General features: G+C 70.3%; 111 protein-coding genes and 2 pseudogenes (1 of these 113 only partly in view). 23 read left to right on the top strand and 90 right to left on the bottom strand.

Annotation, left to right across the window (positions count from 1 at the left end; translation table 11 throughout):
- Together ACSMXR_RS36620 and tyrS are read left to right on the top strand one after the other, a co-directional pair.
- A protein-coding gene (locus tag ACSMXR_RS36620; RefSeq protein WP_473172607.1) for an ATP-dependent DNA ligase crosses the window boundary here: on the top strand, positions 1–727 show its 3' portion. Its footprint begins 197 nt before the window's first position; 727 of the gene's 924 nt are visible here — the last part of the coding sequence; the start codon falls outside the window, past its left edge; it ends in the stop codon at positions 725–727.
- Between the two features lie 135 nt (positions 728–862).
- Positions 863–2,134, top strand: a complete 1,272-nt coding sequence (tyrS, locus tag ACSMXR_RS36615; RefSeq protein ID WP_137233906.1) for a tyrosine--tRNA ligase — start codon at positions 863–865, stop codon at positions 2,132–2,134.
- Between the two features lie 156 nt (positions 2,135–2,290).
- Here tyrS and ACSMXR_RS36610 read toward each other — a convergent pair whose 3' ends face one another.
- The 16 genes and pseudogenes from ACSMXR_RS36610 to ACSMXR_RS36535 all read right to left on the bottom strand — a co-directional run bounded on the left by ACSMXR_RS36610 (position 2,291) and on the right by ACSMXR_RS36535 (position 16,027).
- On the bottom strand, positions 2,291–3,157 hold the full coding sequence (locus ACSMXR_RS36610; protein ID WP_473172606.1) for a hypothetical protein: 867 nt from the start codon (positions 3,155–3,157) through the stop codon (positions 2,291–2,293).
- A gap of 1,727 nt (positions 3,158–4,884) precedes the next feature.
- Positions 4,885–6,060: pseudogene (locus ACSMXR_RS36605) on the bottom strand (DUF2637 domain-containing protein); the annotation flags it as partial.
- Positions 6,061–6,301: 241 nt separating this feature from the next.
- Positions 6,302–7,333, bottom strand: coding sequence for a restriction endonuclease (locus tag ACSMXR_RS36600; protein WP_473172605.1), 1,032 nt, complete (start codon positions 7,331–7,333; stop codon positions 6,302–6,304).
- A complete protein-coding gene (locus tag ACSMXR_RS36595; RefSeq protein ID WP_473172604.1) occupies positions 7,334–8,275 on the bottom strand; it encodes a restriction endonuclease in 942 nt (313 codons plus the stop codon).
- Positions 8,276–8,479: 204 nt separating this feature from the next.
- Positions 8,480–9,553 (bottom strand): hypothetical protein, encoded by a 1,074-nt coding sequence (locus ACSMXR_RS36590; protein WP_473172603.1) that lies wholly within the window; start codon positions 9,551–9,553, stop codon positions 8,480–8,482.
- Positions 9,550–10,188: a ParA family protein gene (locus tag ACSMXR_RS36585; RefSeq protein WP_473172602.1), complete on the bottom strand. Its 639-nt coding sequence runs from the start codon at positions 10,186–10,188 to the stop codon at positions 9,550–9,552. Before ACSMXR_RS36585 ends, ACSMXR_RS36590 begins: the two co-directional genes overlap by 4 nt.
- 403 nt (positions 10,189–10,591) lie before the next feature.
- The gene (locus ACSMXR_RS36580; RefSeq protein ID WP_473172601.1) at positions 10,592–11,176 is read right to left on the bottom strand and encodes a hypothetical protein; all 585 of its coding nucleotides are present in this window, start codon (positions 11,174–11,176) and stop codon (positions 10,592–10,594) included.
- Between the two features lie 89 nt (positions 11,177–11,265).
- Positions 11,266–11,736: a hypothetical protein gene (locus tag ACSMXR_RS36575; RefSeq protein ID WP_473172600.1), complete on the bottom strand. Its 471-nt coding sequence runs from the start codon at positions 11,734–11,736 to the stop codon at positions 11,266–11,268.
- On the bottom strand, positions 11,733–11,921 hold the full coding sequence (locus ACSMXR_RS36570; protein ID WP_473172599.1) for a hypothetical protein: 189 nt from the start codon (positions 11,919–11,921) through the stop codon (positions 11,733–11,735). The genes ACSMXR_RS36575 and ACSMXR_RS36570 overlap by 4 nt, the downstream gene beginning before the upstream one ends.
- A 403-nt stretch (positions 11,922–12,324) precedes the next feature.
- Positions 12,325–12,765, bottom strand: a complete 441-nt coding sequence (locus ACSMXR_RS36565) for an ASCH domain-containing protein (protein ID WP_473172598.1) — start codon at positions 12,763–12,765, stop codon at positions 12,325–12,327.
- Positions 12,762–13,400, bottom strand: a complete 639-nt coding sequence (locus tag ACSMXR_RS36560; RefSeq protein WP_473172597.1) for a GGDEF domain-containing protein — start codon at positions 13,398–13,400, stop codon at positions 12,762–12,764. The genes ACSMXR_RS36565 and ACSMXR_RS36560 overlap by 4 nt, the downstream gene beginning before the upstream one ends.
- Before the next feature lie 119 nt (positions 13,401–13,519).
- Positions 13,520–13,846, bottom strand: a complete 327-nt coding sequence (locus ACSMXR_RS36555; protein WP_473172596.1) for a hypothetical protein — start codon at positions 13,844–13,846, stop codon at positions 13,520–13,522.
- Positions 13,843–14,331, bottom strand: a complete 489-nt coding sequence (locus tag ACSMXR_RS36550; protein WP_473172595.1) for an AAA family ATPase — start codon at positions 14,329–14,331, stop codon at positions 13,843–13,845. Before ACSMXR_RS36550 ends, ACSMXR_RS36555 begins: the two co-directional genes overlap by 4 nt.
- A 12-nt stretch (positions 14,332–14,343) precedes the next feature.
- Positions 14,344–14,595: a hypothetical protein gene (locus tag ACSMXR_RS36545; RefSeq protein WP_473172594.1), complete on the bottom strand. Its 252-nt coding sequence runs from the start codon at positions 14,593–14,595 to the stop codon at positions 14,344–14,346.
- A gap of 37 nt (positions 14,596–14,632) precedes the next feature.
- On the bottom strand, positions 14,633–14,929 hold the full coding sequence (locus ACSMXR_RS36540; RefSeq protein WP_473172593.1) for a hypothetical protein: 297 nt from the start codon (positions 14,927–14,929) through the stop codon (positions 14,633–14,635).
- Between the two features lie 48 nt (positions 14,930–14,977).
- Entirely contained in the window at positions 14,978–16,027 is a 1,050-nt protein-coding gene (locus tag ACSMXR_RS36535; RefSeq protein WP_473172592.1) for an NUDIX domain-containing protein, read from the bottom strand.
- On the opposite strand from ACSMXR_RS36535, the gene ACSMXR_RS36530 reads away from it, so the two are divergent.
- Positions 16,014–16,241, top strand: coding sequence for a hypothetical protein (locus tag ACSMXR_RS36530; RefSeq protein ID WP_473172591.1), 228 nt, complete (start codon positions 16,014–16,016; stop codon positions 16,239–16,241). The genes ACSMXR_RS36535 and ACSMXR_RS36530 overlap by 14 nt on opposite strands.
- Before the next feature lie 18 nt (positions 16,242–16,259).
- Here the strand turns inward: ACSMXR_RS36530 and ACSMXR_RS36525 are convergent, their stop codons facing one another.
- From ACSMXR_RS36525 to ACSMXR_RS36430, 20 genes are all read right to left on the bottom strand, one after another.
- Positions 16,260–16,772: a hypothetical protein gene (locus tag ACSMXR_RS36525; protein ID WP_473172590.1), complete on the bottom strand. Its 513-nt coding sequence runs from the start codon at positions 16,770–16,772 to the stop codon at positions 16,260–16,262.
- Positions 16,773–17,149: 377 nt separating this feature from the next.
- On the bottom strand, positions 17,150–17,851 hold the full coding sequence (locus ACSMXR_RS36520) for a hypothetical protein (protein WP_473172589.1): 702 nt from the start codon (positions 17,849–17,851) through the stop codon (positions 17,150–17,152).
- 172 nt (positions 17,852–18,023) lie between these two features.
- Complete coding sequence (locus tag ACSMXR_RS36515) at positions 18,024–18,476, bottom strand: hypothetical protein (protein WP_473172588.1); 453 nt, start codon at positions 18,474–18,476, stop codon at positions 18,024–18,026.
- Between the two features lie 8 nt (positions 18,477–18,484).
- The gene (locus ACSMXR_RS36510; protein WP_473172587.1) at positions 18,485–19,204 is read right to left on the bottom strand and encodes a hypothetical protein; all 720 of its coding nucleotides are present in this window, start codon (positions 19,202–19,204) and stop codon (positions 18,485–18,487) included.
- Positions 19,205–19,391: 187 nt separating this feature from the next.
- A complete protein-coding gene (locus ACSMXR_RS36505; RefSeq protein ID WP_473172586.1) occupies positions 19,392–19,868 on the bottom strand; it encodes a hypothetical protein in 477 nt (158 codons plus the stop codon).
- 28 nt (positions 19,869–19,896) lie between these two features.
- Entirely contained in the window at positions 19,897–20,352 is a 456-nt protein-coding gene (locus ACSMXR_RS36500) for an RRQRL motif-containing zinc-binding protein (RefSeq protein ID WP_473172585.1), read from the bottom strand.
- A gap of 337 nt (positions 20,353–20,689) precedes the next feature.
- Entirely contained in the window at positions 20,690–20,980 is a 291-nt protein-coding gene (locus ACSMXR_RS36495) for an NUDIX domain-containing protein (protein WP_473172584.1), read from the bottom strand.
- Between the two features lie 132 nt (positions 20,981–21,112).
- The gene (locus ACSMXR_RS36490; protein WP_473172583.1) at positions 21,113–23,437 is read right to left on the bottom strand and encodes a hypothetical protein; all 2,325 of its coding nucleotides are present in this window, start codon (positions 23,435–23,437) and stop codon (positions 21,113–21,115) included.
- Positions 23,438–23,535: 98 nt separating this feature from the next.
- Positions 23,536–23,916, bottom strand: coding sequence for a hypothetical protein (locus ACSMXR_RS36485; protein ID WP_473172582.1), 381 nt, complete (start codon positions 23,914–23,916; stop codon positions 23,536–23,538).
- A gap of 26 nt (positions 23,917–23,942) precedes the next feature.
- Positions 23,943–25,817, bottom strand: a complete 1,875-nt coding sequence (locus tag ACSMXR_RS36480; RefSeq protein ID WP_473172581.1) for a hypothetical protein — start codon at positions 25,815–25,817, stop codon at positions 23,943–23,945.
- A 137-nt stretch (positions 25,818–25,954) separates the two neighbouring features.
- Complete coding sequence (locus tag ACSMXR_RS36475) at positions 25,955–26,605, bottom strand: hypothetical protein (protein ID WP_473172580.1); 651 nt, start codon at positions 26,603–26,605, stop codon at positions 25,955–25,957.
- A gap of 1 nt (position 26,606) precedes the next feature.
- Entirely contained in the window at positions 26,607–27,122 is a 516-nt protein-coding gene (locus ACSMXR_RS36470) for a DUF6197 family protein (protein WP_473172579.1), read from the bottom strand.
- A gap of 316 nt (positions 27,123–27,438) precedes the next feature.
- Positions 27,439–30,051, bottom strand: a complete 2,613-nt coding sequence (locus tag ACSMXR_RS36465; RefSeq protein WP_473172578.1) for a hypothetical protein — start codon at positions 30,049–30,051, stop codon at positions 27,439–27,441.
- Positions 30,052–30,266: 215 nt separating this feature from the next.
- Entirely contained in the window at positions 30,267–31,016 is a 750-nt protein-coding gene (locus ACSMXR_RS36460; RefSeq protein WP_473172577.1) for a hypothetical protein, read from the bottom strand.
- A gap of 52 nt (positions 31,017–31,068) precedes the next feature.
- A complete protein-coding gene (locus tag ACSMXR_RS36455) occupies positions 31,069–31,563 on the bottom strand; it encodes a DUF6197 family protein (RefSeq protein ID WP_473172576.1) in 495 nt (164 codons plus the stop codon).
- 106 nt (positions 31,564–31,669) lie between these two features.
- Positions 31,670–31,852, bottom strand: a complete 183-nt coding sequence (locus tag ACSMXR_RS36450; RefSeq protein ID WP_473172575.1) for a hypothetical protein — start codon at positions 31,850–31,852, stop codon at positions 31,670–31,672.
- A 136-nt stretch (positions 31,853–31,988) separates the two neighbouring features.
- Positions 31,989–32,267 carry a hypothetical protein gene (locus ACSMXR_RS36445; RefSeq protein WP_473172574.1) on the bottom strand — a complete coding sequence of 93 codons (279 nt, stop codon included), beginning with the start codon at positions 32,265–32,267 and terminating at the stop codon, positions 31,989–31,991.
- Complete coding sequence (locus ACSMXR_RS36440) at positions 32,264–32,461, bottom strand: hypothetical protein (protein WP_473172573.1); 198 nt, start codon at positions 32,459–32,461, stop codon at positions 32,264–32,266. Before ACSMXR_RS36440 ends, ACSMXR_RS36445 begins: the two co-directional genes overlap by 4 nt.
- Positions 32,458–32,775 carry a WhiB family transcriptional regulator gene (locus tag ACSMXR_RS36435; protein WP_473172644.1) on the bottom strand — a complete coding sequence of 106 codons (318 nt, stop codon included), beginning with the start codon at positions 32,773–32,775 and terminating at the stop codon, positions 32,458–32,460. Before ACSMXR_RS36435 ends, ACSMXR_RS36440 begins: the two co-directional genes overlap by 4 nt.
- Positions 32,776–33,752: 977 nt before the next feature.
- Positions 33,753–34,877 carry a hypothetical protein gene (locus tag ACSMXR_RS36430; RefSeq protein ID WP_473172572.1) on the bottom strand — a complete coding sequence of 375 codons (1,125 nt, stop codon included), beginning with the start codon at positions 34,875–34,877 and terminating at the stop codon, positions 33,753–33,755.
- 410 nt (positions 34,878–35,287) lie between these two features.
- On the opposite strand from ACSMXR_RS36430, the gene ACSMXR_RS36425 reads away from it, so the two are divergent.
- The 5 genes from ACSMXR_RS36425 to ACSMXR_RS36405 all read left to right on the top strand — a co-directional run bounded on the left by ACSMXR_RS36425 (position 35,288) and on the right by ACSMXR_RS36405 (position 40,171).
- Positions 35,288–36,202, top strand: a complete 915-nt coding sequence (locus ACSMXR_RS36425) for a sigma-70 family RNA polymerase sigma factor (protein ID WP_228925364.1) — start codon at positions 35,288–35,290, stop codon at positions 36,200–36,202.
- A gap of 1 nt (position 36,203) precedes the next feature.
- Positions 36,204–36,500 carry a hypothetical protein gene (locus ACSMXR_RS36420; protein WP_473172571.1) on the top strand — a complete coding sequence of 99 codons (297 nt, stop codon included), beginning with the start codon at positions 36,204–36,206 and terminating at the stop codon, positions 36,498–36,500.
- The gene (locus ACSMXR_RS36415; RefSeq protein ID WP_473172570.1) at positions 36,500–37,051 is read left to right on the top strand and encodes a hypothetical protein; all 552 of its coding nucleotides are present in this window, start codon (positions 36,500–36,502) and stop codon (positions 37,049–37,051) included. The genes ACSMXR_RS36420 and ACSMXR_RS36415 overlap by 1 nt, the downstream gene beginning before the upstream one ends.
- Before the next feature lie 835 nt (positions 37,052–37,886).
- A complete protein-coding gene (locus ACSMXR_RS36410; RefSeq protein ID WP_473172569.1) occupies positions 37,887–39,170 on the top strand; it encodes a cell wall protein in 1,284 nt (427 codons plus the stop codon).
- Positions 39,167–40,171 carry a DciA family protein gene (locus ACSMXR_RS36405; RefSeq protein WP_473172568.1) on the top strand — a complete coding sequence of 335 codons (1,005 nt, stop codon included), beginning with the start codon at positions 39,167–39,169 and terminating at the stop codon, positions 40,169–40,171. Before ACSMXR_RS36410 ends, ACSMXR_RS36405 begins: the two co-directional genes overlap by 4 nt.
- Positions 40,172–40,463: 292 nt before the next feature.
- Here the strand turns inward: ACSMXR_RS36405 and ACSMXR_RS36400 are convergent, their stop codons facing one another.
- Positions 40,464–40,697 carry a hypothetical protein gene (locus ACSMXR_RS36400; RefSeq protein ID WP_473172567.1) on the bottom strand — a complete coding sequence of 78 codons (234 nt, stop codon included), beginning with the start codon at positions 40,695–40,697 and terminating at the stop codon, positions 40,464–40,466.
- Between the two features lie 86 nt (positions 40,698–40,783).
- Positions 40,784–41,257, bottom strand: a complete 474-nt coding sequence (locus ACSMXR_RS36395) for a MarR family transcriptional regulator (RefSeq protein ID WP_361882798.1) — start codon at positions 41,255–41,257, stop codon at positions 40,784–40,786.
- Between the two features lie 675 nt (positions 41,258–41,932).
- Here ACSMXR_RS36395 and ACSMXR_RS36390 point away from each other — a divergent pair.
- Positions 41,933–42,784, top strand: coding sequence for a hypothetical protein (locus tag ACSMXR_RS36390; RefSeq protein WP_473172566.1), 852 nt, complete (start codon positions 41,933–41,935; stop codon positions 42,782–42,784).
- Between the two features lie 182 nt (positions 42,785–42,966).
- Here the strand turns inward: ACSMXR_RS36390 and ACSMXR_RS36385 are convergent, their stop codons facing one another.
- Positions 42,967–43,686, bottom strand: coding sequence for a hypothetical protein (locus ACSMXR_RS36385; protein ID WP_473172565.1), 720 nt, complete (start codon positions 43,684–43,686; stop codon positions 42,967–42,969).
- Positions 43,687–43,899: 213 nt separating this feature from the next.
- On the opposite strand from ACSMXR_RS36385, the gene murC reads away from it, so the two are divergent.
- Entirely contained in the window at positions 43,900–45,288 is a 1,389-nt protein-coding gene (gene murC, locus ACSMXR_RS36380) for a UDP-N-acetylmuramate--L-alanine ligase (protein ID WP_473172564.1), read from the top strand.
- A 241-nt stretch (positions 45,289–45,529) separates the two neighbouring features.
- Positions 45,530–45,991 carry a RapZ C-terminal domain-containing protein gene (locus ACSMXR_RS36375; protein ID WP_473172563.1) on the top strand — a complete coding sequence of 154 codons (462 nt, stop codon included), beginning with the start codon at positions 45,530–45,532 and terminating at the stop codon, positions 45,989–45,991.
- 45 nt (positions 45,992–46,036) lie between these two features.
- Here the strand turns inward: ACSMXR_RS36375 and ACSMXR_RS36370 are convergent, their stop codons facing one another.
- The gene (locus ACSMXR_RS36370; RefSeq protein WP_473172562.1) at positions 46,037–47,020 is read right to left on the bottom strand and encodes a hypothetical protein; all 984 of its coding nucleotides are present in this window, start codon (positions 47,018–47,020) and stop codon (positions 46,037–46,039) included.
- Positions 47,021–47,181: 161 nt separating this feature from the next.
- Here ACSMXR_RS36370 and ACSMXR_RS36365 point away from each other — a divergent pair.
- A pseudogene (locus tag ACSMXR_RS36365) lies at positions 47,182–47,331 on the top strand (UDP-N-acetylmuramate--L-alanine ligase); the annotation flags it as partial.
- Between the two features lie 428 nt (positions 47,332–47,759).
- On the opposite strand, the gene ACSMXR_RS36360 reads toward ACSMXR_RS36365, so the two are convergent.
- Complete coding sequence (locus ACSMXR_RS36360) at positions 47,760–49,202, bottom strand: transcriptional regulator (RefSeq protein WP_473172561.1); 1,443 nt, start codon at positions 49,200–49,202, stop codon at positions 47,760–47,762.
- A gap of 222 nt (positions 49,203–49,424) precedes the next feature.
- Between ACSMXR_RS36360 and ACSMXR_RS36355 the strand changes: the two genes are divergently transcribed.
- The 11 genes from ACSMXR_RS36355 (at position 49,425) to ACSMXR_RS36305 (ending at position 60,174) form a co-directional block, all read left to right on the top strand.
- Positions 49,425–51,824, top strand: a complete 2,400-nt coding sequence (locus ACSMXR_RS36355; protein ID WP_473172560.1) for a glycosyltransferase — start codon at positions 49,425–49,427, stop codon at positions 51,822–51,824.
- A 31-nt stretch (positions 51,825–51,855) separates the two neighbouring features.
- Entirely contained in the window at positions 51,856–52,986 is a 1,131-nt protein-coding gene (locus ACSMXR_RS36350) for a cupin domain-containing protein (RefSeq protein WP_473172559.1), read from the top strand.
- Positions 52,983–54,380, top strand: a complete 1,398-nt coding sequence (locus ACSMXR_RS36345; protein ID WP_473172558.1) for a hypothetical protein — start codon at positions 52,983–52,985, stop codon at positions 54,378–54,380. Before ACSMXR_RS36350 ends, ACSMXR_RS36345 begins: the two co-directional genes overlap by 4 nt.
- Positions 54,377–55,084, top strand: coding sequence for a class I SAM-dependent methyltransferase (locus ACSMXR_RS36340; RefSeq protein WP_473172557.1), 708 nt, complete (start codon positions 54,377–54,379; stop codon positions 55,082–55,084). Before ACSMXR_RS36345 ends, ACSMXR_RS36340 begins: the two co-directional genes overlap by 4 nt.
- Positions 55,081–55,902 (top strand): SDR family oxidoreductase, encoded by an 822-nt coding sequence (locus ACSMXR_RS36335; RefSeq protein WP_473172556.1) that lies wholly within the window; start codon positions 55,081–55,083, stop codon positions 55,900–55,902. Before ACSMXR_RS36340 ends, ACSMXR_RS36335 begins: the two co-directional genes overlap by 4 nt.
- Positions 55,899–56,687 carry a coenzyme F420-0:L-glutamate ligase gene (gene cofE / locus ACSMXR_RS36330; protein WP_473172555.1) on the top strand — a complete coding sequence of 263 codons (789 nt, stop codon included), beginning with the start codon at positions 55,899–55,901 and terminating at the stop codon, positions 56,685–56,687. The genes ACSMXR_RS36335 and cofE overlap by 4 nt, the downstream gene beginning before the upstream one ends.
- A gap of 277 nt (positions 56,688–56,964) precedes the next feature.
- Entirely contained in the window at positions 56,965–57,885 is a 921-nt protein-coding gene (locus ACSMXR_RS36325) for a hypothetical protein (RefSeq protein ID WP_473172554.1), read from the top strand.
- 312 nt (positions 57,886–58,197) lie between these two features.
- Positions 58,198–58,881 carry a type II toxin-antitoxin system Phd/YefM family antitoxin gene (locus tag ACSMXR_RS36320; protein WP_473172553.1) on the top strand — a complete coding sequence of 228 codons (684 nt, stop codon included), beginning with the start codon at positions 58,198–58,200 and terminating at the stop codon, positions 58,879–58,881.
- A 184-nt stretch (positions 58,882–59,065) separates the two neighbouring features.
- Positions 59,066–59,614 carry a hypothetical protein gene (locus ACSMXR_RS36315; RefSeq protein WP_473172552.1) on the top strand — a complete coding sequence of 183 codons (549 nt, stop codon included), beginning with the start codon at positions 59,066–59,068 and terminating at the stop codon, positions 59,612–59,614.
- The gene (locus ACSMXR_RS36310) at positions 59,611–59,838 is read left to right on the top strand and encodes a hypothetical protein (RefSeq protein ID WP_473172551.1); all 228 of its coding nucleotides are present in this window, start codon (positions 59,611–59,613) and stop codon (positions 59,836–59,838) included. Before ACSMXR_RS36315 ends, ACSMXR_RS36310 begins: the two co-directional genes overlap by 4 nt.
- Before the next feature lie 138 nt (positions 59,839–59,976).
- Positions 59,977–60,174, top strand: a complete 198-nt coding sequence (locus tag ACSMXR_RS36305; protein ID WP_473172550.1) for a hypothetical protein — start codon at positions 59,977–59,979, stop codon at positions 60,172–60,174.
- Positions 60,175–60,247: 73 nt separating this feature from the next.
- Here the strand turns inward: ACSMXR_RS36305 and ACSMXR_RS36300 are convergent, their stop codons facing one another.
- The 49 genes from ACSMXR_RS36300 to ACSMXR_RS36060 all read right to left on the bottom strand — a co-directional run bounded on the left by ACSMXR_RS36300 (position 60,248) and on the right by ACSMXR_RS36060 (position 111,820).
- Positions 60,248–63,676 carry a LysM peptidoglycan-binding domain-containing protein gene (locus ACSMXR_RS36300; protein ID WP_473172549.1) on the bottom strand — a complete coding sequence of 1,143 codons (3,429 nt, stop codon included), beginning with the start codon at positions 63,674–63,676 and terminating at the stop codon, positions 60,248–60,250.
- A gap of 108 nt (positions 63,677–63,784) precedes the next feature.
- A complete protein-coding gene (locus ACSMXR_RS36295; protein ID WP_473172548.1) occupies positions 63,785–64,228 on the bottom strand; it encodes a TadE/TadG family type IV pilus assembly protein in 444 nt (147 codons plus the stop codon).
- Between the two features lie 4 nt (positions 64,229–64,232).
- The gene (locus tag ACSMXR_RS36290) at positions 64,233–64,697 is read right to left on the bottom strand and encodes a TadE/TadG family type IV pilus assembly protein (protein ID WP_473172547.1); all 465 of its coding nucleotides are present in this window, start codon (positions 64,695–64,697) and stop codon (positions 64,233–64,235) included.
- Positions 64,694–65,107 (bottom strand): TadE family protein, encoded by a 414-nt coding sequence (locus ACSMXR_RS36285; RefSeq protein ID WP_473172546.1) that lies wholly within the window; start codon positions 65,105–65,107, stop codon positions 64,694–64,696. Before ACSMXR_RS36285 ends, ACSMXR_RS36290 begins: the two co-directional genes overlap by 4 nt.
- A gap of 1 nt (position 65,108) precedes the next feature.
- Positions 65,109–65,315 (bottom strand): hypothetical protein, encoded by a 207-nt coding sequence (locus ACSMXR_RS36280; RefSeq protein ID WP_473172545.1) that lies wholly within the window; start codon positions 65,313–65,315, stop codon positions 65,109–65,111.
- A gap of 32 nt (positions 65,316–65,347) precedes the next feature.
- Complete coding sequence (locus ACSMXR_RS36275) at positions 65,348–66,232, bottom strand: type II secretion system F family protein (protein WP_473172544.1); 885 nt, start codon at positions 66,230–66,232, stop codon at positions 65,348–65,350.
- Positions 66,229–67,155, bottom strand: a complete 927-nt coding sequence (locus ACSMXR_RS36270; protein ID WP_473172543.1) for a type II secretion system F family protein — start codon at positions 67,153–67,155, stop codon at positions 66,229–66,231. Before ACSMXR_RS36270 ends, ACSMXR_RS36275 begins: the two co-directional genes overlap by 4 nt.
- Positions 67,152–68,696 (bottom strand): CpaF family protein, encoded by a 1,545-nt coding sequence (locus tag ACSMXR_RS36265; RefSeq protein ID WP_473172542.1) that lies wholly within the window; start codon positions 68,694–68,696, stop codon positions 67,152–67,154. Before ACSMXR_RS36265 ends, ACSMXR_RS36270 begins: the two co-directional genes overlap by 4 nt.
- A complete protein-coding gene (locus ACSMXR_RS36260; RefSeq protein WP_473172541.1) occupies positions 68,686–69,498 on the bottom strand; it encodes a CpaE/TadZ family protein in 813 nt (270 codons plus the stop codon). Before ACSMXR_RS36260 ends, ACSMXR_RS36265 begins: the two co-directional genes overlap by 11 nt.
- Positions 69,498–70,211, bottom strand: coding sequence for an SAF domain-containing protein (locus tag ACSMXR_RS36255; RefSeq protein ID WP_473172540.1), 714 nt, complete (start codon positions 70,209–70,211; stop codon positions 69,498–69,500). Before ACSMXR_RS36255 ends, ACSMXR_RS36260 begins: the two co-directional genes overlap by 1 nt.
- 99 nt (positions 70,212–70,310) lie before the next feature.
- The gene (locus ACSMXR_RS36250; RefSeq protein WP_473172539.1) at positions 70,311–71,159 is read right to left on the bottom strand and encodes an ATP/GTP-binding protein; all 849 of its coding nucleotides are present in this window, start codon (positions 71,157–71,159) and stop codon (positions 70,311–70,313) included.
- Positions 71,153–71,725, bottom strand: coding sequence for a hypothetical protein (locus ACSMXR_RS36245; RefSeq protein WP_473172538.1), 573 nt, complete (start codon positions 71,723–71,725; stop codon positions 71,153–71,155). The genes ACSMXR_RS36250 and ACSMXR_RS36245 overlap by 7 nt, the downstream gene beginning before the upstream one ends.
- A 442-nt stretch (positions 71,726–72,167) precedes the next feature.
- Positions 72,168–73,037, bottom strand: coding sequence for a hypothetical protein (locus tag ACSMXR_RS36240; RefSeq protein ID WP_473172537.1), 870 nt, complete (start codon positions 73,035–73,037; stop codon positions 72,168–72,170).
- Complete coding sequence (locus ACSMXR_RS36235; protein WP_473172536.1) at positions 73,034–73,942, bottom strand: sigma-70 family RNA polymerase sigma factor; 909 nt, start codon at positions 73,940–73,942, stop codon at positions 73,034–73,036. The genes ACSMXR_RS36240 and ACSMXR_RS36235 overlap by 4 nt, the downstream gene beginning before the upstream one ends.
- A complete protein-coding gene (locus ACSMXR_RS36230; RefSeq protein WP_473172535.1) occupies positions 73,939–74,193 on the bottom strand; it encodes a hypothetical protein in 255 nt (84 codons plus the stop codon). Before ACSMXR_RS36230 ends, ACSMXR_RS36235 begins: the two co-directional genes overlap by 4 nt.
- A gap of 511 nt (positions 74,194–74,704) precedes the next feature.
- Positions 74,705–74,956 carry a hypothetical protein gene (locus tag ACSMXR_RS36225; protein ID WP_473172534.1) on the bottom strand — a complete coding sequence of 84 codons (252 nt, stop codon included), beginning with the start codon at positions 74,954–74,956 and terminating at the stop codon, positions 74,705–74,707.
- Positions 74,953–75,261, bottom strand: a complete 309-nt coding sequence (locus ACSMXR_RS36220; protein ID WP_473172533.1) for a hypothetical protein — start codon at positions 75,259–75,261, stop codon at positions 74,953–74,955. The genes ACSMXR_RS36225 and ACSMXR_RS36220 overlap by 4 nt, the downstream gene beginning before the upstream one ends.
- Before the next feature lie 69 nt (positions 75,262–75,330).
- Complete coding sequence (locus tag ACSMXR_RS36215) at positions 75,331–76,080, bottom strand: hypothetical protein (RefSeq protein ID WP_473172532.1); 750 nt, start codon at positions 76,078–76,080, stop codon at positions 75,331–75,333.
- Between the two features lie 120 nt (positions 76,081–76,200).
- Complete coding sequence (locus ACSMXR_RS36210) at positions 76,201–77,322, bottom strand: helix-turn-helix domain-containing protein (protein WP_473172531.1); 1,122 nt, start codon at positions 77,320–77,322, stop codon at positions 76,201–76,203.
- Positions 77,323–77,368: 46 nt separating this feature from the next.
- Positions 77,369–78,301: a replication-relaxation family protein gene (locus ACSMXR_RS36205; RefSeq protein ID WP_473172530.1), complete on the bottom strand. Its 933-nt coding sequence runs from the start codon at positions 78,299–78,301 to the stop codon at positions 77,369–77,371.
- A complete protein-coding gene (locus tag ACSMXR_RS36200; protein ID WP_473172529.1) occupies positions 78,298–80,928 on the bottom strand; it encodes an ATP/GTP-binding protein in 2,631 nt (876 codons plus the stop codon). The genes ACSMXR_RS36205 and ACSMXR_RS36200 overlap by 4 nt, the downstream gene beginning before the upstream one ends.
- Entirely contained in the window at positions 80,925–81,560 is a 636-nt protein-coding gene (locus ACSMXR_RS36195) for a hypothetical protein (RefSeq protein ID WP_473172528.1), read from the bottom strand. Before ACSMXR_RS36195 ends, ACSMXR_RS36200 begins: the two co-directional genes overlap by 4 nt.
- Complete coding sequence (locus tag ACSMXR_RS36190; RefSeq protein WP_473172527.1) at positions 81,557–82,618, bottom strand: C40 family peptidase; 1,062 nt, start codon at positions 82,616–82,618, stop codon at positions 81,557–81,559. The genes ACSMXR_RS36195 and ACSMXR_RS36190 overlap by 4 nt, the downstream gene beginning before the upstream one ends.
- Before the next feature lie 83 nt (positions 82,619–82,701).
- Positions 82,702–85,329, bottom strand: a complete 2,628-nt coding sequence (locus ACSMXR_RS36185; RefSeq protein ID WP_473172526.1) for a hypothetical protein — start codon at positions 85,327–85,329, stop codon at positions 82,702–82,704.
- A 38-nt stretch (positions 85,330–85,367) separates the two neighbouring features.
- Positions 85,368–85,715, bottom strand: a complete 348-nt coding sequence (locus ACSMXR_RS36180; protein WP_473172525.1) for a hypothetical protein — start codon at positions 85,713–85,715, stop codon at positions 85,368–85,370.
- Positions 85,715–85,900 carry a hypothetical protein gene (locus ACSMXR_RS36175; protein ID WP_473172524.1) on the bottom strand — a complete coding sequence of 62 codons (186 nt, stop codon included), beginning with the start codon at positions 85,898–85,900 and terminating at the stop codon, positions 85,715–85,717. The genes ACSMXR_RS36180 and ACSMXR_RS36175 overlap by 1 nt, the downstream gene beginning before the upstream one ends.
- Positions 85,887–88,469: an ATP-binding protein gene (locus ACSMXR_RS36170; RefSeq protein WP_473172523.1), complete on the bottom strand. Its 2,583-nt coding sequence runs from the start codon at positions 88,467–88,469 to the stop codon at positions 85,887–85,889. The genes ACSMXR_RS36175 and ACSMXR_RS36170 overlap by 14 nt, the downstream gene beginning before the upstream one ends.
- Positions 88,469–89,002 (bottom strand): hypothetical protein, encoded by a 534-nt coding sequence (locus tag ACSMXR_RS36165; protein WP_473172522.1) that lies wholly within the window; start codon positions 89,000–89,002, stop codon positions 88,469–88,471. The genes ACSMXR_RS36170 and ACSMXR_RS36165 overlap by 1 nt, the downstream gene beginning before the upstream one ends.
- Entirely contained in the window at positions 88,999–89,301 is a 303-nt protein-coding gene (locus ACSMXR_RS36160; RefSeq protein ID WP_473172521.1) for a hypothetical protein, read from the bottom strand. Before ACSMXR_RS36160 ends, ACSMXR_RS36165 begins: the two co-directional genes overlap by 4 nt.
- Positions 89,298–90,317 carry a conjugal transfer protein gene (locus ACSMXR_RS36155; protein WP_473172520.1) on the bottom strand — a complete coding sequence of 340 codons (1,020 nt, stop codon included), beginning with the start codon at positions 90,315–90,317 and terminating at the stop codon, positions 89,298–89,300. The genes ACSMXR_RS36160 and ACSMXR_RS36155 overlap by 4 nt, the downstream gene beginning before the upstream one ends.
- A 727-nt stretch (positions 90,318–91,044) precedes the next feature.
- The gene (locus ACSMXR_RS36150; RefSeq protein WP_473172519.1) at positions 91,045–91,809 is read right to left on the bottom strand and encodes a hypothetical protein; all 765 of its coding nucleotides are present in this window, start codon (positions 91,807–91,809) and stop codon (positions 91,045–91,047) included.
- Between the two features lie 197 nt (positions 91,810–92,006).
- Complete coding sequence (locus tag ACSMXR_RS36145) at positions 92,007–93,293, bottom strand: DNA cytosine methyltransferase (RefSeq protein ID WP_473172518.1); 1,287 nt, start codon at positions 93,291–93,293, stop codon at positions 92,007–92,009.
- 89 nt (positions 93,294–93,382) lie between these two features.
- On the bottom strand, positions 93,383–94,642 hold the full coding sequence (locus tag ACSMXR_RS36140) for a DNA cytosine methyltransferase (RefSeq protein WP_473172517.1): 1,260 nt from the start codon (positions 94,640–94,642) through the stop codon (positions 93,383–93,385).
- A gap of 407 nt (positions 94,643–95,049) precedes the next feature.
- Positions 95,050–96,018 (bottom strand): deazapurine DNA modification protein DpdA family protein, encoded by a 969-nt coding sequence (locus ACSMXR_RS36135; RefSeq protein WP_473172516.1) that lies wholly within the window; start codon positions 96,016–96,018, stop codon positions 95,050–95,052.
- A 589-nt stretch (positions 96,019–96,607) separates the two neighbouring features.
- Positions 96,608–97,891: a hypothetical protein gene (locus tag ACSMXR_RS36130; RefSeq protein ID WP_473172515.1), complete on the bottom strand. Its 1,284-nt coding sequence runs from the start codon at positions 97,889–97,891 to the stop codon at positions 96,608–96,610.
- Positions 97,888–98,385: a hypothetical protein gene (locus ACSMXR_RS36125; protein WP_473172514.1), complete on the bottom strand. Its 498-nt coding sequence runs from the start codon at positions 98,383–98,385 to the stop codon at positions 97,888–97,890. Before ACSMXR_RS36125 ends, ACSMXR_RS36130 begins: the two co-directional genes overlap by 4 nt.
- A 64-nt stretch (positions 98,386–98,449) precedes the next feature.
- Positions 98,450–99,172 (bottom strand): hypothetical protein, encoded by a 723-nt coding sequence (locus ACSMXR_RS36120; protein ID WP_473172513.1) that lies wholly within the window; start codon positions 99,170–99,172, stop codon positions 98,450–98,452.
- 114 nt (positions 99,173–99,286) lie between these two features.
- Positions 99,287–100,495, bottom strand: coding sequence for a hypothetical protein (locus ACSMXR_RS36115; RefSeq protein WP_473172512.1), 1,209 nt, complete (start codon positions 100,493–100,495; stop codon positions 99,287–99,289).
- A 20-nt stretch (positions 100,496–100,515) separates the two neighbouring features.
- The gene (locus tag ACSMXR_RS36110; protein ID WP_473172511.1) at positions 100,516–100,986 is read right to left on the bottom strand and encodes a hypothetical protein; all 471 of its coding nucleotides are present in this window, start codon (positions 100,984–100,986) and stop codon (positions 100,516–100,518) included.
- 144 nt (positions 100,987–101,130) lie between these two features.
- The gene (locus ACSMXR_RS36105) at positions 101,131–101,628 is read right to left on the bottom strand and encodes a hypothetical protein (RefSeq protein ID WP_473172510.1); all 498 of its coding nucleotides are present in this window, start codon (positions 101,626–101,628) and stop codon (positions 101,131–101,133) included.
- A gap of 316 nt (positions 101,629–101,944) precedes the next feature.
- Positions 101,945–102,679 carry a hypothetical protein gene (locus tag ACSMXR_RS36100; protein WP_473172509.1) on the bottom strand — a complete coding sequence of 245 codons (735 nt, stop codon included), beginning with the start codon at positions 102,677–102,679 and terminating at the stop codon, positions 101,945–101,947.
- Positions 102,680–102,759: 80 nt separating this feature from the next.
- A complete protein-coding gene (locus ACSMXR_RS36095; protein ID WP_473172508.1) occupies positions 102,760–103,758 on the bottom strand; it encodes a DUF3560 domain-containing protein in 999 nt (332 codons plus the stop codon).
- Between the two features lie 231 nt (positions 103,759–103,989).
- On the bottom strand, positions 103,990–104,529 hold the full coding sequence (locus ACSMXR_RS36090; protein ID WP_473172507.1) for a hypothetical protein: 540 nt from the start codon (positions 104,527–104,529) through the stop codon (positions 103,990–103,992).
- Positions 104,530–104,615: 86 nt separating this feature from the next.
- Positions 104,616–105,872: a hypothetical protein gene (locus ACSMXR_RS36085; RefSeq protein ID WP_473172506.1), complete on the bottom strand. Its 1,257-nt coding sequence runs from the start codon at positions 105,870–105,872 to the stop codon at positions 104,616–104,618.
- Positions 105,811–106,431 (bottom strand): hypothetical protein, encoded by a 621-nt coding sequence (locus ACSMXR_RS36080; RefSeq protein WP_473172505.1) that lies wholly within the window; start codon positions 106,429–106,431, stop codon positions 105,811–105,813. The genes ACSMXR_RS36085 and ACSMXR_RS36080 overlap by 62 nt, the downstream gene beginning before the upstream one ends.
- A 419-nt stretch (positions 106,432–106,850) precedes the next feature.
- Entirely contained in the window at positions 106,851–107,351 is a 501-nt protein-coding gene (locus ACSMXR_RS36075) for a hypothetical protein (RefSeq protein WP_473172504.1), read from the bottom strand.
- A 420-nt stretch (positions 107,352–107,771) separates the two neighbouring features.
- Positions 107,772–108,221, bottom strand: coding sequence for a hypothetical protein (locus tag ACSMXR_RS36070; protein WP_473172503.1), 450 nt, complete (start codon positions 108,219–108,221; stop codon positions 107,772–107,774).
- A 1,831-nt stretch (positions 108,222–110,052) separates the two neighbouring features.
- Positions 110,053–110,529 carry a hypothetical protein gene (locus ACSMXR_RS36065; RefSeq protein ID WP_473172502.1) on the bottom strand — a complete coding sequence of 159 codons (477 nt, stop codon included), beginning with the start codon at positions 110,527–110,529 and terminating at the stop codon, positions 110,053–110,055.
- A complete protein-coding gene (locus ACSMXR_RS36060; RefSeq protein WP_473172501.1) occupies positions 110,477–111,820 on the bottom strand; it encodes a ParB/RepB/Spo0J family partition protein in 1,344 nt (447 codons plus the stop codon). The genes ACSMXR_RS36065 and ACSMXR_RS36060 overlap by 53 nt, the downstream gene beginning before the upstream one ends.
- Positions 111,821–112,857: the final 1,037 nt, after the last annotated feature.

Below are 112,857 nucleotides of genomic sequence, written 5' to 3'. Positions count from 1 at the left end.
CGCGGTCCTGGACGGGGAGATCGTCGCGCTCGACGAGGGCCGGAGCGACTTCGAGCGGCTCCAGCAGCGGATGGGGCTCGCCCCGGCGAAAGCGGCGCGCATGGCCGCGCGACTGCCCGCGCACCTGATGATCTTCGACGTCGTGCACCTCGACGGCCGGCTCCTGACCGGCCTCCCGTGGGCGGAACGTCGTGGTCTCCTGGAGGGCCTCGGGCTGGACGGACCGGCGTGGTCGACGCCCGCAGCGATCACCGGGCACGGGGCTGAGGCCTGGGAGACGGTACGGGCCGCCGGACTGGAGGGGCTGCTCTGCAAGAGGCGAGACTCCCGGTACATGCCCGGCGCGCGGTCGAAGTCCTGGGTGAAGGTCAAGGTCCACCGCCTCGCCGACGTCGTGATCGGAGGGTGGGTCCCCGGGCGTGGCCGGCTGGCCGGTCTGCCCGGCGCCGTCCTGGTCGGCGAACGGCGCGACGGGCTGCTGCACTACGCAGGCAGCGTCGGAACCGGCTGGAACGAGGCCGAACGCGCCCGCCTCGCCGGACTCCTTCACGTGGCAGCCATCGACACCTGCCCCTTCGCCCAGGTCCCGCCGGTGACCGGAGCCCGGTGGGTACTCCCCCGGCTCGTCGGCGAGGTCCGGTACACCTCCCGCACCCGCGCCGGACGCCTGCGCCACCCCTCCTGGCACCGGCTGCGCCCCGACCTCGCACCCGACGGCATCACCTGACCAGGCCGAGGCCCGACCCCGTTCGCGCTCCACCTGGCAGGCAGGTCCAGGCTGCGGCACGGGCCGGTTCGTAGGAGGCACTGGGCGCTCCCGTAAGCTCGGGGCTCTTTCACAAACATAAGGAGCACCGGAACCGTGACGGACATCGTCGACGAGCTGAAGTGGCGCGGGCTGTTCGCCCAGTCCACTGACGAGGACGCATTGCGCAAGGCTCTCGCGGACGGTCCCGTCACCTTCTATTGCGGCTTCGACCCGACCGCCGCGAGCCTGCACGTGGGACACCTCGTGCAGGTGCTCACCATGCGGCGGCTCCAGCAGGCGGGCCTGAAGCCGCTCGCCCTGGTCGGCGGGGCCACGGGGCAGATCGGTGACCCGCGGCCCACCGCCGAGCGGACGCTGAACGACCCGGAGACCATCGCCGCCTGGGTGCAGCGGCTGCGGGGGCAGATCGAGCCCTTCCTCACCTTCGAGGGCCCGAACGCGGCGACGATGGTCAACAACCTCGACTGGACCGCGGGCATGTCCGCGATCGAGTTCCTGCGGGACATCGGCAAGCACTTCCGGGTCAACAAGATGCTCACCAAGGACTCGGTCGCCCGGCGGCTGGAGTCGCAGGAGGGCATCAGCTACACCGAGTTCAGCTACCAGCTGCTCCAGGGCATGGACTTCCTGGAGCTGTACCGCCGGTACGGCTGCACCCTCCAGCAGGGCGGCAGCGACCAGTGGGGCAACCTCACCGCGGGCATCGACCTGATCCACCGGCTGGAGCCGGGCGCGGGCGTGCACGCGCTGGCGACGCCGCTGATGACGAAGGCGGACGGGACGAAGTTCGGCAAGTCCGAGAGCGGCGCGGTCTGGCTCGACCCGGAGATGACCACGCCGTACGCGTTCTACCAGTTCTGGCTGAACGTGGACGACCGGGACGTCTCCCGCTACCTGCGCATCCTCAGCTTCAAGAGCCGGGCGGAGCTGGAGGAGCTGGAGAAGCTGACCGAGGAGCGGCCGCAGGCGCGTTCCGCGCAGCGGGCGCTGGCCGAGGAGCTGACGACGCTGGTGCACGGCGGTGCGCAGTGCGCGGCCGTCATCGCGGCGTCGAAGGCGCTGTTCGGGCAGGGTGATCTGGCCGAGCTGGACGAGGCGACGCTGAGCGCGGCCCTGTCCGAGGTGCCGCACGCCACGGTCGCCGAGCTGGGTCCGCTGGTGGACCTGCTGGTGGAGGTCGGTCTCGCGCCCAGCAAGTCGGGGGCGCGTCGCACGGTCAAGGAGGGCGGCGCCTACGTGAACAACGTGAAGGTCGCCGACGGTGAGGTCGCGCCGGACGCCGGGGAGCTGCTGCACGGGCGCTGGCTGGTGCTGCGCCGGGGCAAGAAGAACCTGGCGGCCGTGGAGGTCCGCCCGGCGGTCTGACCCCTCCCGCCCAGCACGACGCCGCGGCCGGACACGCTGTTCCTCGCGTGTCCGGCCGCGGCGTTCCGGGTGACCTCTGCACCGGCCTTCCGTTCTGTGCCGTCGGCGGCACCGGCAGCGGCACGGAGTCGGCCCACCGGTGCGCCTCGCATCGCACTAGGACGAGGCGTGATCCGAGGAGTCGCCCTGATCGGCGTCCGCCGGGAGCCAGGTGGTCACGACGGTTCGCGCGACGCCTGCGTCCTTCATCGCCCGGGCCCGGTGGTTTCCGTTGGTGTAGGAGGCGTTCTCTCCAAGGTGAGCGACGATTCCGGTAGCAGGCACGAGCAGCGAGTGGAGGGCTGGTAGGTCCGCATGGCCGACGCCGAGTTCCGTGGCCAACGTGAAGCGCTGCTCGGAGATCTCCTGATCCGTCTTCCCCGTACCTCGCGCCCTTTCAATCAGCTCGACCGCGAGCTCGCTGACCCGTGACCAGTTCTGGTCGTGATACCAGCAGCAGGCGGCGCTCCGGCGGAGCCGGGCGAAGCCGTTTCGGGGAGCCGCCATGCAGCTCTCCCGGAACGGCGTGGGCTCGGGGAGGTCGGCGACGGCGATGAACCGGTACTGCAGTACCGGTTCAGGAGGAGACGGGCGCGGCACGTATCCCGATCCGCGGGACCCGTCAACTGCGGTGCCGACCAGCTTCGCGAGCTGCTGTGGAGAGACGGGCCACCATCCGACCGCTCGGAGGTTGTCGTCGCCGTCCATGTCGAACGTCACCATGTCGAACTCATCGCCGGGGAGGGTCCCTTCCCGGTCCACATAGCGCTCGATCCAGATCGGCGGCTCCGGGCTCTCCGGGGCGTGTTGCTCCCACACGCGGAGGGCGTAGCGCTCCGCGTCGTTCGTCAGGCTGACGACTCCCTCGTCGAAGTCCTGCGTCGCCACGGCTACCGGCCGGCGCCCGGGGGCGGTGAACAGCTGCAGCCGGAAGGTGCTCGGCACTCCACAAGCCGAGCCGCCGGTGAACATGTGGTCGTCCACTGACCGTTGCCTAGGGCCAGCGTGCGCGCGCAGGATTTCCAGCAGGGGGCCCTCGGCCTCCTCGTCCGGTCTCGGCGGGGTGGGATGCGGATCAGGCACGACGGCCTCCGGTGCTGAGGGGTGGGCGTCAGATCGGCGCAGGACGGCAGCGGCAATGTGGAGCCGTCGTCCGAAAGCGCGGCATCGGACAGGTTGTGGAACATCAGCGATGCCGGGCGACTTCTTCGGCGTAGCCGTTCCATGCGCGCTTCGCCATCCAGTATGGCCGTGGCGCAGCTGCCCCCGAGGAAGCCTTCGCGGAATGCGGGCGACTGCGCGTTGTCGAGTAGGCCGGCGACGGCGGTCCTCTGATCAGCGGTGGTGAGTTCCATCGCTCCCATGGTGAGCTGCCTGTCCCTGACCGTGGTGAGTTGGAACGGAACTCACCACCCCGGGTTTCGGGCCGGGCCGAGTTGGAACTCGGGGCGTGGTGAGTAGCGATGACGCCTTGCCGGTGTTCCGCGAACGGGGCAGCCGATTCCAAGTCCGGGCATCCGGAGCGACCCCGTCTCGGTCCTCGCGCCGACAGGCGGGCTGTTCCATTCCGGCATGGGCACCTCCCACCGGGGACGCTCAAGCGGTCCGACAGCGAGAGTTGGAAAATTGCAGGTCAGCTCGTTCCAACATGACTTCCAGATCTACGGCGGCCTCCTGGCACCGCTTCGCGCAAGGGGCTCTAGGTCCGGTCGGGCGGTCTCACTGCGGCGCGGTGAGTACCTTCACCGAGCTCCACTCGCCAAGAAGCACGGGCTTCTCCGCTGCTGAGCGGACTCCCTGGATTCCTCTAGGAGGACGGCGGGAGGCCGAGGCAGTCAACCGGTACTGGGTGCGGCCTGCCGCTTCTTGATCTCGCCGAGGTACTTGCGCACCGTTCCAACCGTGTAGGGCGTGCCCTCGGCGAGCTGCGGGGCCAGAGAGTTGGCGCTCCTGGAACGCTCCTCGGCGGAAAGCTCCCAGTAGCGGGCAGCCACCAGCTCTGCCCCAGTCGGCTGCACCGGCGTCTCGTCCCTCTCGGGTCGTTCCTCGTCGCGGTCACCGGGGATCGAGTCCTCGGGCTGTTCCTCGTCGGGGATCCGCACCTCTACGACACGGCGCCGCTCCCCTGTCCGGTCCGCCGTCGCTCCGCCGGACGCCGCAGCTGCGACTGGAACGCTGCTGGAACTGGAATGTTCGTCGTCGAGTTCTGTGTCCCTGGACGCGTCGTTCCAGGATTCCAGGTCTTCCAACCTGTTCTGCGTCGCGCCTTCGGCAGGTGCCGCCGGGCCGGAGTCGGACCAGGCGCTGGTCACGCCCGGGGGGCCTGGCAGTTCCCCGACAGCGGCCTCCGGAGCGGGTTTCGCCTTCTCGGGCTCGGATCCGGTAGACCTTCCGTCGCCCCTCGTGAGGCCCTGGTGCTGTCGGACGAACCTGTCGTCGTGCTCGCCCCGAAGGCTTTCGAGCACGGGAGTCAGCAGCGCCGCGGGCAACGGCCCGCGGGTCGAGACGTCGATGACGCCGTGCTGGGCGAGGAAGAGCACGAACTGCTCGGCGTCGGGGAAGTGCCCCTGCTGTGCCACGTACTCCTCGACGGCCGCCAGGTAGTCCACCTCCGGGAGCACCGGCTCCGGCCTTTCCGGCGCGGCCTCCTGAACGGTGCTGGAGAGGCCGGTCACCGTCACTTCGCGCCCGGCTCCGGCGGGACGCTCAGCTTCAACACTTCGCTCCCCCGCGTGCGGGGCCTCTTCGGGGGCCGGAAGCTCCGGCGGCTCGGGCGACGGCTCCTCGTGGCGGGGGTGCGGGACCGCGCCGATGGTGCCGACGTCACCCAGCGGACGGGTGCGGCCGGGGCCCGCGGGGATCTGGACCGGGGTGGGTTCGAGCCCCTCGACGTACTGCGGGTCGTACGCGCTCTCGTGGACGTTGTCCGGCAGCTTCTGGGCGGCGAACCAGGGGCTGTCGTGGGTGGGCGGGCCCGGCGGAACCTGCTGCTGGAGCGAGCCGGGGTGGGGCTGTTGCTGCTGGGGGTGGGCCATGGCCAAGTCCTGGTCCAGCCCTTGGCCCAGCCCTTGGTCCTGCTGAGGCCCGTGCCCCTGGTGCTCCTGCCGGCCCGGGCCCCGGTGGTCCTGCTGGGGCCCGTACGCCAGCTCGGCCTTCGGGCGGTCGGCCTCGACGGGCACCGGCGGCAGCAGGGCCGGTTCGATCCCGGCGGCGGCCAGTCCGGCCGGACCGGTCTCGGAGAGCGGTACGCCGTACTTCGCCAGCCGCAGCGGCATCATCGACTCGACCGGGGCCTTGCGCCGCCAGCTGCGGCCGAAACGGGCCTGGAGGCGGGCCTGGTAGATCAGCCGGTCCTGTTCGAGCTTGATGACCTGCTCGTAACTGCGCAGCTCCCACAGCTTCATCCGCCGCCACAGCTTGAACGTCGGGATCGGCGAGAGCAGCCAGCGGGTGAGGCGGACGCCCTCCATGTGCTTGTCCGCCGTGATGTCCGCGATCCGGCCCACCGCGTGCCGGGCGGCCTCGACGGAGACGACGAACAGCACCGGGATCACCGCGTGCATCGCGGTGCCCAGCGGGTCGGGCCAGGAGGCCGCGCCGTTGAACGCGATCGTCGCCGCCGTCAGCAGCCACGCCGTCTGGCGCAGCATCGGGAACGGGATCCGCATCCAGGTGAGCAGGAGGTCCAGCGCCAGCAGGACGCAGATGCCCGCGTCGATGCCGATCGGGAAGACCAGCGAGAACGACCCGAAGCCCTTCTCCTCCGCCAGCTCGCGCACGGCGGCGTAGGAACCCGCGAACCCGATCGCGGCGATGACCACCGCACCCGCGACGACGACCCCGATCAGGATCCGATGCGTGCGTGTCAGCTGCATCGAACCCCCCATTTGCTGTCTCCCGCTGTCACCCGGCGGCCTTCCCAAGTACTTGATCTGCCGGGCCAGGTTCTCACGTTCCACCGGTTGGCTCTCCTGTGAGCGGGAGAGAACACGCTGACCGGGAAGGGCTGGGCGTGCTGGGAGGGCGTCCATGCTTGTTGTCTCCCAAATTTGGGAGACAACAAGCAAAGGCCAGCGGCCGCGCCCGGCGCACCCCTCCATGTGGTCAGGGAGCGGAGACGTCCGGTTCCTAACTGGCCTGGACGTATGGGGGGTCGCTGTCCGGTGTACCTGGGGTGGTGGTGAGCGGTGCGTCCGTGAGGCCGAGAACCGACAACAGAGGGTCCCCCCAAGTCGCCCATCTCCTCAGATCAGTGCGGCCTAGAAGGTGGATGGTGTGGGAGCGCGCGAAGTCAATGGCGGGCTTGGTGAAGGTGCCGTTGGTTACGGCGATGACGATGTCCGCTTGGTGTTCTGGTCGAGCGGTCCCGTTGAGCGTCTGCATGTCCCGGGACCCCACCTTGCCGACGCCCGCATGCCGGTGCTTGCACTGGAAGACGATGCGAAGATCGCCAGCCGTGACCGCGATGACGTCGGCGCCAAGGTCACGTGAACCACCGCCGGACCGGACAACGTTGAGCCCGTCTCGTCGGGCGAGTCTGGCCACCATGTGCTCGAACTCGTAGGGGTTCATGGTGTCCACGTCCTGGAGATCGAAGCTGCCGTCAGAGGCCAGAAACGTGGCCATCTCCTGTTCGAGGACGGCGACTCGGTGCATCTCGTGCCGGTGTCGGACCAGGGCGTTCCGCACGACCCGTTCGGCCTCTGCGTTCTGCTCACCCAGCTGGCCGATGAGGGCGACAGCTGATCGGCCGGGATGCATCTCGTCGGCCTGCCGATATCGGCCTGCAAGGTCATGGCGAGTCTGCGCACAGAGGCTTCGCCAGCTCTCGCGAGCCTTCAGGCGGGTGCTCTCGGTGGTGGCGATGGCTTGCTCGATGGCATGCCGGAGGTCCTGTCGAGCGCTCTGGTAGATGCTGGCGTACCGCGATCCGTGGGGTATGCGCAGCCTGTCGAGGCTTTCGTTTTCGGAGTAGAAGCGTTCTACCAGGGCTTCAGCCGTGCCGCAGAAGTCGAGAGCGATGCGCCCTTCCGTCCAATGCAGGTACGCGGCGAGGAGGTCGTCGTCTGTCGCCTCGCTGAGGTGACGCTGAAACAGCTCATTCAGATGGTCGTTGCCGTAGTCGGGTAGTTGAACCGTGGTGCGCCAGTTGATGTGCATCTACTCGGCCTCCGCCTTCTCCAGCGGCATCTCCCACTGAATCCACCTCTGGAGCTCGTTGCGCTGGACCAGCTGGACGGTGGGGTCCGTCTCCTTGGTGTAGCGGTGGGCGGGGTGCGAGATGTACTTCAGGTTGGTGATTGCCAGCACAGCGTCGAAGCCTGCTGTTCTGGCCGCGAACTGCGCGAGCACCATGGAGCGGACGTCGCTCGTCTCGTTCTCCTTGGGATTCTGCACGTGGGCGGAGTACACGAGCATCTTCTCGTCGGCACGAGAAATCTCGGTGATCCTGGGGCCGCGGGCCTTGGTTTGCCATCCTGAGCGCTCGAACATCTTCCGTATGACTTCGTCGAACTGATCTGAGGTCATGGCGTCGAGCTGAGTGAGGGTAGGAGTGTGGGTGCTCCGCTGGTGAAGCGCCTCAAGCTCGGCGAGTACGTGGGCCTTCCCGCGGTACTCGCTCATCAGTTGGTCCACGCGTTGCCGCGCAGCTTCCAGCTGTGCTGCAAGGATGCCGAGGGACACCCGGGTCTCGCGACAGGCTTCGTCGCCTTCGCCCAGCCCAAGGCCTAGGTGGTCGCTGGCCTCTTGAGCTATCTGCTTGCTCTGACTCAGGCACTGCTCGGCCTCGTAGTGCTCTTCACCCAGCGCGTCGGCAACCTTCGAGGCACGCTCGCCCATGTGATCAGCTAGTTGGTCATCAGACGTCCACGCCAGCAAGTTTCGCCTCTTCTCCGCACCATCCTGTTCCCGCTGCAGATGGGCGCAGAACTCCCGCCACTCCTCTGTCAGGCCTTCTGCGAGTCGCACCTCTGCGACCCAGACGAGCGCCGCGAGAAGGTCATCACGGTCAGCGCGGCCTAGTCGTTTACCGATCGATCGGCGCAGCCACGAGGCCTCGTAGCGGTTCGGGGTGACACTTGCGTGCCGGTCAATGATCACCGCGCGAGGCTACACAGTGCCTCTGACATATGCCCCAGTGGTGCGGGTGCGGGCCTACCCGTCCTGGATGGCAAGGGCCAGGGGCGTGGCCGTACGGCCACGCCCCTGCTCAGCAAGACCCTCCCAGGTGGCACCTTGGCGCAGGACCCACCTCTTCGCCGACCACAGAACCTGCTGCCAATCTCCCAAATTTGGGAGACCGGACTATCGCCCGAGGGCCGCGCGCGCTGCTTCGTCAACGGCTCGCGCGGATGAGGCGATGCCGATCAGCGTTTCGGCGGAGGCCCCCGCGAGCTTCGTGCTGATGTCCTGCTGAAGGTCCTGGAGCGCGGCGAGCACGGCCTTCGCCTGATCCGCCGAGACGATCTCTGCGTCGAGAATCTCCGGCTCTTCCTCGGTATCTGCCGGCCCCGGGATGTTCGGACTGCTCTCTGGCCGGCCTGTGGAGACCTCCGAGGGCGGCTTCGGGCTGGAGCTCTCAGCTGGCGCGGTTGCCGCTTGAGCTGTGGGTGCTGCGGTGTCTCCGGGGGGTGGTCCTGCCTGTGGCGGCACGCCGGCTTCGAGGGCCTTGCGACGGGCCTGAAACTCCGCGACGGGGAGGGGCTCTGCCGAGGCCGGACTCCCGAGTGCGGCTCTTTCCGTCAGTGCGCTGAGATCGGCCGCGGTGACCTTCTGCTTGTTCTGCTGTGCCCAGATGCGGAGGTGGGCGTATCCCTGCGCCACTGAGTCCAGACCGAAGGCAGGCACGAGGGGGAGCAGGGCTCGGACATGGGAGGCGGCGACGATCTTCGGGGTCTCCCAAATTTGGGAGATGGCCCGGGTGAGCGGGTACTCCTGGATCAGCCGGTGAGCTTCGGACTCGCTGAGGCCGATCTCCTCGCAGTATTCGATCCAGGTGCGGCCGCCGTCGCGGTACAGCCGCCTGTCGCGCACGGCATGAAGTGCTAGGCCTCGCATCCACTGCGCCTGGTCGGCGTTGGCGAAGGCCCGCTCGCACCGGTCCAGCTCGTCCAGTTCCTCGGCTGAGAGGCTGCCGGTCGCATCCCTCGCGTCGGTCGCCGGGAGCAGGTCAGGGGTGAATGGCTGCGGGCGCTTCGCCGCCCCCGCTGCTCCGCTCGTCGCCACTGCTCGGCCTGCTGATTGCCGTTCCGCCCCGCTCGTCGCCGCGCCGTCACCGCCCTCTGGAGCGACGACCGGATTGCTGGCTTCGCGCTTCTCTCGTTCGAGGCGGCGGCGTTCCCTCTCGTCGCGGAGCCGCTGGGTGTGAGAGGAGGTCACTTCAGCAGGCCCCTCTGTTCCAGTTCGGTGACCAGCTGGCCGAAGGGTCCCTTGCTCGCTCCGGTTACGGGGTAGCTCACGGACTGGCCGAAGGCCTCGGAGCGGGGAATGACGGTGGTGAGCACGTTCCACCCCTCGTCTTGCATCATGTCTCGGTAGAGGCCTGTGCTGCTGGCTCCTGAGATGGTGCGGTTCAGGAGCACCCAGGCGGGCGGGGGAGTGCGGTCCTCGCGGAGGGCTGCGCTCATCGCGATGATCTCGCCGATCTTCGTCTTGTCTGGCGGGTCGATGATCCTGTCGAAGTCGGCCTTCGTCGGCGACATGTGGAGGATGACGAGGTCCGCAACACGCAAGACGCTGTTCGTGATGTCGGGGTGGTTCTCGGTGTGCCCGCAGTCCACGATGTTGATCTTCCCTGGGGGCAGGGTGATGCTGGTGTGGAACTTCGCGGTGGCCGCCGGCTCGACGGGAAACGTGAACTCGCCGGTAAGGCTCCAGGAGTGGAACTGCTGCGAGTGGTCGGCATCGAAGCCAGCCACCTCGTACTCCTCCTCGGCCTCTTGAAGGGCATGCGCCAACCATCCGGAGTTGGTCGTCTTCCCGCCGGTTCGAGGTGACACGTTCGCGATGAGCATGGGACGACCCTAGCGGTAGGAAGGCCTTCTCTACATTGGGTCGCCGCGGACCGTGCGACAGACCGGTCGCCTGACCCGCCTTGTGGAGCCATTCGGGTGAATCAACTCCCGTTTACAGGAGGCGAAAACGCCTGTGAGGCCCACAGGCGGCCTCTCAGCCTGTGCCGCATCCCATCACCCCGGCACTGCGGAGATCGTCCGCGCAAGGCGCGGTCTAGCGCTTCGCTTTTCAGGCGGAAAGTTACTTACACGAGATATGTCTCCCTCTGGGAGCTGCGCCGAGTTCCGGGGCACGAAGGATCGCGTGCGGGTGCGGCAGAGACGCGACGCCGATCCCATAACCAAAAAGGGGCCCGTGCCCCTCACGAGGGGCACGGGCCTGACGATGCTCTCTGCAGATAGCTCACCGACGCTTTCGGGAACGCTGAGCCAGCCTCCGGTACCAGAGGGTCCGTCCAGACCCATGGCGAAGGGAGATAGCGAGCCACCGGTCGAGCTCGGCAACGCGCTTCTCCGCGAACCATTCGGGCTGGCAGTCCGCTCCTTGACAGACAGGGCAGATGTGCGGGTGGTCGGCGAACTCGTACTGCGGTGGGCAGCCGACCTCTCGGCAGTCCGGCAGCGTGGGGTCTTCTCCGAGGCCGGAGCAGTACGGGCACCGCGTGAAGCGGTAGTCGACGGGCGCGCCGAGGTGGAGGTCGGAGTGAAGTTGAGCGAGGCCGCGGACTCCGAGCTCGCGGAGCAGGGCGTCGGCGGCGAGGACCTGCCGTTCGATCGCGGTGTGGTGGTGATCGGCGAGCAGCTGTATGGCGGTGCACCAGGCGAGGGTGGTGCGGTCGACCGGCGGTGCGGGGTGGTTGCTGCCCCAGGGGTCATCGGGGTCCGGCGGTGCTGCCGGCGTGACGGGCGCGAGGAGCGGGATGCCCTGTGCGGTGAGTTGGGAGGTGGTGTCGGCGATCCGCTTCGGGAACTCGGTGAGGCGTGTCATGGGCTGGTCCTTGTGTGTGGGGTCGCTGGGTACGGCGCGGTGTTCGTGCCGCGCAGGAGGATGGCTGGTGGCCGCGTACGGCCAGGGGCTCAGGGGTGGTTGGTGTTCTCGAAGGCGCGGATGAGGTGTCCGATGCCCTCGGGGGTCGTGGCTTCGCCGACCCAGCTGCCGGCGATGGTGAACACGGGGACCTCGTTGCGGTCGGCGTCGAAGACGACGACGTAGCTGCCGTAGCGCTCAAGCACCGTGCCGCTCACGGTGGTCAGCGGCACGACGTCGAGGATGTCGACGGTGTGGACGCGCAGGCACGGGGGAGCGCCGGCGGTGTCTGGCTCGGTGACGGCACCGGTGACGCGGAGAAGGTCGCCGAGCTTGGCCTGGTGCAGGACGAGTTCGGCGGCCGCGGGGTGATCGGTGGTGCACGCGTAGACCTGCTCGGGGGCGTCCGGATCGGTGGGGTCCAGGTGGTCGGGGGAGTGGATCAGGTCGAAGCGGACGGTGGTGCCGGTGACGGTTTCGGGGGAGGTGTCGATGTATCCGTCGAGGGTGACGTTGCTCATCGGGCTGCCTCCGTGGGGTTCTTCCGTGTGCGGCGGGGGCTCGGGGTGTGCTGGGCGCGGAGGAGGGCGTCTCGGTTGTGCTGCTGCTGTGCGGGGGTGAGGGGGTGCGGTGCGGGTCGGCGGGTGGTCCAGTTGGGGTGGGCGGCGGGTTCGGGGTAGGCGCGGTCGTGCGTGCTGGTGCTCATGAGGTGCCTCCGGAGGAGGGGGTTCAGGAGTGGACGCTGCGGTGGCGCTGTGGCGGGGCATGTGGTGAGTCGCTCGGGGTCACGGGTCGGTGACGCCTTCGTGGTGAGTGGCGGGCGCGACTGCGGGCTGTCCTGGTGGGTGGTTCAGGCGTGGTCGTGACCTCGGCGGCGGCTGGCCTGGGTGTCCGAGGCGAACTGGCCGAGACGGGGTTCGCCGCGATCCAGGACTCGGCACAGCTCTTGTGAACGGGCTCGCCGGTGTGGGAGCGCATAGGTGTGGGCTGGTCGCTCAGGGCGCAGGGGCGGTTCTGCCAGCGGTCGAAGTGCTGAGGCCAGTTGAGGAGGCCGCCGGGGGCCGGGATCAGTCCCGGCTCCACTGGCGGCGTCTTGGCTCGGGTGCGGGTCACGGCCGGAAGTCGGGCAGCTGCTGGAGGACCTGGTTGACGAGGTCCTCGGTGGGCCGCCAGGGGCCGAGCTGCCCGCGTGCGGGGACGGGCAGGGGCAGTTCCTGGACGTCGTCAAGCTTGAGGTGCCAGGAGCCGGGGTGCGCCCAGGGGGAGCAGAGCGGGGACCCTTCGGGGTCCTGGTGGCAGTCGGTGATCCGGGCGATGCCGACCACCGCGCCGGTGACCAGCTGGCGGTCGCGGATCGTGCGGGCGACCAGCGGGAGGCGTAGTGCGGGGCGGTCGATCTGTTGGCTCGCATGCAGGAGCGCCCAGCCCGGGCGCCACGGCCGGGGCCGGTTCTCGATGATCTTTGCGCCGGTCAGGATCGCGGCTGTCCAGGGCTGTTTGATGCTGATGCCGCGGATCCAGTCGCCCTCGGGCAGGGGCAGAGCGCTCATGCGGCTCGCCCCCACACGGTGGTGCCCGGGCGGCCGGCCCGGCGCCCGTTGATGGACGGCGTGGCCGCGTGCGCGGCCGTGGCGACGACTGCGCGGCCGGAGTGCTTCCCCTCGTACAGCGCTGCGTCGGCGGCCCTCTGGAGGTGCGACAGGTCGCGGGTGCAGAGCGCGTCCGGGGTTGCGGCGCCGACCGAGGCGGCGACGTCGACGGTGCGCTCGTCGTCCAGGACGACCGGGGTGTGGAGCGTCTGGAGCAGCTGTTCCAGACGCTGCTCGCGTCGGTCGGCGTTCAGTTGCAGGGCGATGGCGAACTCGTCGCCTCCGAGGCGTCCGATCGCTGCGTGCGGTCCGGCCCAAGCGGTGAGGCGGGTGCCGAAGGCGGCGAGGACCGTGTCGCCGGCGGCGTGGCCGTGGCGGTCGTTGATCTGCTTGAAGTGGTCGGCGTCGACCATGACCACGGTGACGTCTTTGCCGGCGCGGGCGAGGAGGCGGCGGGCGCGGGTGGTGTAGGCGTCGCGGCGCAGGAGTCCGGTGAGCGGGTCGCGCTTCGTGGCGGCGATGCGTTTGTGCAGCGCGGCTGCGTGGATCGCCCAGCCGGTGAGCGGGACGCCGGTGGCGAGCAGGAGGTCGTACATAATGGGGGTCCCTCTCGTCTGTGCACGGGTGGGGAACAGCTCGGGACCGCCGTTGCCTCGGCGGTCCCGAGCGCTTTGTCGGCGCTGAGGTTTAGTCAGGGGGCGCTCGCCCGCCGAGTTCAGCGGCCGGTGCGGGTGCGGGTGGCGGTGAGGATCGTCTGGCTGTCGGGGTGGTCGTGCACCACGTCGCTCAGGGCGTGCCACCACGCGTTCTCGGTGTCCTGCCGTTCCTGGAGGTTCTGCAGTTTCGCGGTGAGCCGGTCGAGGCGGGCCGCGAGGGTGTCGCACAGGCACTGTGCCTCGGGGTCCTGGATCCGGGCTGTGCACCCTGGGGCGAGGCAGAGGGTGCCGTCGGGGTCGAGGAACCAGAAGCAGACGACCGGCAGTTGGGTGTCGGTGGTGGTGACGAAGGGGTGTTCGCGCGTCCCGGTGCCGCGGCCGTTCATCGGGTGTGAGGGCTGGTGGTGAGGGTGGAGGCCAGGTGTACGGTCGGCCAGCCCTCATCGTGCAGCTGGTCGACGGTGGGCATGCGGCTGTGGAAGTCGCGTACGACGTGGGTGTCGACGACTCGGTCGCGGGCCGCGTTCTGCGCCTCCACGGTCGCGAGCGGCACGTCGAAGAGCACCACTACTGCGGGGCGCTGCCAGTAGCGGGCGCGGGCCAGCAGCCCTGCCCGGTCGGGGAGGGCGACGTTCGTGGAGTCGGCGATCGTGGTCCGCCCTCGGGCCATCCTGGCGTCCAGGAACAGGCCCTGGACCTGGACGGCGACCGTTGTGGCGGTCAGGTCCTTCTCGGTGTCGGACGCGGCTTTGCGGTAGGCGTCCAGGGAGATGCGCCAGCTGTCGGGCCACTGGGCGGCGAAGGTGGTCTTGCCGCAGCCCGGCGGCCCGATCAGCGCGCACAGCGCACCGGCGGGAAGTTCGAGGATCACAGAAGGGCCCTTTCAGTCGTTGGTGGCGCCCGGTGCGGTGGCCCGGTAGCGCTTGGTCTGGCGCGAGATCTGGTTGCGCCTGATGCCGAGTTCGTCGGCGATGTGAACGCAGGACTTGGGGCTGGGCAGGCGTACGGCGACCGTGATGGAGCCCGATGCGTCGTTGTCGACGCGGGTGCCTTCCGGGACGACGGTCCGGCCGCCCGAGACGATCTTCCGGCGGCCGATGATGATGTCGCCGTCGTCGATCGTCATGCTGGTCATCGAGGCCTTCCTCTCCTGCGCCACCGACGGTGGCCAATCAGGCAGCGCTGCTTGCGCTCTGCTGCGACTCCGGTTTCTTGTTCTCGTCCAGCTTCTGCAGGTAGACCCGACCCTCCGGAGTGATCTTGACCGGGTCGGTGGTGCCGTTTCCGACGTCGACCAGGCCGTTGCCAGCGAGAGGGAAGAAGGTCCTGGCGTTGACGGTGTAGCGGGAGCCGTTCAAGCGCCACCGGGACCTGGGCTCCGTGTGGAACACGACGCCGTGGCCGTCGTCCTGCTCGACGATGGCGCGGAGAAGTTTGATGGAAGCGGGAGTGATGTCACTGCTGGGCATGCGTGTTCCAATCAGTCGCGTAGGTCCGCATAGAACAACGGGCGGTGCTCAGGTCGCGTGGCGGTACTCGGTGGTCATCTCGTCCAGGGTGCGCAGCAGGTCCGCGGCGCGGACGACGAACACCTGCTGCTCCAGCCGGGTGCCGCCGTCCAGCTCCACGTCGAGCGCCTGGTCGAGCAGGCCGGCGGCCTCACCGAGCTGGTCGCCGCCGGTGATCTTGGCCCGGTCGAGGCGCTCCTCGGCCTCCCTGAGCTGGTCGATGAGGTCGGACCCGGTCTCGGCGAGCGGCTCCTCGGTGAGGTGGGCGAGGTGCGTGGCGTGCCGCGCGACCAGCTCGGCGATCGAGCTGACGGGCGCGGTGACCGCGGCCTGGTCAAGGTGGTCGAGGGCGCGCTGCAGCAGGGGCCGGTGCGCGGTGTACAGGGTGCGCCCGGCGGCCTCGATCGCGGCGGTCAGCTCGTCCATGGACCCGAAGGGGTACCAGGTGGCTTCGAGTGCGTCGTCGTCACCGATAGCGGTCAGCGTGGTCTCGACCTGGTAGAGCGCGCTGGTGGACGCGACCCAGGCGTGGTCGCTGTTGCGCCAGTCGTCGACCAGGTCGACACCGAGGATCACCGGGGTGTGGTCGCGCAGGTTGACGCGCGTCTCCTCGCGGAGCTCGCGGACGAGAGCTGCAGGGGCGGTCTCGTCCGGGTCGACCATTCCGCCGGGGATGGCCTCGACCTTGATGTCGGACCGGGTGATCAGCAGAACCCGGCGGTCCCGGCCGGTGCCCGCGACCACGATCGGGTCGGCGGCGGCGTTCTCACCCCACTTCCTGAGGTTCCGGCCGCACCTGCCGGTACGCCCGAGCGGGTTCCGCGGCCGGCCGAGGGCGTCGAGCTGGTAGGGGACAAGTGCGTCGGCCTGGCGCCGGTCCCAGTCCGGGACATCGGCCGGAGTGGGGGCGGCCTCGGCCCAGTCGGGCACGTGGTGGGTCAGAGCGGCGGGGAGCAGTTCGGGGGGTGTGATGTCGGTCGGCGCGTACTGCGGCCAGCTCACGGACCAGTCGCGCACGGCGGCGGGAACGGCCTCGGTGGTCTCGGTGGTCTTGCTCATGTGGGTTTCTCCGTCAGTCGTTGGCGGCGTCCTGGGCGGCGGGCCGGTAGCTCTTGGTCTGCCGCAGGATCTGGTTGCGCTTGATGCCGAGCTCGTCGGCGATGCCCTACTGGGCACCGCGGTAGCGCCCTTGCAGGCGGTCGGTCGTTTGCCGGAACTCGGTCTCGATCCGCTGGCGTTCGGTGTTGCGGTGCTGGGCTGCGTTGGCGACTAGGTGAGGTGCGGGCGGCCGTCACCGGGCGGTGGCCTTCGTGGTGGCGATGAGGGCGGCGGCGGCCTCCCACCAGTGGTGCCAGGCGGAGTCGAGCTGGAAAGCCCCGTTCATTCCGTGCGAGGTCAGCTGATAGAAGCCGCTCACACCGGCCTTGGCGGCGAGCTTCTCCAGGACGCCGTGGCCCGGAACTCGACGGTCTGCGATGTAGTGCGTGCCGAAGGACAGGGCGAGCGCGGCCGCGGCGGCGCCGGGGTGGACCCGGATGCCGAGCGCGCGCGCCCCGGCCCCGGCCACGACTGCCTGCGTGGCCGTATACGTCAGGCAGTGGCGGAGGCAGGCCCTACGGCCGTCGGCGGTGCCGTGGGTCGTCGACTTCTCCGTGACCGGGTCCGTGTAGATGACCGGCTGGTCGTCGGTAGCGCCCTTCACCCGGGCGCAGTAGTCCGGCTGCGCCCAGAAGTCGCCGATTCCGGCGGCGGCGCGGCCCAGGCCGAGCAGAGCGGCGAAAACGGCGGGACGGTGAGCATGCATGCTGGAATCTCTCCTGATCTCGAAAGGCGGTGGGGGAGCGGGGCGGCGCCCCGCTCCCGATGCGCAGCCACCCTGTCGGCCCCGCACCCCGGGTTGGGTGATCCGAGGGCTAAGAAGGGGGGGTGGTCCGGCCAGGGCGGGACGCGCAGTTTGGGCCGGTCGGCCCAGCAGCCGCACGCCTCCGTCTCCGGGTTCGCGCCGCCGGCCCACCAGCCGCCGTCGCCGTGACAGCGCGGGCAGTCCGGGCGGGGCAGGGCGGCGACGTGGAGGCGGTGCCGGTCGACGTACAGCCTCCAGTTCCCAGGACGGCGGCGGCCACGACGACGGTGACGGGAACGACCGCCGCAGCCAGCGCGGCGGTTCGGATACGCGCCATGTCAGGAACGGGCCTTGGCGGTCTCGACTGCGGTGTGCCGGTCATGGAGCTGCTCGGCGGCCAGTGGATCGGTGAGTGCCGTCATGATCAGAGCGGTCTGGTAGTCCTGGCCGGCCGCGAACCCGCCGTGGTGGCGGCACGGCTTCCGCGCCTCGATGCAGGCCTCGCAGTTCTCCGGGTCGTGCGGGTCGTACGGCGCGATCTCCGGTCCGCAGACCTCTGATCCGACCGGGTCGGCGGCCGGGAAGGGGGAGAGCTTGGTGAAGAGGTCCTGATCCCAGGTGGGCGGGAGATCACGCAGGAGGACGACCAGGGCGACGGCGATCTGCGGGTAGTGGTGGTAGAGCGAGGCCCAGACCCGGTCGGCTGCCACGGCCGGGCCGGTCTGCGGGGGCAGCGAGTCGGCGTCGCGGGAGTAGGTCTGGACAGCTTCTCGGCGCGCGGCCCAGGTGCTGGTGTCGATCCCGGCGTCCGAGGCCGCGGTCAGGATCTCGGCGTCGTAGAGCGGTTCCTCTCGGGCGAGGAGCGATCCGGCGAGCGCTTCGGCGGCTTCCGGGTCGCGGTGGGCGAGCGCGGCGACGGCCTGGTCGGTGAGGAAGGCGATGTGCCGGGTCCAGTAGTCGGCGTTGGTGTACGCGGTGGCGAGCATCCGCTCGCGCAGCCGGCGGAGCTGGGGCACGGAGGCGGTAAGCACCGGTTTCATGAGGTCTCCAGGGTGAGCAGGGTGATGGGGCGTGGGCCGGAGCGGCCGTTCGATGGGCGGGCTGGCCGGTCCTGCGCACTGCCCCACCCGGTGCTGGGTGGGGCGGCACGGCAGGGCCGTCAGAGCGCGAGCCTGGGTGTTTGCCGATGCCGGACGATCCGTTCGGTGCGGTTCACCAGGGGGCGACGGTGTCGTCCACGGGGAACGCGGTGCGGGGCTTCGGCTCGGGGGCCCGTTCGTACTCGTCGACGTGGTCGGCGCTCTCGCACTCCTCGGAGCAGTACCTGCGGGCTCCGAAGAACAGGGCGCCGCAGAAGACGCATTCGCTTTCGCCTGCGTGTAGTCCCGTCGCCCAGTCGATGATCACGCTGGGGTCGATACACGCCGCGCAGCGCCCGTCGGCCTGGTCGACGACACCGGTACAGCCGTCCCCGCAGACCTGGGAGCGGATGTTGGTGCAGTCGCACGTCCGGCACAGCACGCGCGGGGCAGGGGACGGAGGGGGCGGGACGGGCCGGTAGAAGCCCTTCTCCAGGGCCTCCAGCCTCCTGTTGGAGCGGCTCGTCCAGGGGAGTTTCATCGTGTTCTTCACCGCGGCGAGCAGGCGGTTCCTCGGTCGTGTCATGGGGGGCCTCAGAACTCCGGGTCCAGCGGCGCGGGTTCCGGCCGGGGGGATACCTCTTCGACCTCGGCGGACTTGCCGGCGGGGAAGCTGTCCGTGTTCTGGGCGTCGCTGCTCAGGTGCTCCCAGATCTCGCTGACGCGCTTGATCGGCGTCGGGGTGCTGGAGGCGCTGGTGTAGAGGGTGAAGGCGGGGTACAGGTCTCCGGCGGAGTGGAAGTGCAGGACGGTACCGGGGCAGATGAGGAGGGTGGCGTCGCCCGCCGGGTAGCCGCGCCACCCTGCCGCTTCGAGGTACCGGCTGCGGTCGATGATGAACGAATCGATCGCAGCCCTGGACTCGGCGTCCTTCACCGCGGCGTCGGAGAGCTCGGGAAGTACCTCCTCGGCGGTGGCGGGAAAGGCGGCGGCTCGGCGGGCACCATCACGCGCGCCGGAGTGGACCGGGCCACTGGCGGAGGGGAGCGGGCGGATGACGGAGAGGGGCGTCGGCATCGGGTAGCGCAGAGGGCGGATGAGGCGGTGGAGGACGCATTCCGCGATCACCGCGGTGAGGAGGAGGAGAGCCGCGGCGACGACGATGCGCAGGGCCCCGAAGCGGTCGGTGGTGAGCACCGTACTCAACGCCGCTCCCGCGACGACCAGGCCGATGACCACGCTGGTGTAAAGGATGACCACCGGGAGCAGCTCGGAGCCGGGGCTGCGGGTGGTGCGGGGATTCTGGGTGGGCATGGAGAGATGTCCTGTCTTCTGAGTGGGTTGAACTGGCTGGTCCGAGTACTGAACCGGTGAGTACTCACCGGTTCACTCACCGCGGTCCCCCGTGCTGCATCACGCTTCGACAACAGCCGGTGGTGACGTACGGGGTTCGGGGTGCGCGGCTTGCCGTGACGGCGTGTGTGCGTCTGTGGGCGGGTGTTCAGGTGACCGGGGTGCTGGCGCAGTGCGGGCCGCCGGTGTCGCCGTCGTGGGCGCTGCGCCCGCCGGTGGGGCGCAGTTCCTGGAGGAGCTCCAGGAGGTCGTCCTCGTCCTCCAGGAGCGTGGTGATGTACCCGCGGCCGCAGGTGCAGGGCACGATCAGGGTGAGGACGTCGCGGTAGTCGGCGTCGGCGGTGATGGTGTGGTGGAGCCACAGCCCGCCGTCGAGGTGGGCCACCGCGCTGGGCTGCACGGCGTTGTCGCGGAGGGCGGGGTGGCCGGTCCAGGCGTCGTGGTCCACTGCGCGGCCGAGGGTGGTCGGGTAGGCGGTGTAGACGTGGTCGGCGGCTGCGGTCTCCGCGCCGTCACGCTCCTCGTCCTCGGTGAGGCGAGCGGTATCGGCGGCGATGCCGAAGAGGACGGCCAGCGGGGAGCCGGGTGCCAGGCCGGTGACGGGCGGGGTGAGGGTCTCGGTCACGGTGATCGCTTCCTTCGGCAGGGGGTGTTCAGGCGGCCAGGTGGTGCGTGACCGGCACGGCGGTGGTGAGGACGTAGGTGCCGGGGGTGGGCTCGTAGCCCTGGGCGCAGGCGTCGCAGGATCCGACGGTGCGTAGCGGGAGGCAGTAGTCGTAGCGCCTCGCGCACCGGGGGCAGGTTGTTCTCGCTGCCATCGCGCGGTCCAGTGCCAGCTCCTGAGCGAGCGTCGGCGTCCGCTTCGGCCGGGCCAGGTCGATACGGAGCAGGAAGCCGCGGGTCGGGTGGCGGCACGACCAGTTCGGGCGGGTGGCGCACAGCCTGCACCGCAGGATCGCGACCGGCCCGGTGTTGTCGCCGGGGCTCAGGCCCATGTCCCGTAAAACGCGCCGGGTGACGAGGCCCTCCGGGACGGTGCCACGATCGAACTCGGGCAGGAGCGCGGCGCTGCGTGGAACCCGGATGCCTGGGCGGCGCGTGCGGGGCATCACCGGCTCCAGGTGCCGGGGAGCCGGCGCTGGGGCAGCGGGTAGCGGGGGCCGGGGCGCTGCGGGCGGGGCCGACCGATACGGCGGCGCGGGCGGGGCGTGAGCACGAAGGACCTCCAGGAGAGCGCGATGGTGGTACGGGCGGGGAGGTGAGACCTCCGGGGCCGGGCTGGAGCGGGGTGCTCCGGGGCGGCCGGGCCAGTGCCGGCGGCCGCCCCGGGCGTTCAGCCCGCCGACACCCGTCGGCGAGGAGTACGGGGTCGCCGGAGTCGGGCAGAGCGGCGCCCCGCCGACGGGTGCTTGGGTTCTTCGGCGGGGCGCGGTGATGAGGGTCAGGTCAGCGGGTGGCGGCGGCGAGGATGACGGCGTGGTCGAACGCGAGGTCCGGGAGCTTGTTCAGGGGCCACCAGCGAGCGTCGGCCGCGTCGTCCAGGGCCTTGGGGGCGGTGCGCTCGGGCAGGGTCGCGGTGTAGGCGACGGTGACGTACCGGCCGCGCGGGTCGCGCCCGGGGGAGTCGAAGGCACCGACCTGCCGCAGGACGTCGGCCGGGACGGGGATGCCGGTCTCCTCGCCGAGCTCGCGTACGGCGGCTTCGAGGGAGGATTCGTCGCGGGATTCTGCGGGCATGGGGGTCCCTTCTCGGTGTTGGTGTGCTTGGGTCAGGCGCGGCAGGGCTGCCGGATCGTGGTTCGGGTTCTGGCCGGTCCGGGCATGGGAACGGCGCCCCCGTGAGGGGCGCCTCGGTGTGTACCGGGGAGGTCAAGCGGGTTCGTCGGGGCGGCTGCCCAGGGCGACCTTCGCGACCTTGCCCTCCTTGATCCTGTGGATTTCGCCCTTCTTCTCCAGCTTGTTCAGCACGTTCGCGAAGGTCGACTCCGCCACCCCGCAGGCGTCCTGTAGCTGGCCCCGCTCGACGTAGTCGATGTCGTCGGGGTCGATCTCGTCGCCCTGGTCGAGCATGTCGACGTACATGGGGTCGGACTCGTCGCGGAGGGCGGCCAGGACCTTCTCCTCCGCGGTCAGTTCCTTGACCTTCGGGAGGTCGATGCCGGGGAACGAGGTCCCGGCCTCGCGGGTTCCGCCTTCGCCGTCCTTTTCCTCGAAGCCGGGGATGGGCGTCTGGGCCAGCTCCTCCATGCGCGCCTGGTCGCCCCACCAGGGCACGTCGACCGGGGCCATGATGTTCTCCGGCCGGATGTGCTCGGTGGCGTCTTCCAGGGTGTCGATGCGCATCATGCCCGCGCGCCCGCCGGGTGCCGCTACGAAGCCGAGGCCGAAGGTGCGGCGCGGGTCCGACTCCGCCATGGTCGGGTCGTACACCAGGGCGTCGTCCTCCTCCACCCACACCGGCGGGATCAGCGAGGGGTCCAGTCCGTCGAAGCCGGGGGGAAGGTCGCCCAGGTTCACCTGGTCGCTGTCGGTGCGCAGGATGATCCAGGTTCCGCCGGCCAGGAGATTGGCGCGGATGGCCTGCTCGCCGCCCATTTGGTCCAGGTTGACGGTCTGGTTGATCAGGACCCAGGGCATGCCCATGGAGCGGGTCAGCGAGGCACCGTCCTTCACGATCTTGATGGCTTCCTTGCGGTTCTCCGCTCCCGGCGCCAGCATCTGGGCGGCCTCGTCCAGCATCGTGGCGCAGTACGGCCGCATCTCGGACGGCTCGAAGTTCTTCAGGTCCAGGCGGGCGGCCTCGTCGATCCGGTGCTGGAGGACCCACCAGGACAGCCGCATGGCGCCCAGGGCGCCGTACTTCGTCAGGCCGCTGTAGGCGGCCATCTTCGGGATCGCGGGGTTGGACGCACCCTTGGGGTCGCCGTAGATCTGGGCCATCTTGTTCGCGTGGTACGCCAGGCTGATCATCTGGCCCGTGCCGCCCTTGCCGGAGCCGGTGGTACCGGCGATCACGACGTGGAGGGCGCCCAGCTTCGGGTCGAACAGCTGGATCTTCGCTGGGAACCCGCTCACGATCTTCCCGATGTTGACCCAGCCGCCCTCGGTGGCCACCAGGGAGTCCAGGCCCTGGAATTCGTGCCCGGCCTCCAGCGGGTTGTGGTCCATGACGCGGATGATCGCGCGCCGGGGGTCGCGCCGTCCCGGTTCGTAGGAGACGAGGTCGATGGAGCGGCGCAGCGCTCCGGCCAGCTCTCCGATGTTGACGACGCGGGGGAGGGCGTCCAGGTCGTCGTCGGCGACGACGCGCGCCACCTGGCCGCCGGTGTTCGCGTCCTCGCCGACCTCTTCCAGGTGGGTCTTGGGCAGGACCCGCGCCTGGACTCGTTTCCAGGCGCCCTGGAGGGTGGTGGGGTCCAGCTCCGGGCGCTGGGTGTACCAGACGGTGATGAATGCCTCTCCGGAGTGCGCCCCGTACTTGAGGGTGATGTCGTCGACCGAGCGGCCGAAGAGGCTGCTGACGGCCTCCTTCGACACGTTCACGGAGTCACCCAGGGCCGCGGTGATCCGGCCTTCCCAGCGGTCGACGTAGATCACGACGTCGGAGAGGACCTGGTTGCGGTGGCGTCCCGCCTTCGGGTCGCTGATGACACGCCCCCAGGCGGCGATCATCTTGTCGGCCAGCGACACCGGGCTGGGATCACCGGTGTTCACCGGTACGGCACCGGCGACCGTCTGCGGCTGCACCTTGACCGTTCGGTGGCCGAAGACGCGGCGCAGTCGCCATCCGGTGAACCCGACCGCGGCCCACCAGCCCAGCGACAGGATCCCGGGAACGGTGGCCGGCTCCACGAGCCCGGCCATCAGGGCTTCGGACGTCTCGGCGCCGCCCAGCTGGCCCAGCGCCAGGCCCATGCCGGTGGTGATCGTGGAGATGCCCATGGTGTCGCGGTGCGCCCGCGCGATGTCGATCCCGGGGAGCTGGTCGGCCCAGCGGCCGAGGCGGTTCATGTAGTTGGCGCCGGTGAACGTGGCTCCGGCCAGGAACGCAGCTCCGGCGTAGACGGCCGCGTTCGGGTCGAGGGCGGGTGCGAGGATGCCCACCCCGACGGGGAGGGCGACCTGGAGTGCTGCGGCGGCTCGCTCCGCCGGCTCCGCGTTCGGCACCGTCTTGGTGAGGGTGGGCGTGGACATGGGGGGCTTCTCCTGTCTGGTTCCTGGGCGGTGCACAAGGGCGCGGCCGCCGCCGGGGTGGTGTGGTCCCCGGGGCGGCCGCGCCGCTGCTGGTGGGTCTACTGCTGTTCGAGCCACTCGCGCGAGACCAGCTCCAGGTCCGGGACGTCGGAGCGGTCGAACGCTTCCTGGAATCCGGCGTGGGTGGTGCGGGCCTGGTCGCCGGCCGCCCTCGCGGCCTTCGCGGTGTCGGCGGTCTTCGACGCGTAGGTGATCGCGCCGTCCGAGACCCCGCGGATGGCCTTCGCGAGTTCCTGGCACTCGGCCAGGGAGTCGCGGTCGACGCTCCTGGCTCCGAGCGCGTCCGCGTCCGAGGCGGTGTCGTCGGCCAGCTCCTTGATGTTCTCCGCGGCCTTCTTGACGCCCTCGGCGTTGCGGGCCAGGGCCTTCTCCTTGGCCTCGGTCCTCCGGATGAGGGCCCTGTACGTCAGCTCTGCCATGGTCAGCTCCTGATTCTGGCCTGTTGCTACGCGGCGGTCGCGTAGGAGCCCTTGTCGTTGTAGAAGCGGAGCTCGGCGGGCTTCGTCTCGTCGCTGTCCACCACGGCCTTGTACAGCGGGGCGTACCGGGTACCGATGTTGGTCAGGACGACCCGGCACATCTCCGCCGCCCGCTGCGCCTGCTTGTGGAGTGCGGCGGCCTCCGTAGCCTGGGCCTTCGCGCTGTCGGCGAGCCGCGACAGCTTCGCGGCCAGCTTCTCCCCGCCCTCGACGGCCTTCGCCTGCTCGGCAAGCTGCTGGCAGTCCTTCGCCTCGTCCTCCGCCTGGGCCTCCAGCGACTTGCACGCGTCGGCCACCTTGACGAGGTGGTTCTCCTTGGCCTCCAGCTTCCGTTCGTACTGCTTGAAGTTCCGCAGTTCCTTCCGGCTGATCGACCCGGCTGCGCCCTCCGTGCCCAGGGTCAGCGTGTTGGGGTCGATCTCCTTGACCAGGAGCGGTTTCACGTCGGTGCTCATGCCGTCGTCCTTCTCGTCCGGTGGGGCGATGACGAGCGTCTGACCATCGGGTCCGACGACCTTCGTCCCCTGCTGCGGGTCGTCCTTCTTCTCGTCCTGCTGAGCCCTGTGCTGGGCGTGTGCCTTGTCGAGACGCGCGTGCTCTTTGCCGTTCTCCTGCTTCTGGTCGCGGTATCCGTCCTTCGCGCCCTTCGCGTACGCCTGCACGTGGTCGACCAGGTTCCGGGCCGCGGCCCCGTCGCCGTGCCCCGTCTCCCGCGACTTCTGGAGCGGAGTGCGGCTGCCGGTGCCGTTCGGGCTGTGGTCGGCGGCACCGCCCTTGCCGTCCTTGCCGCTCTTGCCGGAGGAGCCGCTGGAGCCGCCCTTCCCGGCGCTGCCACCGCTCCCGGCGGAACCGGCCCCGGGGTCCTTGCTGCCGGGCTTCTCCCGGTCGGCCTTCGGGCCGTCCTTGTCCGCGCCGCTCTTCTGGTCCTTGTTCCTGCCGTCCTTGTTCTTTGAACCGGCGGAGCCGCCCGTACCCGATCCGCCTCCGTTTCCGGAAACCCCGGGCTTTCCATCCTTTCCGCTCTTTCCACCGGCCCCAGAATTTCCAGCGGAACCATCCTTGCCCTTGCTCCCGGAACTTCCGTCCTTTTTGGGTTCGGAGTTCTTCGGCGAGTCCTTGACTGCACCCCTCCCGGCATCTTTCCCGGCAGGCTTTCCCTTTCCTGCATCGCTGGTTCCATTCGATCCGGAGGAGCCGCCACCGCCAGAACGACCATTCCCGCTGGAACCGTCAGAACCCCGGCCTCCGCGTCCGGAGGTTCCATCGCGCCCGGTACCCGCGGAGCCGTTTGCGCTGGAATTCTTTCCTGGATTTCCGGAACTCTTACCGCTGGGCCCTGCCCCTTTTCCTGAAGTTCCCCCGGAGTTGCTTCTCGCGGGAAGTCCGGGGGACTTCATGACCGTGGTGGTCCGGGTCTCCTTCACCTGATGTGCCCCGGCTCTTACCTTTTCCAGGTCCAGGCGCTTGTTCGCCGTCCCGCCACCTTTCGCCCAGCGGGTCGCACCGGCCCGGAGCAGCGTTTTGATCACGCCCTCCTTGTGCCGTGCGCCGGCCGGGTCGTCGCCCGGCTCGCCGACGAGGCCCTCCGGCGCCCTGACGTCGGCGCTGGTGAAGCCCGGCGACGAGCGGTCCACCGCACCGTCGGGGTCCGACTTCGCGGCCGGGTCGTCGCCCTCGGGCCGGGCGCTTGCCGTGGTTTCGGTGACCGGCCGGGCCGGTTCCACCGCGGCCATCAGGGCGGCCATGATGCCGGTGCCCCCTGCCGGGGCCGGTGCGCCGGCGGGCATGGCGGGCGGGTCAGGGGGGCCTGCGGGTACCGGGGGCGCCGTGTCGGTCGCCATCTCTTCCTCACTCTCCGTGCTCTCCGGTGGTTCCTCACTCCCTACCTCCCAGCGGAGAACGGCTGTTCAGACCGCCTGTGGGGTCTGGTTGCGCGCTCTCCGCCGGGAAGGAGGGAGTAAGTAATGACCGTGAGTTACTAGGCGTCGGCCTTCTTGCCCCTGCGCGCGAACACCGCGAGGGCCAGGGCGCCGCCCGCGACGATGCCGAGCAAAGCGGGGGAGTTGACCCCGCCTCCCTCGTCCGCGCCGCCGGTGTCGCGGGCGCTGCTCGCGGCCGCCATGTCGCTACCGTCACCAGCGCTGTACTGGCGCTTGCAGTCCGCGACGACCGCACTCTTGGAGGGCGTGCCGTACTCCTTGTTGACCTGAGCGAAGGTGTCCTTCACGCACTGGTCGAGGGCCGCCTGGACCTTGGCGGCCGAAGCGGTCGCGGCCTCCATGTCAGCTGCCGCCCTGTCGTTCCGGATCTTCATTTCCTCCAGTTCCAGCTGCTTCATCTGGAGCTGGAGGGCAGCAGCCTCCTTCTCGTCCTTTGCGACGGCGGCTGAATGGGCCTGGAACCACACCGCCCCACTGCCGACAATCGCCACTGATGCCACCACGACGGCGACCTTCCCGCGACGAGTAAGACCCGCCTTCTTGTGCCTCACAACCGGGGTGCCGTACGGTCCTTCATCGGCGTACGGAGATACCGCCGGACCACTGCTTCCGAAGTTCATTCCAGCAGAAATTCCCGAAGAAATTCCGGCCTGGATTTCCTCGAATGCTCTCTCTTCGTCCGGTGTCATTTCAGTCTCCGTTCTCTCGTGCAATGTCAGAGGCTGCGGAAATCGTAGCCTCCACACCCCGGAAGGTGTTGTGAGGGAGGTCGTTCCATTCCCAGAACCGCATGTTCACACCTTGGCGGTCCAACTGGGCCTGGAGATAATTGACGGCCTTTTCCCGGTCGGTCGCAGTCACGTGCCCGGTGGATTCCAGAAAGGTCTGGGCACCCCTCATGCACATGCGTCCGGTGGGGGAGAAATCGAAGGACTGACACCAGCCGTAGCGGGTGAGGACCTCGATCACCTGGAGCAGATGGAACGACGGCTTCAAAGGCCGCGGCTCCTGCCAAAGCCCCAGGTCAGCCATGGCAGACCGGATCCCCTTGGGGATCATGCGCTGGCCCCAGGTCGGGGGTTCGGGCGCCCAGATCCCCAAGGCCTGCGGAATCACTGCGGGCGGGGCCGGCGGGGACTCCGGCGGCGGTGTCGTGCGGGTGAAGCTCCCCGACGCCGGGGCGGCCCCGCTCGTCGTGGGTGCCATGCTGCGCTCCTTCCTGCGTGAGCGGGAAACCGGAGCCCCTGCATCACGCTGCAGTTGAGGGCTTCGGGTGCCTGAACGGTTCAGGCGTCTCGGGTGTCCGTACGTGGTTCGGGCACCTTCGTCTGCCACCAGCCGCGGAGCAGTGGTGACAGACGGAGAGGCCGGATCCAGGGCCCCGGCTCCGCCCCCGGTCCGCGCTCACGCTCGGGAGCGTGAGCGCGGACCGGGGGCGACCATGAGAGGCAGGGGCTTCTGCCAGAGAGAGAGCTTGTCGGCGCTCGCTTACGCGCCGTGGGCCGCGGTCCGGACCGTCCGGTCAGCGGGCCGCGTGCTGCTTGAGGGCGACGGCGATCTGGCCGGCGCGGTCCGTCGCGATGGTCCCGCCCTCGGTCCGGACCGCCTTGGCGATGTTGTTCCGGTTCAGTGCCTCGTTCGCGGTCCGCAGCCGGTCCAGCGCGGTCCGCTCCAGGTCCGTCAATTCGATGACGGTCCGGTCCGGGATGGTGCCGGCGACCTGCTCAGATTCGGTCCGGTCCGGGGTCGAGCTGCCGGTGCCGTCCAGTCCGGATTCCGCTCCGGTCCGGACCGGGCGGGCATCGGCGGTCCGGTCCGGACCGTCACCCGCGGGGGGCGGAGCGGCGGTCCGGACCGTCACCGCGCGTCCTGGAGGGTTCGTGTGGGCGGCGGGTACCGCCTTCGCGGTCCGGTCCGGACCGGAGCTGGCCTCCTGGTCGGGCCGGTGCGGACCGGCCGGACCGCTTTCCAGGGCGAGCGCCGGTCCGCCGGTCAGGTCCAGCCCTGCAGCGGTCCGGACCGTGCCGCGGACCGGCATCAGGTCGGCCGGACCGGTCCGGACCGGTTGCCGCTCCTGCTGGACCGGGTGGACCGGAGCCGGTCCGTAGCCCGGTCCGGACCGGTCGGTCCGGGTGATCGTGAGGACTGACGGGATGGCTGCCGGTCCGTGATCCTTGGCCCCGACCCGGGGAACAACGACGCGTTGGAGCGCCCGCCCGTTCCGGACCGCCCTGCGGTCCGCACTCTTCGCGTTGCGGACCGTCTTCCGGACCGCGAGCTGCTCGCCGGCGGCGGTCCAAGCCCGGTCCAGGGTGGTCAGATTGGCGTCGGTGATCGCGAGCGACCATGCGGTGAAGGAGTGGACCGGGTAGCGGATCCAGCGGACCGCGCCGATCGACGGGCGGGCCTTGGCGACCTTGCCGTCCTCGCGGAGCGTGCGCCGGTGGATCAGCGACGCGTACAGCTCCCACAGCACCATCCCCACGATGCTCATGGCGGCGAACGCGACGGCCTTCGGGGTGAAGTGCCAGTAAGTGATCTGCTCCGTCCAGATCTCCGCCTTCGCGTCCCAGACCCGGCTGCCGGCCACCGGCTCACCGGAGGCGTGCCAGAAGTTCATGACCGCCGCCCCCAAGGCGAAGATCCACGTGGCCACCCGGTAGAGGGTTCCGGCGTCGCCGCCGCGGCGGGCCTGGTGGTACATCCATCCAACGAACGCCGTCGACAGCTCCCAGGCGGCCGCGAACAGGATCGTGAACGGAATGACCCAGTCGAGGATGTCCTCGGCGAATCCGGCCTGCCCGGTCCAGGCGACCGCCATCGGCGCGGTGATCGGCCCGACCACCATCAACCGCTCCGCGTTGACGCGGACGAACTCCTTGCCCCGCTCCGCGGGGGTCGGCATACCGGCACGGGCTTCGGCCCGCGACTTCCGGGCCCTCGTCTTCCGCTCGTCCTTGGCCGTGCGCCGCTGCTGACGGGCCGTCTCCTTGAGACGCCTGCGCTCCAGGGCCCGCTCGGTGCGGTCCGTTGCCCGCGCCATCCGGGCGGCGGCCTCGGCGACCATGTCGTCCGCGGCCTTCAGCATGACGTCGGCGTCGGCCTCCCTGTCCTTGGCGCGGGCCATGGTGTCGGCGGCCTCCGCCAGATCCGCGTCCTTCTTCTCTCCGGCCTCGGCCAGGATCCGCTCGGCCTCCTCGCGGGCGGTCCGGGTCAGGCGCTCGGCGTCCTCGGCCGCCGTCGCCCTCAACCGTGCGATGTCCTCGTCGGCGAGCTTCTTCAACCGGGCGGCGGCCTGGCGGGCTGCCTCCTGCTCCCGGTCAGCGTCCTCACGGACCTGTGCCGCCTCCCGGCCGGCCTGCTCGCGCGCCGAAGCCGCGTCGGCCGCCGCCCGCACGCCCACCTCCTCGGCCTCGCCCCGCGCCCGCTCCAGTACCCGCTCGGCGTCAGCGGTGGCCCGGTTCCGGGTCTCAGCAGCGGTGCGCTCTGCAGCCGCGAGCAGCTCGGTGCGCGCGCTCTCCGCGTCGGCAAGTACCCGTGCCGCGGCCTGCGCGGCCTCGGCGCGGGCCTGCTCCGCCTGCGCGGCCGCCACGGTGGTGGCCTCCTGCGCCTGACGGCGGGCGTCACCGAGCAGCTGCTCGGCAGCCGCCTCGGCGGTGACGCGGACCTGTTCAGCCTCGGCGGCCGCCGTCGACGTGACGGTCTCAGCCTGGCGGCGGGCGTCGGCGAGCAGTTGCTCCGCGGCCTCTTCGGCGGCGGCCCGGCGCTGTTCGGCGTCGGCGGCCGCCGTGGTGGCGGCATCCGTACGGACCTGGTCGGCCTCCGCTGCGGCGTCGTCCAGGAGGCGGACCCGCTCCGTGGCAGCGGCCTCGGTGATCGAGGCCGCCTCGGCGCGGGCGCCGTCCAGAAGCTCGGCGGCACGGGCCTCGCCGTCAGCGAGGATCCGCGCGACGTCGGCAGCGGCGCGCTCCGCGAGGCCGGCGGCGTCGGGCAGGTCCGGGTCGGCCTCCAGAGCGGAGGCCTGGACGGGGACGTCGGCCGACGGCATCGACGCCTTGGCGCGCCCGCCGCCGCTGCGGGGCTGCTCCGTCGCCGGGGCCTGGCGCCCGCGGCGGGGCTGCTTCTTGCGGGCCACAAGGGTGTCCCTTCTCTTCCGGGCGCGCCTCCGTGCGAAGGGGCGCCGTGGATCTACGGGGTGGAGGTAGGGTTGCGACCAGGCCCTCCGATCCCCCGGTAGTTCAGATGCCGGGGGCTCGGAGGGCCGTCGCGCTGGGATTGCCGTCCGGGCGTCCTGACCCGGTCATAGGTCGGGCCCGCCACTGCGTACGGCGTGAAAAATGCGGTGGCCGGTCAGGTGTCCGTGCTGGTGAGGCGGCGGACGGTGACGAGGCGCTCTTCCTGCTGGGCGATCAGGCGGCGGGTGATCTCGGTCAGCGGCGGGCAGGGGTGCCAGTCGCTGTATCCGCCGCGCTCGTACTCCTCGACGTCCGCGATGGTCCAGCCGATGGCCTCCGGGTATCCGGCGGCCTTGAGCGCCTGCTCGGCCGACAGGTCGGTGTAGAGGTGCTTGTGGTGGGCGCGGGCGATCAGCTCGGCTCGCTCGTCGAACCGGTCGGCGGCAGCGACCAGGGCCTGCTGGGCGTCGACGAGGCGGGCGACGGCGGGCATCCACTCCGTGTGCGCCTTCGGGGTGCGGAGGTAGGCGGCGGCCTGCGTCACCGTCGCCAGGGCCTGCTGGTAGGCCGCCCACCGGGCCGGGGTGTCCTGGACGACGTCCTTCAGGTCCGCGATGTAGGCCGCGTCCCTCCAGCGCCTGCCGGCCTCCTCGTACACGTAGGTGAGGAGTTGGAGGGCCTTCTCCCGCAGCTGGTGCTCCACCGGGTCCTGGTCCCCCGGCACGTAGCACAGGCGGGGATCGTCCTTCAGGGACGGCTGCTCCGGTTCCTTCTCCCGGCCGGTGAAGGGCGGGTCGAAGGTGTAGTCGAGGCCCGGACCGTACTGCCTGCCCTCAAGCGTCTTGAGGTTCGCGGGGAAGTACGGGGCGAGGCGCTCGGCGAGTTCCCGCGCCTCGTCGGCGGTGATCGTGGTGTGACCGAACATGGGGTCCTTCTTTCTTTCGGCGGCTGGTCCGCAGGAACGGGCGGGTGGCCGGTCAGTCGGCGGTGGTGGGCTTGGGGCCGTGGGTGCGGGCGAACAGCGCCCCGGCGGTGAGCATGAGGGTGATCTCGGCGTGGGTGCGGTGCTGGCGTTCGGCCCACGCGGCGAATCGTGCGGTCGGGTGGCCGGTGAGGGCCTGGACGAGGAGGTTGAGGACCTCCTGGGCGATGTCGCGGGTGTCGGGGTCGCCGTGCTCGGTGCCAGCGATCCGGCTCAGCGCGGTGAGCGCGGTGACCGCGGTTTCCGGCCTGCCAGGGGCGTCTTCCTCCCGCGGGCCGAGCTGCCCGGTCGTGGTCCAGGTGCGGATCCAGCCGGTCTCGTCGAGGAGGTCGACGGCGGCTTCCAGGTGGCGGGCGACCGTCTCACCGGTCGACCGCTCGCCGGAGCGCCCGGTCCACAGCGGGCGGTTGACGCCGACCATGAGCGTGGCGGCCTGCTCCATCACCCCAGCGGTGATCATTACGGACGACGACGTGGTGGTGTCGGGCATCAGGGCCTCTTCTCGGTTCGGAATTCCGGGCTGTCCGGCTCCCCGCGCCCCCGCCCGTACCAGCCCGGGGGCGGGGACGGGCGGGGGAGGCAGCAGACAGAGCGGATCAGTCCTGGAGTTCGGCGTCGGGGTAGTCCCCGAGCCGGGCGGCCTCAGCCAGGACGCGGTGCTCGCGGGCGTAGTCGGTCTGGTGACGGTGGCCGGGGGTTCCCGGTACCGCCCGAGCGGCGACACGCTCGGCGGACTCGGCTTCCTCGGTGTGGTGGGCGATGGCCTCGGAACGCTTCATCAGCAAACTCCTCGTTACTACGGGCGGGACGGGCTGTCCGGCTCCCCACACCCCCGCCCGTGCCAGCCGTGAAGGCGGGGACGGGCGGGGGAGGCAGCAGGCAGACCGGCTGTCACCTACTCCTCGCGGGTGCGGATCAGGCGGCGGAACGGGCCGGGCGCGGCGCGCGGAAGCAGGTCTTGGCGTGCTCGCGGGCGAAGTCGCGGGTGACGGCGAGCGTCCAGGCGTACTCGCCGCAGCCGGTGCAGTCGCTGCTCAGGGAACCGTCGGAGTCCTGGCAGATGTGCACAGCGGCCCCGCCCAGGGTGGCGATGCGGTCCACGGTGACGAGCGCGGGCGCGACGTACTCGTGGTCGCGGGGCTCGGCGGCAGGCGACGGGGCGGGCGCGAACGTGAGGATGGAGAGGCTGGTCATGACGTGCCCTTCTTGGTGCGTTGGTGGGTGAGGTAGTCGTTCTGGAGGCGGACGAGCTCGCCGAACAGGCGGCGGCCGGTGGCGCATCGGCCAGTCGGCGAGCACGTGGCGCAGGAGGCATCGTGCTCGCGGACGGCCGCTGCGGCGGCCATGTAGAGGTCGTACAGGCCGCGCCCTTTGCCGGGAGTCGTCACGCCGCGGTCTTGTTCGCCTGGCGGCGGCGGGCGATCCGGCGCTTGATCCGGCGGCGTTCCTCCTCGTCGGTACCGCCCCACACCCCGTGGTCCTGGCCGGACTCCAGCGCCCAGTCCAGGCAGCGCTCCATGACCGGGCAGCGGCGGCACACCGCCTTGGCCTCCTCCGCCTGGGCGACAGCCGGGCCGGTGGTACCGATGGGGAAGAACAGGTCGGGGTCCTCGTCCACGCAGACCGCGAGGGTCCGCCAGCTGGTGTTGACCGGCAGGTCTGAGGAGGAGGCGTTGACGGCGTTGACGAAGATGCTCTGCATCAAGGGCTCCGGAGGGTGTGCGGAGCAGCCCGGGGAGTTGGCTTCCGGGCTGCTCGCCGTGTTGGCGGGGTGGATGTGCTTCACCTCGTGACCGGCCTCCCACGCCCTGGCGGCCGCCGCGGAGGCGGCCGCCAGGAGCGCGAGGGCGATCGGGTGCGCCAGGCCGTGGACGGTGAGAGCCCGAACCGACTGCGCGGTCCGGGCAGCGCGTATCCGATGCGGCACTGCGGCTCTACTGCTTGCCACCGCACTGGCAGGGCTCGTGAGTCACGGACTGGTACGGCTTGCCGTCGGAACCGATGTGATTGACAGTCACCAGGCGGGGCGGGTGTCCGCAACTGCTCATCGGGCTACCCCCGTCCCGCCGCAGGGCTGGCAGGACTGCCAGTTCTTCCTGGACACGCCGTCGCCGCTGGTGTCGACGATCTTTCCGCCCCGCCCGCCGCAGCTGGTGCACTGTCCGCCCGACCGCGGTGCGGGGGCCGATGGGGCGAAGGTCAGCTTCCGAGTCATGTACAGCACAGGCTGAGGAGTCTGACCGGGGGCCATCTCGGCACGGGTGCGTCGAGCCCGGCGGCCAGCAGTGGCGGCCCGCTGGTCGCCGTCCGCGACGAGCCGTCCGACGAGCTGCTGGAACTGGTCAGTCTCGTCACGCTCGTAGCCGCGCTGATTGTCCTCGTCCTCCCAGCCACCGAACCCACCGGCGGCAGCCGGAGCAGGGGCCCTCCCCGCGTGCCGGTCGAGAACAACGCCGGTCGTAGCGGCCCCCCGGGCCGGCGGGTACTGATGGAATGTCATCCTGTTCACGCGCATGGTTGCCCTCTCGATCAGGGTGATCTGCGAAGACGCACCCCCGGGGGCCTAAGCCCGGGGGTGCGTCGCTGTTCGGGGCCGGTGGCCCCGTGCTGCTGTACGAGCAGCCACGGCCGGTCACCCCGTTTCGTCGGGGTGACCGGCCGTGGTCGTTCGTCCGGCGCCTACCAGCGGTGGGTGAGGTCCTTCTGCTGCCGCTCCACGACCGCGATGGTGGCCTCCAGGTCGGCTCGCTCCCACGTGGTGAGCGGCCGCGCATCGGGCTTGGTCGGGGCGTCGCGCATCATGCGCAGCGCGGTCAGGACGTCGCGGACGCGCTGCTGGTCGGTCTCGTGAACCCGGCCGCCCACTGCGTTCCACTGTTGATCGTGCAGCAGACGGACCGCCGAGGCGCGCTTGTCCTCCCACTCCTCGTCCTGCGTCTGTCGCTGGCGGCGGAGAGGCGCGGTCCGCTGGGTGCGGGCGGCGAGATGCGCGAGCCGACGGCCGTCGGCGCACCGGGACCCGGCGAGCGAGCAGTCCGTGCAGGATGTGATGTGCGCGAGGACGAGCTTGGGTGCGGTCTCCGCGAGGCGACGGGCTGCCGTGCAGCGGGACGCCTCCGGAGCGCAGGCCGTGCAGGCCGTGAGGTGAGCGCCGAGGAGCTTGGGGGCGGTGTCAGCGATCTGGCGGGCGGCGGTGCAGCGGGAGTTCGCCGGGGCGCAGGTCGTGCAGTCGGTGAGGTGCGTGTCGATCAGCTTCGGCGCGGCGGAGGCGATGCGGAGGCCGTCCGCGCAGCAGGGCGTGGTGGCCGAGCAGGTGATGCAGCCCCTGACGTGGATCTCGTTCATCTTGCGGGCGGTGCGGTCGTCGACAAGGCCGCCGACGATCTGCATGACAGCCGGGGCGGGGCGTACCTGAGGCTTACGGACGACGCGCTCGGCGCGGCGGGCGCTGGTCTCCGCCACGCCCTGCTCCAGGCGGCGGGACCACCGGGCGACGGTGACGTCGATCGTGACCAGACGGTGACTGCCGAGACGGCAGCGGACCGGGTCCTCGGTGCCGGCGGGCTCGGTGTGGTGGGGGACCAGCTTGGCCGTGGCCCGCTCCGTTTCGGCGACGCGGATCGGGACCCACGTGCGGCAGGTCGGGCACACCAGGGAGATGCAGGCGGGATCGAGATCGTACTCGTGCGCCGGGAGCCTGGAGACGACGATCGGGGGGAGGGGGCTGATCGTGCGGGACCGGGGCCGGCGCTTGCGCTCCTGGCTGACGGTCTGCACTTCACGCTCACGAACGGGTGCGGTCACGGGACAACTCCTCACGAAGGCAGGCGGTTCGGGTAAGGCGTCGCGGGTGCCCTCTCGGCCACGTCAGGACCCGCCGGAGAACCGGGCGTCCTGACGGACCGACAGCGCATACGCGCTGCGACGTGCAAACGGCAGTCACGGTCGCGGAAGGGGGAGTTAGTTGCCTCAGACCCCTACTGCGGCCACCGAAGTGGCGACTAGTCATGTGGTGGTGCAGGTCTACTCCCTGCGCTCTCACGTGCAGGGGGTAAACGGGCGCTTGACGTGCAGTTATAGCTGACGCAACCGAGCGATTTAGCGCCCTAAGCCGCTCGACTACGAAAACCATAGGTGTCGTCACGCCTCGCGTCAACCATCTTGAACCCATGCGGTTTAATGGGGTAAACATGACCCTACGAAGGGAGGCACGCATGGAGGCGCACGATGTCGCTCCAGCAGTTCTGAGAGAGCAGCTGGACACAGCTTTCGATGTTGCGTTGTCGCAGTTGAAGGAGCTTCCCGACCCCCTTGAGCGCGCAAAGCTCGCGCACGCACTCGCTGGCCGGGCGCAGGACTACGGCAACGAGTTCCAGGTGGTCCGCAACGAGGCGATGAACGAGACGCTGCGCGAGGGCCAGCTGAACAGCACCCAGCTCGCTTCTCAACTCGGCATCAGCAAGGGCCGCGTAAGCCAGCTCGCCAAGGGAGCACCACCGGAACGCCTCTTCCTCGGCTCCGGCAGGGTCATCGTGGCACTGGCCGAGAAGATGGAGGACGGCAACGACAAGGATGGCAAGAAGAAGGCCATCCAGGGCCCCGTGATCGCCACAGAGGACTTCCAGACCTACGAGCGTCTACGCGAGCTAGCCGAAGAGGTCGGACTGGAGATCAGCTTCGAGCGGATCCCTCTCGGAGGTAACGTACGGCTCAATCGCAACAACCTCGTTGTCATCTGCGGCCCACGGTTGTCGCCTCTCATCGAACAGATCCTTGAAGGGGACCCTCACCTACGGTTCGCCAAGGACGAGGACGGCTGGTACCTCACGGATCGGAACACCGGCCAGGTCTATCGCTCACCCATGGATCGCGGTGAGAACAGCGACGTCGCGTACTTCGGTCGGCTTCCTCGCCCCGACGGCAAGGGCACCTTCCTTTACGTCGCCGGCATCCACGCCCGTGGCTCCGGTGGCGTCGTCCACTGGCTCAATCACGAGTTGGCCACCGTGCACCGCGAGCTCAAGGTGCGACGATTCTCGACCCTCATCTCCAGCCGCTTTGACCCGGAAACACTGGAGATCACCGAGAGTGAGCGGATTACTCCCTTCTACCGTCCGGAAGGGTCCTGACGTGCAGGTATCTATGGCCTCGGCCCAAGGTGTAGGCGTCGCCAACGAGGACACGGTCCACGCCAGCCCCACCGGAGTCGTCGTGCTGGACGGCCTGTCCGCACCCAAGGATCTGCCGATGGGATGCATCCATGGAACCCCATGGTTCGTACGACAGCTCGGCACCAGACTGCTCAACCTGATCGGCGACAACGGCGTGACGCTGCGCGAGGCACTGCGAGCCGGTATCTCCGATGTGAACGACCTCCACCGTGGTACCTGCGCTCTAGACAAGGACGCCGTCCCGGCGTCGACGTAGTGTTGATCCGCGAACGAGAAGACGTTCTCGACTACCTCGTGCTCTCCGACAACGTGTTGGTGCTCGACCTCGGCGACGAAGGCGTCCGGACCGTCACCGACAAGCGGGTTGAAGAAGTCGCTGGCGAGGAGATGCGCGCCGCGCTCCGAGGACCGACGGGAACTCCCGAGCACGCTGCCCGGGTCTCCGCGCTCGTCACCGTTCAACGGCGTCTCCGGAACCGACCTGGCGGCTACTGGGTCGCGGCTACTGACCCAGCCGCAGCCGACGAGGCGATCACAGGAACCGTCGACTTGGCCCGAGTCCGGCAGGCCGCCCTACTCACGGACGGCGCGAGTCGACTCGTTGACAGCTTCGACGCCCTGAGCTGGGAGCAACTCCTCGACCTGCTCTGCGCCGAGGGCCCGTCAGCCTTGATCACCCGCACGCGGGAAGCCGAGCTCGCTGACCCCGTGGGTGAGCGATGGCCGCGGTTCAAGCGATCAGACGACGCGACCGCGGCGCACGTGCGCTTCGGGCCAGGCGGACACATGGGGGGAGGACCGGGGTGAGGGCCCGCTTCCCGCCCAGCGCTGTCGTGATCCTGCATCAGAACTTAGGGTGCGCGGGGGATTCGACACGTGGTGCCCAAGCGCCGGACGCACCGGCCCGGAGCGATAGGGTGGCGGGTGACGTAGATCAAAATGGGAGTGGCCCCGTCGACCGGCTTGGCAACCGGGAGGGGCCACTCGGGCCAAAGAACCTTGTGGTGGGGGTTCTTGGGCTGGCCGCTCACTCCTACAACCCAGGAGGTGGCGACGTGTTCAGGGTACCTGTACCCGCACGCGCACACACTGCACCCCGCCGTGGGCTCAGCGACCTCAGTCGCTGGTCCTTCGACGGGGTGTTCGTGTTCCCTGAAAACGCCCCCGCCCGCACCTCTGCCGAGGGGGTCGGGATGACGTAGGTCCTTCTGGGGCGGCACCCAATGGGTCTGCCGCCCCGGGCCTCCGAGCCGCGAAGCGATTAGCCGTCGCCTCAGCCGGAGCGCCCTTCTGACACCGGAGGAGCCGCCACAGCCCCTCCGAAGGGATTGCCCGCCCGGTGCCACCCGGTCGAGCGGTTCAACATCTGGTTTCGAGCCGAAACCAGAAGCCCTCACTGGGGCTTCGTCGTGCCATGAGGCGATGCCCCTGACACGGGAGTCATTGTGCACGACGTTTTGCGTGCCTGCCAGCATCGGCATGCCCGCACGCCTCTCATCCGCCCTGTTCTCGCACCCGGGAACAGCACCGGAGTGACCAAGGTCACTACCGCTGTCCTGCCCGGCCGCCACGACACCTTCATCCTTCCGAGTGCATTCCCGCCCGCTCCTCGCGCGTCGGCGGCTGCCGACGAGGTGAATCTGTGATCACCGTGGCGGTGACGGGCTCGCCCATCCCCGCGCCCCTCGACCCGGTCGAGCTCCTCGCCGGCCTGCCTGCCGTGAAGCTGGTCGCGGAGGCGGACCAGGACGTGCTGCGTACACGGTCACGTCGCTCGGAGCCGCGGGCGTGGCTTCGCGTGGTGGTGGAGTTGGTGGAGGCCGGGATGCATCCGGCCGCCGGGCCGTCGACCGTCATGGTCGCGCAGGACCTCGCGGACCGTATGGACTACCGGCGCGGTGTCGTCGTGTACGGCCTGGCAGGGGTTGTCGAGCGGACCGGGCTGTCACCGGCGACGGTGAAACGGCACGTGCGGATGCTGCGGGAACTCGGTGCGCTGGTCTGGATGGTCCATGGCAGCAAGCGCAACCTGGCGGCCCCGGGCGAGAAGTACATGGCGACGGCGACGATCTACGGCGCGGTGATCCCTCCGGTGTACGACGACGCGGTGGGGCACCGGCTGGCCGGGGCCGGCTACGAGGCTCGGGTGTGCGGCGTGACTCCGGCGGGTCGGGAGCTCGCGGTCGCCGGTGCGACGGCGCGGGCCGACGCCCGGCAGGAGCAGCGTCGTACGAGCCGGTCCGGTCAGCGTGTTCGGCATGGCGTTCGTACGGCCCGGGCTGTGGATAACTCGGCTGTGGAAAAGGCCTGTTCGGCGGGGTGTGAGCCCCATTCTCTTGGGTTTCACCACCGAGCACCTGCAGTTGATGTTGAGAGGGGTTGTAACTACATCCCGCGCGAGCGCGCGAGCTGCCGCACAGCTCCCATCCCCTCCCCGAAGATCAGCTTCAACAGCGACGGCTCCCGTCGTACGGCGGCTCAGACGCGGGCCGGGATCGCGGTCGTCCAGCAGGTCAGGCCCCTGGTCAACTGGACTCAGCGGGAGGGCCTCCGGCCGTTGGAGGTTGCGCTGCGGCCCCTTACGGACGCTGGGTGGGATGCGCACATGATCGCGGCGCAGCTCCACTCCTGGATGCTCACCTGGAGCCCGGCCCGGCCCGCCGCGTACATCCGGGCCCGCCTGGCGCAGCAGGCCGCCGCCGAGCACGCTGCGGCGGCATACGACGCGGCCGAGAGCTGGGACGAGGCGGCCGCCACCAAGGCGTTCACCGCGTCCAGGCCGGAGCTGGTGCTCGACGTGATGCAGGGCCTGGCCGAAGGGATGGCCGCCTACTCCGCCCGCCAGGCCGAGCACGGCCTCGATGACCTGACCGACTCCGACGCGGCCGCCGACATGGCCGTCTTCCTCGAAAGGGTTCCGGCATGACCGACACCGCACCCTCGGCCGCGAGCGGCGTGGACCTCGCCCGTGTCGCGCTCCGCGCCGCCCGCGCGGCCGCGAAGTCCGCACCGCGACAGCGCCCTCGCCGTACCGGAGCGGCTCCGTCCCGCCAGGCCCGTTCCGAGGGCCGGGAGCCCGTGGCCCTGGGCGCGGCCGTCAGCCGGATGATCGCCGAGCACGGCCTCGAAACCGGAGCGGCCGGCGGGCAGGTACGGCGCACCGTACTCAGCCAGTGGGCCACCATCGCACCCGAGCTGCAGGACAAGGTCCAGGCCGTCCGGTACGACAACGCGACCCGCACCTTGCACCTGCGCCCCTGCTCACCGGCCTACCGAACCCAACTCGCCCTGCATCAAAAGGCGATCGTCGCCCGCGTCAACGCAGCGGTCGGCTCGGGAACCGTGTCCCGCCTGAAGATCTTGCGGCCCGGCGCTCCCGACCACCAGGTGCGGACGGAAGGTTCTCCGGCGCCCCTCGCGCCGCCACCGGCGGCCCGCCCTGCCCCGGGTGAGCAGCCGGGACCCCGGGCTCGGGACCCCAGGTACCTCGAAGCCCTGGCTGCTCACCAGCAAGCCCGGTCGGGCGACCGAAACACCGACCTGGTCGTCCGCGCGAAGGCGGAGCGGCAGATCCGCGACCGCCTCCGCGAACCCGAGCACCGATTCGTCGAGGGCCGCCGGGCGAAGGACGAACAGCGTGCCGCGCGCGACGGCGCCAGCCGAACCCAGCCCAGCGACGCAGCTCGGGCCCGCGCTCGGCAACGGCTCGCCGCCGAACGTGCTGAGACCGCACCAACCCCGACATCCAGGCGGCCGCCGAGCGCCAACTCCGCGACCGGATCCGGGAACCGGAGGAGCACTTCGCCGACGGCCGCCAGGCCCTCGCTGACCTCCGCGCCCGCGCCGATGCCCAGCAGCGGGTCCGGTCCAGTGACGTGGCCCGAGCGCGGGCCCTGCAACGCCTTGCCGCCGAACGTGCGGGGCTGACCACCGTTACCCCGGGAGCGGCCACCTCCCGCCGGCCGGACCGTACGGCGTGATGGACCGGTACGCGCGGGACGGTGTGGAGCTGGCCTCCGGCAGATGTGGTCCCACCCGGTGCCGGCCCGGCTGGGCGTCGTCCCGTCGTGCGGGCCGGTGGCCAGGAAGAGACGGCGGCGCCCACTGACCCCACGGGGCGGCCGGAACGGTGTGCTGTTCCCGGCCCAGTTCTTGGCAAGACGCCGGGGCCGGGAAGGAGTCACCTTCCCGGCCCCGGCAGTTTCGCTCTCGGTTCAGGTCACGCCGTCGGTCGGCTTCGCAGCTGGACGACGACCTCTCGGCCGGTGGCCTTCTCGCCGAGCCGGTAGAACTTCACCTGGCCCTCGCTGTGTGTGAGCTCGACCCAGTCCTCGGCTTCCAGCTCGCGGCGGGCCCGGCTGAAGTGGGGGGCGGGTACGCCCATCAGCTTGGACAGGGTGGCCGCCGTACGCTCGACGCTGCGCTCCAGGCCGCCCAGGATCGCGTACGTCATGATGATGTTCTGCTTGAGGTGGGACAGTTCACTTATGCGCGACTGCAGAGCTTCGAGTTCGGGGTACTCGCTGGTAGCTGGCATGGTCACGCCCTTCGCTTCGCGCCGGTGCGACGGCCCGGCAGAGTCGGAAGATGATATGCGGCGGCTTCTTCTGACTGCTCTGCGCCGCTGAGGCTGGACACGATGTGCGGGCTCGCCTTGTACTTGATCGTCCGTCCGACGACATCGGCGACCAGCAAGAGCTTGTTCTCGGAGAGTTCCTTGGCGATCCTTCGCGTCGCCTGCGGGGTGAGCTTGAGGTGCTTCGCCGCCTCCTTGGCCGTGGCACCGCCGCTCTGATACGTCGCGATCCCGCAGTACCAGAACACCCGGAACGCGTCTCCAGTGATCCCCGAGTCACCGTCCAGCATGGCAAGTACACGTTCGAACGAGAACTGGCCGTGCCTGCCCCCCAGGTTGTAGGACCGCCGCTGGCCGCCGTCCTCCTCGGGCTCCCACAGCTCATGGACTTCACCGGTCGCAGTGTTGACCAGCTCTCGGCCGCGCTGACTTGGCACTTACGTCCCCTGACCTGGGCTTTTCCCTGACTCCTGAAGATTACCACAGGCGACATGTCGTCAGCGGTAGGTGAAGGAACTCGGCGATTCCTTCGGTGACCTCTGGCGACATGTCGCCTGTGGTAGGCGAAGGAATCCTATGGTTCGTTCGCTCGCCAATCGCGACATGTCGCCAGAGGTCACCGAAGGAATCCTGGGGTTCGCTCCATGACCCCTGACGACATGACCACAGCGGTCATGGATCAGCATCCTAGGATGCCGATATGGGCATCGGCGGATGCCGATACCTTGATCGTTTTCGCAGGTCAGCGACCTGCGGGGGCTACGTCTTCTCTATGCATCGAAAAGGTGAGCACCTGACGGTTCGTTGAGGCGGGCCTGCGGTCCTCGCGCAAGCGCTCCGGTCCTCGGCGGACTTCTCTCCGCACCGTCGTAACCCCTCGGCGGTTCCGGGCTGATGACGATCGCAGCAGGGCGTGGCTGATGCCCGATCAGCTTGCTGTGGCCCCAGCGGGTTGACCGTCTCGCCTGACCGGAGGGGCTCAGTGTGCGGTGGCTGATGCATCATCAGGGCGCGGTGGTCGCTCAGCGGGGTTGAATCTCGTCGGGCGAGGCCATCGCGGGTCACGGACGAAGGTCACCGCCGAGCGACGTACACCGGTACGGTCCCTTGCCATGACATTGACGACGGTGACGTACACGCACGTTGCGCGCGCCGCGCTGACGGTGATGACCGTCGGCGTGGTGGCAATGCGCTGGCAGCACCTGCTCAGCGTCGTCGGCGTCGTGGCGGCAGCCGTTCTGACCGCCGCGATCTGGTGGCTCCTGATCGGCCTGTCCCTGAGCAAAGCGATCTGGGCAGGCATGGTCAGCCGAGACATGACCTGGTATGCCTACCTCCGCCCGGACGGGCCGGTACGACGGGACGGGCCGCTCGACCCGGACACCGAGTTCATGGTCGGGCAGATGCAGCAGATCGAGAACCGCGTCCAGGAGTTCCTCCGCGAATCGGATGTGGAGGACGTCTCGCTCGCGGTGACCGGCGGCCGGATCGGCCTGTGGAACGAGGCAGCGTCCATCCGTTTCGAGCGCAGCGGGCACGTGGCCCTGGGGTACTTCTGGTTGTGGCCCGACCGCGCCGCCGCGTTGCCCTACACCGTGGAACACGAGCTTGCCCACCTGCGCCGCAACGACTCGCGGACCCGCCGTGGCACCACGACCCTGTGCGCCGGCCTGCTCGTCCTGTGCGTCGGCTTGCTTTCGCTCGCCCACGCCCTTCTGGCCCTGACCGTGCTCGCCGCGGCTGCAGTCGGCTATCGGTGGTGGGTCGAGCTGGCCTGCGACCGCGACGCTGCACGGCACTGCGGCCGCGACGTCGCCATCGCCTCGTGGCAGCAGGACGTCGCCGAGGCCCGCAGCATCCCCCTGGCCCCACGGCTCTGGGGTGCCGTCACAGCGCTACGCAGCCACCCGCCGATGCTGCTTCGCCTGTGGTGGGCCCGCCGCACCCCGGCCGATCATGTGTGACGAGCTCCGGCGGCTCCGCCCACGGTCGGCGCGGGGCGGCCGTGGGCCCCTCTCGTCATCGGGGAGGACCCAGCCCTCCTGCCGGGCATCCGCGTCTCGGTGGAATCCGCAGCCGCCTGACGACGCAGCACGTCCGGTGGGTCCAGTATCGGTGGAAGCCGCACGGGCTGCTGATCCGGTGGTCAGGAGGCGGTGGGGGTGAGGAGGTCGGCGGCGACCAGCCCGGCCTCCAGACGGCGGGCGGCCGCCGCACACAGGGCGTCGGGCATGGTGAGCAGGTACCCGGCCGTGTCGGCGGTCCGGATCAGCTCCAGGGCCATCGCCGTGTCTTCGGCGAGCGTGGCACGGTTCTTGGCCGTGCCGGGCATCCGGAGACCGAGGACTCCGAGTTCGGTGAGCAGCTCGTCGGCGCGCTCGTGGGCCCCGGCCCGGGCCAGCTGCGTGACGAGGTCGGTGACCGCGGCTTCAGGGAGAACTCCGTACGGCAGTGCGTCCGCGATGAGAGTGCCGAACTCGGCGGTGAGCCAGGCGAGGACGGCGCGGGAGGTGAGCACCGGCCCGCGGTCGTCGCGGTACACCCGGCGGCCGGTGCCGGGGTCCCGGTCGGGCAGGTGGTGCAGGGCCGGACCGAGGTCGGTGAGGTCGTCGGGATCGACCTCGCAGCCGCCGGCGAACAGCAGAGCCGGGCCGTCGGGCAGATAGCCGTCCAGCAGCTCCGTGTACTCGGCGCGCAGGCGGTTCGTCACCGCCCACAGCGGTTCGATGGTGATGGACCCGTTCGGCCCGGTGCGCAAGGCGACCTGGGTGCCCTGGGCGATGCCGGTGGCGCGTTGGGCCTGGACGGGCAGGATCAGGCGCCCGCGCTGGCCGATGCGGACGGTGGTGACAACGGTTGGCTCCATGCCGCCGCACCGTAGCCCCCGTGGGTGCCTTGGTGAGCAGAATTCCCGGATGCTCACCTTCACGAGGGAATGGGCCGGCTCATCCGGCTCATTCCAACCGGCCTCCGAGAGACCTTGATGCGTGAAGGTCTCCCCTCAGGGTTGCGACCAGCACATATGCTGATGCCGTGTGCTCTGTACGGAGCCGCGTTAACACCTCGGAGGACTTGAGCGATGGCACCCGGCATTCCCGCCGCCATGGAACGACCGCACTTCATCGGCATCGGCGGCGCCGGAATGTCGGGCATCGCGAAGATCCTCGCGCAGCGCGGGGCGAAGGTGGCGGGCAGCGACGCCAAGGATTCCGCCACCGCCGCATCGCTGCGGGCGCTGGGGGCGACCGTGCACATCGGACACGCGGCAGGCCACCTGGCCGACGACGCGTCCTGTGTGGTCGTCTCCAGCGCCATCCGCGCCGACAACCCGGAGCTGCTCCGGGCGAACGAGCTGGCCATCCCGGTGGTGCACCGCTCCGACGCGCTGGCCTCGCTGATGAACGGCCTGCGCGCCATCGCGGTGGCCGGCACCCACGGCAAGACGACGACGACGTCGATGCTGGCCGTCGCCCTCTCCTCGCTGAGCCTGGCCCCCTCGTACGCCATCGGCGGCGATCTGGAGGGCCCCGGCACCAACGCCACGCACGGCGAAGGGGACATCTTCGTCGCGGAGGCGGACGAGAGCGACCGCAGCTTCCAGAAGTACGACCCCGAGGTCGCGATCGTCCTCAACGTGGAGCTGGATCACCACGCGAACTACGCCTCGATGGACGAGATCTACGACTCCTTCGAGACCTTCGTCGGCAAGATCGTCCCCGGCGGCACCCTGGTCATCTCCGCCGACCAGCCCGGCGCGGTCGAGCTGACCCGCCGGGTCCGCGACCTGTCCGACCTCAAGGTCGTCACCTACGGATCCGCCGAGGACGCCGACGTCCGCGTCCACAAGGTCACCCCGCGCGGCCTGACCAGCGAGGTCACCGTCCTCCTCAACGGGAAGTTCCTCACCTTCACGGTCTCGGTCCCCGGCGCCCACTACGCCCACAACGCGGTCGCCGCGCTCGCCGCCGGGGTCGCCCTCGGCATCCCGGCGCACAATCTGGCCTCCGCCCTCGGTTCGTACACCGGGGTCAAGCGCCGCCTCCAGCTCAAGGGAGAGGCGGCGGGCGTGCAGGTGATCGACTCGTACGCCCACCACCCCACCGAGATGACCGCCGACCTGGAGGCCATGCGCGGCGCGGCCGCCGACGCCCGCATCCTGGTCGTCTTCCAGCCGCACCTGTTCTCCCGTACCCAGGAGCTGGGCACCGAGATGGGCCAGGCCCTCGCGCTGGCCGACGCCTCCGTGGTCCTGGACATCTACCCGGCCCGCGAGGACCCGATCCCCGGCATCACCAGCGCCCTGATCATCGACGCGGCGAAGGCGGCGGGCGCCGAGGTCGCCGCCGTCCACGACCAGGCGGACGTGCCCGCCGCCGTCGCGGGAATGGCGAAGCCCGGCGATCTCGTTCTCACCATGGGAGCGGGCGATGTCACCGACCTCGGCCCGCGCATCCTGGACCACCTGTAGGCCCTCGTCGTGCCGGTGAGACGGTGCTGACCTGGCGTCACCCGCCACCCGTTCCGCGGCGTCGGTTCTGCTCGGGACCGCGGAACGGCCGATGGCTGAAGCAACGAGATCACCCCCTCGTGCCCTTGCACCACGACGAAGGGCCCCTCGAACCGGGGAGGCATGACGCCCCCCGAATCGGCAACGGGCAACATGGCCAACCGACTGCCGCAGCCCGCGGGCGCCATGGAGTCTGAGCAGCATGGAGAACACACCGCAAGACCTCGGCACCCTGTACTGGGACGGACGGGTCCAGAGCGTCATCACCTCGTACGGCGCCGGCCACCACGACGACCCGGGCGGCAACGCCGTGGTGGTCGACACCCGCCCTCTGCGTAACCCGCCCGAGGACCCAGAGGGCCGCGACCGGATGCTGCACAGCAACGGCTTGGACCCGGAGGTCCGCCGGTACGTCATGGCGACGCCGGGCACAAAGGCTCTCGTGGCGCAGGCCGCCGCGAAGGTGAGCGCCCTGCTGCGATACGGCAGTCAGCGGCGGATCGGCGGACCGAAGCCGTATCGCGTGGACGTCCACACGGTCTGTGGGGGCGGCCGCCACCGTTCGGTCGCCGTCGCCGAGGAAATCGCGGTGCATCTCCGGGAGGCCGGCATCGGGTGCGAGGTCGAGCACCGACACATCGACCGGCCGATCCTGCAAAACTGATGCGTCCGGGACCATCGCAATCGGCCCCGGACAACGGTGCGCCAGTCAGGCGGTCTTGCGTACGGGCAGGGCGATGACGGCGGCTTCCTTGGCGGATTCGAGCGCCACGGTGAAAGCGCCGGAGACGACGGTGGCCTTTCCGGTCATGCCTTCGATCTCGGCGACGGCGAGGTCATCGCGTGCGGTGCGGGCGAGAAGGTCGAGGACGTCGTCGCTGCCGTCGGTCAGGGCCTGAATCTGCTGCAGTTCGCGGTACCGGTCATCAGCCTGCGCCACCTGGTCGGCGTACGACTCCAGGGCACTGACCCGCCGGGTGATCCCGTCGAGGCTTGCCCGCAGAGCCCGGCGCCGGGTGTCGAGCAGCGCGGCCACCTTGCCCCTCTTGGGGTTCGAGGGCTCGGCCTTCACCAGCCGGGTGTACTCCCGCAGCGCCTCCGCGATCTCCCACTCCTGCCGGGGTAGGGCCACGTCATTGTGCTGCCGGTCGATGAGGTCGAAGCGGTGCACCGCAGAGGTGAGCACCGACTTCTTGGCCTGCTGGGCACGGGCCAGGAGGGTCCGCGCGTCGTCGTTTAGGTCGGAGGGCTGGACGCATCGGTCCTTGAGCTCCGTCAGGCGCCGTGCCGTCTTGTTCCGCGAAACAGCGGTCCCCGAGTACGTCCACGCCATGAGCAGGAGGACGACGGCCCCGATCGGCCACGCGATGAGGAGGGCGGAGTGGAGGCCGTCGAAGAGTTCCTGCATCGGTCGTCCGAAGGCGTCGTTCACCGTGGTCCCGCCGCCGTGCGGGCTCGGCCTGTCCCACTCAACTTGCCCGGTGACCCAGGCTCCGACTCCGAGACCAACGACAACGGCACTGGGGCGGAGCAGGTGGGGAGCCGTGGACCACCAGACGCTCACCTCGCCACGAGGGTAGGAGCGCGGGTCACGTTCGGCCCGGACCAAGAGGTCCCGATCCTTCTCGGCCAGGTCGGGGTCCCGCACGGCGACGGCGGCCAGGCGCGGTGACGGCGGCGGCTTCTTCTTCACCTTCGGGTCCTCCCTCTGATGTGCGTCGTGGGGCCTCACGGTCTCACGTGCCGCTGACAAGATGGTCGTCGTCTTCAGTGCGGGGCATCCCCTCATCAGTACGGCGTGGGGATCCGGCGGAACCGTCCGCCGGATCCCCTTCGTACGGTCTCACCGAGGTGCCGGGTGCCGAGGTCACCGCCGTTCACGACCAGGCGGACGTGCCCGCCGCCGTCGCGGGAATGGCGAAGCCCGGCGATCTCGTTTTCACCATGGGAGCGGGCGATGTCACCGACCTCGGCCCGCGCATCCTGGACCACCTGACGAGCTGACGAGCGGGCCACGGTGACTCGGGCACTCGCCCTCGGCCGATGTAGTGACCAAGCTGCGTCGTTGCCAGCGTTTTCGATGGATGTCCCTCACTGTGTACTGCGTGCTGATTCCTTTCGGCACACGGGGTGGTGGGAGCCTTGTTAGGACGGGCTTCCTGCTCGTGCCCTTATGGGCAGAGGCTCCCACCACGAATGTTCCCGGTCAGTCAACTATCGGCGCGGCTCGGCATGAGCGTGGGCGGACGGTGTGGGAGCCGAATCGGGCCCGGGCCTGGTCGGCGGCTTGCTCAAGGCGCCGCCGTTCGTCGTCCGTGGGGTCTAAGAGCAGCTGGTACAAGGCATGGTGCTTCGGTGAGATCGGCGCGAAGAAGTCCCCACGATGTACCTGTGCGGTACACCGGATGCGTTGAACACCCGCGACCACGCGGCTATCTCCTGTGGGAGCCGAGTAGCTGTTCGCGCAGATCACCGACGGCCGGAGATGCCCCGTACGGTGCGAGTTCGCGGGCCAGGTCCAGGAAGCGGCGGTCCACCCGGGCGGAGTCCACGGCTCTGCCGACGCTGAGGGCCCGGCGCCCGGCATCGCAGGCGCCATCGAGGTCGCCGACGACGAGTAGGGCGCGGGCAGCGGCGACGGCGTCGAACGCCCGGGAGCGGGCGCGGGCCGGGTCGCGTTCGGCGGAGGCGGTGTTGAGCAGTTCGACGGCGGTGTTGGCGTGGTGCGGTTGTCCGCTGGTGCGGGCGAGGAAGAGCAGGACTTCGCCGAGGGTGGAGGACAGTTCCGCGTGGTCGAGGTAGGCGACGTAGGGGGGTAGGTCGTCGGGGGTTTCCTCGCCGAAGATCTCCTGGGCGTGGCGGACGTTGCGCAGGGCTTCTCGGCCGTCGTTCTGGAGGGCGGCGAAGCGGGCGCCGAGGGAGTGGAGTCCGGCGCGGAGTACGGGGTGGGCGGAGTTGCGTGTGCCGTACAGGGCGAGCGCGATGCAGTCCGAGGCGATGTCGGGGCGGCCGAGGTAGCCCCAGATCCGGGCGAGGCATTGCAGGAGGTGCGCGGTGAGGTTACGGTCGCCGCTCTCGCGGGCGGCGTGGACGGCCAGGGTGAGGTGGCGGATCGCGGCGTGCCACTGGGCGGTGTCGTGGCTCATCCACCCGACGCATCCGGCGAGGTCGGCGAGCTCGCGGAAGAGGTCGCGGCCGGCGGCCTCGGTGTAGCGGCCTTCGCGGACGATCCGGGTGGCCCAGGCGAGTTGGCCGGTCGCGGAGTGCAGGGTGGAGCCGCCGCCATGCTGGTTGTCCAGGGTGCGGAAGACCCGGGTGTAGTCGGCGATGCGTGCCGCGTCGGTCGCGCCGAGCCGTCGCCCCGGTGCGTCGGCGGCGGTGCCGGGCAGTACGTGCGGGGGTGCGTAGGCCCAGGTGTCCAGGGCGGGCAGCAGGCGTTCGGGGTCGTAGGGGATGTCGATGCGGACCTGTGGGTCGAGGAGCGCGGGCGGCTCGACCGGGTGGTGGGCGAGTCCGGCCGTGGTGGTGTGGGTGAGGTCGGCGAGGATCTCGGCCGGGCCCCGGTAGCGGGCGAGGTCGTCCGGGTCCGCCTGGGCTAAGCCGAGGTCTCCGGCGGTCAGGTGGCGGCCGCACCGGGTGGAGAGGACGGCGGCGAGGAGGTCGGGAACCGGGGGCCGGGGCTGTTCACCGCCCAGCCAGCGCCGTACGCGGGAGCCGTCGGTGCTGATCTGCGGCTGGCCGGTGATGCGGGCCTGCTCGGTGACGGCGGCCGCCAGGCCCTTCTTTGTGAAGCCCGACTGCCGGAACCAGTAGCTGAACGCCGACTCGCCCACGGCGGGTTGCTGAGGAGTCCCGGACTCGGATGCGTCGGACATGGGCGGGGCCTCCACCTCGGCGTGGGCAGCGAATCGGACCACTACTGAACGTAGTACACCAGTGCGCGCCGCGTAGCGCTTCCGGTGGCCCGCCCCCGCGCGCTTCCCCCTCCGCGCCACGCCCTGCGCCTCTCAAGTGCCCCGGGTGCGCTCCCTGCTCCCGCTCACCCCGCCCGTCCCACACTCCACCTGGAACACGAGCGCTACGGAGGGGGAATCGGGATGCGAGAGGACACGGGGGCCGCCGTCGTGGTGGCCCTGCACGACGGGTTCTTCGGCTGCGGGACCGGGGCCGGCCACAGCAACCGGCGGGTGCTGGAGCTCCTGGACGATGTGCTGGCCCCCCAGGTGGAGTTGGTCGTCCTGCCGGTCCGGCTGGAGAAGGACAGCGAGCACTTCGACGCAGGGTGGCACCGGCAGGTCCGGGAGTCCCTGGACCGGTCCGGGCGAACCGTGCGGATCGTGCCGGTGAACAACGGCACTGGCGGCCGACGGCGGTTCGGCGGGCTGGAGGCCTTCAACGGCCTGACCGGAGCGGCCGCCGCGGAGATCGCCGCCGTACGGGCGCGGTTCGGGCGTGGGCTGGTGCTCCTCCTCGACGTGCCGTTCCTGTCGGTCGCCGCCGAGCTGGAGCAGCGGCCGGGCTGGGACACGCTGGTCCTGCCGCGCTCCAGCGCCGCGCTGCACTGCCCGCAGCACACCCGGCGGGTGGAGTGGGAGCGCGAGAGCCTGGCCCGGGCGGCGGCCGCCGGAGCCCGTGTCGGCGCGATCTCCCAGGCGATGCGCCGTCACCTGATCGAGGACCTCGGCGTGAACGCCGCGGCGGTCGTCGACCTCGTCAACGGGCTGACCGAGCAGGACCGGGACTTCACCCCCGGCCGGGGCGGGGAACTGCTGCCCGCCGCGGCGGCCGGGTCCGGGTTCTGGTTCGCGATGGGGCGGGCGGTGCCCCGCAAAGGGATGATGGACCTGCTCCGGGCCCTGGTGCTGCTGCGCGGGCGCGGGCAGGAGTTGGAGCACCTGGTGCTCGCGGCGGTCGCCGAGAGCGACGAGCTCACCGTCCATCAGCGGGAGCTGGCCGCGTACGTCGCCGAGCACGCGCTGCCGGTCACGCTGCTGACCCGGTTCTCCGCCGAGGTGCGTCAGCTGCTGGCCCATCCGGCTCTGCGCATGGTGGTGGTGCCCTCGCGGGTGGAGCCGTTCGGCCGTATCCCGCTGGAGGCGTACGCAGCCGGGGCGGCGGTGGTGGTCGCGACGACCGCCGGGGGTCTCGCCGAGCAGGTGCAGGATTCGGTGACCGGGTTCACCGCCGCCCCGGGCGACGTTGCGGGCCTGGCCGACGCGCTCGCCCGCGCGGCGGCCGCCGACGACGGTACGCGGGCGCGGATGCGGGCCGCCGGCCAGGAACGGCTCCGGTCCTTCGACTACCGGAGCAACCTCTCCGGTGCTCTGCACGCCCTCGTGCCGTGGTCGCTGCGCACCGCCTCCGGCCGGCCGGCCGCGCCTGCCCCCTCGCCCCGCCAGCCGGTCGGCGCGGGGTTGTCGGTGCTTCAGGTGCCCGAGGAGTGCGGGTGGAACCCGTACGTCGCCGCCGGGGAACGGGCCCTGGCCGGCAGCGGTCTCACCGTGCTGCGGCCGGGGCTGTGCCGGGACAACCCGCAAACCCCCACGGGGCCAACCGAGTTGCCCGGCCTGGAGCGGGTGCGGCCGGACGTGGTGCATCTGCACTGGCCGGAGAAGCTCGCCCGCCAGTACGGGGCACAGACCGCGCTGGACGTCCTGACCCGGTTCAAGGAGGACGGGGCGCTGATCGTGCAGACGGTCCACAACCTCGCCCCGCACGAGCCGACCGGGCCGCTCGCCGCGTACGCCCGGCAGATCGACGCCCTGAGCGACGGCGCCCACTTCTTCTCCCCCGAACACGAGACGGCCGCCCGGCTCCTGCGCCCGTATCTGCCGCAGGCCTGCGTGCACGTACCGCACCCGCTGATGCCCGGCCCGCCCGCTTCCGCCCCGGGCCGGCGGCGGCCCGGCCCGCTGTCGGTGGGGTGCTTCGGCAGGCTGCGCGACTACAAGCGGACCCTGCCCTTCGCCCGGGCGTTCCTCGACGGGGCGCCCCCGGCCGCACGGCTCTTGATCGCCGGAGAACCGGACACCCCCGAAACGCATGAGGCCTTCGCCCGGCTGGCGGCCGCCGACGCCCGCCTCGACTACCGGCCCGGGTTCCGCGACCACCACGACGACTTCTGGCAGCTGCTCGCCGAGGTCGAGTGGGTCGCCCTCCCCTACGAGCGCCTGCACTCCTCCGGCGTACTGGTGGCCGCCCTCCAAGCCCGCCGCCGGATCCTGAGCCCCACGCCGATCGGCGGGACCGGCCTGTACGCCCGCAACGCCCACCGGTGGTGGTGGACGACCGTCGACCCGTGGAACGACCACAAGGCCGTCAAGGCGTGGTCCGGCACCGCCCTGTTCTCCCCGGCCGTTCCGCCGAGCGCGCTCGCACTGCCCGCCTGGCCCCAGGCCGCCGAACACCTGGCCGCGTTCTACGCCCGGCTGCAACCGCGCACCGCACCGCTCGCCGCACCCCGGCGTACGGCGCCCGCCCGCGTCGGCATCCTCTGACCCCCGCCAGACCAGGAAGGACGACCCCCTCATGTCCCAGCAGATCGAACCGGTCCACGCCCCGTACACCGGCGGCGAGCCCTTCGAGTTCGCCACCCACAGCAACGACTTCCTCCTCCACCGCGAAAAGGCGCTCGCCACCGAGACGTTCACCGTCCGCGTCCCCGCCGGCCGCGCCGTCCCCGAGCACGTGCACACCGACATGGAACAGACCTTCGTCTTCATCTCCGGCATCGGAGCGGCCACCCTGCGCCGCAACGGCGACGTGCGAAGGCACCACTGCCGGCCCGGCGACACCCTGTTCGTGCCGACCGGCTGGCACCACACCGTCGCCGCCCCCGGCACCGAGGGCTGCGTGTACGTCACCGTCAACGCGTTCGTCGCCGAGGCCGAGCGCATCGGCGCCTCGGCCACCGAGCACGCCGAGCTCGCCGCCGCCGGGTTCCGTGCGGACACCGCCGCCACGGCGGCGGCCGTCGCCCCGGAGCCGGACGACGCCGCCCTGCTGCGCTGCGCCGAGGCGATGTTCCGCCTCGACCCGGACGCGACCCGGATGTGGCCGCAGGACTTCACCCAGTTCGACGCGACCCTGACCGGCGACCCGGGAAGCTACCGGGTCCGGCGCCTGGGCCCCTTCGAGTACGTAGAAACCGTCGCCCCGGTGCCCCGCGTCCTGGACACCGCGCTCGCCGACCGGCTCCACCACGCGGTCGGCGGCATGCTGCCGCTCTACGTGGAGGGCAGCCAGTCCCCGCTCTCGGTCAAGCCGCCGTGCTCGTCCTCGGACCTCGACGTGCTCCTCGTCGTCGAATCCGCCGCAGACGTCGCCCTGGCGCACAAGGCCCTCCAGGCGCTGGAGGCCGTACGCGGCGACGTGCCGGTGCCGCTGTCGCCCGGCGTGGTCCACGCCCAGTGGCTGGGCCTGCCCAACTTCTACAGCGCGCTGCGCCTCGACCCCGACTCCCCGGACCGCCAGTGGTGGACGGCCGGTCCCGCCGAGCGCCGCGCCGAGGCCGCCCGCCGACAGCGCGAAGGCCTCAAGATCCTGCACGACCCCGCGTACGTGCGGGAGGTCCTGGACCGCACCCTCACCGTCATGGCCCCCTCGCTGCCGGGCGTCACCGAATGGCGGATCACGCCGCGCTGGCGGGGGTACGTATGACGGACCTGGCCGCCCTGGTCGACGAACTCGACCGGGCCTCGTCGACCTGGCTGGACCCGAGAGCCGACGACAGCGCGTCCCTGCGCCAACTGCTGCCCACCTCGGCCTCCCTCTGGCCCACCGCGTGGGACCGCACCCGCCCCGCCGACGCGGTGGTCCTCTTCCCGCTGCTCTACAACAAGCGGCCCCAGATCACCACGGCCGCCTTCCACCACCTCATCGACGCCGCGTGCGAGGCCGAACGCGGCGGCGGCCGGGTCCTGCTGGTGTCCGTGCCGACCTCCCGCCACGGCTCCGATCCGAAGGCCGGGGAACTCGTGCGGCGCATCGCCGAGGTGTTCGCCGCCCACGGCCTGCCCGTCGCCGCGGGCGGCGACGTCAGCGAACTGGCCGGCGCCGCGCACCTGGTGGCCCGGGCCTGCACCATGGGCTGCACCCGCCGGTCCGTCGACGTCCCCGACCTGCTCACGGCGGCCGCCGCCGACGCCCTGGGAGCCACCGGCGTCTTCCTCACCGACGGTCTGGTCCCCGGCCGCAACCTCCACACCCTGCCCCTGATCGCTCCGCTCAGCCGACTGCACGACCGGGGCGACCCCTTCGCCGATCCGCCGCCCGAGGCGAAGAAGCCCCCGGCGGGCTCCGACGCGCTCTGGTCCAGCGCCTTCACCCTCGCCCTGACCGGCGCGGCCGACCCCTCCCAGGACCGGCAGGCGTACGTCGCCGCGCTGGGCCGCCGGACCGGGCCGCTGTGGCACCGCCTGCGGCGCGAACAGCTCACCGGCCACTACACCATCGCCGCCCCCGCCGAGCCGCTGCGCATCCGCGCGGACGACCACCCCCTCGGCAGCCCGGTCAGCGTCCCCCTGTTCGGCGCCCCCGCCGTCTCCGACAGCACCCGACGGCTCATCGCGGCCGCCGCCCTGGCCGGTCCGGTGACCCTCGTCATCGACGACCTCACCCCCCGCTTCAGCTACCGCACCTACCCGGCCGGCGAAGCCCGCGCCCGCTACCAGCGCCTGGCCGCCGACCACCGCGGGCAGGTGCGGTTCCTGACCGACCTGCCCGACCTCCCCGACCGGATCGAAACCGCGCTCGGCACCCTCACCCACCGCGCGCTCCGCACCGCCGCCGGGCCCCGCTCCGCACGCCGCAGGGGAGCACTCACCGGGTACGACGCCATCCACCTGGCCGTGATGGGCGTCTGCTGCACCACCGCAACCGCCCCGGGCTCCACCGTCGCCGTGAAGCCCGCCAACGTCGGCCAGTTGCGCGTCTTCACCGCGCTCGGCCCCCCGGCCCGGCAGCTGACCTGCACCGGCACCGGCGACATCACCACCGGCGAACTCCACGTCCCCGCCCACTGGATCACCCGCACCCCAGGAGTACATCTGTGAGCACCGACATCTTCAGCAACGCCCTCTCCCACCCCGGCAGCGGACCGCTGCTCATCGAGCGGAGCGACGGCCACACCAGCACCACCGACCTCGGCTGGTGGCTCCACCAGTACGAGGCCCGGCCCCCCGGCGACCTCGCCGCCCTCGACTGGGCCGCTCCCGGCACCGCCGAGGACATCGGCTGCTGCACCGGCCGCCACCTGAGCTACCTGGCCGCCCGCGGGATCAGCGCCCACGGCATCGACACCTGCGAAGCGGCGGTCACCCGGGCCCGCGCCGACGGGAACCGGGCCGACGTCGCGGACGCCCACACCTACACCCCGCCGCAGCCGGTGGACACCGTCATCGCGCTCGGCGGCGGCCCCGGCATCGCCGGAACCCTCACCGCGGTCCCCGGCTTCCTCCGCCGGCTCACCTCGTGGCTCACCCCCGCAGGACAGCTCATCGTCTCCAGCGTCGACTGGACCGCCACCACCGACCAGCACCGCGCCTGGGTCGACCAGGCCACGAGCGACGGCCGCTACCCCGGAGACGTCCGCCTGCGCCTGCGCCACAACGGGCAGACCGGCGACTGGTTTGACTGGGTATGGCTCGACCCCGACACCCTGAAGAAGACCGCCGAGAACGCCGGACTCCACCTCGCCGAGATCCGGCGCTTCGGCCCCGCCTGGTACGCGGCCACCCTGCGCCGGAGCACACCGTGACCTGCCTGCGCGTCGTCACCGGCGCCAACGGCATGGTCGGCACCGCCCTCACCCGCCACCTCGCCCAGCTCCCCGGCACCCTCCTGGCCCTCGACACCCACCCCGCCCCAACAACCCCGCACCACCCCGCCGTGGTCCTGGCCGACATCACCAGCCCGGACTTCGCCCACCTCCTCACCGAGCAACTGCACGGCCACGACCGCGCCGAGCTCTACCACGCCGCCGGCCACGTACCCGGCCTCGCCCGGATCACCGACACACCCACCGGCGACTTCGCCCGCACCGTCGCCGCCAACCTCACCACCACCTACACCGCGCTGCGCGCCTTCGCCCTGGCCACCCGCCAGGCACACACGCCCGCGGCCGCCGTACTGCTCAGCTCCGTCGGCGCGGCCCGCGCCCACCGCTACCTCGTCGGCTACGACGCCGCCAAGGCCGCAACCGAATCCCTCGCCCGCGCCTTCACCCTGGAATTCGGCAATCACCTCGCCGTACGGGCCGTCGCCCTCGGCCCGATCGCGCAGTCCGCGACGACGGCCGCCGACGGCGAGCGCAGCTCCGCCCTCGTCGACCTCGTACCGCGCGGCACGTACGCGGACCTGGACGACGTGACGCAGGCCGTTGCCGCGTTCGGCAGCCCCCATTTCGACACCGCCACCGGGCACACCCTCACCCTGGACGGCGGCCTGACCGTCCAGCTCCGTCCCGCCGCCGTTGAACGCCCGCCCGCAGAACCAGAAGGTGCACCAGAGCCCCGCGATCACGGTCATACTGGACAGAAGCACCCTCCCAACCACGTTTCAGGAGGCACACGTTGAGCGGCTGGGACATGACCCTGCGAGCCCTCCCCGGCATCCCCCGCATCACCGCCGGTGACGACCTGGGCGCCCTCATCGTCAAGGCACTCGGCGAGGACGGACACACCCTGACCGACGGCGACGTGCTGGTCGTCGCGCAGAAAGTCGTCTCCAAGGCCGAAGACCGCGTCGTCCGCCTGGACACCGTCACCCCCGGCGACCGCGCCCGGGAGCTGGCCGAACGGATCGGGCGTGACCCACGGCTCGTCCAGCTCTACCTGGACGAGTCGACGGCCGTCCTCCAGGTCATCGGACGCCACGTCGTCACGCTCGACAAGCGCGGCCTGGTCGACACCTCCGGTGGGGTCGACTCCTCCAACGCGGGGGTCTTCGCCGAGGGGTGGGCGTGCCTGCTGCCCGTCGACCCCGACGCCTCGGCCCGCCGGATCCGCACCCGTGTCCGCGAGCTGACCGGCGCCACCGTCGCGGTCATCGTGTCCGACAGCCACGGCAACCCCCACCGGGAAGGCTCGGCCGGAGCCGCGATCGGGCTCGCCGGCATCGCCGCGGTCGAGAAGCCGACCGCCGACGACGTCGACCTGTACGGCAACCCGATGTGGGGAGACCTCAACCGCGTCGACGAACTCGCCGGAGCCGCCTCCGCCCTCATGGGACAGTCCAGCGCCGCCCGGCCCGTCATCCTCCTCCGCGGAGCCCCCTACACCCCGGACGAGAACGCCACCATCCGAACCCTTCTCGTACCGCCGCCCCTTCCCCAGGGCGACGTTGCCGGGAACCGGTCCTGACCCTAACCAGCTGGCCCCCAGAAGCAGCACAGCCGGAGGGGCCCCGCATCGGAACCCGGTGCGGGGCCCCTCCGGCGCGGCGGGCGGCTGACCATGCTGGAGCAGGAGGTGGAGGGCTCGCCGGCCACACCACGATCGCCAGCATCGTGGACCGTATCGAAACCGGCAGCGATCAGGCCGGACCCAGAACCTGGTCGAGGGAGTACGGGCCCGCCGATGACCATGCTGATGGCCGATCAGATCACCGCCCCGATTCCCGGATTTACGATGAACAACTATGACGAGTGAACGGAACGCCGAGCAGTTTCTCCTTCGCGCCTTAGACGCTCTCGGAGACGACCTTCAAGGGATTGTGGATGCGCGGCAGGTCCTGCGCACCGCCCAGCTGGAACCAGCCGAGGAGAACGCGATCGTCTCGGGGCTGATTGCACGCCGGTGGGCGCAGCGCGCGGTCAACCAGGCCAACGGCCGTTCGCCCCTCATCCGTCTCACGCCGAGCGGCGTAGAAAGGGCTAGTCACCTGCGGCAGAGATCGCAATCCCGGGCCGCGCGTGAACAGCACCTACATAATGTTCTGCCCCGCTGGGCCCACCAGAGCACACCGTCGGGAGACTGGGCAAGCCTTCAGATGTTCGCCGCTGACGAGAACTGGTGGTTCTGCGGCACCGAAATGACCTGGAGGGAAGTAGATTTCGCCGTTGACTATCTCGAAGACAAAGGAATCCTGAAAGTCCAGCGAGACCCAGCCCCCACGCATATCGCACCGACCGCCGAGGGTATCGACTTCGTATTCTCCAATCAGAACCTGAGGACCTTTATGGCAAATCAGCGGCCGCTGGCCCAAACGGTCATCTACGGCAGCAACAGCAATCACGTGCATGGAAGTGCCCACAACGCCAACCTGGCCACGGGAGGCGGCAATACCCAAACCGTGAACCAGGGAATCGAACCGCAGGCTCTCGCAGAGCTCGTTGTCAAGCTTCGGGAGATCACGCCGAACCTCGGGCTCTCGGATCAGGACGCCGAGGACTTCAGGCAGGAGATCGACGAACTGGAAGGTGCGGGAGCAGACCCAGAGCGCGGTGCAAGGATCTTCCGAAGGCTCATCCGTATGGTGCCCCCCGAACTGATTGCGGCAGGCACGGACCAGGGCCTCGCAGCCGCCATCTCGCTCGGCTCATCCCTCTTTGCCGGCTGACTCGACGGAGCCACACCGGTGCCGGTGTGGCTACCGCCAGAACACGCTCTGCGCCGGTCGGCGGCGCGCGGCGGCGCCCGGCAGAGGCCGTCGGTCTCTGCCGCTCGGCGTACGGCCGGTGCCGGCGTGGAAGGCGTTCGGGGATTGGTCGCCCTGTCCCCGAACCGGGGGCCATGTCCAGGAGCTGGGTTCCGGCCACCTCGCTGGCCGGAACAGCTCACCTTTGCCGGAAACGGGACAGATCCGCTCTCTGATCCAGCCAAAACGTAAGGCTCCTTGCGGAATTGCCGTAAGGAGCCTTACGATTTCTTCATGGAGAAGCATCCCGTGCGGTACGCCAGCGGTCCCGCCCGCGTACCGCCCCTGTACAAGGAACTCGTCGAGCGATGGGGCGCGGCCGTCGGCGTGGAGAACGCCCGCACCCGCTGGGGGAAGCTGGTGGCCGCCGCCGAGGGCGGTGCCGTCACCCTGATCGCGATGGACACCGCGGAGAGCCTCGGCTACCCGGCATGGGCCGCCATCGCCCCCCTGGACACGGTCGCCGACCCCGCCCGGTGCCCGGTGTGGCCGCTCACCTCGGCCCGGGCCAAGCTCGCGGACGTGGTGCTGGCCGCCACCCAGTTCCCCGACGGAACACCGCAAATCCTCACCCGGCACCGTCGCCCGGTCGTCGCCCTGGTTGCCGCCCTCGCCCTGATCGACCTTCCACCGGACGGTGAGCGCGTCGAGATCGACACCTTCCTACGGGGCGGCGGCACCATCACCCTCGAATTCGATCCAGGGCAGGACGGTGCCACCGACGAGGAGGGCGACGTGCTCCAGGAGCCGGTCCCCGAGCGGTACATCGCTCGCGCCAAGGAGCCGGACGGCGCCGAGATCGGCCAGGGCGAAGGCGACACCGTCGCCGAGGCTCTGCTGCGCCTGTGGCACCTGCCCGCGTCCGTGTACTCGGACGAGCCGCCGATTGCCCCCCGGAGCAAATCCCGGCCCTTCTGATCACTACAAGGTCGACTCGGGGGCGGCCGGCGTCGACCAGCAAGAGCGCGAGTGGCAGCTCTACTTCCGGGCGGAGGTAGAAATCGCCGCGCAAAGGGCCCGGTCGGCGTAGACGCCGTGAACCCCCGCGCGAGGGCGGCTTGTCCTCGCATCTTGCAACTGCACCACCTGTGAAAGGAATTCGATGAGCACGCCTACCACCGACTCGCCAGCCCTGATCCGCCGGATCTACGACGGCTACACCGGGCTGTACGTCCATAGCATCGTCACTGAGGCCGCCGCCCTCCTGGACGCATACCTCGCCACCGCCGAACAGCACGGCCTGGACCGCAAGGCCGCCGACGACGGAGGGTGGCTCGCGCTCAGCGCCGCCGAGGCGGTCGCGCGGAAGTACAGCCGCCCCGCCGCCGAGCGGACGTCCGCCGAGCTGCACCAGCTCGTGCGCGACCTGAACACGGCACTGACCGCTGAGGGCCTGGAGATCGTGCCCGCCCAGATCCGGATGGGCACGAGCGTGGCCCCACTGCCCGGCGGCCCCACCTGGGGAACGAACGGCGGCCTGACCATCGCGCTCTACTCCGACAGCGGCTGGCACCTGATGGTCAACGCCGCCCGCACGACGGTCCACACCATCCACGCCCCCGACACCCCCGACGGCATCCGCGAGATCGCCCAGCTCCTGCACGGCGTCCTGCGCGGCGACATCGCCGACCCGTTCCGGAAGCGCCGATGACCGCGGTGAACCGCTCCGAGCCTCCGGGGGACGCTCCGCCGCTGCTCGCGTGGAACAGCGCGACCGTCATGATGACGACGGCCTTCGGCGTCACCGCGAAGGCGCACATGCTGAACGGCAGCGGGCCGCCGACCGCTCACCCCGGCGGACACGGCCTCACGCGACCTCCTGGACTCCTACGGCTGCCGCTGTTCGCAACCCAGCCCGCGAACAGCACGCCGTAGATCGCGGCCGGGCGAGGCGGCCGTTCTATGGACGTTCGGTCCTGCCGCTACTCAAACTGAAGAACGCTGCACCAAGATGACCTCGCTCCAAATGTGCACTCTTGATATTCCGGAATGTTTCACGCAAGGGGGATAGCAATGATGAAGAAGAAGAGGTATCCAGTCCAGAGGGATTCGGCGACTGGCGGGGAGCAGTATTCTGACGCCGAGAGGTCCTACATTCTAAGAATGATCATCTGGTGCAACCTGGGATTTATGCTGCTCCTCGGCATCATTTCCTTCACCGTCGTATGGGTTCTTCCATACCTGAAGGCGCGTATCGAGATGATTCCGTAAAAGATGATGGCAACGGCCATCGTTGGCCACCAGAAGCGACTGCGCGGAGAAACTTTCCCGCGCAGTCGCGATTTCAAGTCCGTGCGGGGAAGGGCCGGTCGGACAGGACGAGATTGATGAGTTGCTCGGTGACGGGTTCGAGGGAAATATCGTAGGTTCGAGCGACCTGTTGGAGCCGGGAAATTGCTTTGCGGACTCCGGCGGTGTTTCCGGCGCCCCATTCGATGTTCATCCAGTCCCGGTAGAGCACCTCGGCGGTCTCGTCGATCTCCAGCCCGCGGAGGGCTGCCCGGCGGGCGGCGTCCAGATCGGGCTGGTTGCCTTCGGTGTGCCGGACAGCCAGCGTGTGGGCAGTGTCGACGATTCGCGAGATCATCTCCTGTTCTACCGAGTCGGCCCACGAGAAGTTCCGCCCTTCGAACGGCTTGCCCCGCAGCAGAGCGAGCGCGTTCTCCAGGTCCTCGGTGCCGCCGTTCGGGTCGGCGAGGCCTCGGGTGGCCAGGTCCTGGAACCGCCGCCAGTCCGAGGTCACTTCAGGGTGGAAGCTGTAGCCGTGCTTGGGACGGGGCAGATAGGGCTGCCCGTCGGAGGCGGTACCCAGGCGGGAGCGGATTTCGGAGAGCCGCGTCTGCAGCGTGCGGGTCGACCACGGGGTGACCGGGTCCATCGCGGTGCAGAGAAACTCAGCGGTACGGCCGGGGCGCAGGTGGATAAGCGCGGCCAGCGCGGCGACCTTCGGCCCGTGCCCGGAGTGGGTGATGCCGCTGACGGTCAGGGGCCCCAGCACCGAGATCTCCGGCGCCGAAGGTCCCTTGTCGCCCGATCCGGCCGGCGGCTCGTCCGGATCGGTACCGGAGCCTTCGGCCACGTCACCGGACTTCACGGCCGGGGCCTGCGTCGGCTCGCCCGGGGCGGGTTCCTCCCCCGGAGTGTCCGTCGGCACCGGGGACTCTTCCTTCACGGCCCGGGGGCCGACGGAAGCGAGGATAGAGGGAAACGGGTTGCCGGGATCGCTGTTGGCTTCGCCGTCGGACGTCCGGACCTGTAGCAGGGGGTGGGGTTCCGGGCGGTCAGCCGCTGCCGTCTGCTCGTGGGGTTCGGAGAGCTGCCAGGTTCCGGCGGCGGGCTCGGCCGGCTCCTCGGCGATCTGGAGGGCGTGAACGTACTGGCGGTACTGCTCGTCCGTCAGCCGCTGCAACTGCACCAGCTCGTCGCCGAGCTGGGGGAGCGTCACTCGGGTACCCGGCGCGGTTTCGACGCTCTCGGCCGAGGGGAACGCCGCACGTGTTGCCTCGTTGGCGGGCAGGACGATCGCGATGGGCAGGTCCCGGGCAGCCGAGACGGCGTCGGCGAGCTGCCAGGCCTGTTCTGCATCAACGTCGCCGGCGCAGACCAGGATCCACGGCAGAGGTTCGGGCATGTCCGGGCCGCCGCCCTGCTGATGAACCTCCAGGAGCAGTGCGCCGAGGTCCGCGACCACGGCGGACACGTGGGGCAGCGGCCGGACCCGGCCGCGGGGCAGCAGTGTTGCGAGGCGGCTGCCGAGACCAACCGTCAGGATCTCGGTGTGGTCGGTCCACCCGCACGTTCCGGCCTCCAATGCCATGGCCCTGCCGACGGCGAGAACGTCGTCGGCTGTGCCGTCGAGCAGCAGCGTCCCGGTGTACAGGAGATCAGCGAGCAGCAAGTCCCCGTTCTCCGTCGCCCCGAGCGTGACGAGCCCCGGGTAGGGGGCGTCGGGGATGTCCTCCGTGGTCTCGATGGCGAGCAGAGTGGCGTGTGCGTCGAGGACCCACCGCCCAGAGGTGGTTCCCTCGATGAAGGGCGCGATCGGCTCGGCAGCCTCGTCGAGGATGAGCTCGACGGTGCGGTCGGACAGCCGGGCCCCGCGCAGGACGGGCAGGTCCCGTTCCTCGGCGTGGGCGTGGAACGCGAGGGTGCGCAGCGCGGTGTCCAGGAGCGCGACTCCGGTGGGCCCGCCCTGGGTGTTGAGGACCTGCTCCAGCGGGGTGGGGTCGGCGTCGATGGCGATCGTCTCGCCCGCGCGGCGGCGGCGCTGCTGAAGGATCCGCTTGACCGCGAGCGTACCGGCCAGCGACGCGGCCAGGAGCGCGCCGATCCCGGCTGCCAGCGCGACCTGGTGCACACCACCGGAGGCCGACGTAGTGTCACCGGATTCCGGCGCCTGGGCCGTCGGAGCGGCCGTAGCGGACTGGGCGGGCCCTGAGGGGGAGGTCGCCTCGGGCGACTGGACCGGTGCTGGCGGCTTCGACGGCTGGGATGGAGTCGGCGTGGACGAGTCGGCGTCGTCGCGGTCCGGCTTCGCAGCGGCACCGCCCGAGTCCGCAGCATCCGGCTTCTTGACCTCCGCAGTCGCGGACGGCGAAGCGGATACGCGTGGGCTCGACGACGAGGCGGGCGGCGGGACTGCTTCGTTGTTCCTTGGCGTGTTGCTCTCGTCGGGACCGGCGGCCGGCGGCTCGACGTCCTGCTCTGCCGCATCGTCCGTAGCGCGGTCGGCGGCATCCCTTCCCGCGCCGGGCGCATCGGCCTGGGCGGGCAGGTCGAGCTTCTGCCCGGGGTAGAGCAGGTCGGGGTTGGTGAACGTGCCTCCGCCGGGCTGGGCTTCGCCCTTGTTCAGCTCGAAGATGGACGGGTAGGCGTTTGCGTCCCCGAGTTCCTTGTGCGCGATCTCCGAGAGGTTGTCGCCCGGTACGACCGTGTAGACCTCGCCGTCGGCGGTCGCCACCGTACGGTGCCCCTGGGGGCTGAGCCCGTCCCCGTCGTGCGCTTGTTGTGGCGCGCCATCGGCAGCTGCCGGGGCCGTTGCTGCTTCGGCCAGCGAGGCATCGGCGGGAAGGATCAGGGTCCATCCCGGCTGGATGGGGCCGTCGGCGCGGAACACGCCGCCGTCGGCCATCGTGTGCCCTGCGTTGAGATCGGCGATCTCCTCCCACCGGTTCCCGTCACCGAGCCGCTGCTCGGCGATCGACCACAGGCTCTCCGCGGGGCGTACCTCCAGCACGGTGTGCATGGCGGTGCTCTTCACCGCCTCAGCCGCTGGGGCCTGGTCGTGCGCGCCGCCCGTGGTGGTGATGCCGGACAGGACGGAGGCGACCGCGACCGGGGGAGAGGCCTGCGCCGGGGTTGCGGAGGCGGCCAGCGCGGTGCCGGTGGGCAGCGCGAGCAGGACCGCTCCGACCAGGGTGGCCGCCGCGCGCTGACCGACCAGCAACCGAACCTGGGGGACTGTGCGACCGCGTAGCTGCGCCGGGATCTCCAGCAGCACGGACAGAGCGAACAGCGCCCAGCTGACCCATCCGGCCACGGCCAGAGCAAGGAGGAACACCTGCCCCGAGTCCTGCGTCGACAGCAGGTTCCCCAACGCGCGCATGCCGTCGGGACCGACGGCCGCCGTTCCCCACCACAGCAGCAGCGGCAGTCCGGCCAGCAGCACCGCCAGCACAACGAGGCTGCCCGCGGCCCGCACGAGCGTGAGCACGGTGCCCGCGGTCCCCCGCGGCGTACGGTCCGGCCGGCGGGTGAGCCTGGTGGGCGGTGAGGAAGGCATCGAGTCGCCCTTCGAGTGGGGATGTTGGTTGGTGAGGAGCTATTCGGGCTGGGTCACGCCGTGCAGGAGCGTCGCGGTGCCGTGCCCGGTCACGCTCATGGAACCGATGCCCACCACGGGCAGAATCTTCGTGACGTAGGTGTCGGTGACGGTGACGGTGAGCTTCCGGCCGTCCGCCGAGGCGCTGACACGGCCGCTGACCCCGGCCGAGGACAGGTAGGCGTACGCGGCGGCGGTGGCGGCCGCCGGGTCCGCCCGGACTCCGGCGCCGGTGACCGCGCTGGCCGGGTCGATGGCCTGCCCACCGGCCCGCGCTGCTTCCATGGCGATTGCGTCGGCCCGTGCGGATGCCTGCATCTTCCCGCCGCCCTCCAGGATCAGTCCGATGATCCCGAGAAGCGCCACGGTGCAGATCGCGACGAACAGAACCACCCCTCCGTCGTCGCGCCGCATACGCTGGTGGAGACGGATCACGTGACGCATCCGCTCAGCCCTCCCTCGACCGGTAGGCGTCGACGACGGACCGGAACGTGCTCGTCATCGTCTTGGACCCCGGTGTGCCGGGCAGCAGCAAGTCATCGAACCGCGCCGTGCACTGCACGGTCACAGTGACGTACCCGACCTGCCCGACCGGCACGCTCAGTCCGCCAGCGTCCACGGACACGCTGCTGGACGCGCACGACACCCCCTGGTCGCCGAGCGAACGGGCTGCGGCCTGTGAGGCAGCGGACGATGCCGCCCCGTGAGTCCGCTCGATCGACGCCGCTCTCGCGGCGTCTTCCGCAGCGGCGTCGACCTTCCACCCGGCATCGACGATGCGCCCGGCAGCAACCGCGAGGCACAGGAAGGTCAGCAACAACGGGGTCACGATCGCCGCCTGGATCGCTTCGCTGCCCCGGTCCTGGCGGAGCCGGAGGCGAAGGCGACAAGGTGCTCGCCCTTCGGAGGTCATGGCGCCACCCATCGTTCCTGGGGGCCGGTCGCGGTCTCCGACACCTGAAGCGTGAGCAGCCCCGGCAGGATCGACATCGACGTCCCGGTGACCGTGACCCTGATCGTCTCCGTGGTACTTCCGGCCGAACTGGCGGATGCGTTACGCAGGGTATTGCCAGCGAGCCGGCCCGCGACCTCTTGCGCGCGGGTGGCGCCCGCGCCCGAAGACGCCTGGTAAGCGCCGCCCGCATTGACACCCTGGCGGGCCGCGGTCATCGCCGCCGAGCTCGCGTGCTGGAACAAGAAGTACTGCACGGTGAAGAGCGTGGCCAGAATGACGGGGGGGAGCACGATCACCATCTGGATGCTGGTGTCACCCCGGTCTCTGCCAGCAGACAGCCAGCGGCCCAGAACTGTTGAACGGCTCACCTCACAATCCGGTGATCTGGGCGCCGTACTTCGACAGCAGGTTACCGATAAGGCCCGCGATGACCAGGGCTCCAGTGATGGTGGCGACCCAGATGATCACGGTGGTGATGGAGACGTCACCCGTGTCGTCGCCCCTGGCACGGCCCTGGGCGATCCGGTCGCCGATCCACCGGACCGGGGCCGACAGACGGTTGAGCGTTGTACGCATGATGGTGTTCTCCTTCTTCACTCTGTTGGAGGTCAGGCCGTCAGGACGCTGATGACGGCGGGGAAGGCGATGAGGATCATGACCAGGACCGCGAGGAGAGCGCCGGGGGCGGTCATCTTCTCGCTGTCCGCGTTGGCCTCGGTGGCCTGCTCGGACAGCAGCTGCGCGCGCAGGTTCTTCGACCGGGAGCGCAGCGTCATGTAGACGGAGGCTCCGTCATCGCTGGACTGCCGCATGATCGCGGCGACGTCGTCCAGCACGGGAAGGTCAAGCTCGCGGGTGAGGCGCTCCAGGGACTCCCAGTGGGCGACCTTGTCGACGCGGGAGCGAGCCAGGGCGTCCTGGATCCGGCGGAACGCCCACCCCTGCCCGACCTGGGCGGCCTGCTCCATGGCCTGCTCGGCGCTGGTGTTCCCGGCCCGCCGTAGCGCGACCAGTTCGAGGTAGGCGGCCATGGCGTGCGCGAACTCCTCCCGCGCCCGCTTGGCCTGATCGCGCAGCGCGAGGTCCGGAGTGAACCACAGCAGCGCCCCGAACAGCAGGCCCACCGCGGCGGGCAGGTAGATGGGCATGCCGAGGAACAGCAGGAAGGGCAGGGTGCCCAGCGGCGGGACCAGCAGCCCGCCTCCGGCCAGGGCCACCTTCGTGAGCAGGAACCGGCCCGGCGACTGTCCCACCAGGGCGAGATTTCGGTGGGGGATCTTCACCCCGGGGACCGTCTGGAGGTGCTCGACCAGCCAGGCTCCCCACCGCTCGTCGCGGTCCGCGCTCAGCGACTCCGGGGCCGGGGTGGCGGGCTGGTTCAGCCGCTGCAACGCCGGACCGAGCGCCGGAACCGGGCGGGCCAGCTCCCGCACCAGCAGAGCGACACCGGCCCCGGCCGTGCACCCGGCGATGACCGCACCAACGGAAATCATGCTGTCTCCTCAACACGCTCGACCGGGGAGGCCGGTGACGGCAGCGCCACGCGGGAGCGGGGATCCTCGACGAGGAACCGGGGGACCGGCCGGTGCTCCGCGAGCTGCCGCATCCACACCAGAACCCCGACGAACCCAGCCATCAGCAAGGTGAGAACCATCTGCCCCAGCAGCGTTCCGTACGGGGCGGTGTAGCTCGGTACGAGCAGCCCGGCACCGACCACGCCCAGCGTGATGAACGTCATCCACCGCACGGTGGTGCGGGACTTGGACCGGTCCGCCTCGATCGCCCGCCGCTTCGCGACCTCCTCGTGGACCGCTTCCGCGAGGTCCTCCAGCGCCTGCGCGAGACCGGGGCCCCGATCGGAGGCGGACAGAATCAGCGCGGCGACGACCTTGTCCGACGTGACGTCGTCCAGCGAGTCGCCGAACGCCCTCAGCGCATCGGTTGGGCGCCACCCCACCTGAAGCCGGTCGACGAGATCGCCGACCTCCTCCGCGATGGGCTCCGGCGCGCCCTTGCGCGACACCTTCAACGCCTCGTCCAGGCCCCGGCCCAGCCGCAGCACATTCGCCAGCCGCTGCGTCCAGTCGCCCAGCGCCTCCAGCCGCCCGATCCGTACGGTCGCCCCCTTGGTCGGCGAGAGCAACCACGGAACGCCGACCGCGACCAGCACGGCCAGCACGCCGAGGACGAATACCCCGGTCACCAGCCACAGCACCGCCCCGACGACCGCCCCGGCGGCCAGCCGGTTGCGGCGCTGGACCCGGGCGTCACGGTCGGCCTTCCCCGGCCGGGCCCGTAGCCGGGCCGCAAGTGACGGCCCGGCGGGCGCCGATGTGCCGACGACGCCCGCGATCAGACCGACGATCCCGCCGGCCACGGCGAGCCCGCACACCACCCACAGCAGCAGACTGCTCATGACGCCCCCTGGACCATCAGGGGCAGCGCCCCGGACCAGGTGCCCTGCTGGGCGTTGAGCAGGTCGGAGTCGAACCCGGCCCGCCGCAGATCGTTGATGCACCGCGGGTGCATCAACGGCACCGCCCGCGGCTCGTTCCACTCCGGGCGCGGCCCGAAGATCGCGTTGGTGTCCGGTCGGCCTCCCTCACCGATCCCGGTCACTTCCAGCACGTGCGAGACGAACCGGTGCCGGTGCCCGCCGATCTTCGTCTCGTCGACGGAGCTCACGAACACGATGAAGTGCAGCCCGTTCGCGGCCTGCCGGTAAGCCAGCTGCTCGGACATGTTCGCCTGGGCCAGCAGGTACAGCTCCGCGATCCGGTCGAACACCACCTGCGGGCCGATCGCGTGCAGGGTGCACAGGTTGCCGCCCTGACCGTTCGTCATAGCCTGGAGCATCGCTACGATCTCCGGGCCGCGGACCTCACCGACCACGATCCGCGCCAGCGTCATCCGCAGCGCCCGGTACATCAGGTCCATGAGCGTGATCTCGCCCGCGCTGTGACCGTCGACCCACTCCCCGTTCGACTGCCGGGCCTCCATCGGCACTACCTGCTGGTGGTACCCGTTCTCGTGGGCGAACAGCTCGTACTCGGTCTCCAGCGTCGCGAACCGCTCGTTCGGGTCGATCTCCTTCAGCAGCGCCCGCAGCAGCGTCGTCTTGCCCGCCGCCTGGCCGCCGACGATCATCACGTTCTTCTCGGCCCGTACGCAGGCCCGCAGGAACGACTCCAGCGTCGGGTCGATCATCCCCAGGCCCACCAGGTCGCCCAGGTCCGCGTGCCGCATGCTATGCCGGCGGATCGTCACGTACGTCCCCGGCGTGACGTCGATGACCGCCTGAAGCCGCGATCCGTCCTCCAGCCGCAGCGCGAGGAACGGATCAGCGGTCGACAGACTCCTCTCGCTCTGCCCCGTGGTACGCCGGGCCACGTCCCGCAGCAGCTCCCGTAGCTCCTCATCGGAGTCCGCGACCGGCGCGACCTGGACCCGCCGCCCATCGGTGAAGTCCAGCCACACATCGCTGTATCCGTTGATGAAGATGTTCTCCACCGCCGGGTTGTCCAGATGGGCCTGCAGGCGCCCGGCACGGAACTGGAGGTCGAACACCGCCTGCGCGATAGCCGCGTCCTCGGCCTTGGACGTCGACGTCCCCCGCTTGACCGCCTCGGCGTCCGACCAGATCGCGACCTGCTCGTTGATCAGGGCCCGGCCCTGCTGCTCCTGCGTCGCCGGACTCAGCCCCGGCGACGCCCGCAACAGAGCGGTCAGCCGCTCACCGACCTCCCGCTTGATCAGCCGGACAGCCGCGTAGTCGACGACCGGCTGCACCCCCACGCCCTGATCCGGCAGCGAGCCCGGGCCGGGAACGGAACCCGGCCCCGCCGAACGGTGCATCTGCGAACGCGCGGCCGCCGGACTCGCCGCGCGCTGCGGGGCGGCGATCCGCTCCGCGAACGGGGTGACCTGCGGATTGTGATGCAACGGACTAGCCCGCACGGGACACCCCCTGACCGGCCCCGGCCGGCGCAGCCAGCCGTGCCCGCCGTACGTCGACCAGTTCCCGCACACGGCTGGTTGCCGAGCGGGCGGCGCGCATCAGCTCGCTCGTCTCGAACTTCCGAGGCTGCGGCGCCCCGTCGGACAGGACTTCCGCCTCGACCGGCCGCCACGGCATCGTCGCGACCACGTCGGCACCCAGGTGCTTGGCGACCTCGTCCCTGACGAACGGGCCCCGGTCCACGAGCACGAGACCGATCTCCGTCGTCGATCCGAACTGGTCCCGCATCGCGTCGAGCCTCACCTGGGCACTCTGCAGGCCCCGCAGTGTGTTCCGGGCCACCAGCAGCACCAGGTCCGCCCGCTGGGCGAGTACCGACGACGGGCCGACTGCCCCGCGCCGGCCCAGGTCCACCAGGATGTCGTGCTGATGCTTCTCGACCCCGGCGAACAGGTGCGCCAGTTGATCCCACACCGCGCCCATGGACGACGCGTGCGCGGGGTCGTACAGCCCGGGCAGCACCAGCCGGTCGCGGCTTCCCGCGTCGGTCACGTCGACGAGCTGCCGCCAGAACGCCTCAGCGAGCTGGTTCTGCCGCCCTGCGACGGCGAGGTTCCGAAGCCCGTGGGTGTTGCCGATCGTCCCCTGGAGCGCACCGGGCAGGATCGCTCCGCCGTCCGGGTCGCACTCGGCCAGCACGACCCGGTGCCCCGTCTCCAGCGGCCACGTCAGCAGCAACGCCATCGCCGTGGTGGTGACGCCGGGGGCCCCGAGCCCTCCGGCCAGCGCGATGACCGCCATCAGCTGCCGTCCCGGGCATCGATGATGATTGCGACGTTTCCGGTCGCGACCTGGGCGGCGAGCCCCGGGCCGTACTTCGCGGGCACCGCCACGTCGATGACGATGTTGCCGGTGCCGACGGCCGGGGCCCCAACCGCGACCACCGTGGCCGGCAGCGACTTCGGGGTGCCGGGCTGAGCCGGCGCTTCTGAGCCAGCAGCATCCGGATCTGGAGTGCTGACCACCAGGACCCGCTGCTTGAGGTTCAGCTTCGTCGCCAGGAGCTGGTTGGGCTTCAGGCTCACGCCCACCACTTGCTCTCCGGGACCGACGAGCACTTCCTTCGTCACCTGGGCGGGGGAGAGGAGGTTGCCCGCACGCAGGTCCACCGCCGCCCGCTGGCCGATCAGGCTGTCGCTCTGGGAAGCCTTCACCGACTTCACCGCCGGATCGAGCGCGATCGACGCCTGGGCGAGGTCTTCCTTCTTGATGAGCGATCCGACCGGTACGTCCCGGCTGACGACGACCACCGCCGAGCGCTGTCCGGACGCTGCGTACAGCACGGCGCCCGACAACCCGCCCGCCGCGATCAACGCGACCGACAGGGCGATCAGGCCTGGGCGGCGACGGCGCTGCCTGACCAGCCGGGGCGCCGCCACGGGCTTCGCGGACGATCCGCCCTGGCCGGGCACCTGCGCGGCCGGTCCGGGGGCGATGGTGCTGCTCTTACTCACGATCTGCTGCCTCCTGACAGGCGGGCAGACCGAATCCGGCTCCCTGCCTGTGAACGAATGGGGCCCGAGGGCCAGAAAGAGGGGATGCTCAGGGGGGACCTAGTTGACGACCTGGACCTCGCCGACGGAGATATCCACCGCGCTGTCGCGGAGCTCGGTCAGCTGGCCGCTCTGCCCGCCACCGTTCCAGTCGATGACCCAGGTCGACGTCGCTGTCACGTGATACTTCGACGCCTTCGTGTACTGGTGCCCGCAGTCCGGCGACGGCTCCGCTCCGAACTTCGCGTTGTACGGCGTCCCCGCGGTGGTGCAGACGACCTTCTTGCCGTCGCCCATCGACCACACGATCCTGCTGACCTTCGCGGTCGCGGTCACCGTGACCCCGCCCGCCGAAGCGGACGCCGTGTTCGGCCCGTACGTCTCCGCGCCCGTCTCGGTCCACAGATACACCGGCATGCCCACCACGCCGGTGCCGCCCGGCTTCGGCGTGATCCCGATCGCTGGACCGCGCAGAAGCATCTTGTCCAGGGCCCGCTGGGCAAGGACTGCCGGGCTCACGGCTTCCGGCCCCGGGCCGCCGGGCCCGAAGTACTGCAGTGTCGTGGTCTCCCCGCAGGTCACGTACCACAGCGCACCGCCGTCGGACGGGTCGTGCCCCTCCCAGAGGCCGCTGCCGAGCACGGGCTGGCTCTCGGTGTCCTCGTACCCGTTGGCCTTCTTGTACGTGCACTTGGGCTTGTCATCCGACGCGCCACCCTCGCCGCCGCCGGCCTGCGACCCGGAGCCCTTGGAACCGGAAGAGCCACCGGTTCCAACTTCCGTGCAGATCCACTTCCCGCACGTTCCCACCCCGACGTTCGGCTCGTCCGCGTGGGACGGTCCGCTCAACGCCAGAGCGGCCAGTGCGCCCGCCGCGAACGCCCCGAGCGAGCGACCCCGGGTCAGCACACCTCCTCCGTCGGCCGGTCCCGAACGACCCTCCAGCCCTGGGGCCACTTCTCCACGGTGGACTCCACCGTGTACTTGGTCAGCCGCTTTGACGGGAGCGAAACCGGCTTGCCCGTCTCCGCGTTGAGGACGTTCCACTCTCTGATGTCCAGGCAACTGGACAGGAACACGTTGGGCACCTTGCGGTTGAGGTCGGACTTGAGGACCCTCGGCGAGCCCACCGTGACCTTCCCGGTGATGACCTGGTTCGCGTCGCGCATCTGCTTGATGTCCTGCTTGGCGCTGACCAGCGCCTCGGCCACCGCGTACTGCTTCAGCCCATCGGTCTTTGCCCCCGTATCGGCGTAGATGCCTTGCATCTCCCGCCAGTACGCCTGGTAGACGGCGATGGCCTCGGCGTGGGCGGCTTCGCCCGGGCTTTCCGACTTCGTCGCCGTCGGCGTGGGAGTCGGTTTCTCAGCGGCTGAGGCCGGTGCGCTCGGCGCGGGCTTCTCATCCGCCGGATCGTCGGTGGAACACGCGGTGGCCGCCGAGAGCGTCGCTACGGCCGCCAGGGCAACAAGCACACGGCCCCGGTTCCGTTCGCGAAACCTCACCCGACCGCGTTGCGCTGACAGTGACACCGCGCCTCCCCGTGCATATGCCGTGACGTGCTCCGACCAGGACTGGCGATCCGGGGCCACAAGCAGCGTCTTCGCGTCACAAAAAACAAACCCACCGGTCTATTCCAGTACCTTACGCAAAGATGCCCCCGTAGCCCACCCTTCTCTGCTAGATCACACCAGCACCAGGAACAACGACCGTACCTATCATCCGTGATGGCCTGGTATCCGCAGATTCATCCAACGGGACCTCTCGATGAACCTGCAGGGCCGATAAGGGCCAGGTGATCAGAAAACGGACCACGCGGTCCACTAACCGACAGGTGCCGGTGCCGACCTCGTACAAAGGAACCACCGGCACCGGCTGAACCGCGCCCGGCCGCTCGCCGCCTCGATCGAGGCCCGGTCAGCGGCCTCCTCGCACGACACCGCCCACCTCCTCCTGCGAGCGCTCGCTCCCGCCGGACCCACCGGGCTGCCGACGACGCTGGAACAGAGCCCCCTCGCGCGGCCCGTGATCTTCTCTCCCCGTATCGAGCGACGACGCAGCCGCGATGAGGATGCCGATCTGCTCAGCGAAGTGAGGCCCCGGCAGGGGCAGGTCGACGTCCGGCTCGTCATGGACGTACCCGACCGCGACCGCCGTCGGCAGATACTGCATGAGCGCGTCCACGACCTCGGACCGGCGCCGCTCAGCCCGCCGGATCAGCTGGCGGAACACCCGCAGCACCGTCGGCGTGCTGGTGTCGAGGTTGAGAGCCTGGACCGTCTCCGGGACCTTCCAGGTCCCACCTCGGGCAGCCGCACCCTCGCTGTCCGCCGACGCTGCGCGCGCCGGCGGCGCGGCGCCCGTGTCCGTCTGCCGATACCACCAGGCCGCAGCCTCGCTCTCGCCGAGCGAGAGATGGTGCAGGTACAGGCAGTACGAGGCAGCCCGGTCACCGGCACCGGAAGCGTACTGCCACCAGGACCTGGCGCCGTCCTCCGAATCGGCCAACTGGAGGATGCAGCCCAGAACCCGAGCGCCGTCCGGCCCCGGAAGCTGCTCGGTGACGAAGCCGCTGAGCGCCGACGCCGGAGCGCTGGAGACCAGCGCCTCGCAGAGAGCCGACAGGTCCTGCGACGCTGCCTCGCTGAGCGGATCCGGGCCGTCCGGCCTCCGCGAGGAGCCGACGGACTCACTGGCGCCCCCGTACAGCTCGTCGTACGGGTCCTTCGGCGAGCGAGGGTTGGCGACAAGGAGCGTCCGGAGCAGAAGTTCGTCGATTGTGGTCACGGGGCATTCCCTTCGGGGTTGCTTTCGGCGACGAGAACGGATTCCAGCACGTGCCTGGCGTGCCGCTCGTCGGACCGGACGGAGGCAATCGGAACGCCGAGAACATCGGCAACGGCAGAGGGGGTCATACCGAGCAGATTCCGCAGGACCATGACGTCGAGCTGTTGGTCGGGCAGGCGGCTCATGGCCTTGAACACCGCCGAGGACTCCTCGTACTGACGGAACCGCGCCTCGTGAGTCCGAGCTTGTGCCAGGGCGACGGTGTCGAACGCGGACACGCCGAAGCTCGGGCAGTCGTCGACGTGAGGGGTCCTCGACATCACGCTGTACCGGAGGATCGCCCACGCGAACCTCACCACGTCCGAGCTGGACAGCGCTTCGTCCCAGCGCAGCCACAGGATGTCGAAGGTCTCCGCCAGCGCCTGGTCCGCCAGCCCGTAGCCCCGGAGGAAGACGCTCGCGTAGGCCATGTACGGCCCGTGCTGCAGCTCCATGAACGCCCGGTGGTCGAGCGGTGGTACCTCGGGACTGGTGGAGATCAGCATCGGCTCGCCGGCCGACCGGTCGATCCACTCCTGCTTCTTGTGCGCATCCAGCGCGGCCGACGCCCACAGCCGACGCATCGGCCACGTCGGGATCTGCAGCTCCTGGAGCAGAGCGTTCGTGATCTCCCACCGCGGATACAGCCCCGCACCCCGAAGGAGTTCGGAGATCTTCGACTTCGCCCACCCCGTCCTGAGGTACAGCTCGTTGATCGTCAACCCGCTGGCCAGGAAGCTGGAGCGCAGAGGTTCCAGCCAGGCCCGATGGGCGCTGCCGACACCGTCGGCGATCGGCCCCAGCTTGCGGCCCGGCTTACCGGACCCCCCATCGGGGCGCTGGGGCATCTCGGAAGGCGGATTCACCCGGCGCGCTCCTCGTCTCCGAGGAGAGGAGCCTGCCCGACCACTGCCGTGCGGTCGACCGGAGCGGATGCCGTCTCCGAGCTGACGGAGGTGCCGGACTGTCGCCCGGCGTGGACGACCTGCTGCACGATCAGGACGAGCGAAGGGACGAGCGCCGCGATAGCGGCGATGTACCCGAGCGCGGCCATCACCACGCTCCACACCAAGACGATCAGCAGCGTGACGACGATCAGAACCTGTTGCTTGGACATCGAGACCTTTCCCTCTGTACGTAGTCCGGAAGCTCCCGAGCAGCGGTGCCGAATCGCAGCTCGGGGTCGAACCAGCATGGAGGGCGACAAGGCCGTTACACCACGTGATCATGGAATCTCGGAACAATGCCGTGGATCGCGGAACAACTCCGTGGGCGGACCGGCGGCGGAGAAGCCCATCGACCCGGAAACTCGCACAGCAGTCGGACATACTTGCCTGTTGACGCACCTTCAGGGAGAAGTTCCTGGATTTCCTTGAAATCCTGCGCCGCGCGACCGCCAATGGAACACGACGCCCTTGTGCGTCGGACCTTCCAGTCCGGAAGGAGGGCGCCCCCGTGCCGAGAACGATCAGGGGGCGCGCACTCGCTCTCGCCTGGCCGCGACAGAAGGCCAGGCGAGAGCGGCCCGCAATGCGGACGAGGCGAACCTACCTGCTGATGCCGACATCTGCTGCCGGCGTGCACCGGCCTGACCAACCCCCGTACGACCGTGCCCGCCAGACAGCAGGTCAGGCGGTGCCGGCGTATGCGATGGTGAGGACGGTCATCGTCAACGTGTCATGGCCGAGCAGAAGTACCGCGGTGACGTGCCCCTGGGCAACGGTGCGGATGACTCCGTCGTCCTGCCCGTACGGCTCCGACCCGGCGATCGGGTCCTGCTGGGCATCGACCAGGGCGAGCGCGAGGTCCCGCCGGGCAGGCTCGGGCAGCTGCTTGTAGACGTCGAAGACGTCGGCCGGGAAGTGAAGCCGGTACGTCACGCCGCTCCCTGACCGCGCTCGCTCCGGGGTACCCGCCGAGGCTCCGCGTCGTCAAGGACCTCGGCCGTGACGTCCCGGGTCTCCAGCTCCGCGGGCAGGCCACCGTGCGCCTTCATGTGGGCGCGCGCCGCCTCGATGAGCGGCCGCGCCGACTCCAGCTGCGCGGCAGCCGCAGCCCACCCGTCCAGCACGCCGGGCAGGTCCTCGATCGGGGTCAGGTTCACGTCCTGGAGCAACTGCTGCCGGGACGCCGAGTGCGGCAGCGTCACATGCAGCCGGTCCACGGTCCATTCCTCGTGCCTCATACGCCCTCCCGGGTCACGCCGGACAGCCAGGGTAGCGCGCAGGGCCGGGATGTACCGGCCCTGGCCACTTCAGCCCCCGTTGCGCCCACGAAGGATCAACGGCTCCCACGGCAGTTCGAGATCCTGGGGTCCCACGTACGTCTCGGCTGAGACGTCCATCGACGCCCTTACCGTCGTCGGTCCGGTCCGATGGACCACGAGCGTCGGGATGCAGATGTCCGTCATCACCTCGGCAGGATGATCGCGGTGCAGATAGGTGTACATACGGCGGGACAGATCGGGCTCGACGTCCATGACGGTCGTCAGGAGCAGCGGCATCTTGATGCGGATGCGCCGGACGGTGTTGACGAGTTCGTCGCCCCAGGACGGCTCCGTCGCGGGGTCGATATCCGGGTCGTCCCAGCAGTCGTCGGCGTCGACGGCCGCGGTCGCCGGGGCCGGAGCCAGCCGTTCGTAGCGCTCGATGACGACGAGCTGGGGCTGCTTTCCGTTGATCGGCTGCTTCGCCCGTACGTTGACATGTTCCGCGGTCGGCCTTGGCATCTCGTCCACGGCCAGCCACTCGCACTGCCCGTCAGGCGGATACCCCGTGTACAACACGGTGGGAATGCCTGCCCGGGCGGCGTGCACGGCCACGTCGCGGCCGACCTTCGCCTCGCGGGTCCCGCGCTGCGCGACGATGCCGACCTTGTGCCAGTAGGCGAGGTCGGCGACCTCGGTGAGGGCTGGCCATGGGGTCGGCACGGGAATCTGCTGATTCCCCGGTCCTTGAAGGTGCCTCTCCCGATGTTCCTTGGCCAGTTCGGCAACGGTCTTCATCCTGCCTCCTCCGATTGACTCACCAGTATTCCTCCGGACTTGGCGGTTGTGGGCTGATTTGCGAACGGTGGCTGGATAGCCGATCTCCGAGCGGAGAGCCCCGCAGACCACCCGAACGCGTCACTGACCGCCGTCATGGCACTGGGTGAACGCCGCCGCTCCGATGGCTGATGAGCATTCCCAGCACCTCGTGGAACCAGGGCGCAGGGGGCGGCCGCACAGACCGCCCCGTCCGTCGCACTCGGTGTTCTCCCGAAACCTGTCCACGACGTGCTGGTCGACCCACCCCTCCGCGGGTGCCGCGCGGGACCCGGCCCCCGCGTGCTCCGGCTGCTGAGGGAACCGCGCGGTCGCGGGGGCAGGCGCGGTGCTCGCGTCCCGCAGCCGACGGCCGACGATTGCGCCGACGGACGCGGTCACCGGCTGGGGGAGGGGGCGGCCGGCGATGACGTGCTCCAGCTGCTGAGGAGTCCAGCCCTCCAGGAGCATGCCGGTCACCATCAGTCCCTGGTCCCGCAGGGTCCGGCCTGTCAGCAGGAACCGTGGGTCGCGGGACCCGATCGCCAACAGCAGCTCCACCCCCGGGCTCAACTCGGATGCGGGCTTCCCGTCCGTCCCGTCCTCGGACCGCGCTCCGCTGACCGGTGCTGCGGAAGGACGGGGTGTGTCCTGGGGTGGGTTAACAGGGGAGGGTTGGGGGTCTTCCAGTCCACGGGTACGGGACTTGCAGTCCACCCGGGGGCGACTTGCAGTCCCCCCTTCCCGGTTTTCCACAGGGGGGACTGCAAGTCCCCTCCCCTCCGGCGGGGCCGCAGAGAGCTTCCTCGGCTTGCCCTTGTCGGCCCGGCGCTTCCTCGGCGGTGCCGGAGCGAGATCCGGCCGCTCCTGGGAGGTGAGAGGCGGCTTCCCGCGCCTCTTGCGCTCCGCGTTGACCTGCTCGATGTCCGGATACCAGGAGTACGGGATCATCAGGTCGTAGACCTTGGGCCGGCACCACGCCGGGATATACGCGGCGGCGTCCTGATTGCCTTCGGCGATCAGCCCTCGGGCGGCCAATGACCGGAGCCGGCGCTGGACCGTCTTCGGGTCGACGACGGCGATCTCCGCGATCGTCTTCTTCGACGGAAAAGCGTCCGTCCCGTCGATCCACGCCGACTCGGCCAGCGCGATCAGGGTGCCGCGCTCCTCCGCGTCGATGACCGGAGCGCTCTTCATCGCCCACAGCATCGGCAGCATGCTCATCGCGCCACCGCCTCTGCCGCTCGGACCCTGTACTGCCGGGCCGGCCTCACAGCTCCGTCCACGAGCGAGGCTCGTCCGGACCCGACAGCGGCGTCCATACCGGCGCCGACGCACCGCGCGCTTCGAGGTCCTCCAGCACTGCGGCGCCCAGCGGGATCTTCCCGGCGAGGCGGGACACGAGCTGGTGCCCCGCCGCCATGGCCCGCAGGTCCTCGATCCGGTTACGCAGACTCACCGCCGAGGCGTTCGTCAGGACGAACAGGACCCGGGGAAACCGCGGGTAGAACCGGTGCCAGGCCAGCATCGCGCCCTGATCGGCGACGGTGCCCCGGCGCCCGACCTGCTGCGGCACGTAGTCGTGGAAGCGGGCGTAGGAGATCAGCTTCCGGGCCAGCCGCTCCGAGGACATCGTCGTCCGGTCGACCTCGACGAACGCCCGGTACTGCAATCGGCGCGGGGACGAGACGGTGTAGTGCATCACGGCGTCCGCGATCAGCTTGTCCTCCCCACCGGTGTCGGGAAGGCGGTGCGAGACCTCCGGCACCCAGTCCAGCGGCCCGTACTCGTCACCCCGTTCCTGCGCGTCCCGCAGGAACGCCAGGTGCGTGCGGACCACGGTCAGGGTGTGCCCGGTGCGCAGAGAAGCGTCCGTGGCGCCGTCCGGCGTCAGCACCGAGTGCCCGCGCAGCTCCGGCCAACCCGCGGTCACCCGCGCTCCCCGGGAGGTGAGGAACCACGCCCGGAGCCGGCCGGAGCCCGGCACATGGGTGGACGCGATCAGCCGGTCCTCGCGGAGCTGGCTCAGGACCGTGGCCGTTCGGCTGCGCGCCTTGCCCGGTGACAGCATCTGGTGCAGCTGCGGCGAGGTGACCAACCGGTGCTGCGCGAGGAGAGCCAGGGCCCGGTGACTCGTCGTCTCGCCCGCGTTCGGCTGCGTCTCCTCCGCGGCGGCGGACTCCTGGGGAACGGTGGTGCTCATGCGTACTGCTCCTGGGTGGTGGTGTCGTCGGGGGGAGTGCCGGACCCGGAGCCGGTGGGGGCCGGGCGGGGGCGCGGGTGGGAGGCGAGGAAGGCCCGGACAGTGTCTTCGTGCTGGTCGGCGGTGGCGGTCAGCTCGGACAGCGGCCTGGCACCGGTGTTGGTGTGCGCGGCCGCCACCAGCGCGCGGACCTTGCCCGGCCTGGCGAGGTCGCCGAACAACTCCTTCAGGGCCGCACCACGGATCATGAGCGGGCCGACCCGCTTCCCGGCGACGGTGAACGACGCCCAGTGGTGATACCGGTCGAGCTCAGCGGCCTCCGCGGGGGCGACCTGGTCCCCCCACTCGTCGGTGATGTGCCGGATCGCGTCGATCGACCCGGCCGTCGTCGACAGGCAGGACGCGTTCTGCAGGAGAGATGTACGGACGTCCGGGCTGAGGCGGTTGAGGAGCTGGGTCATGCCGTGCAGGCGCACGCCGAACTTCCGCAGCTGCTCGGTGATCTCGGCGATGGATGCGGAGGCCGCTCCCACCAGGGAGATCAGCTCGTCCAGATACAGGCGGAACAACACCCGGTCGCCGGCGGGCATGTCCCGGCGTGAGAGCCCGGCACGGAGCATGTCGCGGAAGATCAGGGACACCAGCAGCCGGTCGGTGGGGCCAGTGCCGGCCGGGCAGATCCACACGACCTTCGACCGGTCCATGGCCTGGCGCATGTTGTAACTGCCGACCGGCGAGCCGAGGAAGGCCCGGACCACAGGGGAGGAGGCGAGCCGGTCCAGCGGGTTGAGGACGGTGGGCAGGGCGTCCTTGGGGATCTCCGTGAACGAGGTCTCCCACCAGCGGGCCGCCTCGCCGTCGAGGCGGCTGACCACCGCAGCGCGGAAGCCGGGGTCGCTGAGCAGCGTCCGGATCTGGAACAGTGTTGCCTGAGACTTCTCCTTGCGGGCGGCGACGGCCTGGGCGTTGACCGCGACCAGTGCCTCCACGGCCTTCGTCAGGATCGTGATCGCTCGCGGCGCGTTCGTGTCGCCCCACCCGAGGCCGGACGCGAACCCGTCGACGGCTGCCGCGACCACTTCGTGCTGGGCGGGGGCATCGGACATGCTCAGAGGGTTCCAGCACGCCAGCCGGTCCTGCGGATCGCGGACGGTCAGGTCGTAGAGCATGGCCCGGCGCATGATGCTCGGGTGGGCGAGATACGGCGCGGCTTCGGCGAAGGAGTCGCGGTGGGGGTCGACGAACGCCAGCCCCCGTTTGCCGTGCGCGGCGTCGACTGCCTGGCACAGGGACCGCATCGTCTTCCCCCACCCGGCTTTCCCGGACTGAATCTCGAACAATGTGTCCTCCTCGCGGGTGGCGACCATCCGCTCCCGCCCGTCCGGACCCCGGTGCCAGCCCTGCGGGATCAGACCCTTGCCCCGCTGGTAGGTCGGCAGATCGCCGAGCATCACCGGAAGGCGGGTGTGCCGGGTGGGCGGCTTCATCAGTCCGGCGAACTCCTCGACCCGGGCCCATGAATCCCTCGACGGCCTTATCAACCCGCTGGCCCACCGCAGGTCGAACTGCGTGCGCCACGGCCACCGGTCCGGCCCGAACCTCCACGGCCCCAGCGACCAGCCAGCCGACGACAGGCGCGTACGGGACGCATAGATGTCGAGGCCTGCCTCGATGTGCCGGAGCCGCCGCTCGGCACGGCCCACCATGTCCGAGCTGCACCGCACGAGGATCTGCGCGCGAACCAGGCCGGTGTCCTCGATCAGCTTGCCCAGAGCCTTGTCCCGCTCGACCCTCGGCGGCCGCGGCGACATCATCATCCGCGCCCCGTTGCTCTCGCGGCCGCGCTGATTCGGCGGCACCAGAAGCCGCGTCACCTGCCACGCCAGGGCATCCTCCATCGTCGCGGCATCCTGCGACATCAGCCGGGCCTCGCGCCGAGACTCCCGCCTGGCGTCCTGGCGGGCGGCGTTGAGGACCTGCCACCGGCGGGCATGCAGCCCCCACTTCGACGCGGGCGAGAGGTCGACGCACACCTCGGCGAGGTCACCCATATCGGCCCGCAGGTCCGCGACGGCGTCGATGAGAGGCTGCAGCGGATCCGGCTCCAGAGGAACATCTCGCAGCCGGGCCCCCGGCTTGCCGTGAAGAGCGAAAACAGCCCGCACCGTGTGCTTACGGGCCTTGTCGTGTACCGGGCCGGCAGGCACCGAACGTACCTGGGCGTACGGCGTCTGCCGCAGAAGGTGAGCCGCCGACGCCGGTCCCTCCACCCGGTAGGCCAGCGCCGACGAACCATCGGCGCGCAGCCGGATCCGAACCGAACGGGCCGCCCGGGGCGTCCACCACGGTCCCGCACTTGCCGCCCGTGCCAGCTGTCCGCCGAAGCGGAGGATCTCCTCCGCCGTCGCCTCGAACTGCTTCGTCGGCCGCAACTCGACATAGGTCCGCCGTTCGAGCGCCTTGGCGGCGAGCCGCCGCTCAAGGACGTTCCACCCGATCCAGAGCAGGGCGCCGACCAGAGCCAGCCACAACGCCTGGTCGTAGATCCAGCCCGCTGTCTCCCAGGCCGCGGTGCCGGCCGCGACCAGCCACCCCCACAGGACCTGCGGGGGGCTGGATGCAGTCACCGTTGAGGCGTCCATGTCCCTGACTCTCCTTTGCGAATGAAGCGGACGGTCGCGCTGCGGCTGTCCATGTACGTTCCGGTGGGGCCGGCTCCTGCCCAGACCAGGTGAGCCACCGCTCCGGGCCCGTCGCGGTCCCGGCGGCCGATCACGGCCTGGACGCGGACCCGTGTGTAGAGCGCCGCGCGGGCGTCGGCGGGGAAGTAGCCGGGCCACTGGCTCCGGCCTGGTCCGGCGACTTCCGCCAGCCATACCCGTCGGCCCAGATCCGCGATCTCCTGGGCGACGTCCACGGGCAGATCGGGCGGGATGGCCTGATCGAGGGCGCGCTGTACGGTTGCGTCGGCGCCGGGGCCGGACAGCGTCGGCGGCAGATTCTCGCTCTCGGCCGGCTGCGAGGACCGGCCCACCGTGCGGGAAGGGGCTGCCGATGTCGGCGGGGATGGCCACGCAGACGCCGCCGTCGGCGTCGGCGTCGGGCCCGGCGGCGAAGAGCTGGCCGCCGACGAGGGCGCAGTCCTTGCCGCGTCGGCACCGTTGCCGGAGACTCCGACACCGACCAGGACCGCTCCGCCGACCGAGAGCAGGACCGCCAGCGCGATCAGGGGGGCAGGTCCGCGGGAGGAGGCGATCACAGGACCCTCGCCCCTCCCGCGTAGTCGCCCATGGAGCTGAGGGCGTCGATGCGGATCTTCGTTCCGGGCCGGGGGGCGTTGATCATTTGCCCTTTTCCGAGGTAGATCCCGACATGATGGATCGTGCTGTTGCGGGTCGGGACGTAGCCGAAGAACACCAGGTCGCCCGGCTTCAGAGCCTTGTAGCCCGCCGACGCCGGGATACGGGTACCGACACCGGCCTGATCAGCAGCCAGCCGCGGGAGACGTACGCCGGCCCGCGCGAACGCGTACAGCGTCAGCCCCGAGCAGTCGAACCCGACGACCGTGCGCCCGTCCTGCCCGTTCGGAGAGCAGCAGCTCCCCCGCGACTTTCCCTTCGCGTTTCCGCCGCCCCACGAGTACGGCACCCCGCGCTGAGCGAGCGCGGCGTCCAGGACCGTACGGACGTTGCCCGTTGCGGATCCGACTCCGCCGCCGCTCGTCGCCGCGGCTTCGTACCGGTCGATCCAGCCGGCTACTTCGGCGACGTAGGCGTCGGACCGGTTGTAGTCGAACAGGGCGCTGCGCAGCTGCTTGTCGTCCCGTAGATTCCGCCCGTTGCCGCACAGGTAGACCGCCGCGCCGAGGGCGGCGTCGTCGGCGTTGTGCGGATCCACCTCTCCGTCTCCGTTGCCGTCGCGCCCCATCGACTTGAACGTCTGGGGGAGAAACTGGAACGGGCCGACCGCCCGCTCGAACCGGGTGTCGCCGTCCCACCGGCCGCTGTCGGTGTCGGGGAACGCAGTGGTGTTTCCGCCCGCGCCGGATCCGTTCAGGACCGGGCCCAGGATGCGAGGTGTGATCGCGCCGTCGGCGGAGATCGTGCGGCCCACGGCATGGTTGGACTCGATCCGGGCGATTCCGGCGAGCACTGGCCACCGCATGCCCCGGCACTTCGGCACTTCCTTCGACACCAACCGGACCGCGCTCTTGTACGCGGCGAGCATCCGGTCGGGGATGCCCTCGGCCTCACCGCCGAGGTCTTCGCCTCCGGCGTCACCAGACGCTGCGGCGGCCAGGGAGGTCGCCGTCGTCATCACCGAGTTCAGAGTCGACGCCGTGCACGCCGCCGCGCCGCAGACCAGCAGCACTACTACGAGGCACCCCGCCTTCCGCCACGCTACCAATTTGGATCCCACCCCTCCGGCATGTCATCGTCCGGATCCGACAGGAACGACTGCTCCTCGGGCGCCGGCCGCGGCGTCTCCGGCTCCCTCGGCAGGACCACTTCCGGATCCCACGAGACCGACTGCTCCTCGGGCGCCGGCCGCGGCGTCTCCGGCTCCCTCGGCAGGACCGCTCCCGAATCCCACGAGACCGGCTGGGCCTCCTGCACCGCTCGCTGCGTCTGCATCAGGGCGTCGAACACCCGGCGCCGTGCATCGACGGAGGGATCCTCCTGCCGTGTCGCCGCCAGGTTCCCGCCGCCCAGATCCCTGGACGGCGTGGCCGTCGGCCGAGGCGGCGACGCGACGATGACCGCGCTGGCGAGGGTGTTGCGAACAGCGGTCTGCGGATCGTGGGCCGCCCATGCCGCCGCCGCCCGCTGCGAGGCTTGGGTCGTAGCGCTCCCCACGGCGCGTCCTGCGCGGACCGTGGCGCGTCCGACCGGCGCCCACGCGGCGGCATCCTCGCGGGCTTGGTTCGCAACGACCCTGAGCTGCGTCTGCGCCTCCCTGGTGTATTCCGTCGCCTTGCGGGGCAGCGCGAAGGTCGCTCCATACCCGAAGCGGGACACTGCGCTCGCGGCGCGGTACGCCCGTACCCGGGACGCCTTCGCGTGGATTCGTGAGCCCAACAGCGGCCGGTCGGTCGCCGGGTCGTGGAGGATCTCGCCCGTCTTCGTGTCGACGGCAAGGGTCCCGTTGGACAACGAGCTCCCCCCGTGCGGGCCGCTCCTCGTGCCGCCCTTGCCGTTGACGACGGCCCGAAGCCGCCGGAGGGACTCGTGCTCCTGCGGCTTCTTCCCGATGACCGCCCCGTACACGCCGCGCAGCCCCAGGGCCCCCGCCTGGCCGGCCAGCGCGAGCGGGGCCAGGCCACGCCTGCCCTCCGCGGCCGCAGCTCCGACAATCCCCTCCGGGGAGAACGGCATCCCGGCTCCGTCACCCAGCGCCGACAGACTGCCGAGCATCCGGTGCCGGACGCCCAGCATCTGGTGGGCGCCGGACACTCCGCCGAGCAGACCTCGCACTCCGCCACCGGCGCCGGCACCGTGCATGGCCAGAGCCGCACCGAGCTCGGAGTCGCCCGCCAGATGAGTTCCGCCGACCTTGGCGTACCGCATCCTCGTGGCCATGGTGCGTCCGAACGCGGAGATCGCACTGAGCAGGTAGCGGTGGAACCACAGTCCGACGACGGCCAGCACGTCCAGGAGGAGCAGACGCTCCACCATCAGGTCGGGTCCGTCGGTGAGCGCCGTATCGATCGCGATCCCGAACAAGGGGGTGAACATGCAGATCGCGAACATCGCCAGCATCGAGACCACGAACAACGACAGCCACTTCCAGACCACCTGACGGGTCGGACCGGGGAGCATCGCGACAACGAGCGCGACCACGCCGCCAGCAGCAGCTCCCACGTCGGCGGCCTGCGTCCCGATGAGCACGATGGCCGCCGACAGCTGCATGGCGCAGATCAGCAGAGCGGCGATGAAGAGCAGAGCGGCACCGCCGGCCCGCGACCACGTGGGCGTCCGGGCATACTCTGCTGCGGCCTTGCCGACCGAGCCCGACTCCTCAAGCAGCGCCAGGGCGACGGCGAACTCCTGATCCTCCGCCGTGAGAATCGGGCGGTCGGTCTCCAGCGCCTGCATTCCCGGCGTCAACTCCGGCTTCTTCACCGCCTCGTGCTCCAGGCAGAAGTCCTTCATCGGGCCCCAGAGCTTCGAGCACGCCTTCTCATCGGCCGGCTTGTAGTCCTTGAGACCGCCGCTCACCAACTGGAGGTGAACCGCGTACGCCTCCTTGTCGGACGCCTTGCCCGGGTCGAGGATCCGCCCGTACTGCAGCAGCATGTAGGGCTTGACGATCAACGCGTTGGTCATCGCGTCCTGGATGGGCCGGGCGACCTCGGCCGCGGTGTACGGTTTCTGCGCCTCCCGCTGGAAGCACTCGCGCTCCGCACCGCCCGTCGTTGACGTACACGGCTGCGCGCTCGCGACCTTCCCGCCCCAGTCGTACGAATTGACGGTCAACTGCGCCACCTCGGCTGCGGCCTGCTGCGTCTGCATGAGAGGCCCCTCCGTGGAGAGGAGATAGTCCGGGCGTACGAACGCGGAGGCGGCGAATCCGGCGATCACGAGCGTGAGGATGATCTCGCCCAGTCCCTTGGCGGACCGTCCGCGCATGAACATGACGAGGCCGAACACGAACGCCCAGCTCAGCAGCAGCCCTTTGAGGCCGAGGGTGTCCACCACGGTGTCCCTGTAGACGTCCGAAACCGTCTGGGCGGGGCCGGCCAGCATCCGCAGCAGCGGGAACCGGAAGGCGAACTCGATCGCCCATCCCGCCAGGCCGACGAGCAGCCTCGTGAGCATGAACAGACCGCTGAGCAGGAATGAGATCGACTGCGTCTTGAACGACAGGAGCGATCCGCCGTTGGCCCTCAGCTCGTACCCGTCGATCGGTACGCCCTCCGAAGAGTCGATGTTCAACGGCGCGAGAAGATCGCCCGAGCCGCTGTCACCTGTCGCCGCGTGCGCCACCGTCGCGTTCACGAAGAGGAACACCATGGTCAGCAGAGTCACGAACCCCGCCGCACGTACGGTCCCGCGATCGAACCTCTTCACCGCCCTCGCCGTCCCGTCAAGGCCAGACCGGCCGCCGATCCCAGCGCCATGCTGGAGAACAGCACCAACCAGATGACCTGCTGATCACGACCGGAAGAGGCCGACTCCACTTCCACGGAGCCGGACGCCGCCGGATCCGACGCCGTGTTCGGCGTGCCCTGGACGGGAGCGCAGTCCCGGTCGACGACCAGACGTGTGATGTTCCCCGTCTTCCACGCGGCGCCGGCTCGGGGCGGTGCCGCTGCCGCCGGGTGCGGGAGTACCCACACGCCCGCCGTGCAGACCGCGAGCGCTATGCCGGTGAGAGCACACCAGCCCCGCCGGGTGAGCAGCGAACGCAGCATCAGGCACCGTCCTTCGAGGCGGGAGTGGAGGGGAAGTCGCCGAACACCCCGGGCGGCTCGACGAGCGCGGCGACCCGCGTGAGCAGCTCGTCGACGAGCGGAACCCAGAGCGGCGAGCCCAGCGCCAGAACGATCAGGCAGCACACGGCCCACACCGCGACACGGTCGGCCCTACGCGTCGACATCAGCCGACCCCTTCGTCAGCTTCCTGCCACCGGGGGTGGTGAAGATGGCCTCCTGGATGCGGGCCACCGGAGGGACGTACACCCGGACGCGACCGACCTGCATCCGCGGATCGCGCAGGAGCATCTCGCCCGCGCGTCCCGACTGCCCGGCCGGTGACAGGTCCTTCATCACCAGGCTTTGCAGGTCCTTGGACTCGGGGTCGAGACCGAGGTAGGCCAACGCCTTCTTCGCCAGGTCCTTGTCCGTGGTGCGGGTGACTCCCCGGTAGGAGATCAGCCCCGCGCTGGGACCGAGCTCGTCCTTGTCGTGGGCTCCGAGTGCAGACCCCGCGCCGTGCTTGCGCCCGTCATGGAGGAGCTCGTGGACGAGGGCGCTTCCCTCGGCCGAGCTGGTCAGCCAGTAGATCTCGTCCATCACGACCAGGCAGAACTGGTCGGGATCGGCGAACGCGGCCTGGCGGGCCAGCGCCGCGATCAGGTAGAGCACCGCCCGGCCGATCAGGGCCTCCGGCGGCTGCTGGCGCAGCACTTCCACGTCCGAGAAGGCCTCGCGCGGCGGGAGCGTCAGCCCGGCGGTGGTGATGACCACCATGTCCGCGCCCAGGTTGTCGTTGATCGTGGCGGGCGGGAGATCCGGGTTGAACACCATCGCCGCGAGCGTGTTGGTGCTGATGATCTCCAGCAGGTCCGCCATCGTGGCGGCCGCGTCACGCCGTACCGAGGTGTCCGCGCCGTCCGCCAGCTCCCGCAACGCGGGCAGGACCTTCGACATCGACGGCTCGGGACCGGCCGCGACGCGCTTGACCGCCGTGTGCAGAACGCCTCCCGACGCTGTCATCGGCCCCACGCCCAACTGCAGCGTCAGGTAGGCATACGCGTACTGGGTGGCCTCCGGGCCGTCGAACGTGCGCAACGGGTCGATGGACACCTCGGCCCGCGCCGCGTCGATCGTCTGGCAGCGCGAACCGACCGCGGACCGGCCGAACCGCGCCCATTCCCGCAACGGCGTCCGGTCGATCACGATCGCCCGCGAACCCCGGTCGACCTCGGCTGCCGTCAGCGACTTCAAACAGGTCGTCTTGCCGCCGCCCGGCTCTCCGATCAGCGCCAGCGACGCCGACATGTCCTGGCGCGGGGCATCACCGAGGTCGATCAGAACGGGGCGTACCGTTCCGCAGTCCAGGTCGATGCCGACCAGCGCACCCGTCGGGTCGCCGACCGTCATGGCCGTGAACGCCCCGGACGCGGCCCAGCTCTCCGACAGCTGGATCTGGGTGAACTCCCGCACGTGCGGCGGCCGGACGGCTCCCGGAAGACCCAGGGAGAAGAGGGACTGCTGCAGGCCGGGCGGCCGCACCAGACGGTAGTTCCCTCCGGCCAGCATCGACGTCAGGGCCCTCGCCCGGGCGTCGCAGGTGAACGGATCCTTCGCCCACACGGTCAGCACCGTCACCTGCTGAACCTCGACCTCGACGCTCGTCAGCGACAACTGCGCGTCCTCGTCGACCAGGTCGCCGACCGCGCTCGGCAGCGAGTGCGGCATCCCCGTGGGCTGCGCACCGTACTGCTCGGACTGGTCCAGCAAGTCCTTCTTCTTCCGCTGTACCTGCTCCCGAGCCTCCTTCGCGGTGATCACGTCCATGTCGACGGTGAAGTCGACCGGGAAGTCCAGGACCTCCAGCTGAGCGAGCAGGTCAGCGGAATCCATCGGCTGGTTCTTCGGCATCTCGGCCACGGCGAGGTGCGCCTGATACCCGGTGCCGGCCTCGCACTCCACCTGCATCCACCGGCGCAACAGCGGCGAGGACCCGCCCTCGCGCCACCACGCACCGCTGTCCGACCGCCACTTCGACTGGCGTTCGCCCCGGGACTCCTGACCGCCTTCGGCGAGACGGACCTGGCCGAGATCGGCGTAGGACGGCGAACGGAGCACCCCGTTCCGTACCTCGCCGCCGTACAAGCCGGAGCGCTCCGCCTCGACGAGCAGAGGCTCCTCAAGGCCGCGGTGCACCGCGTGCTGGAGCATCCAGACGATCTCGGCCGGCGTCGCCGCTCGCAGCCCGAACGCGTTCCCCAAGGCCGTCTGGACGCGATCGGCCCGCTTCCGGTACTCCTCCACCTTCTTCCGCGGTACGGGAGCCGGGACAAGACCCAACGACCGAGTCAGCTCCTCCACGAGCGCCGAGGCGTTCTCGGAGAGGGTTCCGAACCGTCCCCGCCGGGAGGAGAGCGGCACCGCGAGCCAGAGCGTGCGCCGGTGCATCTCCTGTCCGGCCAGCATGTCCAGACCTGCCGCCACCGTTTCCGCCCACGGCGGCCGATGCTCCCAGTCGACTCCCTCAACCATCCGGTTGGCGAGTTCACCCGGATCGACGCGCGCCGCGAAGCCGAACAGACGCGGCGAACCCACGAGCGACCGAACCAGGGAAGTCACCCGCCCCAGCAGCTCGTTACGGGCGTCCAAGGAGGCGTAGCGGCTGCCTGTCGGCTCCAGCCGCCACACCGCCCACACCGTCCCCGATGTGGACCACACGAGATGACCGGCGATGTGCCGGAACGGAATCTGCATCACAGCCTCCCAACCGACGGAGCCGCCTCGGCGCCGCTCAGCAACTGCGCGAGGCCGCTGGCCGGGCCGACGCGGCGAACAGGCTCTGCAGGCGCGACGACCGGCGCCGACGGCGCATCGTTCCCCGCGGGCGCCGTGACCGGCATGGCAGGCTCGATCACGAACGACCCCGTCAAGAAGGTCGCCCGCCGGTCCCGCGCGGCCCGTCCTCCGATCCGCCCCGACGGCGGCTGGCTCAGGAGCTGCAACAGCCCGAGCAGCGCGGTCGACGGAGAGACGCCCGCGATCTTCGCGCCGCGCACTGCCCACACGGTCACCAGCCACAGCACCACCGGCACGGGACCCAGCCACGACCACCACGAGAACGTGTAGATCAGCAGCAGCGCGCCGCCGCCGAGGACCACGAGCTGGGCCGGGGTGTACGGGCCGAACCAGATCACCCAGTCGCCGAGCTTCCCCAGAACCCACGGATGCCGGCGAGCAGCGGTGTACGACCGCGCCAGCCGCTGACGGGCCGTCGTCGACGCGCTCACAGCACGCCTCCCGCGTTCGGCCGAGGAGCCTCGACAATGGAGACCGCCTTGGACGGATTCTTGATCTCGTCCTCGAAGAGGCCCGCGAGCGTGTCACGGGCGTTGTAGATCCCCAGGGCCAAGGCCAGTGCGAGGAGCGCTCCAATGCCCGCCTTGAGCGATGCCTTGCGAACGACGGTGGCCACGACGATCGCGATCAGCGCGACCTGCAGACCCTTGTCGGCCCAGTCCCCCAAGGTCGCGAGGAAGGAATCACCGAGTTCCTCCATCTTTCCCGCGAGGTGTACGTACTCGTTCACTTCGCCGCACCTCCGTCCGCGACGCGAGGAGCGGAGGTCTCCGCGCCGGCCTGCAGACCGGCGACCTCCCACCGCCCCGAACGGGACAGCAGCGTCAGCTCGTACACCAGCGGCCAACGCCCGTCCTGGGCGTCGACCGCGATGACCGCGGCCCGGACCCGCACCACGGCCCCGTCGGAAGGAACCGATCCCTCGGCCGCATCGGACTCGGCGAGAACTTCGCTGACCTTCACGGACCGGTATCCCGACCCTCGAACTGCCGACAAGTCCGTTCCCGGGGCCAGGTAGCGGCCCACCTCACCGACGCTGGCCAGATAGGCGTTGAAGAACTCGGACAGCGACACCGCGAGCACACCCTGGCCCGGCAACACCGTTGCGAAGGCGGACGCCGGGACCTTCGCCGGACCGGGGCCCGCGATCTCCGCCGGAGCGGCGGTGACCGTGAATCCGCCCGCGCCGCCGGCCGACGACGAGGTGACCGGAACGGCGAAGTACCGCACCGCCGAACCCGCGCTCGCCGGTGCCTCGGGATCAGGCGCCGGCCCGAACTGCGCCGCGACAACGACCGACCATGCTCCGCCCTTCAGCTTCGCGCTGCGGACGGCAACGGTCCGGAGCAAGCCGCCTGTGCTGCCGATCCCTTCGGGCAGCGCGACATCCGGCGCCAGAGCGCGGACGGCACGCACGGTCGCGGTGCCGTCCGCCTTGCTGTCGGCACGCAGCCACAGGTCGCAGAAGAGCTCCGCCACGCCTGCGGGATCCGCCACCTGGGAGACCGGGGGAGCCGCGGTACGGACCGTCGACGGTGCCGCGACCGGAGCTGCCGCCGCGACCGCAGCCGCAGCCGCGACCGCGAGCGCCACCGGACCTGCGGCGACGGCGGTCCAGGCCCCGGCCCGGACCAGGGCAACCCGGCGGGCGGAGCGCTGCGTCGTGCGGACCGTGGGGTTCGACGGGGGGCGCAGCGGACTGGAAGGAGCGGCAGGGGATGGCCTGCTGGGGTGTCGGACGGACATGCTGGGCTCCTCGATGAGGCGATCGTTCAGATGCCTCAAGGAACCCCGCACCGCTCACCGGTTCGCTCACCACCGGAACACGGCTGCCGTCACGGGTACACAACGGAAAATCTGGTGACCTCACCACGCTCTTGCGCCCGGGGCCGATAGCTCACCACGCCTGGTCATGGGCGCGGCCAGAACCGAGCGGCGGGTGCAGGAGTGCCCACTGGTCCCCCTGCTCGGGGACGTGAACCGGCACCAGGGCGGTGGAAGTCGGCCAGGTGCGCCGACGAGCAGGGGCTGCCTCGGCGCGCCAGCTCCATGAGAAGTTTCCAACGGCGCAGGGCCCGGCGGTCCGTACGCCGGTACTGGGCGGGGACCGGTTCCCGCGGACTCACCACGCCGTGGTGAGTCCGCGGGAAAACGCCCGCACGAGCGCCTTCGGCCACGTGGTGAGTGGTCCGCTGCGAGCTCGGCATCAGGTAGTCCGGGTGGAACAGGCGACCCGCCGATCTGGAATGAGGCTTGCCGTCGCAGGTCTGGAACACGCATTGTCGCTGCTCAGCGCGTTCCAACGCCGGGTTCCAACCGCGTTGCCCGGCTCGCCAGCTCATTGGTGAGTTCCAGTTCCAACGTTTCTTCCAGCAGACGGCCCGAGAGCCGGCGGACTGCTGCCGAGGTATGGCTGGCCTCGTAGAGGGGGCGCACCCGGGCCAGCGTGAGCGAGGGGCGCCGGTGGTGCCGGCTATTCGACGGCGTCGCGGATCTTCTGGAGCAGGCGGTAGGCCGTTCGCTCGCTGATGCCTTCGGCCGCAGCGAATTCAGCGACCCTGGCGATCGGCATGTGCCCCTGAGGCGCCAGCTCCTGGAGACGCTTCCGGCGGGCTTGGCTTCCGAGCTCTTCCCTCCGCCTCCGGGGCTTGGTCTCCTTGACGCCCTTCGGGCGCCCGCCGCCGGCACGCTCGCCGGGCCGGTCGGCGTCCCACGAGCGGATGGTGAGACGCTTCCAGTGCGGGACTCCGGCCACGGTGGCGTCGGGGGCGGGAACGCGGCCCTCGTGGATGTACGAGCCCCACGCGCCGGCCGTGATCGGGTTGCGGAGTTCGAGGCGGGCCTCCTCGCGGTCGAGGAGGTCGTCGCACGTCCGGATCGTCGCCCGCCTCCAGCGGGGCACGCCGTCGACGACCGTGTCCGGGACCGGGATGCTGCCATCGCGGACACGCGCGTCGAAGGCCTCCGGGGTGGGGGCGTCCTGCAGTTCGAGTCGGGCCCGCTCAGCATCCAGGAGCTCGTCGGCGTCCGGGATGCTGGCGGACAGCTCCGGGATTCGGTCTCCGGCGACATGGGCCCTGATCTGCTCGGCGTCCCAGATGCGAGTCCGGGTGCCCTTGCGGCTGATCGGCGCGGGCAGGCTCTCGCGGTCCGTGCGCGACAGCCTCTGGCGGTTGGGGTAATAGAGGAGTGCGGCGACTTCGGCGGAACCGATTCCTGTGCGGCCGGCGGGAATCACGTGGCGGTCCTTCCGTGGGTTGCCGTACGGAACTGCTTGGTTGAACGGTGTGAGCCACCCATTGAGATGACAGATAGAACTCTACAGCAAATAATTGAAGTGAAGGGTGTGGGGATCGAATCACCGCCGGCGGCGTGCCGGGGCGACGGGCAGGCCCCCGTCCCGTGGCAGCAGGACGGGGGCCACCGGTTCGGTGTTCAGAGCAGAACGGGTGCGATCCGTTCGCCGAGCCACTGTGCGACGTTGACGGGTACGGCGTTGCCGACCTGTCGCGTCAGGTCGGTGGCCGTGGTGCCGCCGAACTGGTGCTGGTCGGGGAACCGCTGGGCGCGCGCCTTCGTGCGCAGGCGGATCATCTTCACCTCGCATTCGTCGACGGTGCGGCCAGGCTTCACGAGCATGTGGTGATTGCCCTCCGCGGTGATGGCGCCGATCGGCTCGTCGAGCGACTGTACGGTGCAGTGGTTGCGCAGGATCACGAGGAACGGCTCGTCGCCGAACCGCGCCATCCCGATGGCGATCTTGCGTCGCGTCTCCTCGGCGTACGGCTCGAACGTCTTGCGGTTCGGGCGCCCCTCCCCGACGAGCCTGCCGGGTTCGGCCAGATCGATGTGCTCGCGGATGGACCGGGTCACCGGCTCGACCTCCCGTCGGCAGTGGTCGTTGGGGCAGCGATACCGGTACTGGTGCCTGTAGGAGCCGACCTTGAGAACTCCCGGCTGGGCGAACCGCTTTCCCCACACCTGCACGCCGTCGACCGGGCCGCACTCCGGGCAGATGCTGCGTGGCTGAACACGGAGGTCGGGGAGCGCAAGGCCCTTCTTCGTGAACACGAAGAGCACGCGGTGACGGTGTTGCGGCGCCGCCTCGTTGCCGGGCCCGGAGATGTGCGCGGCATCGACCGAGACGAGCTGTCCGTCGTAGCCCATGGCGTCCCACACGCTCGTCCAGGCGGTGAACGGCTTCCAGCGGGTCGCGAAGTCGACCACGTTCTCCCCGCAGACGACGTCGTAGTCGTGGACCTCGGCGGCCCGCAGCAGATCCCAGGCAGTGGCCCGCGTGCGGGACCACTGGGGTGCCGGAGCTCCCCCGTCCGGCGAGTCCTGTTGCGGCTGCTGGCTCGACGTGGAGTTGCGCCCGGCAGGGCTGGCCTCTTTGCAGATCGGAGAGCCGACGGCGACCCGGGTCCTCGGGATGCTCCGGAAATCCAGGTTGTTGATGTCGCACCGGTTGTAGCGGATGCCGGGGAAGTTCATGCGCACCGTGCTGATGGCGGAGGCGTCGTGGTTGGCGGCGTACTGCGGGGCGAATCCGGCTTCGCGGAAGCCGATGAGATCACCGCATCCGCCGGCGAACAGGTGCGTGGTGCTGATGCCGTGCGCGGCAGCGCGACGACGCGGATCTTCCTGCACGGCGTCGCCGCGGTGCAGCGGCCCGAGTTCGTCCTCACGGTGTCCGGCTGGATGGGGGAGCAGGAGGGGCATGGTGACTCCAGGGCGTAGAGGTTCGGAAGGAGCGCTCCTGGCGGCGCGGCCAAGCGCCGCCAGGAGCTGATCGAAGCGTGGTGGAGCGGTCAGCTGAGGCTGGGGAGCAGGCGCTCGCCCGCCCAGTGGGCAACGTTGACGGGGACGGCGTTGCCGACCTGGATGTACCGCTGCTTCACCGTCCCGGTCATGCGGATGCTCGCCGGGAACCGCTGGATCTCCGCGGTCTCGGGGGGTTGCACCATGCGGATCCGGCAGTCGTCGACGGTCGCGGCCGTGCGTACGAGGGCGTGGTGAGGTGTGCACGCCACCGTGGTGAGTGGCTGTCGGACGGTCCGGGGTTTGGCGGTACGGCCGAGGTGGACGATGACGAGGTCCCCCTCGCGGCGCTCCCCGCCGGGTCCGGCGAAGCGCTTGAGCGCGTCCTCGACGCGGGCCCGGGTCGAGGACGGGTAGGGGGTGAATGTCCGGCGGTTCGGCTTGCCGTCGCCGATGCGCTGCTGGGGGAGCGACAGGTCGAGGACGTCCACGACGGGGTCGGTGACGGGGACCGTGCGCCGGTGGCCGCAGGAGCGGTTGGGGCACACGAAGTCGTACTGGATGCCGTAGGAGCCGACCTTCCTCCCGCGAGGGTTGCGCCAGTGTTGGATGCCGAGGACCGGTCCGCACTCCGGGCACACGCACTCCGGCCTCACCCGCAGGTCGGGGGGCGCGATGCCCTTGCGGACCATGACGCCGATGAGCCGGTTGCGGTCCTGCCGGGCCCGCGGGTTCGGGCTGTCGGGGCCGCCGCCCAGGTGCGCGGCGTTCACCGACGCGACCTGGGGAACGTAGCCGAGCAGCTCCCAGGCCTTGAGCCACCAGTCGTACAGCGGCCAGGCGGTCGCGAACCGGGGGACGTTCTCCCACAGGACTGCGTCGTATCGGTGGACCTCCGCCGCGCGCAGGAGGTCGTAGGCGGTGGCGCGGGTCCGGTCCCATGTCGCGGCTGGTGTGTAGTCCTCGGAGGCATCGCCTTGGGGGATCTCCAGTTGGGCGCCTTCCATCACGTTGCCGCCGGCCGGGCTGCCTTCGGTGCAGATCGGCGAGCCGAAGAGCACGCGGGTCCTCGGGAGGCGCCGCATGTCGTAGTTGTTGACGTCGGCGCAGTCGTGGGCGCAGTGGGGGAAGTTCAGCCGGTGACTGGCCACGGCCGTGGGCTCGTGGTTCAGCGCCAGGGTCGGGGTGAACCCGGCTTCCGCCAGGCCGAGGGTGTCGCCGCCGAGTCCGCAGAAGATGTGGGTGCTGGTCGGCCCGTCGCCGCCGAGGGCTTGCTTCCTGACGGGGGATGGTGAGGTGTACAGCCGCACGGGGGCTCCTGGTGAGTGAGGTTCGGATGGGTCCGGGGCCAACCGGACTGACGAATAGAACTCTACCATTAATAAGGCAACTCGGGGGTCGGGCGGCACACCCCGCGACGGCAGATGACACAGCAACACCCGGCCCCCGCCCGCCAGCGACCCCCACCACCTGGGCGACGAACCGCTGCTCGACCACCGGCGGCACTCCGGATGTCAGCACCGTGGAACCCGGCTCCGCGGACTGCTCGAAGAGGATCAGCCACGGGAACCACGTGGTGAGCAAGGCGCTGCCGATGGGCGCGCGGAACGTCACCGCACCGAGGAGCGGCGGGCGCCCGTCGCCGCCCATCAGGGTCGTACTGAACGAACCGACCGCGAGGGGGGGTACGCCCCGGAGATCTGCGGCGGGCAGCGGGTCAGGCGGTCAGGGTGAGGAGCTGCCGGTCCTCGGGCAGGGAGTTGAGCATCTGGTTCCGCCAGGCGCGGGCGTACCGCGGGCAGCTGCTACAGCTCTGGTGAGTGCACCCCGGCATCGGCTCGCGGAACATGGCGTTCTTGGACCACGCCATCGAGTCGGAGGAGTAGAGCAGGTGGGAAGCGCCGTTGCGCAGCCCGGTGACCTTGAACCCGAAGCCATGCAATCGGATCCCCATAGACGACAGGGTCTCGATGATCCGGACGGCTTCCCTGGTCCCCTGGCGGCGGCAGACCGACCCGATGCCGACGACCGGTTCCAGGGTGAGGTCGACACCGGCCTGGTCGTACAGGTCGGCGCACCGCAGGTACTCGTCCAGGGTGAACCCCTGGAGCACGGGCATCCACGGCAGCTCGGCGTCGAGCGTCACCAAGTTCAGGAACGACGCCACCGTCTTGAGCTGGTGGTCCCACACGGTCAGCCCGGTCCGCGCGAGAACGTCCTTCTCCGTCATCCAGTCCTGGATCGCGCAGGCGTCCATCAGGCCGATCTCGTCGTGGTACCGGCGGGCGGCCGCCGCGTACGCGTGCGGGGTGACGGTCCACCGGCCGCGCTGCGAAAGCTCCGTGAACGCGCCGGAGTCGAGCATCCACGGGGTCACCGCGCGCGGCAGGCTCTTGCGGCCGTTGAGACGGTGGTGGGAGATGCAGAGCGGAATGCAGTCCTCGCCGAACTCCCGGCGGGCCAACCACGACGGATCAGGGGTGCCCAGGTAGGTCACGCGGTCGATGTCGGCGTACCACGTCCGCGCAACGTGGACCGGCGCGGGGCGCTTGGCCGCGCCCGTGCGTGCGGCGGGCGCCGGGAGATCGAACAAGGTGCTCGGGGCCGCGGCGGGCGGCCGGGTGATGTCGGTGGCGGGACCGCGGGCCTGCTTCCGGGCGCGGGGTGGTGAGGTGTGCAGCCGCACGGGGACTCCTGGTGAGTGAGGTTCGGATAGGTCCGGGGCCAACCGGACTGACGAGTAGAACTCTACCATAATCAATGCGGCTCGGGGGTCGGGCGGTAGCCCCGGCGCGCCAAGTTGACGGGGCGGGACATGGTGAGTGGCTGCTGGGCGGTCCGTGGATTGGCCTTTCGGCCGAGATGGAAGATGACGAGGCCGCCCCCCTTGCGGCGCTCCCCGCTCGGCGTGCCAGCGGCGCGCTGTTGACGACGCGCGGAACGTCACCACGTCGGCCGCCCGGCGCCGTCCATCCGGGTCGTACTGAGCAACCCGACCGCGAGGGGGATCCGCCTCCGGAACTCCGAGCCGGGCAGGAGCGCCCGCGCAGGGCGCTGTTGATCACCTGAACCGGGTGACAACGGGAGACGGATCGCGTGCCGGAAGCGGTGATGCGTAGAGCCGGAGGGAGGCGTGACCTGCATGGTGAGCGTCACGTGCACACCCCTGGGTGAAACGGAGCGGGCAGACCGAGGCCGCGCGCCGGAGGGCGGGAGCAGCGGGTCGAGTTCGTCGGATATCGGCGGCGTACAGCGGAACGGCGGCGGAGATACCGTCAGAACAGCGCGAGTTGATCCGTCGCCGCTCTACCTCGTGCCGGTGAGGCCGGAGCAGAGCGTCCGCCGGGCCGGTGACCGCCCTCGGGCCGGGAGCCCCATGCAGGGAGTCCATCGATTCGTCCAACGAAGCCGGACAGCGGCCGCGACGAACCGGAGCTACTGCGGGGGAGCTCGAATCCCTCCCGCGACTGCGGAACGGGAGGCGCCGTTGAGGGCGGCGCCGCCACGGCGGGTACCGGGCCCTGCGCGCCCTGAAACCGGGCCTCGACCGCCGAGAAGGACGATTCGACGTCGGGGCAGAAGCCCCCTTCGTCCTCCCACCGATCGTACGCCGCAGACTGAGAGCGCAGCTGTTCCTGCTCGGCGATCGTGAGGGGCCGCTGGTAGAGCCGCAGCGCGACACGGTTCAAAGGAGGCAGGCGGCGCCCGGCGGCCTTCTTCTCCTCCTCGCACATCGAGCTCCTCGCGGCGTTCGCGTAGCGGGCCTCGTACGCCGCCCGGTCATCCGCGTACAGGCCTGCCGGGTACAGCCGAGCGAGAGCCAGTGAAACCCGGCCCATCGGACTCAGAGCAAGTACACGTGTGCCGCCGGACCGACGAACCCCTGTGAGGAACCGAGCGGCGTAGAGCGCTCTGGTTCGCTCCCGGCTGATCAACCGACCGCCCTCCCACACACCTGCGCGAGCAGCGCGACGAGCCTGGCCGCCCCTCCAGTACAAAGCACCAGAAGCCGCCGCCTCCAGCACCCGCACATGCCCCGCCGTCCAGCCGAGCTCCGGAACATACTTTTCGGCGTAATAGCGGTTCGCCGCATCCAGATCCCGATTCTCGCTGTCTATGCCGGTGGCGGCCCGCGCCGCTTCCTCCTCCTGAGCTTCCAGCTCCCGCACCATAGATTCGCGCTCGGCGCGTTCCTGGTCCGTGGGCGGCTCCGTCAGGGACATACGCAGCGCACCAGCGGTCTCCTCGACGCCGGCGGCTGTCTGCGCGCGAACCGCCGCGTCAACCGCCCAGACGGCGTACTGGAGCAGGGACCGAACCGGCGCACCCTCGCTCTCCTGCTGCTGCGCCGCCACCGCGTACCGCTCGGCCTCGCACGCTTCCATGTGTGCCACGTGCATGATCTTCTCCAGGCGCGGCGCCCGACCGGAGGTCGCGCGGCATGCCGCCTCCATCGCTTCGTCCGCGGCCGCGACCGCCGAGTCGGCAGCCTGCCGCGCGACCTGGACGTACCGTTGCGTGGACGGATCTCCCGGCACGCACGAGCGCTGGTTCTTCACCGTCCGATCCCTTCGATCTGGCCCAGGCCGGGCGTCGCGTGGGTGGCCGGCCCGCGGAGAGACGCCCCGAACTGCATCCGCAGCGAGGCCAGACGCCCCAGGTACAGGGCAGTCCTGGACGTGCCGACGTACCCGGCAAGCGCGGTGCCCGCCAGCGGCCGGACGGCTGCCCCGTGCTCCGCATCCGGCGCGGCCGCCCGGCGGATCAGCTCGTCAGGGACGGTCGGCGACGGCACCATCGGCACCGACGCGTGCACGGTCCGGGGCTCCTGCCTGGACTTCGCGTGGCAGCCTGGACGATCGGGCTGGGCCGTCACGGCGGCGGGGATGTCGAACAAGCTGAGCGTCTGCATGGTGGAGAGGTGCTCGCGGTCGTACGCGGCCGGGACGTTCGGCACGGGCAGCTCTCCGAGCGGGAGCGGGGCGCGGCGCTGCAGGACGCTCGGCGTGGCCGGCGGGGTGGTGGTGAGGTCGAGCAGGGAGATGGTGTCCACGGTGGGTTTCGGTACGCGGGGGAGGGAAGCCGGGCGAGTCGACGCCGCGCCCGGCTGGGGCGGGTCAGTGCAGGGTGCGGATGAACTCGGCGGTCTGTTGCTGCCGGTGGCCCTGGGCCAGGCGGCGCACGTCGTCGTGTCCGTCGCCCGTGGCGGACCACGTACGGCAGGTGCAGCCCGCCGCGCTGGCCCGGGAGTAGACCAGCCCGCCCCCGGGGGTCTGCCGACCGGCGGTCACCATCCCCGTGTCGGCCGGACGCATGTACCCGGCCGGTGCGATGGTGTGCGTCCGGTGGTCCTGGGCGTGCATGGCCAGTCGGGCGGCGAGCGAGACACGGACCGGCGTGCGGGTCTCGGGGAGGTACCCGTTCGACGTCGCCTCGTACGGCTCGCCGAGCACGACCAGGCCGCGGGCCACCAGCCGCGCCGCAGCCGCCGGGGCGGCGCCTCCGAAACTTGCCAGGATCCGGCCGACTCGGTCACGGAACTCCCGCTCGGCCACGTCGATCCGGTACGCCGCGCACCCTGAGATGTCGTTCAGGCTCTCGCGCACCGTGGCGGTGAGCGTGCCGACCGGCGTCACGGGCTCCAGCGTCACGGTGCGCGTCCTCGGGAGGATGCTCCGCCCGTTGTAGATGTCCCGCTCGACGATGGCGCCGCCGGTGCGGGTGGCTTCAATGCGGTACCCGCGCCGCACGGCGGTGCGCAGTAGGCGCAGCGCATGGGCCTCGGTGGACGTTTCGGTGGCGGTGTCGGTGTCGGCGTGAATGATGGTCTTGGTGAACATGCTGATCCTCCAGGACAAGAGCAGGGGGCGGCGGGGCCCGGGGTGCGGCAGTACGGCCGCACCCCGGGGCGCGCGGTCAGCCGGTGAGGAAGCGCTTCGCGGCCTCGCCCGGGGTCAGCTCCTCGCCGTCCGGGAGACGCCACCGCAGAGCGCCCCCTGCGGCCGCGCTGTTGACCATCCGTCCGGGGGCCCGGACTCCCGCAGCCGTGTTGGGATCGATTTCCGCGTGAACTCGGTCGTGACGGTGATGCCGTTGCTGGTGGTCGACGACACGACGCGGGGCGCCAGCGCCTTGCGGGGCAGGCCACGCAGCTCCCCGACGGGGGTGGACAGTTCGGAGGAGCGCAGCCGACGCAGTCCCACGCCGCCCTCACGACGGGACACAGGGCCAGCAACCGGGTCGGCCTCCACCACCTTCATCGCCGCAGTGCGGGTCTCCCCGCCCTTCACCCGGGCGACTTCCCGGCCGTTGCGGTCCAGCACGGACCACACCAGGGTCAGTTCGCCCTCGGGCTCCGAGAGAGGCTTGGGCATCGGGTGCAGGTCGGCCAGGGCGACCCGGACGGTCTTGCCGTTGAGCCGGGCACTGCTCGCGTCGACGTTGCCGTCGGCGTCGGGCACGGAATCGATGAGGACGACGTCGCGGCGCTTCTCGTCGCCGTCGAGGAGACGCACGGCGGCCGTGCCAACGGGGTACTGGGCGGCGAGGCGCGCCAGCTCCGCGACGGCGCGCACCTGCTCCGGGGACACATCGCCAAGTCGGGTGTAGTCGTCGCCCAGGCGTTTCGTCAGGGCCTGGCGGACGTGGGCGACGATGGCCTTCACGTGGGGCAGCCGTCCGGCCGCGCGCAGCTCCGCCCGGCGGGCACCGAACGCGGCGTCGTCCGCCCTCCAGCTCAGCCCGTGCGCCTCGTGCTGCACCACGACCTGGCTGAGGTACTGGGGGCCCTCGTTCCCCACGATGTCGGCGTGCGCGGTCGCGATGCGGTCGAGAAGGTCAGCGACCTCTGCGAGGGTGACCACGGGGTCCGGGGCCTCCTCGGCCACCGGCGTCGGGTCGGCCTCGGGCTGGGGCTGCTCGGCGGGCTTGTCCTCGACGACGGTCGCCGCCGTGGCCTCGTACCGGGAGGCGTGCGGGTTCGACGACCGGGGAGCCCGTACCGCCTTCTTGTACTCCTCCTGCGAGCTGAACCCGAAGTGCACGAACCCGTTGCCCAGGTCCCCCCAGGTGATCCACCGGACCGGGCGGCCGCCCTTGGTGAACGTGACCGGCTCGCCGGTGGTCGGGTGCGTGGTGCTGTACGTGATCTTGGTGCTGGCCATGATGCGATCTCCTCGGGGAGTCAGCGGGGAAGGGGGGCGAAGACGGTGGGGCACAGGCCACGGGGCTCGTAGAGCCGGCGGACCCGCTGCTCCTCCTCGGCCCGGCGCTGCTGGGCGGCTCGGATGGCGTCCGGAAAGTCGCCGTACCGCTCGACGTCGTAGTCCTCTTCGGCGATGTACCGCCCGTCGTACACGCGGTACAGCGCCGCTGACGGCTCCAAGGTCGCCCAGCTGTCGGTGACGACGGTGAGCACCCCGATACCGCTGGACATCGCCTCGTAGACCAGGCGCGTCACCGCCCGCAAGGCGTCCTGCTGGCACACTCCGAAACCGGCCCGGCCACCTTGGGCGGCGATGAACTGCAGCTCGGCGCGCCGCTCACGGACCCTCCAGCCGTCGACGTGCCGGATATGGAGGGTGTGGAAGCCGGAGCCGATCTTGTCGAGGACGGTGGCGATGACGTGCTGTGCGGTGGGGCGTGTTTCGGGCATGGCGAATCTCCGGTCTTGGGTGCGTGGGGAGGATGCCGGGGCGCGGCGCGTACGGTCGCGCCCCGGCGGGAGGAGCGGGGAAGGTCAGCGGGCGACGTCGTTCTTGTCGGGGGCGGCAGCGGTTCGCCGCCCCCTCGAAGCGCTCTAGCTCGCGCGCTGTGCCGGGACGGCGAACGTCCTCTGGTCGGCGCGCGTGAGGCCGCGCTCGTCCAGGCGCCGGAGAGTGTCGCTGTCGATGCGGTGCAGCCAGGCCCAGTCCCTGAGGAGCCGACCGTCGGCGGCGTGGAAGGCGATGACTCGCCTGTGGGATTCGCCCCCGGGAAGGGTGTGCGACACCTTGTAGACGTAGCCGTCGCGCACGATGTCGATGGCGTCCGTGGGCCACCAGGTACCGGTGTCGGCGGTGAAGCTGGCGGGTCGGGCGTGATTGAGCGCGAGGTAGTTCCCGAAGCCGAGGAGCGTGCTGCGGTCGTTCAGGTCCTCGCAGTCGTGTTCGTCGTGTTCCCCGGCCGAGAAGATGGAGTAGTGGGGGAAGAGGAGGAAACGGCCGTCGTAGTGCTCGGTCATGCTGCCGTGGTAGGTCACGGCGGTACCGGCTACGGGGAGTTCGAGGGCGGTGGCGCGCGGCGTGGGGATGGGCACGTGTTCTCCTGGTGTTCGGTGGAGTGCGGTTCGGTGTCGGTCGCGGCCAAGCGACCTGACATATAGAACTCTACCATAAATGAAGTGATCGTCAAGGGTCTCCTGGCTGTGTCGCACACGGTCAAGCGCGCCGACCCCGGGGCGAGCCGGGCCCCGTCGAAGTCGCGGCTCATAGGTCGCGGGCCCGGAGGGCTGCCCTGCACGGGCAGCTGGGCGGCGTGTGCCGGACTCCCGGCCGACAGGGGCGTCGCCATCGAAACGGCGGACGGATACACGGCGGTCCAGGGCCCTGGCCCTCTCCCGCCGGCCTTCACGGTCAGTCGCTCGGGCCGGGCTCGCGTACCTCGTCCTGCACCAGTGCGCGCAACACCCGCTCGGCCTGCGCTCCGGTCAGCCGGGACAGTTCGATGCGGACGTGTGTCCCGTCCTCGGTGGTGGTGACTTCGGCGAGCGCCTGCGCGATGCTGGGAGCTGCCCCGTGATCGGGGCTGAGAGGGGCGACGGGGCACACAAGGCGCCAGGTGGAGCCCTCGCCGCTGGCGCTGCGCTCGCACCGGGCGGGGCCCGCTGTCATGCCAGGCACGGAGGCGAGCTGACGGGCGAGCGCCCTGGTCTTCTCGTCCTTCGCCCGTTCCGCCTCCACCCGCTTTCGCCACAGGGCTAGCCCGGCGTCGAGCTGGGGCAGCAACCGGCGGCGGATCTCGGCGGCGATCTGCCGTGGCGGCTTTGTTCCGGCCACGGTGATGCGGCCGAACTTGATGTCCGCGTGGTAGATGACGATGCTGCGGGGCGGCTCGGGCCTCCGGCCGTGAATGTGTACACGTCCGAAGTCCCGGCCCCTGGCGTACGGGTCGACGAACAGACGGATACCGCGGCCCTCCTGGCGGCTGCTGAGAAGGGCGCTTCCCCGCCCCCGTCCGCGCCCCTCCTGCGCTGTCGTGATCCAGAATCGTCGAGGCTCCTCGTCCGACTCACAGGTCCAGTCGGGGCCGAGCTCGGCGGCCACGGCAAGGGCCAGATTTCTCATTTCGGGCAGGGCGATGCTGCTCACGGAAGGTTCCTCTTCTACGGAGAGTGGACAGGACGTTCGGGCCGGCGGGCCGCCCGCGTTCCGGGCGGCCCGCGGCGCAGCTACTTCTGCGGGCGCGGAGCCTTCTTCGCGCGCAGTTCCTTCATCCGGGCGGCGGACATCTGCCCCGTGACGCCGTCGTACGGCATGCGGTCGTTCCACGAATAGGCGCGGGTGGCATCGCTGATCACCGGCCGCACGTCCGGCCCGCCGGGAACCGTCAGCGACTTGGCGTTGACCCTCAGGACCTCGTACCACCGGCCGTCGCTCTGGGCGTAGTCACCCTTCACGAAGTGCGACGGGCCGTAGACGACGAACCCGTCAGCCTCCGCCTGGGCGATGAGCGTCCGCCAGTACGTGAGCTCCTCGGCGGTCTCTTCCTCTTCGCGGAGCAGGTCCGCGACACCCTCCGGCGTCAGTGACCTCCTGTGCCCGTCGGCGGACTTCCCGTCCAGCCACTTGTGGATCCGGCACAACTGAACCTCCAGCCGGCCGATGCGGCGCAGCGTCGTGGCGGGTTCGTTGCGGTACCGCTGATGGTCCACCACCGACTTGGCGCACGCGGCGAGATACGCGGCCCGCTTGCCCTCCGCGACGGCCTTTCCCTCCATGCGGTGGGTCCGGTCGCGCGCCCGCCGGTCCGCCGGGTACGAATAGCGCCCGGGCATCATCGGCTGACCCAGAGGGATCGCCGCGCTGCGCTCCCGCGCCTGCTCGCTCAGCCGGTCGCCGTTCGCCTGCGCCCGCGTGGCCCGCTCGCTGTAGCCCGCGGCCCGGCTCTCCGACCGGCTGTTGCGTTCGGCCTCGGCTACCGCGAACGGGCGCCGGACGTCCTCTTCCACCACGGTCCGTACTTCGAAACCGGCGGCCCGCAGGGCTGCTGACGCGGAATTGATCTTCGACTGCTGAGCGGCCCGGTCACGGGAGTTGCGGATACCGATCTGTTCGATGGACGGGAAGTAGCGGAAGCCGTGCGAGTGGAGAACTTCGTAGACGCCGTCCCCCTTTACGCTGCCCTCGATGAGCGTGCCCTCGGCACGGGTGTGACGAATAGTGATCACTCGAACTCCCTGATGATGCGTGTGGTTCGGTGCGGCGGGAAGGGCCAACCCCTCGGCGCATGACATTTAGAATTCTGCAACTATTGATTTGGTCACCCGGTGCCGCCGGTCCGGACGCGGCGGCACCGGCGGTTAACTCCGGCCGTACGTGGTCAGGCGGGAGGTGCTTGCCCCCCCCCCCCCCGGGGTGCCGTGCCGGGCGGGTGCCGGCGCGGCACCCCGGGGGAGGGGTCAGGGGCGGGCGTGCCGGTTGCAGGGGCGGGCGTTGTCGACGCGGACCAGTTCGGAGAGCTGGACCCACTTGCGCCACGCCTCCATGACCTCCCGGAGCCACTTCTCGGGCTGCTCGGCCTGGTGGGCGTTGTCCATGTTCAGGACGTAAATGGTGTGGGCGAGCGTCGACTCCGTGCGGGCCATGGCCCGGGAGACCGGGCGCAGCGGGTTCGGGTAGGGCAGGGGGCGGCCGGTGAGCGGGGCCAGCGCGTAGCTGGTGAAATCCGGGGCGAAGCGGGTCTTCGGGAACTGCTCGGCAAGGTGCTCGGCCTCCACCAGCTCCCCGGTCGCCTCGACCGGCAGGGAGATGCGTTCGCGGCCGACGGGGATCTGGTCATCGAGCTGGTGGGCGGCTTCGGTGAGGTGGTCGGCGATCCGGTGCAGGATCCGGGTGGAGGTGGCCGGGGCCCACCGGTCGCGGGCGATGTCGGCGATGAGGCGGGCGCGGGTGGCGGCGGTCATATACCGGGCGTCGCGCCAAGCGGCGAGTGCGGACATGGGTGTCTCCCTTATGGGGTGGTGTGCGGGGGAGGTCACCGGGCCGGGGATGCGGTCGCCCGGCCCGTGAGGGGTCTGTCAGGCGGTCACGATCCGGTCCCAACCGGCGAGCTCCTGGCGGACGAGCGGGTACAGCTCCGGGTCGAGTGGCCGCACGGTGTGCGCGAAGCACTCGGCCAACGCCTCGTCCGTCGGCTCACGCCGTACCGGGGGCTCGGCGCACACCGTCTCGGCCCGCCACTTCGCCGCGAACCCCCGGGCCCGGCGTACGTCCGTCTCCGACCACTCCCGGGGGGCGGAGCCGGTGGCCGGCTCCGGGCCCGGCCCGTGGCCGCTCCGGCGGGGTGCTGCGGTACGTACCGCTGGTTCTCCACCACGATCGCCGCCTCCGCGTCCTGGTAGAACGAGGTCCGGTTGAAGCGGAGGTTCTTCACGGCGCGCCGGACCTGATCGGCGGGCACCCCTTCGTGGCGCAGCTCCCCGGACAGGTACAGGTCGTGCGGCACGTCGGCGACGTCGTCGACGGTCGGCGGCACCGGGCGCAGCTCCCGCACCGCGCACGGGCGCACCCCGTACGTGACGCCGTCCTCGTCGGGCTCCACCGCCCGGACGTTGAAGTGCCCGGCGGCCCAGTTCGTCACCGTGCCCTCGTACTCGTCCAGGACGTACGTACGGCGGGTCTCGTGTCGGTAGAACGTGCCCCGGACGATCACCCGGTCCCCTTCCACATACCGCTCCCGCTCCGGCTTCTGCTGCATGGCGATCTCGGCGGAGGTCGCCGGGCGCAACCACACCTCGCCCCGGACGTCCCCGTACACGATCTGGGCCGTCCCGGCAGACTCCGACATCTCCCGTACACCCCCGCTCATGGCGTTGTTGATCTCCCGCAGGGCGTCCAGGGTCGGGATGCGCTCCGGGGTACCGCCGTTCACCGTCCGCATGTGCCACCGCACCGGGCGCAGGTCCGACAGCAGCGGTACGCCGGGCTCCCCCTCGGGGCCGTCGACCCGGGCGACGATCTGCCCGTCGGACGCCCAGACGTCCCGCAGGTGCCCGTACCAGGCAGGCACGTAGTCCCAGCCCTTATCCGTCTCGACCTTGTGGCCGGAGACCTCCACCAGGTCACCGAGGGACAAGCCCGACGCTTCCCGCGCCGCCTCCACGTCCACGGACGGAACGGCCGCGCGCCGCCGGAAGGTGAAGACGATGTCACCCGGCCCGTTCTGGACCCCGCGCCAGTCCACCGTGAACAGCTCGGCCGTGCCCTCGACCCGCGCCCCGTCACCGTGCTTGATCGCCACCGCCAGGGCCAGACGCTCCCGACTGCGGCGGGCACGCTTCACGCCGTCCCGCGGCGCCACCCGTGCCCTCGAGGGCACCGTGCTTGATCGACGCCAGGGCCAGACGCTTACCCGACTGCGGCGGGCAATGCCGCTTCACGCCGTCCCGGCATGCCGTGACGTTGTAGACCGCACTGGTCATGTCGGCAGCCGACAGCGACGCGTACAGGGCCGGGTAGGGGTCAACGACGGGCGCTTCCTCGACGGCGGCCGGGTCCGTCCACAGGCGGGCGGAGACCGGCGTGCACCCGTACAGGCGGGCCGGGACCGGCCGGCTGCTCCGGTACGCGCTGATGGCGTCGACCAGCTCCTTGTCACGCCCCCGCGGGTCCCGCTCGCCCCCGTCCGCGATGCTGTCGGCGAGCGCGGCAACCTCGTCGGGCGTCATGTGGTGAAGCTGCTCCCGGATCGCCCAGTACCGCTCTTCACGAGTGAAGATCACCCGGACCAGCTCCGACGCGGCGCGCTGCCGGATGACGCGGCGCACCGTCGTCTTGTTCGCCTTGCCGTGGTCCGTGTCCGCGACTTGGGACAGCGCAGCGTCCACCAGGTCGACCGTCACCACCCTGTGGTTGTGCAGGCGTGCTGCATCGAGGATCTGGCCATGTGCGAGGCGAGGGCACCAGGGCCGTCACAGCTGCATGCTGAGTACTCCCGACAGCTTGAGTTCGGGATGACCGGCGTTGCTCTCGCCGGGGATGGCGGGCCGGGGCTTCCAACATCGCCGCCGTGACCCGTGGGAAGGGCTTCTGTATTCGCTCGCTGGACCGATCCAGCGCGCGGGCGCGTCTGGGAGCGGCAGGGGGATGCGCGTGCCCTGCTTCCGTTCCGGCGGGGGCCGGCCCGGGGGCGGGGCGCACCGCCCGCCGAGGTGGCGGGCGCTGCGGGCTACGTGGCCCCGCTCGGGTGGTGATCACGTGACACGTGAGGGGCGGGGGGCCGGTACGCCCGTGTGATCGATGGCGTACCGGCCAGAGTGGGTCAATCGCCGAAGGTGCACGTTCCGGCGAGACCGTGCCGGTCGTTGGTGGCGATAGCCGGCGATGAGGTCGTCGTGGTGGCCGTAGTCGCGCCAGCCGAAGGTTGGTGGCGGGCGCCCCTGGCGATGAGGTCGTCGTGGTGGCCGTCGCGCCACCAGCGGGCGTCTGCGTCCCACGCGCTCTCGCCGACGATGAAGCCCCTGAACATGCCACCGTCGTGCGAGCGGTACAGCCCGAGTCCGCTGGACAGGTCTTGGCCCAGCTCCGGGCAGGCGGTGAGAACGGCCTCGAAGATCGTCCGGACAGTGGTGGCGGTCCACGAGTTGGCAGGGTGCGCGATGGACTCGAAGAATACTCCCCGGGCCTCGGGGTCGATGCCCTCGATCGAAGCGGCGTAGAGCAGTCGAGCGACGTCGTCGGGAACGACCGCGTACGTGCGCCCGTGGTGGTCGGTGTCGACGGTGACATCGCCCACGGTGAGGGCGGGAGGGGTGGTCATCACGGAGAGGACTCCTTCAGTGATCTGCGGTTCGGTGTCGTGAGGAGGGCCAACCCCTCACGGTGTCTGACATATAGAATTCTACCATGGATTACGCGCTCATAGGCTCCAGAGGGTGACTTGGCGATACGTGATAGGAGGAATTTCCGTTTGCCCGGGGATGGGCTCGGCTCCGGCGTCCGGAAGCCGAGTTGTGCGCTTGCGGCGGGAAGTCGACACGTCCGCCTCGGAGATACCGACGGCGGCCGGCTGATCTGTCGTCGAGGAGGACGGCGATTCGGTATGGGGCATTCGCTTCTTTCGGCTGACGGAACGGGGCTCATGAGCCCCGTTCCGAGGGGTGGGAGCTCGACGGACAGCACAGCCAAGCGCGGAGATGGCCAGGTGGCCGGGGCGCAGCGCAACGCCCCGGCGGGGGAGCCGTCAGGCGGCGTCGGTGCTCAGGCGGCGGGTGGCGGCCTCCTCGCGGACCTCGCGGGCCGTGTCGCGGACTACCCCCATGACCATCTCGGCCTGTTCAGGGGAAAGACGCTCCGCACCCTCGCGCGGACCCTCCTCCGCCTCGACGACGGCGAACACTGCCGCGAAGATCTCGGCGGCCAGATCTTTCGGCGGCGGGGCGGCCTTCATCCGGCGGGCAGCCATGCCTTTCGCGGCGTCGAACTCGGCGAGGGCGGCGGCGACCTCCTGCCCGTAGTAGAAGGCGGAACCCCACCCGTTCTCGACGTACTCCCTGCGCACGGTCTCCTCCGCGATGGGCAGTCCGTCACGGATCGCACGGTTCACTTGCCCGCGTTCCATCAGACCGTCGCGAACGTACATGTTCAGGACGTCGCGGGCGGCTCGCTCGGTGGCGCTCATCTTCCGGGCCATGCTGGGCTGGTCCTCTCGCTGTTCGTTCGGAGTGCCGGGGCGCGGCTGCGCCCCGGCGTGTGGGGCGGGAGCGGGTTCAGGTGGTGGCGGTGGCCTCGGCGGCGCGGAGGCGGGCGTCGGCCCACATCCTGATGAGCGCGGAGCCTGCCTGCCCGGCGGCCTCACCGGCCGTCGCCCCGGCCTCCATGGGCAGTCCGTCACGGATCGCACGGTCACTTGCCCGCGTTCCATCAGACCGTCGCGAACGTACATGTTCAGGACGTCGCGGTCGACTCATCTTCCGGGCCATGCTGGGCCGGGTCCTTCTCGACAAGTTCGTTCGGAGTGCCGGGGCGCGGCTACTTCTGGTTGAGGGCGCGGGCGGCGAACGCGACGATCAGGCCCACGGTTGCCGGCTGTGGCCTGGGCGGCAGTGAGAGGGGCGCTGTACTGGCGCATGGTCAAGGCCTTTCGGTCTGTGTCCGGTTGGCGGGGGAGGGGGGCCGGGGCCTCGGGCTCCGGCCGCCCCTCCTCCCAGGTCTGTGGTTCGGGCGTCACGAGAGGGGCCAACCCCTCGTTACTGACAAATAAAACTCTACCATGGATCATGAACTACTCAGGTGCACCACATAGCTGCCGTCACCGCCGCTCCGCGTAGACCGCTGCCCGGCGCGCACTAGCACCTGTTCCGCCCGCGCCTTCCGATGGACCCCCCATGCCCAGTCCCGGAGTCGCCCCGCACCTTCCAACGCCGCGACGGTTCCCACATGAGGCTCCGCGCCGCCCCCTCCCAGCCTGTGGTTCGGCACGTCACGCTGCGAGGGGCCAACCCCTCGTTACTGACAAAGTACGCTCTACCATGGATCATGAACTACTCAGGTGCACCACATGCTGCCGTCACCGCCGCTCCGCGTAGACCGCTGCCCGACTCCAGGAACATGCGCCCGCGCCTCCTGCTCCAGAACCGCGAGGGCAACCCTCGGCCACCGCTCCGCGCCCTGAGCCGCCTCGAAGTGGACATCGATCCAGCACGACACCCGGGGATCGTGCAGAACATCGAACGCGTGCGGAGCCTGGGGCGACGGGACGGACCCGCCCCGAGTGCGCCCGAAGGTGTGCTGCGAACCCCGCGACGGTCGGCGGCTCCTGCGTCCGTTCGAGCCGCACCAGATGAGCGACAACCCAAGGCAGCTGCCAGGCAGGCGAACCGTACGGGGCGCTGGGCATGGCCCAGGAGCAACGCTGCGTGCCGCTCTCATCCGTGACCGAGACGCGCAAGACGAACAACGACGGAGAAGCGATGGACAGACGCATGAGCACCTTCTGAGATCGGCGCGGAACTGACCGCGCGGCGGGTCGGCGAAGGAGAAGCGGCGGCCGGCGTCCGTTCGAGCCGCACCAGATGAGGGACCCCAAGGCAGCTGCCAGGCAGGCGAACCGTACGGGGCGCTGGGCATGGCCCAGGAGCAACGCTGCGTGCCGCTCTCATCCGTGACCGAGACGCGCAAGACGAACAACGACGGAGAAGCGATGGACAGACGCATGAGCACCTTCTGAAAGGTCCGGCGGTTGGGCCAACGCGCGAAGCGAGAAGCGCTTCGGCCGGACGAACCGTCGGGACCGGACGGCAGCGCGGGGTACCCTGGGTGAGTCACGACTCCCGGACTCGTTCGGTGTGTTGTGGTTCGGAAAGGTCCGGCGGTTGGGCCAACCGCGCGAGCGGTCCGCTTCGGCGGACAACCGCCGGACCACCAACCAGTGGTGCCCCCGGTAGTCAGCTCTGACGCTGAGAGGCCCCCAACTGTGCGATGGGTGGCGCAGGGCCTCTACGGAGGCCCTGCGCCACTCACGTTTACTGCTCGGTGTCGGCCCCGGCCTCGGGCTCGGCCTCGGTGTCGGCCCCGGCCTCGGGCTCGGCCCCGGCCTCGGTGTCGGCCCCGGCCTCGGGCTCGGCCCCGGCCTCGGTGTCGGCCCCGGGCTCGGCCTCGGGCTCGGCCCCGGGCTCGGCCTCGGTGTCGGCCCCGGCCTCGGGCTCGGCCCCGGCCTCGGTGTCGGGCTCGGTGTCGGCCCCGGCCTCGGTGTCGGGCTCGGTGTCGGGCTCGGTGTCGGCCCCGGCCTCGGTGTCGGGCTCGGTGTCGGGCTCGGTGTCGGGCTCGGTGTCGGGCTCGGTGTCGGGCTCGGTGTCGACCAGGGCGACCGGAGCAGACTTCTCTGCGAACGCCGCGATTACGCCATGCTCGTGGTCAGAAAGGACGTAGCCTTCGGCCGCCAGGAACTCAAGCCATTCGACGTCGCTCGCGGCCGGCGACTCCCACACCTTGTCGTGCATCGCGGATTCGTACGCCGCTGCGACCTGTGCCAACAGCAGCTGAGGGCGACGCGCCTTGCCCGTCCGCTGGATCAGTTGCGCGAACGGCTCCTCGCCCTTTTCCGGGGATGCTCCAACGAAAGCCCCGATCATCTCGGCTGCATGGCTTCCCGTCCTGTTCAAGAAGCGGCGGTAAAGATCCGACCCAGGACGGTGGACTCAGGACGGTGGACAGAATCAGCAGCCACCCACCCTCGGAAAGGGACTTGCCCTTGCACAGCTGCGCGATGAACGCGTGACGCACCTCTCGCGCTGCCCGGGCTGCACGGTTCTGCTCGATGACCTTCTTACGGTGCTGCCGCTCCGTCTCCTTCGCCTTCGCCTCCTCTTCCAACGTCGGCGATCCGGTACGTCGGTGCCCGTATTCCTCAGGACTCGTGCAGACGAAGACAGGCGCGCAATCGTCGTCCAGCCACGCCGCGTGTCCGGCGCACGCAGCACCGTGCGCCTCCGGGGTCAGTGCCCGACCGGTCGCCGTCGTCAGCGCCGTAAGCCGTTGCACAGTCGTGCTCCAGCGGGGGCGGTCTACGACCGTCACGCCTGCCTCCTCCAACGCCTGCCTGGCGGCCGCGACCTTGGCAGCTTCGGCCTGGGCCTGACGCAGGGAGGACAGGGCGTGCTGCCAGTGCCCATTGCCCTTACGGGCCTCCTTGTCCCTTTGCTTGGCCCGCGCAAGCTCCTCGGCGGCACCCTCGAAGTGCTCAACGTCTTGGAGGTCGGCAAGCTCGGCAAGATCGAAGCCGTACCGTGCACCGTCCTGCATACCCTCGGGCGTGAGCGCAGAGGCCTTCTTCGCGGCCTTCATCTCGTTGCGCTTGACTCCCAGGATCGACGCGGCGCGCCGACGGTCCGTCTCGGATACCCCGATCAGCTCCAACTGCGCTGCACCGTTTACCGTGTCACGCTCTGTCATCCGGGCACGCTGGGTGTTCTCCACCAGCGACAGAAGCAGCGCCTCGTGATCGTTCTCCACAAGGTTGCTACGGACGAACGCAGGAACGGGATACCAGGGCTTGGCCTTGGCCTTGGCCTTCTTCTTGGCCGCGAGAGCAGCGAGCCAACGGCGCTGGCCCTTGAACACGCCGAACCGCCCGTCCCCCAGCGGACGCACACTGATGGGGTCCTGGACCCCGATGCGCTCGACGGACGCCAAGAGAGCTGCGTCCGGCTTCGCGTTCTGCGTGCGGGCGTTCCGTTCGTCCAGGACGATCAGCTCTGGGTCCAGCTCGACCAAGTCGCCCAGCTCGCCCAAAACGTCAAAACGTCAGCATGTCTGTGGTGGTGCTCTTCTTGCTCACGATGGAATTCCTTCTCCGTCAGTGTGTGTGCGGTTCGGTCGTCGGGGAGGGGGGCCAACCCCTCCCCGACGTGCTGACAAGTAGAACTCTACCATGGATCATGCGCTAAAGCGGCAGTGTCGCCCTGACGAGAGAGGCGAAAGGTGTGACATATGAGGTGACAAAAGGAATGACAGAGGAAGTAACACAGGGTGTGACACAGGAAGTGACAGCGGAAATTCTCGGCCGCGCCGATTCCTGCTGTTCAGACACTGCATCTTCCGTGGTGACCACTCAGACTTCCTCTTCTGCTGCCCTCTTTTGCCTGTGATGTGGGGGAGGTGTTGGGACTGGGGTTGGTGGCGGCTTCGGAACGGGCGGCGCTGCGCTTGCTATTGAAGGAGCTGCGTCGACCGTGGGTCGCCGCGAAGCTGAGGGGCGGGCGGGCGCGCTTCTACCCTCCGTCAGCTTCCAGAAATGCACCCTCCGCATTTTCTATTAGCTGGCCCTTTTATCGGCCATCTTCGATTTGCGATGACCATTGCGCTCATTCGCTAAGACCGGCCTTTCTGGCGTCTTGGATGCACGGCCCGGGGGTGAAGCAGAAACCCAATTCCTACACAGGTGCTGCATCACGATGCAGCACCTGTGAACCGCCCACGGGAGGGGGGTAGGGGGGAATCCCAATCTCTACATGGGGTGCGCATCTGATGCACCATCGGGCGGGCCATTCCACCGGCCCGCCCGACCACCCCGGGCCCCAGCCCCCTCCCTGTAGTCAGCCTGCCCGCGACAGCGGGCCACCCAAGCCCCGGACAGTCGGGGCAGGCTGACCGGCCGTCCGGGGCGGGCGTGCCGGAGCGGAGCGGAGAGCACGCAGGGCCGCGAATGCGGACCGCGAATTCCGGAGGAATTCATAATGCAATTCCGGAGGAATTACATAAAGCCCGTAGGGCTTTATCGTCTTTATGATCCGTAGGATCATGCGTCGTTCCTCCGGAGGAGGACGCGC

It is taken from the genome of Streptomyces sp. DSM 106670 (assembly GCF_055792845.1).
The sequence above is the reverse complement of the archived record's forward strand: the minus strand, read 5'-3'. Positions and strand labels throughout refer to the sequence as shown.

What these genes read in the sequence shown, in the direction of transcription:
- ACSMXR_RS36220 (WP_473172533.1), bottom strand. Translation starts at nt 75,261, where the DNA reads ATGAGGCACGAGGAATGGACCGTGGACCGGCTGCATGTGACGCTGCCG.
- ACSMXR_RS36575 (WP_473172600.1), bottom strand. Translation starts at nt 11,736, where the DNA reads ATGAGCAACGTCACCCTCGACGGATACATCGACACCTCCCCCGAAACC.
- ACSMXR_RS36280 (WP_473172545.1), bottom strand. Translation starts at nt 65,315, where the DNA reads ATGCGTACAACGCTCAACCGTCTGTCGGCCCCGGTCCGGTGGATCGGC.
- ACSMXR_RS36435 (WP_473172644.1), bottom strand. Translation starts at nt 32,775, where the DNA reads ATGCAGAGCATCTTCGTCAACGCCGTCAACGCCTCCTCCTCAGACCTG.
- ACSMXR_RS36375 (WP_473172563.1), top strand. Translation starts at nt 45,530, where the DNA reads ATGGAGAACACACCGCAAGACCTCGGCACCCTGTACTGGGACGGACGG.
- ACSMXR_RS36110 (WP_473172511.1), bottom strand. Translation starts at nt 100,986, where the DNA reads ATGCCCGAAACACGCCCCACCGCACAGCACGTCATCGCCACCGTCCTC.
- ACSMXR_RS36455 (WP_473172576.1), bottom strand. Translation starts at nt 31,563, where the DNA reads ATGCCCGACACCACCACGTCGTCGTCCGTAATGATCACCGCTGGGGTG.
- ACSMXR_RS36275 (WP_473172544.1), bottom strand. Translation starts at nt 66,232, where the DNA reads ATGATTTCCGTTGGTGCGGTCATCGCCGGGTGCACGGCCGGGGCCGGT.
- ACSMXR_RS36515 (WP_473172588.1), bottom strand. Translation starts at nt 18,476, where the DNA reads ATGACACGACCGAGGAACCGCCTGCTCGCCGCGGTGAAGAACACGATG.
- ACSMXR_RS36400 (WP_473172567.1), bottom strand. Translation starts at nt 40,697, where the DNA reads ATGACGTACGCGATCCTGGGCGGCCTGGAGCGCAGCGTCGAGCGTACG.
- ACSMXR_RS36155 (WP_473172520.1), bottom strand. Translation starts at nt 90,317, where the DNA reads ATGTCCGTCCGACACCCCAGCAGGCCATCCCCTGCCGCTCCTTCCAGT.
- ACSMXR_RS36485 (WP_473172582.1), bottom strand. Translation starts at nt 23,916, where the DNA reads ATGGCAGAGCTGACGTACAGGGCCCTCATCCGGAGGACCGAGGCCAAG.
- ACSMXR_RS36170 (WP_473172523.1), bottom strand. Translation starts at nt 88,469, where the DNA reads ATGCAGATTCCGTTCCGGCACATCGCCGGTCATCTCGTGTGGTCCACA.
- ACSMXR_RS36425 (WP_228925364.1), top strand. Translation starts at nt 35,288, where the DNA reads ATGGAGGCGCACGATGTCGCTCCAGCAGTTCTGAGAGAGCAGCTGGAC.
- ACSMXR_RS36540 (WP_473172593.1), bottom strand. Translation starts at nt 14,929, where the DNA reads ATGCCCAGCAGTGACATCACTCCCGCTTCCATCAAACTTCTCCGCGCC.
- ACSMXR_RS36570 (WP_473172599.1), bottom strand. Translation starts at nt 11,921, where the DNA reads ATGAGCACCAGCACGCACGACCGCGCCTACCCCGAACCCGCCGCCCAC.
- ACSMXR_RS36560 (WP_473172597.1), bottom strand. Translation starts at nt 13,400, where the DNA reads ATGTACGACCTCCTGCTCGCCACCGGCGTCCCGCTCACCGGCTGGGCG.
- ACSMXR_RS36385 (WP_473172565.1), bottom strand. Translation starts at nt 43,686, where the DNA reads ATGGAGCCAACCGTTGTCACCACCGTCCGCATCGGCCAGCGCGGGCGC.
- ACSMXR_RS36325 (WP_473172554.1), top strand. Translation starts at nt 56,965, where the DNA reads ATGACGAGTGAACGGAACGCCGAGCAGTTTCTCCTTCGCGCCTTAGAC.
- ACSMXR_RS36480 (WP_473172581.1), bottom strand. Translation starts at nt 25,817, where the DNA reads ATGGCGACCGACACGGCGCCCCCGGTACCCGCAGGCCCCCCTGACCCG.
- ACSMXR_RS36290 (WP_473172547.1), bottom strand. Translation starts at nt 64,697, where the DNA reads ATGACCTCCGAAGGGCGAGCACCTTGTCGCCTTCGCCTCCGGCTCCGC.
- ACSMXR_RS36545 (WP_473172594.1), bottom strand. Translation starts at nt 14,595, where the DNA reads ATGACCAGCATGACGATCGACGACGGCGACATCATCATCGGCCGCCGG.
- ACSMXR_RS36260 (WP_473172541.1), bottom strand. Translation starts at nt 69,498, where the DNA reads ATGGCGGTCATCGCGCTGGCCGGAGGGCTCGGGGCCCCCGGCGTCACC.
- ACSMXR_RS36470 (WP_473172579.1), bottom strand. Translation starts at nt 27,122, where the DNA reads ATGGCACCCACGACGAGCGGGGCCGCCCCGGCGTCGGGGAGCTTCACC.
- ACSMXR_RS36520 (WP_473172589.1), bottom strand. Translation starts at nt 17,851, where the DNA reads ATGAAACCGGTGCTTACCGCCTCCGTGCCCCAGCTCCGCCGGCTGCGC.
- ACSMXR_RS36405 (WP_473172568.1), top strand. Translation starts at nt 39,167, where the DNA reads ATGACCGACACCGCACCCTCGGCCGCGAGCGGCGTGGACCTCGCCCGT.
- ACSMXR_RS36600 (WP_473172605.1), bottom strand. Translation starts at nt 7,333, where the DNA reads ATGCACATCAACTGGCGCACCACGGTTCAACTACCCGACTACGGCAAC.
- ACSMXR_RS36390 (WP_473172566.1), top strand. Translation starts at nt 41,933, where the DNA reads ATGACATTGACGACGGTGACGTACACGCACGTTGCGCGCGCCGCGCTG.
- ACSMXR_RS36580 (WP_473172601.1), bottom strand. Translation starts at nt 11,176, where the DNA reads ATGACACGCCTCACCGAGTTCCCGAAGCGGATCGCCGACACCACCTCC.
- ACSMXR_RS36355 (WP_473172560.1), top strand. Translation starts at nt 49,425, where the DNA reads ATGCGAGAGGACACGGGGGCCGCCGTCGTGGTGGCCCTGCACGACGGG.
- ACSMXR_RS36350 (WP_473172559.1), top strand. Translation starts at nt 51,856, where the DNA reads ATGTCCCAGCAGATCGAACCGGTCCACGCCCCGTACACCGGCGGCGAG.
- ACSMXR_RS36270 (WP_473172543.1), bottom strand. Translation starts at nt 67,155, where the DNA reads ATGAGCAGTCTGCTGCTGTGGGTGGTGTGCGGGCTCGCCGTGGCCGGC.
- ACSMXR_RS36585 (WP_473172602.1), bottom strand. Translation starts at nt 10,188, where the DNA reads ATGCTCATCGCGAACGTGTCACCTCGAACCGGCGGGAAGACGACCAAC.
- ACSMXR_RS36230 (WP_473172535.1), bottom strand. Translation starts at nt 74,193, where the DNA reads ATGTCCAAGCAACAGGTTCTGATCGTCGTCACGCTGCTGATCGTCTTG.
- ACSMXR_RS36065 (WP_473172502.1), bottom strand. Translation starts at nt 110,529, where the DNA reads ATGCACGACAAGGTGTGGGAGTCGCCGGCCGCGAGCGACGTCGAATGG.
- ACSMXR_RS36500 (WP_473172585.1), bottom strand. Translation starts at nt 20,352, where the DNA reads ATGCCCCGCACGCGCCGCCCAGGCATCCGGGTTCCACGCAGCGCCGCG.
- ACSMXR_RS36510 (WP_473172587.1), bottom strand. Translation starts at nt 19,204, where the DNA reads ATGCCCACCCAGAATCCCCGCACCACCCGCAGCCCCGGCTCCGAGCTG.
- ACSMXR_RS36450 (WP_473172575.1), bottom strand. Translation starts at nt 31,852, where the DNA reads ATGAAGCGTTCCGAGGCCATCGCCCACCACACCGAGGAAGCCGAGTCC.
- ACSMXR_RS36175 (WP_473172524.1), bottom strand. Translation starts at nt 85,900, where the DNA reads ATGTCGACGCGTAGGGCCGACCGTGTCGCGGTGTGGGCCGTGTGCTGC.
- ACSMXR_RS36320 (WP_473172553.1), top strand. Translation starts at nt 58,198, where the DNA reads ATGGAGAAGCATCCCGTGCGGTACGCCAGCGGTCCCGCCCGCGTACCG.
- ACSMXR_RS36360 (WP_473172561.1), bottom strand. Translation starts at nt 49,202, where the DNA reads ATGTCCGACGCATCCGAGTCCGGGACTCCTCAGCAACCCGCCGTGGGC.
- ACSMXR_RS36460 (WP_473172577.1), bottom strand. Translation starts at nt 31,016, where the DNA reads ATGTTCGGTCACACCACGATCACCGCCGACGAGGCGCGGGAACTCGCC.
- ACSMXR_RS36475 (WP_473172580.1), bottom strand. Translation starts at nt 26,605, where the DNA reads ATGACACCGGACGAAGAGAGAGCATTCGAGGAAATCCAGGCCGGAATT.
- ACSMXR_RS36535 (WP_473172592.1), bottom strand. Translation starts at nt 16,027, where the DNA reads ATGAGCAAGACCACCGAGACCACCGAGGCCGTTCCCGCCGCCGTGCGC.
- ACSMXR_RS36070 (WP_473172503.1), bottom strand. Translation starts at nt 108,221, where the DNA reads ATGGCCCGGAAGATGAGCGCCACCGAGCGAGCCGCCCGCGACGTCCTG.
- ACSMXR_RS36445 (WP_473172574.1), bottom strand. Translation starts at nt 32,267, where the DNA reads ATGACCAGCCTCTCCATCCTCACGTTCGCGCCCGCCCCGTCGCCTGCC.
- ACSMXR_RS36115 (WP_473172512.1), bottom strand. Translation starts at nt 100,495, where the DNA reads ATGGCCAGCACCAAGATCACGTACAGCACCACGCACCCGACCACCGGC.
- ACSMXR_RS36090 (WP_473172507.1), bottom strand. Translation starts at nt 104,529, where the DNA reads ATGTCCGCACTCGCCGCTTGGCGCGACGCCCGGTATATGACCGCCGCC.
- ACSMXR_RS36345 (WP_473172558.1), top strand. Translation starts at nt 52,983, where the DNA reads ATGACGGACCTGGCCGCCCTGGTCGACGAACTCGACCGGGCCTCGTCG.
- ACSMXR_RS36315 (WP_473172552.1), top strand. Translation starts at nt 59,066, where the DNA reads ATGAGCACGCCTACCACCGACTCGCCAGCCCTGATCCGCCGGATCTAC.
- ACSMXR_RS36120 (WP_473172513.1), bottom strand. Translation starts at nt 99,172, where the DNA reads ATGTTCACCAAGACCATCATTCACGCCGACACCGACACCGCCACCGAA.
- ACSMXR_RS36215 (WP_473172532.1), bottom strand. Translation starts at nt 76,080, where the DNA reads ATGAAGACCGTTGCCGAACTGGCCAAGGAACATCGGGAGAGGCACCTT.
- ACSMXR_RS36555 (WP_473172596.1), bottom strand. Translation starts at nt 13,846, where the DNA reads ATGAACGGCCGCGGCACCGGGACGCGCGAACACCCCTTCGTCACCACC.
- ACSMXR_RS36310 (WP_473172551.1), top strand. Translation starts at nt 59,611, where the DNA reads ATGACCGCGGTGAACCGCTCCGAGCCTCCGGGGGACGCTCCGCCGCTG.
- murC (WP_473172564.1), top strand. Translation starts at nt 43,900, where the DNA reads ATGGCACCCGGCATTCCCGCCGCCATGGAACGACCGCACTTCATCGGC.
- ACSMXR_RS36305 (WP_473172550.1), top strand. Translation starts at nt 59,977, where the DNA reads ATGATGAAGAAGAAGAGGTATCCAGTCCAGAGGGATTCGGCGACTGGC.
- ACSMXR_RS36205 (WP_473172530.1), bottom strand. Translation starts at nt 78,301, where the DNA reads ATGAGCACCACCGTTCCCCAGGAGTCCGCCGCCGCGGAGGAGACGCAG.
- ACSMXR_RS36565 (WP_473172598.1), bottom strand. Translation starts at nt 12,765, where the DNA reads ATGAGCGCTCTGCCCCTGCCCGAGGGCGACTGGATCCGCGGCATCAGC.
- ACSMXR_RS36495 (WP_473172584.1), bottom strand. Translation starts at nt 20,980, where the DNA reads ATGCCCGCAGAATCCCGCGACGAATCCTCCCTCGAAGCCGCCGTACGC.
- ACSMXR_RS36295 (WP_473172548.1), bottom strand. Translation starts at nt 64,228, where the DNA reads ATGCGTCACGTGATCCGTCTCCACCAGCGTATGCGGCGCGACGACGGA.
- ACSMXR_RS36145 (WP_473172518.1), bottom strand. Translation starts at nt 93,293, where the DNA reads ATGCCCCTCCTGCTCCCCCATCCAGCCGGACACCGTGAGGACGAACTC.
- ACSMXR_RS36210 (WP_473172531.1), bottom strand. Translation starts at nt 77,322, where the DNA reads ATGAGCATGCTGCCGATGCTGTGGGCGATGAAGAGCGCTCCGGTCATC.
- ACSMXR_RS36190 (WP_473172527.1), bottom strand. Translation starts at nt 82,618, where the DNA reads ATGACGACGGCGACCTCCCTGGCCGCCGCAGCGTCTGGTGACGCCGGA.
- ACSMXR_RS36180 (WP_473172525.1), bottom strand. Translation starts at nt 85,715, where the DNA reads ATGCTGCGTTCGCTGCTCACCCGGCGGGGCTGGTGTGCTCTCACCGGC.
- ACSMXR_RS36490 (WP_473172583.1), bottom strand. Translation starts at nt 23,437, where the DNA reads ATGTCCACGCCCACCCTCACCAAGACGGTGCCGAACGCGGAGCCGGCG.
- ACSMXR_RS36525 (WP_473172590.1), bottom strand. Translation starts at nt 16,772, where the DNA reads ATGCATGCTCACCGTCCCGCCGTTTTCGCCGCTCTGCTCGGCCTGGGC.